The sequence below is a fragment of the Sulfuricurvum sp. genome, assembly GCF_041651515.1.
Lineage (GTDB): Bacteria > Campylobacterota > Campylobacteria > Campylobacterales > Sulfurimonadaceae > Sulfuricurvum.
Genome location: NZ_JBAZJF010000001.1, coordinates 1 through 115343, shown reverse-complemented (window position 1 = coordinate 115343; position 115343 = coordinate 1). Strand labels below are relative to the sequence as shown.

Annotated in this window: 120 protein-coding genes, 1 tRNA gene and 1 pseudogene (1 of these 122 running past the window's edge); 67 read left to right on the top strand and 55 right to left on the bottom strand. The window is 40.1% G+C overall.

Annotated elements, in window-relative coordinates:
• From WC407_RS00610 to mrdA, 21 genes are all read left to right on the top strand, one after another.
• A protein-coding gene (locus WC407_RS00610) for an MFS transporter (protein ID WP_373019997.1) crosses the window boundary here: on the top strand, nt 1-833 show its end. Its footprint begins 1003 nt before the window's first position; only the last 833 of its 1836 coding nucleotides appear in the window; the start codon falls outside the window, past its left edge; the stop codon is at nt 831-833.
• On the top strand, nt 820-1188 hold the full coding sequence (locus WC407_RS00605) for a diacylglycerol kinase (RefSeq protein WP_373019992.1): 369 nt from the start codon (nt 820-822) through the stop codon (nt 1186-1188). Before WC407_RS00610 ends, WC407_RS00605 begins: the two co-directional genes overlap by 14 nt.
• Nucleotides 1189-1247: 59 nt before the next feature.
• Nucleotides 1248-2432: a saccharopine dehydrogenase family protein gene (locus tag WC407_RS00600; RefSeq protein ID WP_373019990.1), complete on the top strand. Its 1185-nt coding sequence runs from the start codon at nt 1248-1250 to the stop codon at nt 2430-2432.
• 312 nt (nt 2433-2744) lie between these two features.
• Nucleotides 2745-4013, top strand: a complete 1269-nt coding sequence (locus tag WC407_RS00595; RefSeq protein ID WP_373019988.1) for a citrate synthase — start codon at nt 2745-2747, stop codon at nt 4011-4013.
• Nucleotides 4014-4058: 45 nt separating this feature from the next.
• Nucleotides 4059-4505, top strand: a complete 447-nt coding sequence (locus WC407_RS00590; RefSeq protein ID WP_373019986.1) for a CoA-binding protein — start codon at nt 4059-4061, stop codon at nt 4503-4505.
• The gene (gene ilvA / locus WC407_RS00585) at nt 4502-5713 is read left to right on the top strand and encodes a threonine ammonia-lyase (protein WP_373019984.1); all 1212 of its coding nucleotides are present in this window, start codon (nt 4502-4504) and stop codon (nt 5711-5713) included. The genes WC407_RS00590 and ilvA overlap by 4 nt, the downstream gene beginning before the upstream one ends.
• Nucleotides 5714-5724: 11 nt before the next feature.
• Entirely contained in the window at nt 5725-7854 is a 2130-nt protein-coding gene (locus WC407_RS00580) for a WD40 repeat domain-containing protein (RefSeq protein ID WP_373019981.1), read from the top strand.
• A complete protein-coding gene (locus WC407_RS00575) occupies nt 7832-8728 on the top strand; it encodes a phosphatase (protein WP_373021087.1) in 897 nt (298 codons plus the stop codon). The genes WC407_RS00580 and WC407_RS00575 overlap by 23 nt, the downstream gene beginning before the upstream one ends.
• Nucleotides 8729-8788: 60 nt before the next feature.
• Entirely contained in the window at nt 8789-9643 is an 855-nt protein-coding gene (locus tag WC407_RS00570; protein WP_373019979.1) for an NAD(+)/NADH kinase, read from the top strand.
• Nucleotides 9643-11184 carry an AAA family ATPase gene (locus WC407_RS00565; protein WP_373019977.1) on the top strand — a complete coding sequence of 514 codons (1542 nt, stop codon included), beginning with the start codon at nt 9643-9645 and terminating at the stop codon, nt 11182-11184. Before WC407_RS00570 ends, WC407_RS00565 begins: the two co-directional genes overlap by 1 nt.
• Nucleotides 11181-11966, top strand: coding sequence for a TatD family hydrolase (locus tag WC407_RS00560; RefSeq protein ID WP_373019973.1), 786 nt, complete (start codon nt 11181-11183; stop codon nt 11964-11966). The genes WC407_RS00565 and WC407_RS00560 overlap by 4 nt, the downstream gene beginning before the upstream one ends.
• A 42-nt stretch (nt 11967-12008) precedes the next feature.
• Complete coding sequence (locus WC407_RS00555; RefSeq protein WP_373019971.1) at nt 12009-13229, top strand: transglycosylase SLT domain-containing protein; 1221 nt, start codon at nt 12009-12011, stop codon at nt 13227-13229.
• Complete coding sequence (locus WC407_RS00550) at nt 13219-14028, top strand: septal ring lytic transglycosylase RlpA family protein (RefSeq protein WP_373019969.1); 810 nt, start codon at nt 13219-13221, stop codon at nt 14026-14028. Before WC407_RS00555 ends, WC407_RS00550 begins: the two co-directional genes overlap by 11 nt.
• 1 nt (nt 14029) lies before the next feature.
• Nucleotides 14030-14602: an imidazoleglycerol-phosphate dehydratase HisB gene (gene hisB, locus WC407_RS00545; protein ID WP_373019967.1), complete on the top strand. Its 573-nt coding sequence runs from the start codon at nt 14030-14032 to the stop codon at nt 14600-14602.
• The gene (locus tag WC407_RS00540) at nt 14599-15090 is read left to right on the top strand and encodes a KdsC family phosphatase (RefSeq protein ID WP_373019965.1); all 492 of its coding nucleotides are present in this window, start codon (nt 14599-14601) and stop codon (nt 15088-15090) included. The genes hisB and WC407_RS00540 overlap by 4 nt, the downstream gene beginning before the upstream one ends.
• A complete protein-coding gene (gene lptC / locus WC407_RS00535; protein WP_373019961.1) occupies nt 15091-15600 on the top strand; it encodes an LPS export ABC transporter periplasmic protein LptC in 510 nt (169 codons plus the stop codon).
• 8 nt (nt 15601-15608) lie between these two features.
• Nucleotides 15609-16100: a lipopolysaccharide transport periplasmic protein LptA gene (lptA, locus tag WC407_RS00530; RefSeq protein WP_373019959.1), complete on the top strand. Its 492-nt coding sequence runs from the start codon at nt 15609-15611 to the stop codon at nt 16098-16100.
• Nucleotides 16097-16711, top strand: coding sequence for a ribosome biogenesis GTP-binding protein YihA/YsxC (gene yihA / locus WC407_RS00525; protein ID WP_373019957.1), 615 nt, complete (start codon nt 16097-16099; stop codon nt 16709-16711). The genes lptA and yihA overlap by 4 nt, the downstream gene beginning before the upstream one ends.
• Entirely contained in the window at nt 16704-17168 is a 465-nt protein-coding gene (locus WC407_RS00520; RefSeq protein WP_373019953.1) for an N-acetyltransferase, read from the top strand. The genes yihA and WC407_RS00520 overlap by 8 nt, the downstream gene beginning before the upstream one ends.
• Nucleotides 17135-17590 (top strand): hypothetical protein, encoded by a 456-nt coding sequence (locus WC407_RS00515; protein ID WP_373019951.1) that lies wholly within the window; start codon nt 17135-17137, stop codon nt 17588-17590. Before WC407_RS00520 ends, WC407_RS00515 begins: the two co-directional genes overlap by 34 nt.
• The gene (mrdA, locus tag WC407_RS00510; protein ID WP_373019949.1) at nt 17587-19374 is read left to right on the top strand and encodes a penicillin-binding protein 2; all 1788 of its coding nucleotides are present in this window, start codon (nt 17587-17589) and stop codon (nt 19372-19374) included. Before WC407_RS00515 ends, mrdA begins: the two co-directional genes overlap by 4 nt.
• Nucleotide 19375: 1 nt before the next feature.
• Here the strand turns inward: mrdA and ybeY are convergent, their stop codons facing one another.
• Complete coding sequence (gene ybeY / locus WC407_RS00505; RefSeq protein ID WP_373019944.1) at nt 19376-19798, bottom strand: rRNA maturation RNase YbeY; 423 nt, start codon at nt 19796-19798, stop codon at nt 19376-19378.
• A 53-nt stretch (nt 19799-19851) separates the two neighbouring features.
• On the opposite strand from ybeY, the gene queC reads away from it, so the two are divergent.
• Both queC and WC407_RS00495 read left to right on the top strand, forming a co-directional pair.
• A complete protein-coding gene (queC, locus tag WC407_RS00500; RefSeq protein WP_373019936.1) occupies nt 19852-20517 on the top strand; it encodes a 7-cyano-7-deazaguanine synthase QueC in 666 nt (221 codons plus the stop codon).
• Complete coding sequence (locus WC407_RS00495; protein ID WP_373019934.1) at nt 20447-21148, top strand: M48 family metallopeptidase; 702 nt, start codon at nt 20447-20449, stop codon at nt 21146-21148. Before queC ends, WC407_RS00495 begins: the two co-directional genes overlap by 71 nt.
• Here the strand turns inward: WC407_RS00495 and WC407_RS00490 are convergent.
• Genes WC407_RS00490 through mobB form a run of 5 tightly spaced genes read right to left on the bottom strand, consistent with a single transcriptional unit; the run spans nt 21145 to nt 25642 of the window.
• Nucleotides 21145-22149 (bottom strand): hypothetical protein, encoded by a 1005-nt coding sequence (locus WC407_RS00490; protein ID WP_373019932.1) that lies wholly within the window; start codon nt 22147-22149, stop codon nt 21145-21147. The genes WC407_RS00495 and WC407_RS00490 overlap by 4 nt on opposite strands.
• The gene (gene metG, locus WC407_RS00485; RefSeq protein WP_373019927.1) at nt 22146-24095 is read right to left on the bottom strand and encodes a methionine--tRNA ligase; all 1950 of its coding nucleotides are present in this window, start codon (nt 24093-24095) and stop codon (nt 22146-22148) included. The genes WC407_RS00490 and metG overlap by 4 nt, the downstream gene beginning before the upstream one ends.
• Before the next feature lie 20 nt (nt 24096-24115).
• Nucleotides 24116-24310: a hypothetical protein gene (locus WC407_RS00480; protein ID WP_373019925.1), complete on the bottom strand. Its 195-nt coding sequence runs from the start codon at nt 24308-24310 to the stop codon at nt 24116-24118.
• Nucleotides 24297-25139: a class 1 fructose-bisphosphatase gene (locus WC407_RS00475; RefSeq protein WP_373019923.1), complete on the bottom strand. Its 843-nt coding sequence runs from the start codon at nt 25137-25139 to the stop codon at nt 24297-24299. Before WC407_RS00475 ends, WC407_RS00480 begins: the two co-directional genes overlap by 14 nt.
• Nucleotides 25136-25642, bottom strand: coding sequence for a molybdopterin-guanine dinucleotide biosynthesis protein B (mobB, locus tag WC407_RS00470; RefSeq protein WP_373019921.1), 507 nt, complete (start codon nt 25640-25642; stop codon nt 25136-25138). Before mobB ends, WC407_RS00475 begins: the two co-directional genes overlap by 4 nt.
• 489 nt (nt 25643-26131) lie before the next feature.
• On the opposite strand from mobB, the gene WC407_RS00465 reads away from it, so the two are divergent.
• The 8 genes from WC407_RS00465 to WC407_RS00430 all read left to right on the top strand — a co-directional run bounded on the left by WC407_RS00465 (nt 26132) and on the right by WC407_RS00430 (nt 31540).
• Nucleotides 26132-28108, top strand: coding sequence for a beta strand repeat-containing protein (locus WC407_RS00465; RefSeq protein WP_373019917.1), 1977 nt, complete (start codon nt 26132-26134; stop codon nt 28106-28108).
• A 259-nt stretch (nt 28109-28367) separates the two neighbouring features.
• A complete protein-coding gene (locus tag WC407_RS00460; protein ID WP_373019915.1) occupies nt 28368-28733 on the top strand; it encodes a hypothetical protein in 366 nt (121 codons plus the stop codon).
• A gap of 281 nt (nt 28734-29014) precedes the next feature.
• Nucleotides 29015-29224, top strand: coding sequence for a lmo0937 family membrane protein (locus WC407_RS00455; RefSeq protein ID WP_373019913.1), 210 nt, complete (start codon nt 29015-29017; stop codon nt 29222-29224).
• A 77-nt stretch (nt 29225-29301) separates the two neighbouring features.
• Nucleotides 29302-29505 carry a hypothetical protein gene (locus WC407_RS00450; protein ID WP_373019911.1) on the top strand — a complete coding sequence of 68 codons (204 nt, stop codon included), beginning with the start codon at nt 29302-29304 and terminating at the stop codon, nt 29503-29505.
• A gap of 41 nt (nt 29506-29546) precedes the next feature.
• The gene (locus WC407_RS00445) at nt 29547-29837 is read left to right on the top strand and encodes a hypothetical protein (RefSeq protein WP_373019909.1); all 291 of its coding nucleotides are present in this window, start codon (nt 29547-29549) and stop codon (nt 29835-29837) included.
• 137 nt (nt 29838-29974) lie between these two features.
• Nucleotides 29975-30241 carry a hypothetical protein gene (locus tag WC407_RS00440; protein WP_373019905.1) on the top strand — a complete coding sequence of 89 codons (267 nt, stop codon included), beginning with the start codon at nt 29975-29977 and terminating at the stop codon, nt 30239-30241.
• A 23-nt stretch (nt 30242-30264) separates the two neighbouring features.
• Nucleotides 30265-30981 carry a BON domain-containing protein gene (locus WC407_RS00435; RefSeq protein WP_373019903.1) on the top strand — a complete coding sequence of 239 codons (717 nt, stop codon included), beginning with the start codon at nt 30265-30267 and terminating at the stop codon, nt 30979-30981.
• 16 nt (nt 30982-30997) lie between these two features.
• The gene (locus tag WC407_RS00430; RefSeq protein WP_373019901.1) at nt 30998-31540 is read left to right on the top strand and encodes an outer membrane protein; all 543 of its coding nucleotides are present in this window, start codon (nt 30998-31000) and stop codon (nt 31538-31540) included.
• A gap of 44 nt (nt 31541-31584) precedes the next feature.
• On the opposite strand, the gene WC407_RS00425 is transcribed toward WC407_RS00430, so the two are convergent.
• Together WC407_RS00425 and WC407_RS00420 are read right to left on the bottom strand one after the other, a co-directional pair.
• Nucleotides 31585-35316: a response regulator gene (locus WC407_RS00425; RefSeq protein WP_373019899.1), complete on the bottom strand. Its 3732-nt coding sequence runs from the start codon at nt 35314-35316 to the stop codon at nt 31585-31587.
• A gap of 1 nt (nt 35317) precedes the next feature.
• On the bottom strand, nt 35318-36496 hold the full coding sequence (locus tag WC407_RS00420; RefSeq protein ID WP_373019897.1) for an HD domain-containing phosphohydrolase: 1179 nt from the start codon (nt 36494-36496) through the stop codon (nt 35318-35320).
• 182 nt (nt 36497-36678) lie between these two features.
• Here WC407_RS00420 and WC407_RS00415 point away from each other — a divergent pair, with 182 nt between their 5' ends.
• Both WC407_RS00415 and WC407_RS00410 read left to right on the top strand, forming a co-directional pair.
• The gene (locus tag WC407_RS00415) at nt 36679-37989 is read left to right on the top strand and encodes a sensor histidine kinase (protein WP_373019893.1); all 1311 of its coding nucleotides are present in this window, start codon (nt 36679-36681) and stop codon (nt 37987-37989) included.
• 83 nt (nt 37990-38072) lie between these two features.
• Nucleotides 38073-38648, top strand: a complete 576-nt coding sequence (locus WC407_RS00410; RefSeq protein WP_373019891.1) for an outer membrane beta-barrel protein — start codon at nt 38073-38075, stop codon at nt 38646-38648.
• A 6-nt stretch (nt 38649-38654) separates the two neighbouring features.
• On the opposite strand, the gene WC407_RS00405 is transcribed toward WC407_RS00410, so the two are convergent.
• From WC407_RS00405 to WC407_RS00395, 3 genes are all read right to left on the bottom strand, one after another.
• A complete protein-coding gene (locus tag WC407_RS00405; RefSeq protein ID WP_373019889.1) occupies nt 38655-40526 on the bottom strand; it encodes a putative bifunctional diguanylate cyclase/phosphodiesterase in 1872 nt (623 codons plus the stop codon).
• On the bottom strand, nt 40523-43471 hold the full coding sequence (locus tag WC407_RS00400; RefSeq protein WP_373019885.1) for a chemotaxis protein CheB: 2949 nt from the start codon (nt 43469-43471) through the stop codon (nt 40523-40525). Before WC407_RS00400 ends, WC407_RS00405 begins: the two co-directional genes overlap by 4 nt.
• A gap of 98 nt (nt 43472-43569) precedes the next feature.
• Nucleotides 43570-44865, bottom strand: coding sequence for a phosphatidylserine decarboxylase family protein (locus WC407_RS00395; protein WP_373019883.1), 1296 nt, complete (start codon nt 44863-44865; stop codon nt 43570-43572).
• 191 nt (nt 44866-45056) lie between these two features.
• On the opposite strand from WC407_RS00395, the gene WC407_RS00390 reads away from it, so the two are divergent.
• Both WC407_RS00390 and WC407_RS00385 read left to right on the top strand, forming a co-directional pair.
• The gene (locus WC407_RS00390; RefSeq protein ID WP_373019881.1) at nt 45057-45872 is read left to right on the top strand and encodes a transglutaminase family protein; all 816 of its coding nucleotides are present in this window, start codon (nt 45057-45059) and stop codon (nt 45870-45872) included.
• Complete coding sequence (locus tag WC407_RS00385) at nt 45859-46710, top strand: transglutaminase N-terminal domain-containing protein (protein ID WP_373019879.1); 852 nt, start codon at nt 45859-45861, stop codon at nt 46708-46710. Before WC407_RS00390 ends, WC407_RS00385 begins: the two co-directional genes overlap by 14 nt.
• 25 nt (nt 46711-46735) lie before the next feature.
• On the opposite strand, the gene WC407_RS00380 is transcribed toward WC407_RS00385, so the two are convergent.
• From WC407_RS00380 to WC407_RS00365, 4 genes are all read right to left on the bottom strand, one after another.
• Entirely contained in the window at nt 46736-49990 is a 3255-nt protein-coding gene (locus WC407_RS00380; protein WP_373019877.1) for an EAL domain-containing protein, read from the bottom strand.
• A gap of 402 nt (nt 49991-50392) precedes the next feature.
• Nucleotides 50393-50467 (bottom strand) — tRNA-Glu (locus tag WC407_RS00375).
• A 132-nt stretch (nt 50468-50599) separates the two neighbouring features.
• Nucleotides 50600-51151, bottom strand: a complete 552-nt coding sequence (locus WC407_RS00370; protein ID WP_373019875.1) for a response regulator — start codon at nt 51149-51151, stop codon at nt 50600-50602.
• Nucleotides 51152-51278: 127 nt separating this feature from the next.
• Entirely contained in the window at nt 51279-51485 is a 207-nt protein-coding gene (locus WC407_RS00365) for a hypothetical protein (protein WP_373019869.1), read from the bottom strand.
• Between the two features lie 258 nt (nt 51486-51743).
• Here WC407_RS00365 and WC407_RS00360 point away from each other — a divergent pair, with 258 nt between their 5' ends.
• On the top strand, nt 51744-52481 hold the full coding sequence (locus tag WC407_RS00360) for a transglutaminase domain-containing protein (RefSeq protein ID WP_373019867.1): 738 nt from the start codon (nt 51744-51746) through the stop codon (nt 52479-52481).
• Here WC407_RS00360 and WC407_RS00355 read toward each other — a convergent pair.
• The 16 genes from WC407_RS00355 to WC407_RS00280 all read right to left on the bottom strand — a co-directional run bounded on the left by WC407_RS00355 (nt 52468) and on the right by WC407_RS00280 (nt 63510).
• A complete protein-coding gene (locus tag WC407_RS00355) occupies nt 52468-53940 on the bottom strand; it encodes a replication endonuclease (protein ID WP_373019865.1) in 1473 nt (490 codons plus the stop codon). The two genes, WC407_RS00360 and WC407_RS00355, sit on opposite strands and share 14 nt — an antisense overlap.
• 112 nt (nt 53941-54052) lie before the next feature.
• Complete coding sequence (locus WC407_RS00350; RefSeq protein WP_373019861.1) at nt 54053-55396, bottom strand: type II secretion system protein GspD; 1344 nt, start codon at nt 55394-55396, stop codon at nt 54053-54055.
• A complete protein-coding gene (locus WC407_RS00345; protein WP_373019859.1) occupies nt 55389-56399 on the bottom strand; it encodes a zonular occludens toxin domain-containing protein in 1011 nt (336 codons plus the stop codon). The genes WC407_RS00350 and WC407_RS00345 overlap by 8 nt, the downstream gene beginning before the upstream one ends.
• Before the next feature lie 4 nt (nt 56400-56403).
• Nucleotides 56404-56856, bottom strand: a complete 453-nt coding sequence (locus WC407_RS00340; protein ID WP_373019857.1) for a hypothetical protein — start codon at nt 56854-56856, stop codon at nt 56404-56406.
• Between the two features lie 2 nt (nt 56857-56858).
• Complete coding sequence (locus WC407_RS00335) at nt 56859-58496, bottom strand: hypothetical protein (protein ID WP_373019854.1); 1638 nt, start codon at nt 58494-58496, stop codon at nt 56859-56861.
• 265 nt (nt 58497-58761) lie between these two features.
• Complete coding sequence (locus tag WC407_RS00330) at nt 58762-58923, bottom strand: hypothetical protein (RefSeq protein WP_373019852.1); 162 nt, start codon at nt 58921-58923, stop codon at nt 58762-58764.
• Nucleotides 58924-59445: 522 nt separating this feature from the next.
• On the bottom strand, nt 59446-59970 hold the full coding sequence (locus WC407_RS00325; protein WP_373019850.1) for a hypothetical protein: 525 nt from the start codon (nt 59968-59970) through the stop codon (nt 59446-59448).
• Between the two features lie 638 nt (nt 59971-60608).
• Nucleotides 60609-60923, bottom strand: a complete 315-nt coding sequence (locus WC407_RS00320) for a hypothetical protein (RefSeq protein WP_373019848.1) — start codon at nt 60921-60923, stop codon at nt 60609-60611.
• A gap of 46 nt (nt 60924-60969) precedes the next feature.
• Complete coding sequence (locus tag WC407_RS00315; protein WP_373019844.1) at nt 60970-61227, bottom strand: hypothetical protein; 258 nt, start codon at nt 61225-61227, stop codon at nt 60970-60972.
• Entirely contained in the window at nt 61224-61424 is a 201-nt protein-coding gene (locus tag WC407_RS00310; protein WP_373019842.1) for a hypothetical protein, read from the bottom strand. The genes WC407_RS00315 and WC407_RS00310 overlap by 4 nt, the downstream gene beginning before the upstream one ends.
• Nucleotides 61421-61597, bottom strand: a complete 177-nt coding sequence (locus tag WC407_RS00305; RefSeq protein WP_373019840.1) for a hypothetical protein — start codon at nt 61595-61597, stop codon at nt 61421-61423. The genes WC407_RS00310 and WC407_RS00305 overlap by 4 nt, the downstream gene beginning before the upstream one ends.
• Entirely contained in the window at nt 61590-61868 is a 279-nt protein-coding gene (locus tag WC407_RS00300) for a hypothetical protein (RefSeq protein ID WP_373019838.1), read from the bottom strand. Before WC407_RS00300 ends, WC407_RS00305 begins: the two co-directional genes overlap by 8 nt.
• Nucleotides 61861-62103, bottom strand: a complete 243-nt coding sequence (locus WC407_RS00295; RefSeq protein WP_373019834.1) for a hypothetical protein — start codon at nt 62101-62103, stop codon at nt 61861-61863. Before WC407_RS00295 ends, WC407_RS00300 begins: the two co-directional genes overlap by 8 nt.
• Nucleotides 62104-62358: 255 nt before the next feature.
• Entirely contained in the window at nt 62359-62631 is a 273-nt protein-coding gene (locus WC407_RS00290; protein WP_373019832.1) for a hypothetical protein, read from the bottom strand.
• A gap of 10 nt (nt 62632-62641) precedes the next feature.
• Nucleotides 62642-63304, bottom strand: a complete 663-nt coding sequence (locus WC407_RS00285) for a helix-turn-helix domain-containing protein (RefSeq protein ID WP_373019830.1) — start codon at nt 63302-63304, stop codon at nt 62642-62644.
• A complete protein-coding gene (locus WC407_RS00280) occupies nt 63301-63510 on the bottom strand; it encodes a hypothetical protein (RefSeq protein WP_373019828.1) in 210 nt (69 codons plus the stop codon). The genes WC407_RS00285 and WC407_RS00280 overlap by 4 nt, the downstream gene beginning before the upstream one ends.
• Before the next feature lie 211 nt (nt 63511-63721).
• On the opposite strand from WC407_RS00280, the gene tgt reads away from it, so the two are divergent.
• The 4 genes from tgt (at nt 63722) to WC407_RS00260 (ending at nt 68059) form a co-directional block, all read left to right on the top strand.
• Nucleotides 63722-64843 (top strand): tRNA guanosine(34) transglycosylase Tgt, encoded by a 1122-nt coding sequence (gene tgt / locus WC407_RS00275; RefSeq protein WP_373019826.1) that lies wholly within the window; start codon nt 63722-63724, stop codon nt 64841-64843.
• 1 nt (nt 64844) lies between these two features.
• Nucleotides 64845-65627 carry a pyridoxine 5'-phosphate synthase gene (locus WC407_RS00270; protein ID WP_373021086.1) on the top strand — a complete coding sequence of 261 codons (783 nt, stop codon included), beginning with the start codon at nt 64845-64847 and terminating at the stop codon, nt 65625-65627.
• The gene (pdxA, locus tag WC407_RS00265; protein WP_373019821.1) at nt 65615-66538 is read left to right on the top strand and encodes a 4-hydroxythreonine-4-phosphate dehydrogenase; all 924 of its coding nucleotides are present in this window, start codon (nt 65615-65617) and stop codon (nt 66536-66538) included. The genes WC407_RS00270 and pdxA overlap by 13 nt, the downstream gene beginning before the upstream one ends.
• A gap of 93 nt (nt 66539-66631) precedes the next feature.
• Nucleotides 66632-68059 carry a hypothetical protein gene (locus WC407_RS00260; RefSeq protein ID WP_373019819.1) on the top strand — a complete coding sequence of 476 codons (1428 nt, stop codon included), beginning with the start codon at nt 66632-66634 and terminating at the stop codon, nt 68057-68059.
• Between the two features lie 3 nt (nt 68060-68062).
• Here the strand turns inward: WC407_RS00260 and nspC are convergent, their stop codons facing one another.
• The gene (gene nspC / locus WC407_RS00255; RefSeq protein WP_373019814.1) at nt 68063-69208 is read right to left on the bottom strand and encodes a carboxynorspermidine decarboxylase; all 1146 of its coding nucleotides are present in this window, start codon (nt 69206-69208) and stop codon (nt 68063-68065) included.
• Between the two features lie 94 nt (nt 69209-69302).
• Here nspC and WC407_RS00250 point away from each other — a divergent pair, with 94 nt between their 5' ends.
• A complete protein-coding gene (locus WC407_RS00250) occupies nt 69303-69863 on the top strand; it encodes a hypothetical protein (protein ID WP_373019812.1) in 561 nt (186 codons plus the stop codon).
• Between the two features lie 64 nt (nt 69864-69927).
• On the opposite strand, the gene WC407_RS00245 is transcribed toward WC407_RS00250, so the two are convergent.
• Entirely contained in the window at nt 69928-70683 is a 756-nt protein-coding gene (locus WC407_RS00245) for a D-alanyl-D-alanine carboxypeptidase family protein (protein ID WP_373019810.1), read from the bottom strand.
• A gap of 147 nt (nt 70684-70830) precedes the next feature.
• On the opposite strand from WC407_RS00245, the gene amrA reads away from it, so the two are divergent.
• The 4 genes from amrA to WC407_RS00225 all read left to right on the top strand — a co-directional run bounded on the left by amrA (nt 70831) and on the right by WC407_RS00225 (nt 74259).
• Entirely contained in the window at nt 70831-71379 is a 549-nt protein-coding gene (gene amrA, locus WC407_RS00240) for an AmmeMemoRadiSam system protein A (RefSeq protein WP_373019808.1), read from the top strand.
• A 1-nt stretch (nt 71380) separates the two neighbouring features.
• Nucleotides 71381-72187 carry an AmmeMemoRadiSam system protein B gene (amrB, locus tag WC407_RS00235; protein WP_373019805.1) on the top strand — a complete coding sequence of 269 codons (807 nt, stop codon included), beginning with the start codon at nt 71381-71383 and terminating at the stop codon, nt 72185-72187.
• Nucleotides 72188-72687: 500 nt separating this feature from the next.
• Nucleotides 72688-73884, top strand: coding sequence for a tetrahydrodipicolinate N-succinyltransferase N-terminal domain-containing protein (locus WC407_RS00230; RefSeq protein ID WP_373019803.1), 1197 nt, complete (start codon nt 72688-72690; stop codon nt 73882-73884).
• Between the two features lie 69 nt (nt 73885-73953).
• Nucleotides 73954-74259: a hypothetical protein gene (locus tag WC407_RS00225; RefSeq protein WP_373019801.1), complete on the top strand. Its 306-nt coding sequence runs from the start codon at nt 73954-73956 to the stop codon at nt 74257-74259.
• Here WC407_RS00225 and WC407_RS00220 read toward each other — a convergent pair.
• The 14 genes from WC407_RS00220 to WC407_RS00155 form a co-directional block, all read right to left on the bottom strand.
• On the bottom strand, nt 74249-75694 hold the full coding sequence (locus WC407_RS00220; RefSeq protein WP_373019799.1) for an SH3 domain-containing protein: 1446 nt from the start codon (nt 75692-75694) through the stop codon (nt 74249-74251). The two genes, WC407_RS00225 and WC407_RS00220, sit on opposite strands and share 11 nt — an antisense overlap.
• Nucleotides 75695-75714: 20 nt before the next feature.
• Entirely contained in the window at nt 75715-76374 is a 660-nt protein-coding gene (locus WC407_RS00215) for a helix-turn-helix transcriptional regulator (RefSeq protein WP_373019797.1), read from the bottom strand.
• 357 nt (nt 76375-76731) lie between these two features.
• On the bottom strand, nt 76732-77202 hold the full coding sequence (locus WC407_RS00210; protein WP_373019792.1) for a tRNA (cytidine(34)-2'-O)-methyltransferase: 471 nt from the start codon (nt 77200-77202) through the stop codon (nt 76732-76734).
• The gene (purU, locus tag WC407_RS00205) at nt 77203-78042 is read right to left on the bottom strand and encodes a formyltetrahydrofolate deformylase (RefSeq protein ID WP_373019790.1); all 840 of its coding nucleotides are present in this window, start codon (nt 78040-78042) and stop codon (nt 77203-77205) included.
• Nucleotides 78043-78052: 10 nt separating this feature from the next.
• Nucleotides 78053-78382 (bottom strand): hypothetical protein, encoded by a 330-nt coding sequence (locus WC407_RS00200; RefSeq protein ID WP_373019788.1) that lies wholly within the window; start codon nt 78380-78382, stop codon nt 78053-78055.
• A complete protein-coding gene (locus tag WC407_RS00195; RefSeq protein ID WP_373019783.1) occupies nt 78373-78621 on the bottom strand; it encodes a tetratricopeptide repeat protein in 249 nt (82 codons plus the stop codon). Before WC407_RS00195 ends, WC407_RS00200 begins: the two co-directional genes overlap by 10 nt.
• Nucleotides 78609-79685 (bottom strand): 3-isopropylmalate dehydrogenase, encoded by a 1077-nt coding sequence (gene leuB / locus WC407_RS00190; RefSeq protein ID WP_373019781.1) that lies wholly within the window; start codon nt 79683-79685, stop codon nt 78609-78611. Before leuB ends, WC407_RS00195 begins: the two co-directional genes overlap by 13 nt.
• 3 nt (nt 79686-79688) lie before the next feature.
• Nucleotides 79689-80192 (bottom strand): 3-isopropylmalate dehydratase small subunit, encoded by a 504-nt coding sequence (locus WC407_RS00185; protein WP_373019779.1) that lies wholly within the window; start codon nt 80190-80192, stop codon nt 79689-79691.
• Nucleotides 80193-80282: 90 nt separating this feature from the next.
• The gene (locus tag WC407_RS00180; protein WP_373019777.1) at nt 80283-80762 is read right to left on the bottom strand and encodes a hypothetical protein; all 480 of its coding nucleotides are present in this window, start codon (nt 80760-80762) and stop codon (nt 80283-80285) included.
• Nucleotides 80729-81049: a transposase gene (locus WC407_RS00175; protein WP_373019775.1), complete on the bottom strand. Its 321-nt coding sequence runs from the start codon at nt 81047-81049 to the stop codon at nt 80729-80731. The genes WC407_RS00180 and WC407_RS00175 overlap by 34 nt, the downstream gene beginning before the upstream one ends.
• A gap of 34 nt (nt 81050-81083) precedes the next feature.
• Nucleotides 81084-81257 (bottom strand): hypothetical protein, encoded by a 174-nt coding sequence (locus WC407_RS00170; RefSeq protein ID WP_373019771.1) that lies wholly within the window; start codon nt 81255-81257, stop codon nt 81084-81086.
• Between the two features lie 10 nt (nt 81258-81267).
• Nucleotides 81268-81630, bottom strand: a complete 363-nt coding sequence (locus tag WC407_RS00165) for a hypothetical protein (RefSeq protein ID WP_373019769.1) — start codon at nt 81628-81630, stop codon at nt 81268-81270.
• A gap of 292 nt (nt 81631-81922) precedes the next feature.
• Nucleotides 81923-82711 (bottom strand): flagellar basal-body rod protein FlgG, encoded by a 789-nt coding sequence (flgG, locus tag WC407_RS00160; protein WP_373019767.1) that lies wholly within the window; start codon nt 82709-82711, stop codon nt 81923-81925.
• 12 nt (nt 82712-82723) lie between these two features.
• Nucleotides 82724-83545 (bottom strand): flagellar hook-basal body protein, encoded by an 822-nt coding sequence (locus WC407_RS00155; protein WP_373019765.1) that lies wholly within the window; start codon nt 83543-83545, stop codon nt 82724-82726.
• A 151-nt stretch (nt 83546-83696) separates the two neighbouring features.
• Here WC407_RS00155 and rpoD point away from each other — a divergent pair, with 151 nt between their 5' ends.
• Both rpoD and WC407_RS00145 read left to right on the top strand, forming a co-directional pair.
• Nucleotides 83697-85562, top strand: a complete 1866-nt coding sequence (rpoD, locus tag WC407_RS00150; RefSeq protein ID WP_373019760.1) for an RNA polymerase sigma factor RpoD — start codon at nt 83697-83699, stop codon at nt 85560-85562.
• Nucleotides 85562-86248, top strand: coding sequence for a hypothetical protein (locus WC407_RS00145; protein ID WP_373019758.1), 687 nt, complete (start codon nt 85562-85564; stop codon nt 86246-86248). The genes rpoD and WC407_RS00145 overlap by 1 nt, the downstream gene beginning before the upstream one ends.
• On the opposite strand, the gene WC407_RS00140 is transcribed toward WC407_RS00145, so the two are convergent.
• Genes WC407_RS00140 through hemL form a run of 3 tightly spaced genes read right to left on the bottom strand, consistent with a single transcriptional unit; the run spans nt 86223 to nt 88249 of the window.
• Nucleotides 86223-86660, bottom strand: a complete 438-nt coding sequence (locus WC407_RS00140; protein ID WP_373019756.1) for a hypothetical protein — start codon at nt 86658-86660, stop codon at nt 86223-86225. The two genes, WC407_RS00145 and WC407_RS00140, sit on opposite strands and share 26 nt — an antisense overlap.
• Before the next feature lie 3 nt (nt 86661-86663).
• Complete coding sequence (locus tag WC407_RS00135; protein WP_373019754.1) at nt 86664-86966, bottom strand: AtpZ/AtpI family protein; 303 nt, start codon at nt 86964-86966, stop codon at nt 86664-86666.
• Nucleotides 86966-88249, bottom strand: coding sequence for a glutamate-1-semialdehyde 2,1-aminomutase (hemL, locus tag WC407_RS00130; protein WP_373019752.1), 1284 nt, complete (start codon nt 88247-88249; stop codon nt 86966-86968). The genes WC407_RS00135 and hemL overlap by 1 nt, the downstream gene beginning before the upstream one ends.
• 277 nt (nt 88250-88526) lie before the next feature.
• Here hemL and aspS point away from each other — a divergent pair, with 277 nt between their 5' ends.
• Genes aspS through WC407_RS00110 form a run of 4 tightly spaced genes read left to right on the top strand, consistent with a single transcriptional unit; the run spans nt 88527 to nt 92307 of the window.
• The gene (gene aspS, locus WC407_RS00125; RefSeq protein ID WP_373019748.1) at nt 88527-90281 is read left to right on the top strand and encodes an aspartate--tRNA ligase; all 1755 of its coding nucleotides are present in this window, start codon (nt 88527-88529) and stop codon (nt 90279-90281) included.
• Between the two features lie 3 nt (nt 90282-90284).
• On the top strand, nt 90285-90857 hold the full coding sequence (locus WC407_RS00120; protein WP_373019746.1) for an adenylate kinase: 573 nt from the start codon (nt 90285-90287) through the stop codon (nt 90855-90857).
• Between the two features lie 15 nt (nt 90858-90872).
• The gene (adk, locus tag WC407_RS00115) at nt 90873-91520 is read left to right on the top strand and encodes an adenylate kinase (RefSeq protein ID WP_373019744.1); all 648 of its coding nucleotides are present in this window, start codon (nt 90873-90875) and stop codon (nt 91518-91520) included.
• Nucleotides 91521-91566: 46 nt separating this feature from the next.
• Complete coding sequence (locus WC407_RS00110; RefSeq protein ID WP_373019742.1) at nt 91567-92307, top strand: competence/damage-inducible protein A; 741 nt, start codon at nt 91567-91569, stop codon at nt 92305-92307.
• Between the two features lie 192 nt (nt 92308-92499).
• Here the strand turns inward: WC407_RS00110 and WC407_RS00105 are convergent, their stop codons facing one another.
• The 3 genes from WC407_RS00105 to WC407_RS00095 form a co-directional block, all read right to left on the bottom strand.
• Entirely contained in the window at nt 92500-92991 is a 492-nt protein-coding gene (locus WC407_RS00105; RefSeq protein ID WP_373019739.1) for an ankyrin repeat domain-containing protein, read from the bottom strand.
• A gap of 150 nt (nt 92992-93141) precedes the next feature.
• On the bottom strand, nt 93142-95109 hold the full coding sequence (locus WC407_RS00100) for a diguanylate cyclase domain-containing protein (protein ID WP_373019737.1): 1968 nt from the start codon (nt 95107-95109) through the stop codon (nt 93142-93144).
• 43 nt (nt 95110-95152) lie between these two features.
• Nucleotides 95153-96013, bottom strand: coding sequence for a hypothetical protein (locus WC407_RS00095; protein WP_373019735.1), 861 nt, complete (start codon nt 96011-96013; stop codon nt 95153-95155).
• 190 nt (nt 96014-96203) lie between these two features.
• Here WC407_RS00095 and WC407_RS00090 point away from each other — a divergent pair, with 190 nt between their 5' ends.
• Nucleotides 96204-97505 (top strand): TrkH family potassium uptake protein, encoded by a 1302-nt coding sequence (locus WC407_RS00090; RefSeq protein WP_373019733.1) that lies wholly within the window; start codon nt 96204-96206, stop codon nt 97503-97505.
• Entirely contained in the window at nt 97506-98156 is a 651-nt protein-coding gene (locus tag WC407_RS00085) for a TrkA family potassium uptake protein (protein ID WP_373019731.1), read from the top strand.
• A 20-nt stretch (nt 98157-98176) separates the two neighbouring features.
• Here WC407_RS00085 and WC407_RS00080 read toward each other — a convergent pair whose 3' ends face one another.
• Entirely contained in the window at nt 98177-100072 is a 1896-nt protein-coding gene (locus WC407_RS00080) for a hypothetical protein (RefSeq protein ID WP_373019729.1), read from the bottom strand.
• A 126-nt stretch (nt 100073-100198) separates the two neighbouring features.
• Here WC407_RS00080 and gltX point away from each other — a divergent pair, with 126 nt between their 5' ends.
• The 3 genes from gltX to WC407_RS00065 are packed head-to-tail and all read left to right on the top strand — an operon-like array spanning nt 100199 to nt 103433.
• Nucleotides 100199-101497 carry a glutamate--tRNA ligase gene (gltX, locus tag WC407_RS00075; RefSeq protein ID WP_373019725.1) on the top strand — a complete coding sequence of 433 codons (1299 nt, stop codon included), beginning with the start codon at nt 100199-100201 and terminating at the stop codon, nt 101495-101497.
• Nucleotides 101494-101781 (top strand): YggT family protein, encoded by a 288-nt coding sequence (locus WC407_RS00070; RefSeq protein WP_373019721.1) that lies wholly within the window; start codon nt 101494-101496, stop codon nt 101779-101781. The genes gltX and WC407_RS00070 overlap by 4 nt, the downstream gene beginning before the upstream one ends.
• The gene (locus WC407_RS00065; RefSeq protein WP_373019719.1) at nt 101778-103433 is read left to right on the top strand and encodes a lytic transglycosylase domain-containing protein; all 1656 of its coding nucleotides are present in this window, start codon (nt 101778-101780) and stop codon (nt 103431-103433) included. Before WC407_RS00070 ends, WC407_RS00065 begins: the two co-directional genes overlap by 4 nt.
• On the opposite strand, the gene WC407_RS00060 is transcribed toward WC407_RS00065, so the two are convergent.
• Nucleotides 103336-103827 (bottom strand): hypothetical protein, encoded by a 492-nt coding sequence (locus tag WC407_RS00060; protein ID WP_373019717.1) that lies wholly within the window; start codon nt 103825-103827, stop codon nt 103336-103338. The genes WC407_RS00065 and WC407_RS00060 overlap by 98 nt on opposite strands.
• 575 nt (nt 103828-104402) lie before the next feature.
• Between WC407_RS00060 and WC407_RS00055 the strand changes: the two genes are divergently transcribed.
• The 11 genes and pseudogenes from WC407_RS00055 to WC407_RS00005 form a co-directional block, all read left to right on the top strand.
• Nucleotides 104403-105245, top strand: coding sequence for a DNA/RNA non-specific endonuclease (locus WC407_RS00055; RefSeq protein WP_373019715.1), 843 nt, complete (start codon nt 104403-104405; stop codon nt 105243-105245).
• Nucleotides 105246-105503, top strand: a complete 258-nt coding sequence (locus WC407_RS00050) for a hypothetical protein (protein ID WP_373019713.1) — start codon at nt 105246-105248, stop codon at nt 105501-105503.
• A gap of 151 nt (nt 105504-105654) precedes the next feature.
• Nucleotides 105655-106761: a tetratricopeptide repeat protein gene (locus WC407_RS00045; RefSeq protein WP_373019708.1), complete on the top strand. Its 1107-nt coding sequence runs from the start codon at nt 105655-105657 to the stop codon at nt 106759-106761.
• 101 nt (nt 106762-106862) lie between these two features.
• A complete protein-coding gene (locus WC407_RS00040; protein WP_373019706.1) occupies nt 106863-107690 on the top strand; it encodes a transporter in 828 nt (275 codons plus the stop codon).
• Nucleotides 107691-107703: 13 nt separating this feature from the next.
• A complete protein-coding gene (locus tag WC407_RS00035) occupies nt 107704-108192 on the top strand; it encodes a hypothetical protein (protein ID WP_373019704.1) in 489 nt (162 codons plus the stop codon).
• On the top strand, nt 108189-108506 hold the full coding sequence (locus WC407_RS00030; RefSeq protein WP_373019702.1) for a hypothetical protein: 318 nt from the start codon (nt 108189-108191) through the stop codon (nt 108504-108506). Before WC407_RS00035 ends, WC407_RS00030 begins: the two co-directional genes overlap by 4 nt.
• Before the next feature lie 316 nt (nt 108507-108822).
• Nucleotides 108823-111429: a diguanylate cyclase domain-containing protein gene (locus WC407_RS00025; RefSeq protein WP_373019700.1), complete on the top strand. Its 2607-nt coding sequence runs from the start codon at nt 108823-108825 to the stop codon at nt 111427-111429.
• 132 nt (nt 111430-111561) lie between these two features.
• Nucleotides 111562-112839: a nitrate/nitrite transporter gene (locus WC407_RS00020; protein WP_373019694.1), complete on the top strand. Its 1278-nt coding sequence runs from the start codon at nt 111562-111564 to the stop codon at nt 112837-112839.
• 72 nt (nt 112840-112911) lie between these two features.
• On the top strand, nt 112912-114552 hold the full coding sequence (locus tag WC407_RS00015) for a protein phosphatase 2C domain-containing protein (protein WP_373019692.1): 1641 nt from the start codon (nt 112912-112914) through the stop codon (nt 114550-114552).
• A 24-nt stretch (nt 114553-114576) separates the two neighbouring features.
• A complete protein-coding gene (locus tag WC407_RS00010) occupies nt 114577-115002 on the top strand; it encodes an Rrf2 family transcriptional regulator (protein ID WP_373019690.1) in 426 nt (141 codons plus the stop codon).
• Between the two features lie 129 nt (nt 115003-115131).
• Nucleotides 115132-115343, top strand: a pseudogene (locus WC407_RS00005) (hypothetical protein); the annotation flags it as partial.

The window sequence follows — 115343 nt, the reverse complement described above, 5'->3', positions numbered from 1 at the left end:
GTATCGGCGGAGCGATGATGATTGTTGCTCTGAATGCTCTTATTCAAGCGAATACATCAAGGGTACATCTGCCATTTGTATTGGCAGGAAATAATTGGATTCAAAATGTTTTTATGACTTTGGCATTAGGTATGACAACTCTTTTTGCCTTTTTTGGTCTGAATGTTATTATTATTATATTTTATGCCATGGTAGGGGTGTCAATTTTATTAAGTATCGGTGCCTTGATACGCTACAAAGATTATTTTATCTGGTTGATTTTGGAACGAATTCTTGCCTTTCGGTACAATATTATCCCGATGCAGACGCACAATATCCCAAGAACGGGAGCCGTGTTAATGTTGGGAAATCATGTCAGCTGGATTGATTGGATATTGGTACAAGTCGGTGTAGAGAGACGGATACGATATCTGATGGAACGCTCAATTTATGAAAAGCCGCTTATCCGTCCGCTTATGGAGATTGGTGAGGTTATTCCCATTTCAGCCTCCGGGGCGAAGGAAGCCTTTAAACATGCACGATCGCGTCTTGTAAATCATGAGATAATCGGTATTTTTCCCGAAGGGGGGATTAGTTATGACGGGAATATCGGAAAAATTTATCCGGGCTATCGTGCTATTGCCAAAGATCAAGAGGGGGTAATAATCCCTTTCTACATCGATGGTATTTACGGTAGCATTTTCTCCCGTTCAACCCAGCGTAATGCACCGCGAAAATCGTGGTTTAGACGTAATGTTCGGGTCATTTACGGAGAGCCGATCTCGATGCAAAGTGATCCTGAAACGGTGTATAATGCGATTCAATTTTTGAAGGAACATCATGGCACTCAATAAACCTCGCTACACCCTTTTTAAAAATACCCGCTACGCGCTGAATGGATTGATAGAAGTTACCCAAAATGAACCATCATTTCGGCTTCAAATACTTCTATTCACCGTCGGCATGATCAGTGCATGGTGTTTACCGCTCTCTTTTGAATATCATGCGATTTTGGCTGTATCTCTCTTCATTCCTGTTATTGCAGAAATTATTAACAGCGCGATTGAGAGGACAGTTGATTTGGTGACATTTGAACATCATGAACTTGCTAAAAGAGCTAAAGATGCGGGGGCAGCACTTGTTTTTTTATCCTTAGCAATGTTGGCATCTATCTGGGGATTGACACTCTATCGCGCGTTTTGTCTGTAACGTTTTCGTAAGAGAATTTAGCCTATAATTTCTATTATATTTTTATCAGGGGTTTTGCCATGGCAACTGCACTCATTATCGGCGCCGGCGGAGTAGGGCGCGTCGTAACACATAAATGTGTTATGAACAATACTGTATTTGATCGTATTATTTTGGCGAGCCGTACATTAAAACGCTGTGAAGAGATTCAAAGCGAACTTCCAACAGGTGCAATCGAAATTGCAACCGTAGATGCAGATAACACGCAGGAGGTCATTGACCTCATCAATCGCGTTAAGGCAGACATCCTTATCAATGTTGCACTTCCGTATCAAGACCTTACCATTATGGATGCGTGTATCGCCACGAAAACCCCGTATCTCGATACTGCAAACTATGAACATCCGGATGCTGCGATGTTTGAATATAAAGAGCAATGGGCAAGAGATCAGGCATTTAAAGATGCAGGTATCATGGGATTACTCGGCAGCGGATTCGACCCGGGTGCGACGAATGTATTTTGCGCCTATGCCCAAAAACATTATTTTGATGAAATCCATACGATTGATATCCTTGACTGTAATGCGGGTGATCATGGATACGCTTTTGCTACCAATTTCAACCCTGAAATCAACTTACGTGAAGTAAGTGCAAAAGGGCGCTACTGGGAAGAGGGCAAATGGATCGAAACCGATCCTATGGAGATTATGCAGGTTTGGGATTATCCTGAAGTGGGACCAAAAGACAGCTATCTCCTCTATCACGAAGAGATGGAATCCCTCGTTAAACACATCAAAGGGCTTAAACGTATCCGTTTCTTTATGACGTTTGGTCAAAGCTATCTTACCCACATGAAATGTTTAGAAAACGTCGGGATGTTGGGAATTAAAGAGGTAGAGCACAAAGGGATGAAGATCGTTCCGATGGAATTTCTAAAAACATTGCTTCCTGATCCTGCGTCACTCGGTCCTCGAACCAAAGGGAAAACCAATATCGGTATCGTTGCCGAGGGTATCAAAGACGGCAAAAAACGTAAAATCTATATCTATCAGGTTAAAGACCACGAAGAGTGCTACGCCGAAGTTAAATCGCAAGGCGTTTCCTACACTACGGGTGTCCCTGCCGTTATCGGTGCAAAACTGATGGTCGAGGGTAAATGGAGCGGGAAAGGGGTATTCAATATGGAACAGCTCGATCCTGATTTCTTTATGGATGAGATGAACACCCAAGGACTTCCTTGGAATGTTATCGAGATGGACGTTTAAACTTCTTCTTTATCTCGTTCACCTTGAACTTGTCAAAGGGTCATATTGTCGTCATACCCATAGGCACGATGATCTTTAGATTCCGTGCTATGACACGGAATCTAGCTTTCCCTCTTCTCTTACACTTTCTTATAATTTTTGTATAATAGTGCTTTAGTCTCTATAGGATAGAAGATTGATTTTAGTATAGACTTTAATGATGTAGAATTTATTTTAAGTAATGTTGGTTTTAATGATTGTGATATTCCTTTTAAGATTATAGCTCTTATAGTAATATTTAATTATCTCTAAACATCCTAAGGAGAAATTGAAATGGATACCGTAACTCTTACCAATAACCGTACTGGAAAAAATTATACATTTTCAATTTTACATCCTACTATCGGCCCTGATGTGATTGATGTACGTAATCTTTATAAAGATACAGGGATGTTTACGTATGATCCGGGATTTACCTCTACAGCGAGTTGCAGTTCATCTATTACCTATATTGATGGGGAACAAGGGGAATTACTGTATCGTGGATACGATATCAGCGATTTGGCGACAAAAAAGAGCTATTTGGATGTTGCTTATTTACTTTTAATGGGGCATTTGCCCAATGAGAACGAGAGGGCATCGTTTGATATGGAGCTGCGTAAACGCTCTTTTATTCATGAAGGTTTAAAACGATTGTTTGATGCTTTTCCTGACAAAGCACATCCCATGGCTATGATGTCATCGGCGGTCTCTGCTCTTTCAACCTTTTATTTTGAACATCTTAATGTTAAGACGGATGAAGATGCACAGGTGATGGCGCGGAGAATTATTGCTAAAATACCCACTCTTGCCGCATTTACCCACCGAAGGATGTTTGGAATTCCTTATATTTATCCTGACATTGAGCGTCCGTTTACCGAAAATTTCCTCTATATGATGCGCGCCTATCCTGGGGAAAATCTTGAAATCCGTGATGTGGAGGTCAAAGCACTCGATACCATTTTTACTCTTCATGCCGACCATGAGCAAAATGCTTCCACTTCGACAGTGCGTGCTGTAGCCTCGACGGGAGCGCATCCGTATGCCGCATTATCGGCTGGAATCAATGCACTCTGGGGCAGGGCGCACGGAGGAGCAAATGAATCGGTGATCGCTCAGCTTGAATACATCGCTAACATTGATAATGTGGATGAATTTATCGCACGTGCCAAAGATCCCAATGATGAATTCAAGTTGATGGGATTTGGGCATCGGGTTTATAAAAATTTTGATCCTCGTGCCAAAATACTTAAAAATCTCCTTGATCAGCTCAAAGATGAACTGGGGGTCAATAATGATCTGCTCAACATTGCCGAGAAAATCGAACAGATTGCCCTCAATGATGAATATTTTATTCAGCGGCGTCTTTACCCTAATATCGATTTTTATTCAGGATTGATACTGACTGCGCTCAAAATTCCAAAACCAATGTTTACCATCATATTTGTTATTGGTCGTTCTGTCGGGTGGATCACACAGTGGATGGAACTAAGAAACGATCCGGAAATGAAAATCGCACGTCCGAGACAGCGTTATATTGGTGCAGAAAAAAAGCGTCTGTAAAATATTTTGATATAATAAAAAATATTTACTTTTTTTGGAGCAACTATGGAGTGCGAATTCCCGACCGTTAATTCTAATAATGATGAGATAAAAACAATTTTAAACGACGTAAAAACTATTGCGGTTTTAGGGCTTTCTCCGGATAAGACAAAAGACAGTTACAGGGTTGCCGAATACCTAAAAAATGCCGGATATACTGTTATTCCTGTTTATCCGAAGGAAGAGACTATTTTAGGGGAAAAAGTGTACCGTTCCCTCGGAGAAATTCCATTTTCAGTCGATATGGTAAATATCTTCCGTAAACCGGATGCTCTCGATACGATTGCCGATGAGTGTATAGCGCGTGGAGATGTTAAAGTTTTTTGGGCACAAAAAGGGATCGTTAATAATGAAGCAGCCGAAAAGGCAAAATCAGCAGGTATGCGAGTGGTACAAAATCACTGTAGTATGGTCGAACATCGACTAATACACACGGCTAAAGGGAATTTTTGATCGATTTAGAAACGATATATAAAGCACATGAACGGATTAAGGGTGTTGTTGTTGAGACACCGTTTGCCTATGCGCCAAGATTAAGCGAGCAATGCGGTATAGAGGTTTATCTCAAAAATGAGAATCTTCAAGTCACTGGCGCCTTTAAAATACGTGGTGCGTATAATAAAATTGCTTCTCTGAGTGACAAAGAACGCTCTTGCGGTGTTATAGCAGCAAGTGCGGGGAATCATGCTCAAGGTGTCGCAATGGCGGCACAGATGTTTAACTCAAAAGCCCTTATCGTCATGCCCGATTCGACACCGTTGACTAAAATTAATGGTGTTCGCTATTACGGTGCAGAAGTTATTTTGGCCGGCAATAATTATGATGAAGCGTATGCATATGCTTCATCATACGGCACAGCGCATGGAATGGTATTTGTCCATCCGTTTGCCGATGAAGCGGTTATGGCGGGGCAGGGAACCATTGCAATTGAGATGATTGATCAGATCAAAGATTTAGATGCGATTATTATTCCGGTAGGTGGTGGAGGTTTGATTTCCGGCATGGCATCGGCGATTAAGGCCCTCGCACCGCATATTCGCGTAGTCGGAGTAAGTGCGGCAGGTGCTCCGGCAATGCGCGAATCCTTTGAAGCAAAAAGGGTGATTGACAGCACAACCGTTCGTACCATTGCGGATGGTATCGCCGTACGCGATACGTCAAGTGTAACTTTGTCTCATATCCTAGAATCCGTCGATCAGATTGTAAGTGTTGATGATGAAGAGATTGCCAATGCGATTTTATTTTTATTAGAGCGTCAAAAAGTGGTAGTAGAGGGGGCAGGGGCTGTCGGGGTTGCTGCACTGCTGCACGATAAACTGAGTGAGTTTCGAGGTAAAAAAGTGGGTGTAGTGCTGAGCGGCGGAAATATGGATGTTACCCTTCTCTCTATCATTATCGAAAAAGGGCTTATTAAGTCGGGACGAAAAATGAAACTGACGGTGACCCTAGTGGATAAACCGGGTGCATTGATGAAATTAACTGAAATGCTTCAAAGTTTGAACGCCAATATCGTCCATATTGATTATGATCGCACTTCAACAACATTGGCTTACGGTGATGCAAACGTTATGATTCATCTGGAGACCAAAGGTGCGGAACATCAATCGCAAATTCGGGCACACTTAAAAGAACATCGTTATCTGAGCAGTGAAGAGCATTAGGAGTAACAGGTATGGAAGTTTTAAAATCACTTAATATTAAAAGTCCCATACTTTTGTTAAAAGTGCTTAATGATGGTAATTTTGCCATAATCGATGCCCAAAATACCCTTCGTATTATTGATTCAAACGACTATAAAGTAATTGGTGGATTTAAATCAAATATCGCACATGAACGCTTAGTCGGATCGCATGTCGATGTTACACCGGATGCAAAATACTCTATTTCAATCATTCCCGGTGTCAATAAAGCCGCCCTTTTTAGCGTCAATAAAAAAGAGTTGCTTTACAAGGTTGGACGGCATCAAGGTGATGTTGAAAGTGTTGCTATTGATCCAAACAGTCGATACTGTGTTACCTGTGGGCAAGATGGGAAAGTGTTTGCGTGGGTACTTAAGGCAGCTCGTTTAGCCTTTAGTATGCCGATTCATACTGACTTCGTAACGACGGTTGCATTCAATGAAACAGGTCAATGGATTGCTACGGGGAGTTTTGATCGTACCATTAATATTTTAAATCTGGCTACGATGAAACACCCATTGAAACTTCGCGGACATAGCAGCGCCATTGTAAAAATAGTATTTTTACCTGAAGCGCGTATGTTATCTGCCGATAAAGAGGGTACATTGATTGTTTGGGATATGATTGATGGCAAAGTGCTCCATCGTCTTACCAAAATGAATGATGATATAACGGCTTTATCTATTAGCAGTGATAGCCATTTTGCATTTGTGGGGACAAAATTGGGATACGTCGGACTCTATAATCTGGAGTCGATGGAGCTTTTGACGCCGCGTTATTTAAAAGAGAGTGAGCAAATTACATCGATTGCTTACTTAGCCGACGGATTTCGTCTTATTATCGGTACCGTGGAAGGGAATGTCCGTGTCTACTCCCTCTTTGGCGATCAAGAGAAGTATATGCAAATGCTACGGGAGCATCAATATAAAGAATTTTATGATGCGCTGGATAAAAATCCAATATTGTTTTACTCTAAAGTGTATGAAATGGCGGAGCGGATTTGGGGTGATATTCAGAAAAAAGCACGCGCTTATCTTGAAAAAGGGGATCGTCCAAAAGCAAAAGAGCTCTTTGACCTATTTGCGGGAATCCCAAAGAAAAATCCTCTTATTACACAAATGCTTCGAGACTATGAAAAATACGGACAGTTTCAAGCCTGTGTCAATGAAGGACGATTGCCATTAGCCTACTCGATGGCTAAACAATACCCTGCTTTTCAAGATTCGGAGCCCTTTAGAAAGGCTGAATTACGTTGGAAAAAGCTTTTTGCAAAAGCACAAGAGCTTATTTTAGCTCCCAATGGAGATGAACAGGCTAAAACCCTGCTCGCGCCTTATCGTGGTATATCAGAAAAAACACTTTTGATTCAGCAGCTTTTTGAAGAACGAAAAAAATATGAGTATTTTAAAAAAGTTATTGCACAGAGTGATTATGTCAAATTTTTTGATTTAGTACGAATCCTTCCGTTTCTAAAAGAATTCGCAGAGTACACCGCAGTTATGGATTATGGTGACAAGCTCTATATTCAATCTCAAAAAGCGTATAGAGCTGGTGATTATGCAACGGCTCGAAAAGGATGTGAAATATTAGTGGCATTTCCGGATTATGCGAAAGAATCGCAGGAAATGCTGGAAACGATTCGCGTTAAGCATCTATTCTATGATGCCATTGCTTCTAATAATTTAATAAATGCCTTTGCCTATTTGAATTCATACCCATTGCTATATGAAACTCCTGAAGCGCAAGTTCTGGAACGTCAATGGAATGTAATTGTCGATAATGCACAACGTTACGCAGCCAAAGGATTGGTTCGTGAAACAGCTGAAGTGTTTGAAATTTATCAATCCGTTAAAGATAAATATTCGGCTATGGGTTCAGTATTTGCCCAATGTTATAGTGCACAGCTAGAGCAAAAACTACGGGAAAAAGCATCGCAGAATATATTGGAACAAGGAATTCGACAATATGTTGCATTGTTTGGAATCGATGATATGATTGCCCAAGTGTTTGAGTATTTTAAACGCAACTATAAAACTCAAATTGACTTGGATACTCTCAAGCAAGGTTCACTTGAAACATGGACTCCTGCCATGATAATTGATGATATTACTCGAAGCGGTTAAGATGATCGCTATCGATTTGGGCTCGAATACGATCCGATTTATTGAATATGACGGTCGAAAATGGGGAAATAGCTTTGAAAAAATCGTTCGTACTGCCGAAGGGCTTTGGGATACACACCGTATCGGTGAAAATGCTATCACACGAATCTTAGAGGCCATTGATGAGGCCAAGCTAAAACTTGATTTTACGGCAACAATTCTGGCGTATACGACCGCGGCAATGAGGCTTGCTAGTAATGCAGAGGAAGTTCTGGCCAAGATAGCGCAATCCTCCGGGATTAAATTTGAAATTATAGATGGAAAAAAAGAGGCGATTCTGACCCTTAATGCCGTGCGTCATCGTCTTGGCGTATTGGGGATAATGCCTTCTTCTTTTCTATTGGCAGATATTGGGGGCGGTTCGACGGAATTGACCCAATACAGTGACAGCAAGGTTGAAACCTTAAGCCTGAATTTTGGAATCGTTACTCTGAGTGAAACATCGGATACGCCTCAAAAACTTCTAGACTCTATCGATTATTTTAAACAACAAATCGACGCGCAGTTCTTTTCTTGCTCAACGCTAATCCTCACTGCCGGAACACCAACAACGATTGCCGCTTATTTGTTGGGGATGGATTATTTGACGTATGACCCACAGAAGGTCAATGGCTTTCACTTAACCCTTGAAGCGTGTTATAACGTATATGAAGCACTTTTAGCGATGAAGGAAACGGATCGAACACGCTATGTCGGAGTAGGGCGTGAAAATCTCATTATTGCAGGGATTTTAATGGTTACGGCGATTTATGAGTCTTTGGGCTGTGATGAAGCAATTATTATTGATGACGGATTACGCGAGGGGATTGCTTTGGAATATTTCCGACAGCTATAAAACTTTGAGCTAGCGATGAAGTTGGCTATAATAGAGTCAAAAAAAATGAGGGTTTAAATATTGAAATTAACTAATATCAAGCGTGTGGGTATATCACTGCGCCCCTCTACTCCCGAACTTAGAGAGATGTTTTTTGAATCAAAAAAAATATTTGAATCGCGTGGTATCGAAGTAATTATTGACAATATTAGCGGTGGTATGATTGACGTAATGGGACAACCGTTTGATATGATGTGTCAAAACTGTGACTTCCTTGTCACCATCGGGGGAGATGGAACACTCATTTCAGCTGTTCGGCGTTCTTACCACTATCAACTCCCTGTTTTGGGAATACATGCCGGAAAGCTTGGCTTTTTAGCCGATTTAGATTTTGCCGAACTCGAATCTTTTGTCGATAAGATGATTGCCGGGGAATATCGAATTGATAAACGCGCCATTCTACAGGCCACGATTGTAACCCCAAGCGGAGAGAGTGATATTTACGCTTTTAACGACATTGTTCTTACCCGCCCTTCGATTGCTAAAATGATCCGTCTTGAAACGTATGTCGATGGGCGAAGTTTTAACACCTATTACGGCGATGGCGTCGTCGTATCAACCCCGACCGGTTCAACTGCTTATAATCTATCTGCCGGAGGACCGGTATTATTTCCTTTAACGCAGGTATTTGCTCTGACGCCGATTTGTCCCCATTCGCTTACTCAGCGGCCAGTTGTCTTGCCCGGGCATTTTGAGATAGTAATGAAAACCCCTGACCCGAGTGCTTTGGTAATCATCGACGGACAAGATCTTGTTGAGATAAGTGAGAGCGATACGGTACATATTAAACTAGCGTCCGGTGCAGCGCATTTGATACACCGTAAAGAGTTTAATTATTTTGAAGTTCTCAAAGAGAAATTAGGGTGGGGTGAATAATGATCGAGAGATTTTATCTCAAAGAGTTTTTAACGTTTAAAGAGGTTGAATTGGAGTTTAATCCCGGTTTGATTGTTTTTACAGGGCCAAGCGGGAGCGGTAAATCGATATTAATGCGCTCTATCTTAGCCTCAGTGGGGCTTGATGGTGTTGAAGCTCAAGTGTGTGAATCGAATGTATTATGGCAACTTGATGAAGAGAGATACGGTATCCAAAATGAGTCTGTTAATACCTTTCGCCATGTTAAAAAAGATAAAACACGTTATTTCATCAATAACCAAAGCACCTCAAAATCATCAATGGAAACGATCAGTTCTGAGCATATTCGCCATTTAAGCTTGAAAGATTATAGCGATTTTGAACCCTCTGCTTTGATGCAATTGATTGATGAGAGGATCTGTCGTCATACTTCCGAACATCGTGATATTTTGGAGCGGCATAAAATCCTATTTGATGAGTATAAAGTATTAAAAGATCAATTGCGCCAGATCGAAGATCAGGAGAAACACCTTTCTGAGCTCAAAGAGTTTGCTGCCTATGAAATTTCAAAGATTGATGCGATAAAGCCTAAGATAGGGGAAGATGAGGAGTTAAGTCTTATCAAAAAACAACTCTCAAAAAAAGAAAAAATCGAACAATCTATCCGTACAGCGGAAGCAATATTCGCTTATGAAGCACACGTCAGTAATGCCCTCACTGTGTTGGAAGTTGAGAGTGCTTTTTTTGACGATACTATGAATGAGCTAAGAAATATTTTTGAAACTTCATTGGAACGTTTGGGAGAATTAGAAGATATATCGATAGAAGGTGTCTTAGATCGAATCGAACTTCTTTCAGAGCTGAAACGACGCTATGGCAGTGTAGCCGACGCACTTTCGTATCGCGAACAAAAAGCATCAGAACTGGCGTCTTATGAGACGATTGAACACTCTAAAGGCGATTTGGTGAAAAATATTGCCGCATTGGAGGGTGAACTTGAAATTCTCAGTCGTGCTCTGTCCCTCAATCGGCATAAAGAGCTCTCCTCTGCATTAACCGGGCTTAACGGCTATCTTGGAATGTTGTATTTACGTGAAGCAACATTAGAGCTTCATCCGTGTGAGCATTATGCTCTGGGAACAGACAAAGCCGTTTTGGGATTGGCAGGAACAAAACTTGATAAACTCAGTTCCGGTGAGTTTAATCGTCTTCGTTTGGCACTGCTGGCATTGCGTGTAGAGAGCATGCCTGAGCGTGGCGGCGTGTTAATGCTCGATGAAATTGATGCAAATTTGAGCGGAGAAGAGTCGATGAGTGTTGCAAAAGTTTTGCGTCATCTCTCCGGTGCGTATCAGATTTTTGTGATTTCTCATCAACCCCAACTCACTTCCATGGGTAATCAGCATTTTTTGGTTTACAAAGAGGGAGAAAGTCGTGTTCGCGTTTTAAGCGATGCCGAACGCATTGAAGAGATTGCCCGTATTATTAGTGGCGAGGGGATCAGTGATGAAGCCCTGGGCTTTGCTAAAGATTTATTTGAACGTTCACGGATGAAACTATGATTATTGATACTCATGTTCATTTGGATGATGAGCGTTATCGCGAGGATTTTGATGATGTAATGGAGCGTGCACATATAGCTGGGGTTGAAGGCTTTATTATCCCCGGTGCTCATCCTGCTACCTTGCCGCGTGCAGTGGAGATTTGCGAGCAGTATCCGAACATCTATTTTGCTATTGGAGTACACCCGTATGATATGGAGCATATAAATTCGGTTAATTTTGAACACTATGCTGCGCATCCTAAATGCATCGCGATTGGTGAATGCGGTCTCGATTATTTTCGTTTAGAAGGAAGCGAAGATGAAAAGGTAGAAGAAAAAAAGCGCCAAGATTATGTATTCCGTACGCAGATACGTTTCGCTAAAAAGGTTAAAAAACCCTTGATCGTACATATTCGAGATGCCAGTCACGATGCGAAGATGGTATTAATGGAAGAGGGTGCTGGCGAAGTAGGGGGCGTACTCCATTGTTACAATGCGGATGATGAACTGTTGAGCCTTGCTAATGAGAATTTTTATTTCGGTATTGGTGGAGTTTTGACGTTTCAAAATGCAAAAAAACTGGTTAATGTTCTTTCTCGAATCCCGCAGGATAAATTACTCATTGAAACCGATGGCCCATATCTCACTCCGCATCCTCATCGCGGTAGTCGTAACGAGCCCTCTTATACTCGTTATGTCGTCGATAAAATGGGAGAGCTTTTGGGACTCTCAAGCGCGGAAGTTGAGACATTGACAACACAAAACAGTTATAACCTTTTCAAGGGATTAACAAAGCCTTAATAAGACAACTTTATAATTAGTCCCTTTGTAAGGAGGAGCACATTGAGAACTATTCTGTGGACATTTTTTCTCCTAAGCTCTCTCCTTAATGCCACCGTGTCTGATGTGGGCGATTCTAAAAAGAGAGATGTTTTACGTCACTTTGATATTCCGATTTCATTTTTGAATGATCCGTATTTACAAGATATGGTGTCAGAAAAAAAGCGTGAACTTGATTTAAGCGGCATCAGTGCCTCATTTGAGAATGCTTCTATTTTTATCCCTACACTCTCATCCTTGATCGCCCAATCTGATTTGCCGAATGAATTTTTATTTGTGGTATTGGTCGAATCCAAATTTGATCCCTTATCAACTTCCTCACGCGGTGCCTCGGGTTTATGGCAATTTATGGAAGGGACTGGAAAATTGCAAGGTTTGGCTATTAATCGATATGTAGATGAACGGCGCGATTATATAAAATCGACGCGAGCGGCGATTGCCTATCTTAGTCAATTGCACAAACAATTTGGAAAATGGTACTTGGCCTTAATCGCATACAATTGCGGTGATGGAAGATTGAGTAGAGCGATTCAAAAAGCTGGAACTACCGATTTGGATGTCTTGGCCGATCCATCAAAAGGACATATACCCCCTGAAAGCCGACGATATATTCGCAAAGTTCTTGCAATATCTCTATTAGCAACGGATGATGCTTTTTTATCCGCAATCCAATACGACAAATGGGTAAGTACCGCTCCTGATAAGCAAATAGCAACGGTTTATTTACCCGAGGGGGAAGATATTGATCGCATTGCAGCCGTATTAGAAATGCCCAAAAATAATCTTAAAAGACTTAATACTCATTTGAAAAAGGGGATTACTCCCCCCAGCGCATCAGCCTATCCTGTTTATATTCCGCAAGATAAACTCGAAGCCTTTCAACAAAAATATCGTCCCCGTGGACTTAAAGGGTATTTTTTGATGCATAAAACGGTATCCGGAGAGACACTAAACAACCTATCTAAACGCTACAATGTATCCAAAGGATCGATCATAGATGAGAATATGATGGTGGATGAAAACGATTTGAGTCCAAACCGCAGTGTTAAAATCCCTATTCGTAAGCCCTTTATTAAGAGCACGAAATTTCATACCGCTAAACCCGGTGAAACCCTCGCTTCAGTAGCCGCATTGTATAATATGACATTGGAACAGCTACGGGTTCGAAATCCGTTTGCAACAAATGTGCTTAAAGAAGGCGAGGAGGTCAAAGTTGGCGATTAGACTATTTTTACTAGGTTTGATAATTTTTTTTACCGGATGTACAACAAAAACCGGCTCATACAATTATCAGTCATCCAAACCTTCTCAAAAATATCCTTCAGCACAGCTTGCTTCTGCCTCTTCGAATATCTACAAGAAAAATGGCGAGCTTCATGCAACGATGCGCCCTTATACGGTAATGGGAAAAGAATATTGCCCCACGGTTGTTCATGTAGGGGATACTTTTAGTGGACGAGCAAGCTGGTATGGGCCTGACTTTCACGGTAAACAAACCTCGAGCGGTGAAATATACGATATGTATGCGATGAGCGCGGCGCATAAAACGCTACCTATGAATACGGTTGTGCGGGTAAGTAATATGGAAAACGGCATGCAAACGGTTGTTCGAATAAATGATCGTGGACCTTTTGTAGAGAGTCGTATTATTGACCTTTCGTACTCAGCGGCTTCATCATTAGGAATGCTGCAGCATGGCAGTACCATGGTGACACTGGAGGTATTAGGTTTTGAACCGGGTGCGTCACGCGGAATTGATATGGTCGCGCTTGCAAAAGGGCCAAAAGAGACTGTATTAAGCTCTTTCTTTGTTCAAATTGGGTCATTTGAACATTTTGAAGGAGCGAATATAACCCAACATAAATACAGCGATTTTCATGGCTACCATGCAATTATCAAAGATACAGAGTATAATAACAAACGATTATTCCGTGTATGGCTTGGTGGGTTCCGCAGTGAAGCTGAAGCACGTGATTTCATTAATAAGGGCTATTTTGACGGTCCGTTTATCATAAGGGAATAACATGATCCAAAAAAGCCGTAAAACCAAAGAAACCGATATTACCCTCACCCTAAATTTGCAAGGGACCGGACAAAGTACTATTTCAACCAAAGTCGGTTTTTTAGATCATATGCTTGAAAGTTTTGCCAAACATGCATTGATTGATTTAGAGATCATGTGCGATGGCGACGTTCACATTGACGATCATCACAGTGTCGAAGATATAGGAATTGTATTAGGGCAAGCGCTGAGAGAAGCAATTTACCCAATAGAAAAAGTAGAACGATTTGGAAATGCAACCATCGTGATGGATGAAGCAGCTGTCAGTTGTGATCTGGATCTTAGTAATCGTCCTTTTTTGGTTTATGAAGTAAATGTAGCTGGGAAAGTGGGGGAGTTCGATGCGGAATTAAGTGAAGAATTTTTCCGCGCCGTTATCTTTAATGCCGGTATAACCGCGCATATAATTATGCAGCGCGGTAAAAATAAGCACCATATAGTCGAAGCAGCATTTAAATCGTTTGCGGTTGCTCTTCGACGTGCACTTAGTCCTAATGAGCGTGCCGGCGTTCCAAGTACCAAAGGGGTACTGTGATTCAACTTTTGATTTTAGATGTTGACGGTTGTATGAGCGAAGGGCAGATTATCTATACAACGGAAGGTGTTGAACTCAAAAATTTTAACGTTAAAGATGGTTTTGCAATTAAAGAATGGATTAAACTGGGTCATCAAGCTGCGATAATTACCGGCAGAGATTCCTCCATTGTAGGACACCGCGCACGCGAGCTTGATATTCCTCATCTTTTTCAAGGGGTTAAAGATAAACAGGCGATAGCGATGCAATTATGTGCAGAGCTAAATATAGCCCCCGATGAAGTTGCTGCAATTGGAGACGATTTAAACGATTATCGACTTTTAAAATGGGTAGGTAAAGCATATACTCCTGCTGATGGATCCGATTATGTGAAATCGTTTGCACATGTCTTGAAACGTCGCGGTGGTGATGCTTGTGTACGCGAGATGATTGAAGAAATAATTCGTGAAAACGGTGAAGAAGAACTTTTTTTAAGCCGCTGGATTTAAATGTCGATTAATATTTTTTTTGTGATTGTATTGGGTGGGCTTTTGGCAATGTTTGGATATTTTAAGCCTCTCTACTCTCCAAAACAAAACAGTGACGATGTCCCAAAAATCGAACTGGAATCGTTTATTGTATATGAAGTCGGTGTAGGCGGTATGGAACGATTTTTTGAAGGAAAAAAGGGTAAACGATTTAGTGACCGATATGAAGTTTCATCAGCAAAATTTAGCGATAATTCGAAATCCCTATTTGAGTCGATTTATGCTGATGTAGCGCATTATAAAGATAATTTTATTACTTTATCGGGAAATGTCCATTATATTCGCGAAGACGGTCTTGAATTTCGCTCCAAAGAGGGGACATTCGATCAGAACAACTCTATTATCCGTACTCAAGGTAATTTTGTCATTACCCAAAAAGGAAATCGGATTGATGGAACAAAACTTTATTATAATTCCAAGCAAGATACGGTTTCAGCAGATGCTGTTCGCGGTAGCTATCAATTAAATTAGGAAAATGAATGATCAAAAAATTAGTTTTATTACTCTCACTTTCAACTATTTATCTTTGTGCTGAAGAGCTAAAAGTTATTTCAGATAATTTCAAAGGGGATCAGCAAAAGGGGATATCCGTTTTTACTGGTCGTGTTACAGTAACCAAGGGTTTTGATGAACTGAATTCGACTAAATTGACAATTTTTACCGATAAAGATCGTAAACCTATAAAATACCTTGCTGAGGGAAATGTCTCATTTTATATTGTTACAGAAATGAATGAGAAATACAAAGGAAAATCACAAATCGCCATTTATCTTCCCAATGAGAGTGAATACCATTTTTACAAAAAAGCCGATTTGATCCGTTTGGATAATTACCGTCGAATAAAAGGGGATAAAGTCATAGTCAATACGGTATCGGGCAATGCTACCGCTGATAGCATTGATAATGAACCGGTAGTGATGATTTTTACGATGGAAGATAAAAATACAACGAAAAAAAGCAGCTCTAAATGATTGAAATTATTAATTCATCCTTTATGACTTCGGCACCGAATATCAGACTCACTCCCGAAAATGAATTTATGAATGAAGTGGCATTTATGGCACGTTCCAATACGGGTAAAAGTTCTTTACTTAATACGTTAACAAATCGAAAATCTTTGGCAAAAGTTTCCGCAACACCGGGGAAAACCCGTCTAATTAATTATTTTGATGTAGAATTTGCAGATAGAAATACGGGAGAACGATTAGGTGCACTGTTCGTTGATTTACCGGGTTTTGGTTATGCAAAAGTTGCTAAATCGCTCAAAACGGATTGGGAAAGCAATCTTACTTCCTTTATTGCAGAGCGAAAACAAATAGCTATATTTGTCCACCTTATTGATTGCCGCCATCCTGACCTGGATATCGATCGATCGGTTGCCGATTATCTTAATGAAATATGTACCCCAAATCAATCAATACTTACCGTATTTACCAAAATTGACAAGCTTAACCAAAAGGAACTCTCTGAGCTTAAGAAACGTTTTCCCGATGCTTTGATGATTTCTAACAGCAAACGTCGAGGCGTCGATAAAATTGTCGAGATTATCTACCATCTACTTAGAAGCGATAATAATGTCTGAAATCGTTTACAAAAAACCGACTCTTACGGATATTGAAGCGATGCAGATGTTGGTTGCACCTGAGATCGAATCAGGCGTGATACTGCCGCGTAGTAATGACGAAATTGCTACAAATATACGCTCCTATTTTTTAGCTATGGATGGGGATAAATTAGTCGGATTTGTGGCTTTGCATATTCATTCTCCCGTATTGGCAGAACTTCGTTCAATGATTATTGACGGTGCCTATCGCGGACAAAATATTGGAAGTACTCTGGTTGAAAAAGCGTGTGAAGAGGGTAGACGACTAGGTCTAAAAGAAGTATTGGCATTGACGTATCAACAGCATTTTTTTGAGCGTCTTGGATTTAATGAAATCCCTAAAGAATCGATCCCAGAACATAAAATTTGGGCTGATTGTATTAAATGTAAACATTTTCCGGTATGCAACGAAGTTTCTCTTATCAAAACGCTTTAAGCCAGCTTTTGCTGGTCGGTGCATTTGTTGTATATACAAGTTTAAGTACGTTGTATCTCTTTTTGCCACCGTTATTAGCAGTATTGTTCTTGGCATTTTACAAAGCATTAACTCGCCATGATTTATTTGGGCTGCTTATTGTAATTGCAATGTTATTGATCTTTGAAGCAGAAAAAGGGTTTTGGTTTGGAAGTACGATTATATTTTTTACTTTTCTATCACGCTTGTTGATTCCAAAAATAGAGCAGATCGTACAGTGTCGTCCTTGTATGGCATCCTTTTTTGTTGCTTTGGCCTATCCTGGATATTGGGTTTTTGTTTGGCTCACCAACCAGATTTTTTTATTGGAGCTTCCGGCAATGGATTGGCATATTGTTTTGTATATGGCAATTGAATTTTTAGCAGTAGTTGTTTTTATATGAAAATTAGAATTTTACTTACACTTTTTGCCATTGTATGGATTGGATTAATCGTTCGCGTGTTTCATTTATCGATACAGTCAAATGAATATTATGAAAATCTTTCTGAAAACAACAGCATTAAAACGGAGTTTTCTGCACCTGTACGAGGAGAAATACTGGATCGTAATCTCGAACCTGTAGCAATCAATGAATTGGGATTTAAAATTGCATTTGCTCCCCATTTAACGAAAGGAAAAGATACTCATTTACTTGATCAAGAGATCGCTTATTTACTCTCCATGATTCCTACGCTTGATGGAGAAAAAATTGCTAAAACTTATAAAATGGAAGATTCCTATTACAACCATTCCTTTATTGATGTTGTAGATTTTATCCCCCATGAAACTATAATCCCTTTGTACTCATTGATGAATTTACGAGAGACAATTCGCATTTCACCTTCTCCAAAACGCCTCTATCCTCATGGCACAATTGGTGCTCACATTATAGGATATGTAGCAAAAGCGAATCAACAAGAGATTAACAAGGATCCTTCGCTACAGCTTTTAGGTCATGTCGGTAAAAATGGAATCGAAAAATTTTACAATCACTACTTGCAAGGAGTAGCCGGAGAACGCCGGATTAAGGTCAATGCACAAAATCTTGAGATTGAAGAATTGGGACGAAGTTCGACTCAGGAAAATCATAATTTAGTTCTCAATATTGATATGCGTCTTCAAAACTATATCAGTCAACTTTTTGAACAAAGGGTCGGATCAATTATCGTCATGGATATACATGGAGCGATTTATGCGGCTGGCAGTTACCCGGAGTATGATTTAAATGCTTTTGTATCTGGGATAAATTCCAACGATTGGAATACACTGATGAATAGCGTTGAAGCTCCTTTTACCAATAAAATCATTAATGGTCTTTATCCTCCAGGGTCAACGGTTAAAACGGGATTAGGGCTTATTTATATTACCTCCGGAAAATTAGATGAGCACAGTTCTGTTTTCTGCACCGGATCAATGAAGCTTGGAAATCGATCATTTCGCTGCTGGAAGCATTCAGGGCACGGAAGTACCGATGTTTCTAAAGCTATTTCTCAAAGCTGTGATGATTATTTTTATAAAGGAAGTATACAGGTTGGTATTGAGCGGATGAGTCAAGGCCTCAACCGTATGGGATTGGGGAAAAAGACGGGTATTGATTTGCCAAATGAATTTATCGGAACGGTTCCCAGCCGTGCTTGGAAACGGGAAAAATTTAAAAAACCGTGGTATCAGGGTGAAACACTTAATACCGCTATCGGACAAGGAGATTTTCTGATTACTCCGATTCAGATGGCTCAGTACACCGGATTAATGGCTACCGGAAAATTACCGATTCCTCATATTGCCAAAACCATCGGCAATAATCCTTATACCCCATTGCCTCTTGATGTATTAACACCGCTTGAAAAAGAAAAACTCCCCATTGTGCAACGTGCAATGCGCGGAGTTTGTAATGATCCGGGAGGAACTGCCAGAGGATTCGTCTCCGCACACTTTCCGATAGCAGGAAAAACAGGAACCGCGCAAACAACGGGGATTGCCCAGGGGAATGCAAAACGTCAAAACGAACACAGTATGGAATATCTAAAACGATCGCATGCTTGGTTTACTACTTACGGACCTGCCGATCAGCCGCAATTTATCGTTACTGTTATGATTGAGCATGGGGGACACGGGGGAGAAGAGGCAGGTGGAATTGTTTCAAATATCTACAACAAACTCGATGAGCTGGGGTATATTAAAAAATAATCTATTCTTCCAACGTCCGTACAATCAGACTTTGAGGAAGATTAAATTGCTCGACCAGCTCGGCTTCACGATTTCTCATCTCTCCATTATCCGTCTCATGGTCAAATCCCAGTAGGTGAAGCATACCATGTATAAAGAGTAGGGAAATTTCATCGTCTTGCGTATGCCCGAGTTCTTGGGCGACCTTTTCGACCTTTTCGACACTGATGACAATGCTTCCCAGCGGAGCACCGGGAAACGGATCACTCGGAAAGCTGAGAACGTCGGTCGCTTTATTAATATTACGAAATTCACGATTAATTTGGGCAATTTCGTCATTATTGGTGAGTATAAGCTCGACCTCTTGCATGGTAAGGACATCAGAAAGTTGTTCTAAGCGGGCAAAATTGTAGTTTTTTTCGGTCCGGTTATCTAATTCTATCATAAACGCATTGTAGCATAAGGGAGCCCTTGGTACAATCTCATGAAAGGGAATACATGAAGAAAAAAGCACTTTGTATCATGAGCGGAGGGATGGATTCAACCCTTGTTGCCTACATTATGCGCTCACGTGGCTACGAGATTGTGGCTCTGCATTTTAACTATGGACAGCGTACCGTAGCAAAAGAGCTTTTAAGCTTTCGTGCAATTTGTGCTGAATTAGGTGAGATTGAAAAATATGAAATTGATTTGGATTTTTTCAAAACCATCGGTGCTTCAGCTCTAACCGACCACTCTATCGAAGTTCCGACGGGAGGAATTGAAGATGGGGTACCAATCACCTATGTCCCGTTTCGAAACGGGATATTTCTCTCCATTGCTACCGCAATTGCCGAAAAAGAGGGGTGTTGTGCTATCGCTATCGGTGTGGTTGAAGAGGACAGCAGCGGCTACCCCGATTGCCGTGAGTCGTTTATTGATACATTTGCTAAAGCGGCAAATTTAGGAACCAAAGAGACAACTCATATTACAATTGAAATGCCGCTTGTACATCTTCAGAAATCGCAAATTGTCGAAGAATCGCTTCGACTGGGTGCACCGCTTCATCTTACATGGAGCTGTTACCAAGACGAAGATACAGCATGCGGAGAGTGTGACAGTTGCCGTTTGCGTCTGCGTGGTTTTGAACGTGCCGGAGTCACTGATCCTATACCGTATGTTTGATCCGTTTACTTCACCCATCTCTATCCATTACCGACCGCGTAATCGCAATACCTATATCACGATTACCCATACCGGGGAAGTGTGTGTACGAACTCCTATTAAACATGAAAGTCGTATTCGTGCTGTTGTAAAAGAGCGTGAGGGTTGGATTCGATCTAAATTAACGGCCATTAGCGCACGCGAAATTATCTCTCATACCCTGGGAAAATCAATACAATTTAGAGGAGAAATTGTCGCACTAGAACAATTCCCTCAATTGCATAAAACCCTTGAAAAAGCTAAAACCAGTATTGATATTGAAAAATATTACCATAAATTTTACAAAAATGAGGCTCTATTAACCTTACCCTCACGTGTAGGGCATTATGCACGCAAGATGGGATTGCACCCCAGTGATATTCGCTTCAAGCGGATGCGTCGTAGATGGGGCAGTTGCAACAGTGAGGGGATTGTTACTTTTAATACCTTGATGATGCAACTCTCCTATGAACATATCGATTATATTATTGTCCATGAACTTGCCCATCTAAAACACATGAATCATTCCAAGGAATTCCATGCCGTAGTACGCAGTGTTTTAGCTAATGAGAGAGAACTGCGTAGAGAGCTTAAATCAATTCATATAAATTAGAAATCAAGTTCCAACTGTTTCATTGATGAGCGGGCAGGGCGTAAAATACTCTTATCCACTCCTGCAACGAGGGCGAAGTGAAAATGGTTGGATTGCAATAGGGTAATAATCTCTTCCGGATAGCGGTAAAAGAGGATATTCTCGACACCGATGGTTAATCCCGAGCGCATCGTTTCAGGGAGAAGATAAAGAATTTTTGCCCAAGAAGCTTGCGCGTGAAGAAAATCAATCTGTTCATCGATAAGTTCGAGATAGGGTTCAAAAATAACGACCCTATCACTGGTACCAAACTCGATGGTCTCAAGACGCGAATTGGTAAATACCGGTATAAAGTGACCTATTTTACCAAACCCTTTGAGCTGAAACGGGATACGTAAAAAGGTGTAAAAAAAGAGCAAATGTTCCAAATAAGGGATAAAAAACGGCGATAGCATCTGTCGTTCATAGAAAATATCATTATGAATAAAGGAGGTCTCAAAAAGGGTTTGCTCGATAATATTGATCGTATTTTCTTGGGCACGGATGAGTTGAGAATGTTCAATAAAAATTTCGGGATCAGTTAACGTCGGGGAAAAAAGAACCACGGACTTTTTTTCCAGAGGCCAAAGTCTTTCCCATACCTGCGCCATAGAACCGTCGATACTGCAAAAATTGGACGGAGTAGAGACCATTAATGAAAGACGCAGGGTAATCGGGTCACACGCATAGACTTGAAGCTCTTTTTCAAGGAGGTAAAATCGGAGAAGCTTTTTTAAAGAGGCATCAATAGAGTCCACTTTGATCCACGCTACTTCAGCATCGCCCATTTGGGTCGGTTTATCAAAAAGGATGCCGTAAGCACCGTTTAGGAGTGCTTCCGCAATGGTATCAGGAGAATAAGCAATAAAAAGTGACCCTCGCTTTACTTTGGCAGGTTCAAAAGCGACACTTTCAAAGAGGCTGACTGAAGGCTCACCGTAAAGGGTCGCTTTGGTCAGTGCGAGGATATTTTCAAGTCTCATCCAACCGAACTTCCGCTAAGGCGTGGTTTTTCAGGACGAACAAGGCAAAGACCGTCCGCATCTTTAGCGGCCAAAATCATCCCCTCGGAAAGCATTCCCATGAGTTTTGCGGGTTTAAGGTTGGCAACGACACATACCTGTGTTCCGATGAGTGACTCGGCACTGTAATACTCACGGATTCCGGCAATAATTTGACGCGGCGTCTCTTCTCCCAAGTCAACTTGGAGTTTGAGGAGTTTAGAGCTTTTCGGAACCTCTTCGGCATTCAGAACCGTTCCGATTTTGATCGAAGATTGGAAAAACTGATCGATAGTGATAAGACCCTCTTCAGAGACGGTAGTGACTTTTTTATCTTCCATCTTAGGTTTCGGTTCTGCTATAGGTGCTTCATCTAGCATCGCTTTCGGAGCTTCTTGCATTAACGGCTCTTCCACACGCGGGAAAAGAGGCGGTATTTTTTTGATCGTAAAGGTATCCAAAAGGGCTTTATTGACGATCAGTTTGGTATAGCTATCGGTAGTAATTTCAAATCCTAGCGCATCTGCGATCGTTGCAGTAGTACTCGGCATGATAGAGTGGAGCAGCACGGACGCTTTAGCTAACAGATTGGCAACCAAAGCGACCGTTGCGAGAGCTTCGTCATTGCGTCCTTCTTTGATTTTTACCCATGGTGCATGTTCTTCGATCGCTTTATTCCCGATCGTAAACACTTTCCATAGCTCTTCGAGGAAGCGGTGAAGTTGAAGTTCATAAAAGTACGTATGCAACGAATCCAAGATTGTATGAGCATCGTTTAGCTCTTTTAAATGATATTTTTCGACATCACTACTATCGATTACAAAGTCAGAGTATTTTTCGGACATTCCGATAATACGGTTGAGGAGATTTCCTAAATCGTTGGAGAGATCCGAATTCATACGATCGATCAAGGCACGCTGAGAAAAATCGCCATCCTGTCCGAAAGGTACTTCACGCATCATAAAGTATCGGAAATTCTCAACACCGTAGTGCTTAGCCACTTCACGAGGATCGACGACATTTCCTTTGGATTTTGACATCTTTTCACCGTCGCGTGTCCACCATCCGTGGGCACCGATATGTTTAGGGAGAGGAAGTCCAAGGCTCATCAAAAATGCCGGCCAATAAATAGCATGAAAACGGAGGATATCTTTACCCACCAACTGAACGTTTGCCGGCCAGAAATCCATCTTAGTTTCGTCTGTACCGTATCCGAGCGCAGTTACATAGTTCATCAACGCATCAAGCCATACGTACATGACGTGTTTAGGCTCATTCAGCGATTCCGGTAAATGGACACCCCAACTGAAGCTGGTACGGGTGACGGAGAGATCATTTAATCCCCCCTTTACAAAGCTGATTACTTCATTGCGGCGTGATTTAGGGAGAATAAACTCTGGATGAGCTTCATAATACTCTAAAAGAGGTTTTTCATATTTTGAGAGACGAAAAAAATAGCTCTCTTCTTTGACGATGCTTGTGGCTCGTCCGCAGTCAGGGCAGCAACCGCCCTCCATAAGCTGCGATTCGGGAAAAAAGGTTTCACAGCTGACGCAGTAGTTTCCCTCATAAAAGTCTTTGTAGATATCGCCGTTTTCAAACATTTTAAGAAAAGCAACTTGAACCCCTTTTTTATGGGTTTCATCGGTCGTTCGGATGAATTGATCGTAACTAATATCAAACTCATCCCAAAGATTTTTAAAAGTTGCACTGATCTCATCGGCAAATTGCTGAGTCGGTTTCTCCAATTTTTTAGCAGCCTCTTCGATTTTTTGACCGTGTTCATCAGTTCCGGTGAGAAAATAGGTCTCATTTCCGCTCAGGCGAGAATAACGGGCTAGCGTATCTGCGATAAACGTAGTATAGGCATGTCCGATGTGGGCTTCACCGTTGACATAATAGATGGGGGTCGTAATATAATTTTTCATTGTTTATTTTTCCTCGTAAATTAAAAATCGAATCCGCCGGTTTCACCCTTGGACATACTTTCGTAAACCGTTCGGACATATTTAGCTCGAACTTCACATCCGATACACTCCGGACAACTGTAGCAGCTCTCCAAATTTCGGTTTTGTTGGCACTCTTGAAGCATTTTGATCGCATCGTCGAGCTTTGCTTCAAAAATGTTGTTATTGTCCGGCATAGACACTCAACACCTCATCGATTTCATTCACCGAACCGAAAAAACATGGGGTTGTATCATGGATGTGCGCCGGTGTTTTTTCAAGAACACGAATTTTCCCATCCACCGCTTTCCCTCCGGCATTTTCAAAAATAAACGCAAAAGGGAATACTTCAAACAACATTCTTAGTTTCCCTTCCGGTTTATCGGTAGCTCCTGGGTAGCTGAACAATCCGCCCCCTTTAAGAAGGATCTGATGCAAATCTGGAACCATACCTCCAGAATAGCGTAGACGATACCCACGTGCAAAAAAGCTGTCCACCATTGCCTTATGATACGGTGCCCAAAATTGTTGTGTACCGCCGGGAGCATTGATTTTCCCTTTTTCATTCAGCTGGATGTGTTTGACAAATTCAAATTCTCCGGCTTGGAGAAGATAGAGAGATACTTGCCCCTCATAAGCAAAGACAAGTTCCACACGAGGTCCGTAAACGACATAACACGAAGCGACCATTTTATCCGGAGTAAATGCACCCTCATAGATACCGAAGATCGAACCGACACTAAGGTTTACATCCACGAGAGAAGATCCGTCAAGCGGATCGAATGCAATGAAATATCGGCCATTTTCATTGAGGAGCATAGGCAGCTCTTTCTCTTCGCTCGCTATGGTATGAACATCACTTACATGGCTAAGCTCCTCTTCGATGATTAAATCGCTTTGGATATCAAGCTGAAGCTGAGTCTCTCCCGAACTGTTTTGTTCTTGAGAATAGCCGATGTCTTTGACATCAATGGCGTGTTTGATACGGATAGCACTTTTTTGTATTGCATTTAAAATAGGGTTCATTTCATTACCTTTGCGTGAGTTAAAATCCATTCTATTACTTGATCAGGGTTGTTAAGATCGAGCAAGTCGATCCCGGAGGGGAGATCGTATTCAGCGATGTTGATACTCTCATCAATGGCCAAGGCATTCATATAAGGGAAATAGTCGGTATCGATAGCACCTCTAAAAATACTTATGCGGGGAAGGGGGAGATTTTTAAGTCCCTCAACCAACAATACATCAAACTCTCCAAAAAGGGTAATTATCTCATCGAGCTCTTTGTGACGCTGCGAAAAGTAGGTAGTGCGGGTAGGGGAGGTGACAACCACCTCCGCACCCGTATCGCTAAATTTATAACTATCTTTTCCCGGCACATCGAATTGAGCTTTGTCTTTAGGGTCATTTTTAATGATTGCGACATCTAAATTATGTTCGTGGATAAGTTTGCGTGCCACTTTTAAAATCAGCGTTGTTTTTCCACTGTTTGAGGGGCCGGTAAATGCAACTGCTAAACGTTTTTTCAAAAATCATACTCTCTTATAAAATTAAAGATATTATAGTCAAATATCCTATTATGCCTATTGTGCGGGATTCTGAGCATCTCTCTTTAAAAAGTTGCCATCATAATTACCACGCTTTATATAGCAATTCCTGCAATTTTACTCAAATCAACTTTAAGATGTCCCGTATAGTAGTAGTTACGGTTTAGTTTATTATCTATATGTCTAATACAATCAATGGTAAGTTGTTCATAATGTAATTTACTACGCCACTTTTTTACTTAAGTAAGTGTCATTTGTTTCATGTACTATTTATATCGCATGTATTGCTGTATGATTGAGTTATGTTTTATTATATATTATTTATTAGTATTTTAAATTACTAATAATGCATAACAAATAATATTAAATAAGGTTGTATACTGCTTGTAATCATGATTAGGTAATAGCCACATTATGAGTACGCTATTCAGTTCATACAGCGCTAACTAGATATAATATTAGGAGATTCACATGGCAATCGATATTACAACAGCACAAAAAGAAATCGCTAAAATTTATATTGCGGCATTCAACCGTGTACCGGATACAACAGGTTTATCCTATTGGGTAGATGTATATGCAAATAAAGGTGCGTCATTAGACGCAATAGCTCAAGGATTCACACAATCAGCAGAGTACATTGCAAAATATCCCCCAACCCAGACAAATACAGCGTATGTTAATGCAATTTATTTGAATGTATTTGGTCGTGTTGCAGATACTGCAGGCAGTACATTTTGGGTTAGCAAAATGACAGATGGATCATTAAATCATGCCACAATGATGAATGCGATCCTCAATGCAGCGGCTGTGAATGGTAGTGCAGATGGTCTTAAACTGGCAAACCAAACGACATTTGCAGTAAATGCAGTGTTAACCCACCTTGACATAAATGCCGCATCGACACATTTAGCAAACGTTACTAGTGATTCAGCATCAATTAATACTGCAACCGCAGCAACAATAGCTGACATGGTAGTAATAGATGCTGCGGCGGCCGCTGCAGTAGTTGCAGCGGCAGTGGCAGTAGCAGCCGCAGCTGCTGCAGTAGCTGCAGAAGCAACAGGTTATACGTTCACCCTCACTACGGCTAATGATACCTATGCGGGTGGAACTGGTCCTGATACGTTTAATGGCACCTTAAGTGATGGAGCTGCTACGAGCACGTTTAATATTGGTGATACACTTAATGGTGGTACAGGTATAGATACCCTGAATATCTCATCGGCTATAGTAGCTGTTATGTCTCTGACGGATGCCAATTGGGTAGGTATTTCCAATATTGAAAAGATTATGGTCAACAACAATGCAGGGGCTGGCGCAGTCAACTTTACTACAGGTTCTAATTTTAATACGGCATTCACTACAGGCGGAGTAAATTTGACGACGGCAGGCGGTGCAGGCGCCATTACTATTGATATGGCTACCGTACCATATACGGGGGTTGCAACGATCGTAGCAACATCAAGTGGTGCTGGAGATCATGTTATTACAACCGGTTCAGGCGCTGCCACAGTAACATCAACAACGTTAGCCGGTCATCAGACGGTTAATGGGACAGGTCTTACTTCTGTGAATTTGACATCCAATGGTGCAGGAAATCAGCTGGTGGGGAATTCTACTGTAACGACAGCACTTACCTCGGTAACACTAACTCAGCATGGCGCAGGCAATCAGACGGTTACTAGCACGAGCGCAAGCGATGTCACAGTAACGGCATTAAACAATGGATCCGCTGGTAATCAAAACATTACAACAGGTTCAGGTAACGATACGGTAAATGCAACAAACATCGGCGGAACAACCAATGTAATTAGTACGGGTGCAGGCAATGATACGATTACACTATATGCATCGGGTGTGGCTACACACAATACCATTACCGGTGGTGCGGGTGCTGATACTATCAATCTTGTTTCTGGAGCCAATGCAGCCCCTGACACGATTATTATGGCAGCAGCTTCCATGGGCGCAGTAGGTGTAAATACATCAGCTGACACTATCAATAATTTTTCTGTCGCAAATGATGCTATAAGCCTCTCACTTACCGGACAAACTGGATCGTTAGTATCCAATGGTACTAATGTTGCCGTTGTGGCAGGTGCGTCTGTTGTTCAACACATTGTAGCAAGTACGCCTACTGTTATAGCTGCTACGACTACGGTCGTTGTGCTTGATGGCGTTTTAGCGAATGCTGCAGCAATGATCACTGCAATCGGTGGAGGTACTACAACATTGACCGAAACGACTAAATTTACTGCCAATAGTGATCTAGTTGTTGTATGGTCTGATGGTACAAATGCACACGTTTCGCTAGTTAATGATGCACATACTCCAGCTACTCCTGCAATGCTGGCATCGGATTTAACGGCTACTGAAGTGGCAACACTTAGTGGTATTCCATCCGTTTCAGCGATGGCATCTGCTAACTTCGCATTTATTGCCTAATAAAAGCAATAGTTTTATAGAATTTTATGTTCAAGCTTTTAGCTTGGACATAAAATATAAATACTCTTTTATAACATATTCTTCGAGTCCTACCGATCTCCATTCTTGTGAATTTTCTTACGATTAAATTCTAAATTTATAATATTTATAAATTACATCAGTGTATAATTAATTATATTTATTTAAGTGGTATATTATTTATTTATTCAGATAAAATAATTTAAGTGAGAGATCACAATACTAAATCTTAGGAGACAAAATGAATGAGTTTAAAATCATAGCTGCTACGGTCATTATGATGACAACACTCGTAGGATGCGCTACAAAAGCGCCAACAACCGGTGACTTTATGCGAATGCATGCCGCTGAGGAAAAAGCAACAGGGGTAGACCAAAAACAGATGGCAAAAGAGTGGGATCAAGGTTCAGCACTCAATCAATCGGGTGTAAAACTGGTTAAACATGGAGAAGATCTTGTTAAATCCGGAGAGAAAGACATCACTACCGGAAAACAAGAGATTGAACAAGGCAATAAAGATATAGCAGAGGGGACGAAACTTATGGAAGCAAGTAAGCAGAAGTTTCTTGAAGCGTATCCTGATCAAAAACTAGATCTCAATAAATAAGCATAGCGGTATGCTCTAGAGCATACCGCTATGTTCCTCTCAATATCTTCTTTTTAAAATTAATCAATATTAAAGTATTAGCATTTTATTAATTCCGATAGAGGAATGAATATCTAGTGTTAGATTATACAAGAAGTTTATGGAAAGAATCCGAATATTTATACTATATAATGTTTATAAGTATTAATAAGTATTAATAATGTGTGAAGTATTTTTTGTGTAATATGATTATAAATATTATTTTATGTTAGAAATAATGTTACGTCAAGAAGTGACGCGTAATGCTAGAGCTAGACATTGGTCTGCTAATTTACGATACGCCGTTCAGGCAAAGAAGAAATGATATGATTGAAACCATTGCATTAGTACTTATTATCCTTTGGATACTTGGCTTCGTCACCTCGTATACCATGGGTGGATTTATTCATATCCTGTTAGTCATTGCGATCGTAATGATATTGGTTCGTTTTATTCAAGGGCGGCGATTGTAACAATCGTAAGTGACAGTTTAAAAAATCTTCCTTATCGAGCTTGACCTTGTGGAACTTTTTTTATTCAAGGAGTCATCATGACTTTACGCAAAATTATGCCGATGCTATTGATATTGAGCAGTGTGCTTGGATTAGCCTTTGGCAGTTTTAGTTATACCAATCAGATACGAGAGACTAAGATGGGACCCATTGATTTTTCAATGGATACAAAAGAGAGATTTGATACTCCGGTTTTGGTTGGAATAGTGGCAATCGCATTAGGTAGTTTAATACTACTTTGATGGGGTTGTATTCGTAATTACATAACATAAAAGGGACTAGCATGACTACTAAAGAGGCTTACAAACAAAAAATTGCGGCAGAGTTGGGATTGGCACAAGCTAAATTGGCTGAATTCAAAGCGGAAGCGAAAAATTCTGCAGCGGATGTTCGTCTTAAATACAATGAGCATGCGGATGAACTTGAAAACATGGTGCTTACCACCAAAGCTAAATTACAAGAGCTGGATGAAGCGGGTGAAGATGCATGGGAACACCTAAAAGCTGGTGTGGAGAGTACGTGGAGTACCTTAAGCACCGCCATGCATGATGCTGCCACCAAATTCAAAAAATAAATCTTAGGCATCTTTAGAACCTATCGGTAACGAAGTGTTCGATATCAGTTATAAGTCCTATGCATACAATGTCATGAAGGCATTGGATCGAACGTGATATAAGAGATCGAATAGAATGCATAGCACATGCTGGTAATATGACAACACCAAAAGGAAATATTATGAACTCACATACTCAAGATAAAAAAGTAGAATCTGCACACCACGTTGATGACAAAATCAATGCACCAAAAGTAGAAAATAACATGCATAAATCTCATGATAATGCAGAAGAAGCAAAAAAGGTACAACATTCTAATAGTGAAAAACATGAGCAAGGTGAACATGCAGCAAAAACTGTGAGTGATGTACACTCTCAAAAAAATGTACCAAATTCACAAAATTCACAAAACGCAAAAAAATGAAGTCCTTTAAGCGAAGTAATACAATGACTGCGGCTATAGCCGCAGCAACTTTGATCGCTGTTAGCATTCCACTTTTTGCTTCGGACACGGACGACCGTATCGAGGCTTCATTTAAAAAAAGTTATGTTTATAAAACCTATCTGCAAGATGAACATATCCAAATCAGTTCAAAGGACGGAGTTGTTACTTTGTCCGGAGATGTGTTGGATGAGACACATAAACCGATGGCACAAGATACAGTCGAAGCATTGCCTGGAGTCAAAAGTGTCACTAATATGATCATTATAAAAAATGAGAAGACGGATACCTGGTTGAAAATGAAAGTACAAACGGAATTGGTGTTTCATACGAATGTTAATGCCAGTAACACCGATGTTACGGTTAAAAATGGGATTGTAACCTTGAAAGGTAAAGCGATTAACCAAGCTCAAAAAGAGCTTACCACCGAATACGCTAAAGACGTTGAGGGGGTAAAAGGGGTCAATAATGAAATGACTCTGGCAAAAGCAAACGATACGATAGGTGAAAAAATTGATGATGCTTCTATTACCGCACAGGTGAAGATGACATTGATGATGCACAAATCTACGGGTGTATTGCGAACCGGTGTTACCACCAACAATGGTGTCGTCACACTCAGCGGTAAAGCACGAAACGATTCTGAAAAAGAGTTAGTTACGAAGCTGACTGAGGATGTGAAAGGCGTGAATAATGTCGTCAATAAAATGACGGTCGAATAACTCTTAAGGAGTAATGATGAAAAAGATTTTATTAGCAACATTGCTTGCTGGCGGCGCGCTTATGGGTGCTGACAATGTTGCCTTTATCGGAGCGAGTGTCGGGAACGCTGAATTAAAAAGCAATGTTCCTTTGGTGGGGTATGAATCAAAGTCTGACGATGCTCAGTATACGGCAACTTTGGGTCAATATATCGGAACCAACGGAAGGGTTTCACTGTCGTACTCGTATATCAAACCTCAAAATTCTGTCAAACACAGTGATTCGGCATCCCTTGCATTTGATTTTATGTTACCGATAGTGGATAATGTGTTCTTTTTGTATGCCGGACCTGTTGTCGGATATACTCGATATGAGCAAGAAACTGCCGGAGTCAAACTCGACTTAAGCGGTCTGCATTACGGCGGACAAGCCGGGGCAATAGTCCGTATTGTTAATAATATTGAAGTAGAGGGTGGCTATCGCTACCTTATTGAAACCGGAAGTGACACCGTTTTAGGTGTTAAGGTCGATGCTGATACCCTAAAAGTATGGTACATCGGCGCTAACTTTCGTTTTTAATCCTCGGTATCTTTTAACTTTTCCGCAGCATATGCGGGAAAGCTTTAGAGGATAATACCTAATGCATGAGCCAGCTGTGACAACTCTTTTCGTGCGTCATCAAATTCAAACTCTTCTACCAACTTTTTAATTTTTTTCATCTCCTCAAGTCCCCCTAATTCCTCAATCATCTCTTCAAGTGTACTGCTTGCTTCGGAATCTAAATCAATCAGTTGTGCATTGAATTTACGGAGTAGGGCTTCCATGTCTCTTTTTTTGCGCGCGATAGTAGGGCCATTTTTAGGTGTATCATTTATCGTAGACGGATCACCGAATACCGAAACAATTCGTTCCAAAAGGCTGAGCAGGGCAGTTTCTAAATTACTAAGAGCGTCATCAAGCCCCTCGGTTGTACCACCTTGCAAGATAGCTTCCACGGTTGCAGAACGATCGGCCATTAAGGTGGCTCCTATGGTCCCAGAAAGCCCTTTTAAGGTGTGTGCTTCACGCTTTGCCGTTTCGGTGTCATTCGCATCCAGCGCTTTCTTGATACGCAAGACTACATCCGATTGGGTTTCACTGAAGCGGCTTATGAGTTTGCGAAGAAGTTTCATATTTCCACCCACCCGTATGAGTGAATTATTAATTTCAAGTTCCGGAATATCAGGGAGAGTCTCTTCTTCATTTATAGGGGATATAACCGTTGATTCAGGATGTGCCGGTTTGATCCAGCGTGCCATAGTAAGAAAAAGTTGTGTTACATCGATCGGTTTGGGGATGTGATCATTCATTCCCCATTCGAGGCATTTTTCTTTGTCACCCGCCATCGCATTGGCAGTCATGGCCAATATTGGAAGATCGGCAAATCGGGGATTTTGACGAATGTGCCGTGTCGCTTCAAATCCGTCCATTACCGGCATCTGACAATCCATAAGGACACCGTCATATGCCGTATGCTCCACTTTTACCAGAGCTTCGGCACCGTTAATGGCGACATCAACACGCATTCCCGCCTCTTGGAGAAGCTCTAAAGCCAATTCCATATTTACCTCATTATCTTCGACTAATAAGAGATATGAACCTTGAAGAGATCGGATGGCCTCTTGGGCGCTGGCCTCTTTTTCGTGTTTACGCGTTCTTTGAAATGCCTCTTTTCCTAGAGCATTTAGAATGGCGTCGAGTAGGGTAGAGGGGCTTACCGGCTTAACCAGTAAACCGTCTATTTGGACACCATTGGCACTTTGGAGCAGATCATCCCGACTAAAAGCCGTAACCATAATAAAGGCAGGGGTGTGAGAGAGCTTGGCATCATTGCGTATCCGTTGGATAGTCTCTATACCGTTTAGCCCCGGCATCATCCAGTCCATTAATACCAGTCCGTAGGGTTTGCCCTGAAGTTGCGCATGTTCGAGTTCTGAGATTGCTTCTTCTCCGCTGCTGACGGAGGTAGGTTCAAATTTGAAGGATTCTAGAATATTTTGTACGATTTCTCTTGCATTTGCATTATCATCGACCGTTAATATACGTAATCCCTCGATATCTTTGGCATTGAGACTGAGTTTACGCTGTTCTTGCTGTACACCGAATTTTGCGGTAAAGTAAAAGGTGCTCCCTTTGCCTTGATCACTTTTCACTGCAATTTCACCCTCCATAATCTCAATCAGACGTTTGCTGATGGTTAGCCCCAATCCTGTACCGCCGTATTTTCGAGTTGTGGATGCGTCGGCTTGAGTGAATGCTTTAAAAAGATTGTTACTTTGCTCCGGGGAGAGACCGATTCCCGTATCGGTAATATCAAATTGTATCCGTACACCCTCTCCTTCATCGGAAACTTTATGCACGCCGACGGTTATTTCCCCTTTTGAGGTAAATTTTATGGCGTTATTAACCAGATTGATAAGCACTTGTCCTAATCGAAACGGATCGCCTATGAGTGCGGTAGGAAGATCGGTACCTAAGTCAAATAGAAGTTCTAGCCCTTTTTCCTGTGCCTTGACGACGGAAAGATCGGCAAGGGTATCCATGACATCTTCGAGGTAAAAATCGATGTGTTCAAACTCTATTTTACCCGCCTCAATTTTTGAAAAATCGAGAATATCGTTGATGATTCCGAGAAGATTTTTGGCGGAAGAATCGACTTTGGTGATGTAATTTCGCTGTTTTGGATTGAGATCGGTTTGAAGTGCTAGATGGGACATTCCTATAATCGCGTTCATGGGGGTGCGAATTTCATGGCTCATATTGGCAAGAAAGTTACTTTTGGCTTTGGTTGCTTCTTCGGCCAACATCTTGGCAACTTCAAGTTCATCCCTCTGTTGTATTAAAAATTCTTTTTGCGATTTTAGCTCTTCGGTTTGTTCTTCGAGCTGGCTGGCTTGATCGCTCAGTTTATCATTTATTTTTTCCAGCTCATCCCTGCGTGCTTGCAGTTGATGTTCTGATGCCGCCAATGCCAGTGCCTGCGCCTGTGTCTGATCAAGCAAGGTACGTACAGCCACATTACCGATGAGAATCTGAAACTTTTCTGCGATGACCCTTAGCATCGTTTCGTAAAATTTTAGTTGAAGATCCTCAAAGGGGGTCAGCGAACCGATTTCCAATACCGCCAATACATGCTCACGATCCATAATGGACGATATCACCATGGAGCGCACCTGTAATTGTCCCAATCCTGTTGTCACTACAAATGGTTTTTCTTCGGATAGGGATACGGAGATACTCCCTCTATCTTGCATCGCTTGGGCTACCAATCCTTGACCTCGTGTAAACGTGTGGGGGTGTATCGCATCGTCGAAGCCGTATCCTCCGATACGCTCCAGGGAGGATTGAGATTCATCCGCTCTGTAGAGTGCACAATAAACAAGTCCCATGATGGATGAGAGCTGAGTAGAGAAAGTATCGGCAAACTCTTCAAACGACTTGGCGGCTTGAACCGAGAGGGTAATTTCTGAGAGCTTCTCTTTTATCCAGTACTCCCTTTCCAAAATTTGAGCCCCATTTTGTAAAATCAACACCGAATTTGCCATCTTGCCGATTTCATTATCGTAATTCGTAAAGGGTATCGATACACTAAGGCGACCTTCCGCTAAATCCTCTATTGTTTCACCCAGTTTGCTCAAAGGGCGACGGATAGAGGCGGCTACCAAAAAGCCCAATATTATGCTCAGTATTAATCCGAGGGTTAATAGCCAAATGAAAATATATTGGGTCTCTTTTGAGAGTTCGGCACTTTTATCCATCGAAATTTTGGCATCGTGCAGTTTAATGGTGACAAGCTCTGACAAGGCTATATCTGCAGCCGCTCGAACATGTGAAAAATCGGGATCAAGAATAAAAGCGATACCTTCACGGTTACTGGTAGGGTTATTGTGATCAAGTAAATTGATTGCATGCGCTACATTCAGTGAATAAAGGGTGAAAATTTGGTCAAATTCAATTAATTTATTTTTTGCCGCAGTACTAATGAGCTTAGAACGGCTTTGGACCACTTCATCTCTTAATGTTGTTTCAATATCAACCATAGACTTTTTAGCCTCTAATCGCTCCGCAATATCCGATTCCATTGCCATCTGGCGCAGATTGCGACCCATAATCGCTAAATCGACTTCGGCTTTTTGGATATGAAAAAGACCCAATAAATGCATTTCATAGTTTTGTTTTTGAGTATTGCTGAGTGTCCGTAAGGCAACGATACTTTGCAGTCCTATAATAAGAGCGATAAGGACACCTGCCCCCATTCCCAGCAGTAACTTAGTACTTAACTGCAGTTTTTCTAAATGATCGATTATTGTGTTCATCTTATTTTCCTTGAGGGGTTAGTTCATTGTGCGGAAGACCCAATTGTTGCGTCTTGGCATTGATATCTGCTGCGCTGTCCATAAAATGCGCTGCAATGGCTTGGAATTCTTCTTGTAGCTCTAAAAATGCATCCACGATATCAGGATCAAAATGACGCCCTCTACCCTCGATAATAATTTTTACTGCAGTCTCATGCGGCATCGGTTCTTTGTAGACACGACGGCTTATGAGAGCATCATAGACATCGGCAAGCGCCATCAGTCGTGCCGAGATGGGAATCGCCTCACCCGATATACCGGTTGGATAGCCGCTCCCGTCAAATTTTTCTTGATGATAATGGGCGATTTCTTTCGCGATACGGAGAAATTCCACCTCCATACCGAGTTGTTTTTCCGAGTGTTCAATGGCATCTTTACCCAGAGTGGTATGGGTTTTCATAATCTCAAACTCATCGGGGGTAAGCTTGCCCGGTTTAAGCAGTATCCGATCGGGAATTCCCACTTTGCCGATATCATGCAGAGGGGCGGATTTGAAGAGGGTATCGATCATTGCTTCGGAGAGAAAGTAGCCGAAACGTGGGTGCGTTTTGAGCTTTTCGGCGAGCGCTTTTACATAATGCTGTGTACGCCTGATATGGTTGCCTGTCTCTAAATCACGCGTCTCGGCTAGAGAGGCCATCGCTAAAATGGTCACATCCTGTATAGCGGATATGTCACGGGTACGTTTAGCAACTTCGGTTTCAAGAAAGAGCGTCTTATCGTGTAGAAAATCGGCAACGGCCTTAACTTGAAGTTGTGTTTTTACCCGTGCAAGGACAATGGCAGGGGATATCGGCTTGGTAATGTAATCGACCGCGCCCAGTTCAAGCCCTTTTTTTTCGTCTTCCGGTGCACTCATGGCAGTTAAAAAAATGACCGGAATATCACGTGTTTTTGGATTGGATTTGAGTTCACGAATGACATCGTATCCCGACAGACCAGCCATCATAATGTCTAATAATATTAGGTCGGGGTGGATACCGTCTTGGAGATAATTAAGGGCTTTTTCACCACTATTAGCGACTTTAATCTTGTAAATATCTTTTAAAAGAGCCGACATGAGGGTTAAATTATCCGGAGTGTCATCAACGACTAAAATAGTAGAACGCCGTATGGAATCAGTTATTGGTATGGGTATCATTATGCTCTCCCTGACAAAATAACATCATATATAATTAACAAATGTTAAATTTTGTATGTATTGTAATCTTGTTGCCTTAGTGGGTACTTGGAAAAACAAATAAATAAAAAAACAGTGTAATAATGTTAGTAAAAGCTTTATAATAGGTATTAAGTAGATGTTTTATTTTGAAAAGGAACAAAATGGCACAGAAGCATACTAAGAGTGAAATCAAGACGGAAGAGGGGAGTTACAGTAAGATTCTTCGACATCAAGCCGAAGAGGTTGCCAAGCGACTCTCCGCTCTTGCACCTCAGAATTTTACTGCATTATCACCCGAAGAGATGCAGCGGATTTTTCACGAACTGCAAGTCTATCAGATCGAATTTGAGATGCAAAACGAAGAGTTACGGCGAACCCAAGTGGAACTTCATGCTGAGCGGGATCGCTATAGGGAACTCTACAATATGGCACCAGTAGGCTATTGTACCCTTAGCAAACAAGGGCTGATTCTTCAAGCCAATCACACGGCAGCAAAATTGTTGGGAGTAACACAAAGTCGGCTGATAAAAGAGCCGATCACCCGTTTTATCCTCGCCGAAGATCAAGACATCTATTATCTGTACCATAAACAGTTTGATCACTCCGATAAATCGCACTCGTGTGAGTTACGGATGATACGCAATGGAGGGGTTAAATTCTGGGCTCATCTGGAAGCGACCGATGGGCAAGCTACAAATATCTCCGAATATCATCTTATTATCAGTGATATTACACAATATGTACAGATGAGAGAGGCTTTAAAAGTTAATGAAAAAATCATGATTGCCCAATCACAAAAAGCCTCTATGGGGGAATTGATATCGATGATAGGGCATCAATGGCGACAGCCTCTAAACACTATAGCCCTGATCAATCAAGATATTTACATCAAAATGCGATTGGGCAAGTTGGATGATGAGAGCATATACAGCTCCCATGAAAAGTTGGATGGAATATTGCAGTTTATGTCCAAAACTATTGATGATTTTAGAAACTTTTTTACACCGGATCAGCCCAAAGAGGAGATAAAGATTGTAGATGCACTCAACAATGCATTAAAAATAATCGGTCAATGTTTTGACAACAGAAGCATAGCTGTTCATATCCAGAACAACAGCAAAACCGATTTTTTGATTCATAAAAACTCATTGGTACAGGTTTTCATGAATATTTTAAATAATTCAAAATACGCGATTGAAGCCAATGATGTTAAGCCGGCTGCCATTATGATCACGATTAATGATCTACACGATACCACCGTTATTACTCTCTGCGATAATGGGGGAGGGATACCTGAAACGATACTGGATAAAATCGGCCAGCCTTATTTCACGACCAAAGGGGTAGTCGGCACAGGCTTGGGGCTTTATATCTCTCAAACGATAATCGAAAAATATTTTGCAGGAACCCTCACGTGGTACAACAACCCTTCAGGTGCTTGTTTTGTTATAACATTAAATCATACTTTATAATCTAGTTTTTAATTATGTACATAAATTAATCATATTGGTGTAATACTGTTTATGATTTACCATTATCTTAAGGAGTGTGCATTATGAAAAAGTTAGTATTATCGGCATTACTTGCCGCAACCATCGTTAGTGCAAATGACTACAATTATGAAATTACCCCTACGGTAGGAGTTGCATTCCCCAACGGTGCACAAGAGATTAAAAGTCACGGTGTGTACGGAGCCGAAATGCTCTACAACGGGTATGACGCACCGATTAAACCGGAAGTAACTTTATTAATGAGTAATGCCGATTATAAAAACAGTATCGGGAATACCAATATTTTTCGTTTGGCGTTTAACGGCGTATATACATTTAAAATGAATACGCCGGTTACTCCGTTTGTTAAACTAGGTCTTGGTGCCGAGGTCATGAATAATACCCAGTATGACAATCATAATGGACCGTTCGTAGATGCAGGGGTCGGGATTAAGATTGCTCTATACGATCAAATTGCACTTAAACTTGAAGCGATTGAGATGCTAAAATTCAACCATTTGACGACGGATGATAATTTAATGCTGATGGTCGGATTGGATTTTGCATTCGGTGACACGGCAAAAGCGTCTGCACCATTGTTTGCTTCTGAAGATACGATGTCTCAACCTATTTCTAAATAACTTCTCTCAAAGAGTAACCCATATGGGGTCCGGATGCCATGCTGCGGACCACAGGGGAAACTCATCCGCTGGCATGGGTGGTGCGATAGCATATCCTTGTGCAAATTCACACCCCATACTTAAGAGCATTTTCCCATGTTCGAGGGTTTCTACCCCCTCAGCGATAATTCGGAGATTAAATGCATTTCCTAGACCAATAATAGCTTCTAATATAGTCAAATTAGCTCTCTTCTTCAACATATCACCTACAAAGCTTTGATCAATTTTAAGCATAGTAATTGGGAGATTGAGTAAGTAAGTGAGGGATGAATAACCGGTTCCAAAATCATCGAGTGAAAAGGTTATCCCTATCTCTTTACAAGCTTTGATAATCTCCGTTGTTCTTAGAATGTCTTTAAGCTTATCCGATTCGAGAATTTCCAGTTCTAAATACGCGGGGTCAATGTTAGGATGTTTTGAGAGGATGAGTATCAGGCGATCTACAAAATGCTCTTCGTGTAAATGGTGTGCGTTGATATTGACACTTATCGGTATGTTGATATCGCAGGTTTGCCACTCTTCGATCTGCATTAAAGCGGTTTCAATAACCCATTCCCCCAATGCAACAACAACGCTCTTATCCTCGATCAAAGGGAGAAAGAGTGCCGGTTCTAAAAAACCGGATTGGGGGTGCTTCCATCGGATCAGGGCTTCTGCTCCGATAATAGCTCCAGTGCGCATATTTACTTTAGGTTGGTAATAGAGGATAAATTGCGAAGCATCAATCGCATCATGTATACTCTTGATCCCTTCATAACGTTCTCGAATGATAATATTTTGCTGTATGTCAAAAACGTGGTAACGGTTTTTTCCCGCCAATTTTGCTTGATACATAGCCTGATCCGCCTGTCGCAACAGTTGATCGGCATCTACCTCTTCCGATTGCGGAAAGAAAGTCACCCCCAGACTTGCCGATACCTGAAGTGCGATATTGTCTATAATTATCTTTTTAGCGACAGTAGCAAGTAACCGTTCAATCATCGCTACACTGGCCTCAATATCGGCAAGATCGGGAAGCACAGCAACAAATTCATCTCCCCCTATTCGAGAAAGGGTGTCCCCATCGCGTAATACTTGTTTCATAGCACTAGCCAAAGCGATTAGTAACTGATCTCCGACTTTATGTCCGTGGGTATCGTTGACCTCTTTGAACCCGTCCAAATCGAGATAAATGACGGCTAAGGGTTCCATGTGACGTTGTGCTTGGATCATCCCTTGCTGAAGACGATCGGCAAGCAATATTCGGTTGGGGAGAGCAGTAAGAGCATCATAATGGGCGATCTGTTCTAACTTCTTTGCATACTCTTTTTGATTGCTGATATCATTCAGCGCAATGTGAAACAAGGTGACACCATCCATCCCCTCTACATGTCTGGCACTCAGATAGACCCACAGCGGAGGTTTGTTTTTTCGCACCATTCTTATTTCACAGGAGGGAGACTTTTTGGAGGTGGGGAAGTGTTTTCGGTAGAGATAATAGGTATCTTGATCGTCAGCGAAAATAAAACGGGTGATCGGCTTATGGAGTAGGTGACTTCGACTTATCCCAAGCAGCGTTGCGGCACTTAGATTCGCTTCCAAGATCATACCCTCTTTATCAAGGGTACAATAGCCGATGGGAGCAAGGTTATAAAGATCAAAATATCGTCGCCGTTCCCGCTCAATATCCTTCTCGATTTGCCGAAGCTCGTCGTTTTGCATCTCCAGCTCTATCTGATGGACGTGCAGTTCATGGATTATCTGTCGCGTTTCATCCGTGGACGGCGCAATCAAGGGTTGCAGTTGTTCTTCATTTTTTGTTGCAATCTCTTCGGCACGCTGGCGCAACGTATTTTTCACGGTTTGGGTTCTCTGGCTCGTTCGGTGGTTGCAATGGCATACATTTTCCCCTTTTCGTCCATCAGAGCCGTGGAGGTCATCCAAACCTCTACAATGGTCCCTTTTTTAGTGATTCGTTCGGTTCGATAGGGTTGCAAGATTTCATCTTGGCTCAGATCATGCAGTTTAGCCAATGCATTTTTCCGTTGAGGCTGAGGAATACGATCATTGACATTCATACGTAAAGCTTCATCTTCGCTCCAGCCATACATCCGTACCGCACCTTTATTCCATGCCAGAATATGCCCATCAAGATCTTGTACCGTGATGGCATCGTGTGCATCTCGAACGACCACAGATAAGCGTGAGAGTTCATTGGCATGGCGAAGAGCTTCGCGCATCTGTACCGTTTCGGTGATATTTACAAAAGATATTACAGCCCCTTCGATCACATTATCGAGAGTGCGATAAGGCTGAATCCGCAGCGTATACCACATTTTTTCGACCGTTTGTACTTCTACTTCTTTGGGCACCAAGGTATCTAATACCGACTGCGTATCAGCAATCAGACGGTCATACCCTATAAGGTTTGAGGCAATATGTCCCACCGGACGTCCCAAATCACTGAGGATCAGATGGATAATTTGGGTGATGGCCGGGGTGAAGCGGAGAATGCAGAGGTTATGATCGACGAATACCGTTCCGATACCTGTACCGGCTAGAAGGTTATTCATATCGTTGTTAGAACGAGATAAATCGGCCACTTTTGTTTGTAATTCGGCGTTGACGGTGGAGAGCTCTTCATTAACCGATTGAAGCTCTTCTTTGGAGGTTTCGAGCTCTTCATTGGTGGATTGCAACTCTTCATTCAGTGACTGCATCTCTTCATTAAACGATTTAAGTTCTTCATTGGAGATTTCCAATTTAGAATTGGCCGCATTAAGAAACTCTTCTTGGGTATGAAGCTCATGTTTCAGTTCTTTGATACGCTCATCGGTGTCCGGTAGAGAATTGAGCGAGCACGTTAATGTGTCATCTGTGGTAACGGAGGGATGCTCTTCGATTATAACGAGATACAGAGGTTCTTCAGACGTTAAGGCTAAGGGTCTGATCGTTATATTGATTGGGATGACACGCTCATTGACGGTGACGCTAAGCCCTTCTCTTTGTACGATTTGTTTGCCAAGAGTAGCTTTGTGCAACGCCGAAGACAAGTCGCGTCGCAGCCCCTCACGCGCCATTTTCAAAATATTGTTGACATTGGATTCACCGGAAGGGAGTTCCAAATACATTCCGCTTCGTCCGTGAAGATAGAGGATATCACCTTGAGCATTCACAAGTACGCCGGTGAGAGCGCTTTGTTGCAAAAGGGCTTGTTCCGTCAGCTCTCTAAGCGGTATTTTTGGGGAAGGGGTGTTTTTTTCAACTACATGGGGCAAAACACTCTTCGTAGTAATTGTGGCGGGAAAAAATCTTTTCGCTACGCTGCTGTACGTTCCAATATGGATATCTTCTTTTCGTTGGTAGATTTTCGAGGATTGATCCAATGTGCTAAAGAGATCGCCATATTCTCCGATACTCTCAGAGGAACCGAGAAAAAGGATTCCATCAGGATTGAGGGCATAGTGGAAGAGGGGGATAAGTCTCTTTTGCAGCTCGGAGCTCATGTAAATCATAAGATTGCGACAGCTTAAGAGATCGAGTTTTGAAAAAGGGGGGTCTTTGATGATATTTTGCTCTGAAAAAACGAGCATATCTCGGATGCTTTTGTGAATACGATAGCCGCTTCCGTCACTTTGAGGGGTAAAAAAGCGTGATAATCTCTCCGGTGAGACATTATTACTGGTAATATCCGAGGGATAAAGGCCGGAGCGTGCGATGGCTATTGCCTTGGCATCAATGTCGGTAGCAAAAAGTTGTACGGCATAATTTTGCTTCATTGCTTCCATACACTCTTTTAGGAGAATGGCAATGGAATAGGCCTCTTCGCCGGTGGAGCATCCTGTCGTCCAGATGCGGATGGTTGACCCTGCGGGTTTGAGGGCTAACATTTTCGGGAAAACAACTTCTTTTAGATAGATAAAGGCTTCCGGATCACGGAAAAAATTGGTTACACCGATGAGGAGATCGTTAAACAAGGCATCGACTTCCTCGGGAGTTTGCTGCAAAAACTTGACATATTCGTCGATTTTTTCGATTCGTTGAACAGCCATACGCCGTTCAATACGTCGGTGCATGGTGCTGGGTTTGTATTGTGAAAAGTCATGTCCGGTTCGATCACGCAAGAGGATAAATATTTTGGTAAGGCTATTTTTGTCTTTAGATTCTCCATCGGATACAACGGTGTGAGGCTTTTTTGCGGAAGGGTTGAGAGAAGCGATTATTTTATTCGGCATCTGATCGGGTGTGAGAATATAATCAACCAATCCGGTTTCAATCGCACTGTGAGGCATTCCATCGTATTCGGCAGAATCAAGCTCTTGTGCTAGAACAATTCCCCCCTCACTTTTAATGGCAGCTATCCCTTTAGTACCATCACTTCCGGTGCCGGAGAGGACGATAGCAATAGATCGTTCATGCTGATCTTGCGCCAAAGATTGAAAGAAAAAATCAATTGGAAGTCGTTGTCCGTGTGGTGCAGAAGGCTCAAATAATTGTAAGTATCCCCCATGTATCGCCATTTCACGGTTGGGAGGGATAACATACACACAATTCGCTACCACTCGCATTCCGTCTTCGACTTCAAAGACTTCCATTTGAGTATAGTGTCGGATAATATCGGTTAGGAGACTTTTATGATCGGGAGAGAGGTGTTGTATGAGTACAAACGCGATATCCGTTGCAACATCGCTGCGCATGCTGGAAAAAAATGCTTCAAAGGCTGCTAGACCGCCTGCCGAAGCACCGATTGCAACGATTGTAGGTAGAAGATTCTTTTTTGTTTTGGATATTTTTTTTGTGGCCATGGATCGTATCCTAAGGTAGAGATCGTTTTGTCTAGACGGACCTATTAATAATGAAATGATTTTAGCTCGTATATGCTGTATTACTTCTGTTCATGGCTTTATACTTGTACGGTCGCAATCCTCGCATTAATGGGGATATTGGTGGAGGTGAGACCCGGTGTTTGTCCATGTAAATCAAACTCCAGCTTTACGTGAGGACCGAAAAAGAGACAATGGGTAGAACCACCGAAGTGAAATGACCCCAACTGATCCCCCTTTTTAACTTTCTGCCCCTCATATACCGTTATTTCACACGAAGAGACCTCCGCCATCCCCACCGGCATAACACACATCAGTCCGATATCGGGATTATCCGCTTCAATAAAAATCAGTGCTCGCGTGGCTACTTCCGTAATGTACCCCTGAGACTCTTTGTTTCCCTCGGGATCATACGCTTCAGCCAACGTTTCTGAATAATAGGTTCCATCCTGCACATACGCTTTAACTACCGTCCCGTTTACGGGGGCATGCCAGCGGTGGTAACTTTTAGCACTCAAAAAAGCCTGATAGACGGTTCCTCCGACGAATTTCTCTGCAAGGCAATCATTGGCAAGCATGTGTTGGAGGGAATAGGGTTGTGCTTTGATCCAAAATTTTGCATGCCGTTTTACATCGGTCGCAACTCGGTACGGTGCCGATTCGCAGGCATTGGAGATTACTCGATCATCATTCGGAGAGGCAACGGGACGTCTCCCCTCATTAAACTCTCTCGTGAAAAAATCATCCCAAGAGGTAAATCCCCAATAGGGCTTTTGGGGATCGCATTTGAAATTATCGATAAAATTTTGCTTCGGATCAATTGAGTCTGCTTTTTGATACGGATCCATTGCACATAATGCTTTTAATGCTGCCTCGCTAAACCACCCTTGATCACTTAAAACCTCACAAGACTCCTGTGACTTTAGAAAGACTCCCCATTCGTTTAGGATTCTTTTGAGTTGAACATTCACTTTGTCATTCAAAAATGCCGTAAATCCTCCGGTTGTCCCCATCGACCAATCGAGAATAGCATTTATCGGGAGTCCGACCAATCCGCTTGAATCAAACTCGGGAGCCTTGGTCATGACCGCATTGATCATTTGCAGCATATGGTGATAGTCTCGCACCTGCGGTTTGCCTGCAGGGCTCATAGTGTATTTTGCGGGAACCTGCTCGAACATTTGATTAAAAAGCATAAACAGTTCAGCATCTTCCTCTATAAGTTCTTTAAACGCTTCGATAACCGGATGTAGAGGCTTAACATTATCAGAGACCTCTTCAACCAACCCTTCCAACCATTTTTCAAGAAATATTTGATCAGACGGGAGCCATTTTCCGACACGAAATTGGACATTTTCGATTGCAGTATGTTTCATTTTTCTTCCTTGTTTGTTTGACAATAGGTTCACCAAACGTACAAAACGATACTAACACTATTAATAGATTTGCAACTTAAAAAAATAAACTATTTTTAATTAAACTAAATTAATTATATTATAAATTGGGGAAGAGCGGTATGATACTGTCCGATAGATGGTTAGTTCTAATTACCCAAAGGATTTAATGTATGTGGCTACGTACAAGTTGTAATTTGACCTTTGAGATCACGGTTCCGACACCGTTTGTCTTTATGCTTCGTCCGCGCAGTGGAGCACAGCAATGGATCGCTATGGAAGAATACAACATTACCCCCAATGTCCCTGTATTCGAATTCACCGATACCTATGGAAACTTCTGCCAGCGTCTCATCGCGCCACCGGGACCGTTTGCTATTTCTATTGTTGCAGAAGTAATGATTGCAGATTATGTGGATGGAGCACCCGGAGCAGCGTTCGTAGAAATAAAAAATATTCCCAATGCCATTTTAGGCTATTTATTACCCAGCCGTTATTGCCAATCGGACAGCTTTAGCCAGATGACAAGCAATATTACAGCCGGATGTACGTTGGGTTACGATCAGGTCACAGCCATAGTGGAGTGGTTACGTGCTACAATCCAGTATGAACCCAATCGGAGCAACATGCCTGTTTCAGCAATAGAAGTCAATGCTCGTGGGTGGGGAGTATGTCGTGATTTTGCTCATCTTGGAATTGCAATGTGTCGAAGCCTTAGCATTCCCGCTCGGATGGTAGTGGGCTATTTTTATGGATTAAAACAAATGGATTTGCATGCTTGGTTTGAGGTGTATGTGGGAGAACGTTGGTACTCATTTGATGCAACACAAGATCAAATGAGAGGAGGGTACGTAGCCATCGGCTATGGACGCGATGCCGCAGACGTAGCGATCTACAATCAATACGGTCCCGCGTTGTATCCTATATCACAACATATTAGTGTAGAGCAAATCAATCATCCAAGCGAGATACACAATGCAGCGCTATAAAATTATTCATCGCACATACTACAATTATTCCGAAGCGGTGACGCTAGGTGCGCAAAGTTTGCTTCTGCGGCCCAGAGAAGATTATGAACTTCGAATTGAATCATTTTCACTTAAAATCACCCCCGATGCTACGTTGCTATGGCATCGAGATATTGAGGGAAATTCGGTAGCTATTGCTAATTTTATTCTTCCTACAAGCCAACTGCTTATTGAGAGTGAAGTGATTATTCAGCAATATAATGAATTCCCCCTCGATTTTTTAGTGAGTGATTACGCATTGCTTTACCCCTTTACCTATCAAAATGAAGAAGCTATTTTACTCTCTGCCTATAGAGCATTACCCGATAGCGAGACGATACGCGTAGTTGATAAATGGATTGCAAATTTTTGGCATCCCGGGGAAAAAATTCAAACATATATGCTGCTGCAGCAGATTGCCGAACACATCAATCGGACACTCACGTACCGAGTAAGGGAAGAACCAGGAGTACAAAGTGCCATTAAAACCCTCGCATGCGGTACCGGATCATGCCGTGATTTTGCCTTTCTTTTTATGGAAGCGGTACGATGCATGGGATTAGCTTCACGCTTCGTGAGCGGATATCTTTATGCACCGCTTATGACCTCAGAAATCGGTTCGACTCATGCATGGGCGGAAGTCTACTTGCCGGGTGCCGGATGGAAAGGATTCGATCCCACGATTGGGAAAATCGTCGGAAGTGATCACATCGCTGTAGCAGTAGCACGATTGCCCGAAGCCGTTCCTCCTATAGCAGGATCATTCTCCGGATCAGCCATTTCAAGCATAACGGTTGGAGTGTGGGTAAGTCAATATTAAGAAATTCACTCCAAAGAATGGTAAACTACTTTTTTTGTGTCAGTATCCAATTGCTTTGAAAAATTTCAAATTGATCGGCCGGCATCGGTTTGGCTAACAAATATCCCTGTATTTCATCACACCCCTCCTGACGTAAAAAGTCAAACTGCTCCTGCAATTCAACCCCCTCTGCAATAGTCGTCAGATTAAGTGCTCGTGCCATTGCAATAATTGCCTTTATTAAATTGCTGTCGCTACCGTAAGTAATGATATTTTTAACAAAGGACTGATCAATTTTCAATTTATTAATTGGAAAAAGCTTTAAATAACTTAACGATGAATATCCTGTACCGAAATCATCTAGAGAAAGCTGGATTCCTGCCGTCTTAAAGTCGATCAATATTTTTAACACTTTAGCCGTCTCTTCCAGCAAAATACTTTCGGTCAACTCAAGCTCAATAGTGTTTAGATCAACTCCCGTTTCATAAAAGATATCCATTGTTTTTTGAAAAAAATTCTCTTCTTTAAATTGTCGTGAAGAAAGGTTAATGGCCATAGTTAAGTGATCTATGCCCTTTGTGTTCCAGCTTTTGAGCTGTTGAGCGGCGTTGCGGAGAACCCACTCTCCGATAGGGACAATCAACCCAGTTTTTTCTGCAATAGCGATAAACTCTACCGGTGAAAGTATCCCACGTTCTGGATGATTCCATCGTATCAATGCCTCTACCCCTGTAATCGTACCGGTTTCAATGTTCATCTGTGGCTGATAGTACAGAACGAACGCATTATTTTTAAGAGCATCGATCAACCCATTTTGAACCGTTAGCTGACTTTGAACATAATCCGTCATTTCATGCTGGTAACGTCGGTATTTATTTCGTCCGGACTCTTTGGCCGCATACATTGCGGCATCAGCATTGCGAAAAAGCATTTCCGAGTTGGTGGCATCGAGAGGATAAAAATTGTACCCAATACTCATGGTAATATAGAGGGTATGATCCAAGATTTCAAAGGGTTCAGCAAAATGATCATAAACATTTTGCAGAATATCCTCTATCTCTTTTTCTTGATGAAGATCAGGAAGAAGAACGGCAAATTCATCTCCTCCAAAACGGGATACCGTATCGCTTCTTCTGAAACTTGATTGGAGCCGGGATGCAACGGCTTGCAAAAGTATGTCTCCGACTCCATGACCTAATGTATCATTGACAGTTTTAAAGAAATCGATATCGATAAAAACAACACCAACCATAGCATGATTTCTATCTGCTCGACGACTTTCATTGTCCATACGATCTTTAAACAATGCACGGTTGGGTAGCCCTGTCAACTCATCATAATATGCCAAATATTGCAGCTTTTGTTCAAATTGTTTTTTTTCTGTTATGTCTTCTGCAACCGAGGCGATACCAATAACCTGATTATTCTCATCGATTAGAGGAGAATTGTACCATTCACACAGAATAATCTTTCCATCTTTGGTCTGATTTTCGTTAGTACTGCGATTGCCCCCATTTGTGGCTAATAGATTGGACCATATTTTTGAAGTTTGCTCAATTACATGGGAAGGGAGAATGATATCCGCGGCTCTATACCCTAGGGCCTCTTCCTTGGTGTAACCAAAAATTCGTTCAGCTGCCGGATTCCAATCTACAACCCTTAAATCCGTATCCCATTCGATAACGGCAAATGGAACCTGATTAAAATGAGATATCAGTCTCTCCGTTATTATCTTAAGGGCAGATTCTGCATCCTTTTTATCGGTTATATCGGTAAAATAACCGTGATATGAGAGTGGATAGTGATGATTTTTCGACAATATAAAAGCTTGAATCCATCGATAAGAGCCATTTGAATGGAGCAGACGAAATTCACAATCGATTGGAGTACCGATCCGTTTGCTGATTGTATCAAGTGCTTGGATGAATTTTATACGCTCATCAGGATGAATGATCTCAATAAATGAAATTTCTTGCGTCAGAAATATATCGGCGTCATAGCCCAAATGCAGCGTCATATTGGGTGAAATATAAAGGACATTAAAATTATCTCGCACTAATGCCCACTTCATAACAAAAGAGGGTCCTCCGACAAACAGACCGACTTCCGCTTCCAGCTTTTTGTTAATGTGGAGAATTTTCATTGTCATGAAATAGAAATAAATCACTAAAATAGAAAACAGCAACACAATACTTATCCCGGAAAATCGCTCATGATGGATTTCCTGCAGCCAACCAGCGGCATCGACATCGCCGCAAAAATAGATAGGAAATTTGCCGTTTAAAGTGAGTCCAAGTGGAATGACGGCCGTATTCCATGTTCCCCATCGATCAGTGTATGGACCATATACATAGGGTATGTTTTGCTGAAGTATTTTGACAAATTCCGGTTCAATTTCTGTATAGATCTGCCCTGCCGGAGAATAATCCGAAGAAGTCACCGGTTCTGAATCGACCATAAAATAGACTTTCCCGTTACGGAGTGTCATTAGATACAGGAAACGAGATTTGATTTTGATAGTCATCAAAAACTTTTTGAGTTTTTTATAATCCGGCTTTCCGATATCTGATTCGGTCGCCGTTAAATGGCTGATATTTTCTCGATCAACACTTTTCGCTGCAAGAGTAATTCGTGTCAATAAATCTTCAGTAAGAAGCTTTTTACGGTGTTTACCTAAATAATCGACAAACAACCATCCTGATGAGAGGATAATCACCAGACCAAAAAGAGGTAATAATGATTTTCGTAATGGAACAAGGGAGGATTTTTCGCCGTTCACCCCAAAACGTACGTAATACATCCATAGTAGACCGAAAATAATAAGATCAAGAAATGAACCAATGAATTGAAAAAGAAATATCCTAAAGTCAGGATTGAGCGTATGTATGGACAATATATTCGAGTTAAGAACGACAGTAATGTTTGCGATCGCATACAACCAAATCATGACACCGATAACTTTGAAGTCTTTCTCCGATGAGTCGATTGAGCGTTTCCAAAATGCGATGAAGCCCAATATAATGGATGCAGCGGTGATTACATCATAAATTATTATCTCTATAGGTGCAAAATTCTGCCAAGCCAGTAGAGCGAATACGAGAGCCATGCTCGCATAGATAAAAAAGGGTGAATAGACAACGAGGCGTCGCCAAAATTCTAAAAGAGCTATCATCGATAACGTTAAGACGAAAGAGGCAGCATAATCAACTCTTGTTTGTTGTAAAAAATTTATCCCGAAGAGTGATATCCATGGATAAAAGCCGTGTACAAATCCGAATAATGAGAGCCAAAGCCAAGGCACATTTGATGATTTACGTTGATGGAGCAAGTAAGAAAGAGTCCCGATCAGGATAAAAGACAATCCATATATAAAAAATATGTAATCTAAATTATTTTCTAAAATTTTTAATGTTTCTATAGAATTAAACAATTATTTATTTCCCTTTTTTTTAAATAAAATATCTATTAACTTAATTATAACAAAAATCTATTTTTTATACTTATATTTTAAATAGACCAAAAAAAGTATTGGGATACAAGATACCATCGCCAAAAAATCTAATGGGATACGTATGATTGAGAAAACTTAAAGAAAAAAGTTGACACCCGACAGGAGACCTAATAAAAATAACTGTGTTGCACTTGATTGTTGAATGGGCGAAGCTTAACGTGGTTGAAAGTATGTAGAATAGGGGGAGGTAAATGGTGACTCCAAGGGGATTTGAACCCCTATGACCAGAATGAAAATCTGAAATCCTAACCATTAGATGATGGAGCCACTCAAAATAAGAAACAGGATTGTAACCTGAGCCGAAATTATAGTGTTGGAATGCTGAAAAAAAGCTAAAGCTAGCGATCAATACAGATTTTTATACTCCCGTGAATACGGGAGAATAGGATGACAATAAGATTAATCGTTATAAAATGAACGTAATGCTCGAATAATAACCGCATTTTTAGAGATACTTTCTGCTTTAGCGTTGTCATCAACAAGTTCATAAACATCAAGTGGTAAAGAGATTGAAAAAGTTTTAGTTTCAACCTTTTTTCGTTTAGCAACAAGACTGGTAATATTTTGAAGCATTTCAAGAATTTTTTTAGTATCAATAGGCTTTTGGATAAAGCTATTAACACCAACTTCAATTGACTCTGAAATTTTTTGAATATCATTGCTTGCTGAAATTACGATAATAATTTGAGAAGGGTTAATGGAACGGATACGACGAGCAAGCTCGATGCCATCGATTTCTGGCATGATAATATCAACAAAAACAATATCCGGATTGATTTTTTCATACATACGCAATGCTTCCGCACCATTGTATGCAGAGGTAACGTCAGCAAAGAAGTTTTTAAATGTGGAACTTAAAAGATCGTTTGCAACAACTTCGTCTTCAACCACCATTGCGGTCAATTTTTTTGTTTGGTCAGTAAGCTGAATCAAATCAACGTGAGAGGACATAAGAAACTCCTTTTATTAACTGTGTTAAATTGTTGCTATTATAGATAATATTTTTTAGCATGACCTTAAAAAAAACGACATAGCCGTAAAATATCATAATAACCGTTCTTGTTTTATACTTTTATTGTTAATATTGCTTGAATTGCTCTAGCCATTCAACGTTTGATTCATTTGTTTTTTCTTGTTGACGCAATAATGATTCAATTACACTCACGAGGGTTTTACGATCCATAAAAGCTAATAGTTTAGGATCTATGTAGGTAGAGCTAAGCCCTTCATATCGGTTAAGTAGATTTTCTATATCTGCTATGAGTTGTTCTTTAGTTGATTCCATATTTGATAGTATATCAAAAAACGGTAAAAAACACAGATTTAGGTTTTATAGCAAGTTGATTAACATAATATATACACTTCTTGGGTAAATGAAAATATTAATCAAAAAATAAGCTAAAATCGCTTAAGATTTCTCTTGTAAAGCTTTTCAAACGTTCGAATTTTAGATTATAAGGTAAGTAACCGCTTGCCTTATGACATTAATTATACCCACTATTAACTTAAAAATCCCCTTAAACCAACAAAAAAAATGTAAAAAATGCCAATATTTAAAAGAAAAAAAACACCGTTATACAAACTAAAGTTTGATGAAAAAAAAGGTGAAATGATTTTAGATAATGGCTCATACAAAAGAAATCAAAAAATAAATCCATTCAACAAAATAAAAAGCAGAATGATATTAATCATATGGGTAATTATGATTACGGGAATAGCATATAACAAATATGTAGATAAAGATTTTTCATTCAGAAATACAATAAGCATAGGAAATAGATCATATATAAACAATATTGATGATTCCGAAAAAATGAAATATATAGCAGAATCAATAATAAAAGACTGCAATAAAAACCAAACGTGCGAAATAGAAAGCATGTACAAATACGTAACAAATATACCTTATATAGCAAATAGAAGCGGAGGAACAAAAAAACCAATCGAAGTTATAGAAACAAATAGCGGAGATTGTGACGAAAGATCGTTTCTGATGGCGTCGCTATTAAAAGAAAAAAACTATAAAGCCGTATTGATATTTTGCATATACAAAAATGAAGATCACGTTTTTATGGCAATAAATGAAGATCAAAACATACAAAAACCAAAAACATATATCGAAATAGATAATCAAAAATATTATTATGCAGAGACAACGTGGAAAGACTCATACATAGGGCAATACAACGGAATAGACAAAGACGCCTTTATAGGAATATACGACATTGAAACGAAGAAAAAAATACCGGTATATGAAGTGAAGTTTTTTAAAAATACATAGAATAAGTACGCATCTCTTCAAGAATACAAAAATTCTCCTCTTTACCAACAGACAATAAATCACACACAGCAGAAGCAGAAACAGGAACACCGTCAATAACACGACGTTTAATAAGCTCATTACGTACATAATGATAATGATGCAAGTTACAAGAATCGGGATTCAAAGACTGAAAATATTTGTATAAATCCAAGGAAGAACGGGACGAAACAGAAGATTTAAGAGCATGAGAGTTAAAACCATCAAATACAAAAGATTGACCGTCCATAAAATAAGACATTGGAAACAAAGTACAAACATTTTCGTGATGAATAGCTTTAGGGGCAGGGGAGTAACGAACATCGGTAGAATAAACGTCATAGCTATCGCGTGAACGTGTGTAAAGAGTATCAAACCCTATATACACGTTATTCTCATCGTATTGATGATAATCAACCTGAGCGAGATTGTAATTTGACCTCTTGAAATCCACCAAATGATATTTGTGATGTTTCGCGACAATCGTTATTTGAAGCGTATTATCATGATATTTTTTAGACATTTCAAGATAAGAAAGCTCAGGGGAACGAATAGAACGCCAAATATATAAAGGCAAAAGCACACGAGCAGACGTAAAACGCATTAAACCGTGTTTAGCATACCAATAGCCCTCATCGGTCAATTCGTGCGTTTCAGCGTTCCGAAATGATTTTAAAACATATTTCATAATATAAGCGGCAACGCCGCCAGCGTCATCGTCAAATTCGATTTTAACGTCATGAATAAGAGGTACTTTTTTATCTACAAGATCAAAAGAATTCGTTACCGAATTATAAACCTCTGTTTTTTCGATAGCAAAACCAAAATAATGTCTAAAACGTGAAACAAACCGCGTCAAATACACTTTAGGAACAAAAAACAGACTATGCTTATGCAAAGCACCGTCTAAAGAGGGTTCATAACTTGAAAAATAGGGCGGACGAGTACCAAAATCACGTTTAATATCTTTAAAAATCTGATCGTTTAAAAACTTCCGAAATTTTTGCTGAATATTATCGCGGCAATCTTTCACATAATTGTCATAATCGCCCGTAAACTTCTTATTATCGTCAATAATGTACATTTTCTCATGGTTACGGACTTTGACCGTTCTACATGGCTTAAAATGACTCTCAGGTGTCATGGTAAGAAACACAGGACAAAGAAAGTCATTTTCAAACGCAAATTTTTTAAAACTATCGACACGATTCGATAATTCAGCAAGATATTTTTCAGGGCGGATATTAGCACCCATCGACATATCAAAAAGAGAAATAGAATTATTGTCATTGATAAGAATATGATTGTTTTTTAAAAATTGATTTTGATGAGATAACTTTTCGTCGATATATTTTTTATCAGTAGGAGAAATATTGTATTTGTGGGAGATATGTTTTGAACGAATGCGGTAAAAATTACCGTCTTTAACGAAAGTATTCATTTTAACGTACAACTTTTTATAATGACACAAGAGCGCGCCGCATCGACGCGCGGGGATGGCGTGACCGCCACCCCACACGACGAAGCAAACGCGCAATCTCTATTATGCAAAATCATTTAACGACCTCAATAGATATGTTAAAAGTTTCGTCAATTTTGCTATGCGAATCGTGAGAAAAAATAGAGCCCAAAATAGGGACAGTATTAAGATAAGGGACTGAATCATTAGCATTGGTCAAAGTTTGTTTAGAAATACCAGCAAGAACCATCAAATCACCGAATTTTAAAGCGAATCGGTTATGAATAGATTTTTCGGATGTAACGGGGAGATCACCGCCCGATACGATACTTTCAAAAGAAATATAAAAATCGAGATAGACAACATCATTAACAATAGTCGGAGTAATAAGCACTTTAAAGCCTATGGGTTTATATTTGTACTTTTTAGATTGATTAGTCCCCTGAACCGCAGAAAAGGCGAAATTCTCATCTAAAAAAGGCATATTCGTAACGCTTTTGAAATCAAGGGTTTCATTATCGGATAGCAAAAAGTTAGGCGTGTCGGTAATAGCCGTTACGCCTTTAGAATCGAGAGCGTGAAGCGAAGAATAAAAAGACGAAACAAGAGAACCCGTAAGAATCGCACCCGCAGAAGAAGAAATATTAAGATCCGAAGAGAGAAGCGGAGAAAGCCCAAGATCACGCAATTTATTTGCACTAGAATCGAAAACGGTTACTTTAATAGTCACTTGTTTATGAGAAAAATCAAGCTCTTTAAGCATGGCAACAAAATCGTTAAACAAAGGAAGCTTTTTATAGGGAACGGAAAAAATAATAGTCTTTGAGTTTTTAGCAACAGAATATTTAAACCCTGAAAATCGAAGCGTATCGTTAAGATCATCGGGTTTCAAATAAACAAACGTGAGCGATTTAAAAGATACGTTTTCATCGATAGTGTCTATGCTGGAAAGATTAGAATCAATAGAACCGTGACCCGACTGGGATGAAGAGTTAAAAGCAGAGGCGGAATAAATAGGACGACCGTTTTGAGTGACAGAAATTGAGCGATCATTACTAACCAAAGGCGGGGGAGGAGCTAAAACACCGTCACCATGAGGAGCAGATGAACCCGAATTGAAAGAGGGAAAAGAGCCAAAAATACCGCCTGAATCAGACGATTTAGATTTAGAGTCCTGAGCAGTCAAAGGAACCATGACATAGTAAAAGCTTTTATCCGTTTTAAGGGTGTAGCCGTTTGATTTAAGAGCCTGTTTAAACAACGGCAGATAATCAACAGGAGCAGACGAAAAAATAATCTTTACTTTTTGATCCACATCCTTAGAAAAAATAACCGATTTACCCGAAGATTTAGAGACAAAGAAAGCGAGATCGTAAAGCGATAAAGACCCTGCAAACAACGGAAATGAGAGAAAGAAAATCAAGAGTAATTTAGTCATTTAAAACGTCCTCAACGAATTTTTTAGGAACCTTGTAACGGTAAATAAAATAACCATCGGGTAAGCGTTCGAGCGTCAAAACTTTTAATTTATACTCTTTGATATAAATGGTCATATTGGCGTTAGGAATGACGAAGCCGTCACAATGGCACTCTTGATACGTACACACAAAACGGACAAGAGGAAACGAATCATCTACAGAAGAAGACACAATACTACTAGCCGAAGCATGGGAAGCAACAGACGAAGAAGCAGAAGCAGAGACGGGAACAGGCTTCAAATCCGTAGAGGATTTTTTACCACCGAAAATAAAATGAACCATTAAAGAGATAGCAATAATAACAACGACAAGCCCCGCAACGGCAAAAGCGACGTATTTATAAATGACTTTTTTACCCTGAGTGTTCGCGCCTGAAGTATAAAGGGCGTAAACGTCAGGATTAAATTTAAGGGTGAACTTTTCGGAACGCTGATTTTTATACATCCGAGAGCCAATGTATTGCTCGTATTTAAGAGTGGAACCGAATACACGTAATGAGGAGGGGATAGCCTTATAAAAGAATTCTGAGAATGACTTGTATTTGCTCTCGACGAGAGCGAGATTTTGAGTAACGAGGATAATATCTTGATGCAAATGTCTATGATATGAAAGCCACCAAACGAGAACAGAATTTTTCTTCTCAAAATAATTATGTGCCTCATCGATCACGAAAAAAGCATCCTTAAGCCCTAATTCCTCAGCGAGCTCTAAAAGCTCCGTATCCGTACATTTAGACATATAGAGCTTATGCAATTGAGTAAGCTTGACAAGAAGAAGCTCATAATCTAAATCGAAAGCAAGACCCGCGGGAAAAGCATCAAATTGAAACTCATTAATATTGGTGTAAAACTTCTTGAATTTACCGAAAGATTTAGATTTTGAATCGAGAAAAATATCATAAAGATAAGAGACAGCACGGTAAGTTTTTCCACTTCCGGGAACGCCAGTATAAAATTCTATCATGACGCTATGGAACTTTTATAACGAAATCGGCAATCTGTATAACTTGCATATAGAAGAAGAGGGCGGCACGGTAAAGAGCTTTCATTAAAATAAAGAGAAGAGCAGTTGTAATAAAAGGGAAAAACGCCTTAACACCGTCAGTGATCCCCGAAATAGTCAAAAAGAAAAACATTGTGTTAACAATGTCGTCACCCGCCGAAGCGTTAGAAACATAATCCAAAAGAAATGAAATAAGGTTGTAAATCTTGATAATGTTCGTAACCATAAAATAGAAAAAAAAAGCGGCAGTTGTCACAAGCAAAATAACGAAAGAATAAAACAATCCGAAAAGAAAAATGCGGATAGATGAAGAGAGCATAGCGAATTTTGACAATGAGGAGAACCAAGAAGCAACACGCGGAAAAAATGTAGCAAGCCACATAAAACCGCCGAAAATAGCTTTGAATACTGAGAGCATGATTAATCCCTTAGACCTGAGATGAAGATTTTAATAGAAAGAACAACACCAACCAAAAAGACGATTAATTGAAAAAGGGCGTGATATTTAGAAGTTGTTTCCGTAAGAGGAGGGCAAAGGTCAACAACTTTCCCGTAGAAATTAAAAGACATAGATTGACCGCAAGCACCCTCAGGAAGATTAATAGGTTGAAAACCTTGATCGAGAACATTTTTAGTATTTTCAAAAGTGTTTTGAACATTTTGAACCTGATCCAAAACATTATTAACCATCGTTTCAGCGTTATAACGGAAATGATCCAAATCACCTATATCGAAATTGGTGATTGTAGGCACATCGGGATAAATGACATCCCCATAATACGTATTCGGATCAGTGGCAGGATCAGACGCAGGAGCAGGATTAAAAGGAACCGTTGTCGTCGTCGTCACAGTCGGGGGATTAGTTGACGTTGTAGGATCGGGTGTAACCGTAGTTGTAACAGTAATAGGCGCAGGAGCAGGCAACGGCGCAGTCGATGGAGCAGGAGCAGGAACAGGCAAAGGATCGGGAAAAGGCGACGGCAATGGATCAGGCGCAACGACAGGCTCAGGAACGGGCGCAGGAACAGGAACAGGCGAAGGAGTAGGCGACGGCAACGGATCAGGCAAAGGAACAACAGTCGGAGAATCAGGAGTAACAGGCGCAACAGTCGGAGACGGAGGCGTATAGGCGGGATCATTCGCGGGAAGATTCGGAACAGGTTCAACGGGAATCGGTTCGACCGTAGGAGTGACAAACGGAGGCGTATAGGCGGGATCATTCGCGGGTTTTGGAACAGGGGGTAAAGTAGGTGAATATGGCTCTAAAGGTTGCGGAGTAAAATCGGGCAATTTAGGAGCGGCATTAAGCAAAGTTCGAGCGGTAGAACTCAATTTAACAGGCAAAAAGGAATTTATATTAGCGTCAGCCTGTGCAGAAGTCATGCAAGAATTACCTTTAGTGATACCCGAAAAAAGGTTAGGAACACCGACAGCACAAGAATTTCCCTGTGAATCGAAATATTTTCCGCAAGTGGATTTATCCCAATGCGGACAATCCCAATGACACGTTAAGTCAGCGATACGAGAAGAGTTAACAGGACAAGGATTGTGACAAGCACCATCACTTAAAAGAGTTTGACCCGTAGGACAAGTAATAGGAACACAATATTGAGTTAAAGAATCGCGAGAAGTGCCAAGGGGACACGTATTAGGGACACACGTTTTATCGGGAGCTAAAAACGTACCGCTAGGACAAGCGGGAGCGGTACAAAGTTGCGTATTAGGATCAATAGTATTAGGAGAAGAACAAGTGGTACACGTTCCCGAAGTATTGTAAATTTGACCAGTGGGACAAGTAGAATCGGGAACAAATGTAGCTAAATAACCATCGAATGTATCAGCGTAAACAGGATCAGCACCGAGAATAGTAGCACTGTAATAAATACCATTATAAACATAAGGATATATTGAGACTTGACTAGATTGAAATGTAACATAACGCCAAGAAGATTGTATAGTATAATGGCTATTACCATAAAAGCCTGATGTTGCGGGGTATGAAATAGCAAAAAGGTTAAGAGAAAACAATAACAAAAAGAGGAAGATAATTTTCTTCATATTATTTAATCTTAGAAACATAATAAGGCGCAGTTGTCACAAAATTAGCGGTATAAACAATGCCGATAAAGAAGCCGATACAGCAATAAAAAACAGCGTTTACAACAGCATGAATAAAATCATGATTTACTTTTAAAAACATTTTCATATTACAGCCTGAAAAGAGATAATGCCGCGAAAAATCCGCCAAGGATGAACGTCCAATAAACGCCAATAGAGAAGAAATAGTTAAAAACTATATCAGCGGAAACGGGCAAAATTTCCATTACTCGACGTCCTTAGCTTTAGAAGCTTTAAGAGAAGCGATGTTTTTACGGATGTTTAGAACGAGACGAACGAACAAAAAGCCGAAGAAAACGACAGACGAAAAGCCCAAGAAAATAAAGCCGTAATAGATACCGATTGAGAAGTAGTCAAAGATAAGCATTAATAACCCTTTGCAATGTTAAGGATGGAGTAAAGCACGAAAAAACAAATAATCGTGCCGATCATAAGACCGCTAAAACCCATTAAATAGTTGTAATCAGACGTAACCAAACCGAGTGAAGAAGCCGTAGCAGTTGCGTTGTAATCCATATGTACACCTTTTTAATAGACATTACGACTTAATAAGCCGAATGGCTTTGAATATTCCCCAAATTACACCGAAAGCAAGAAGCAAGGATGAAAACAAGAGAGCGACATTATCCGTGTAAATGGTAGGAATAAACATGATAAGCCCTTAGACAGGGCGGAAGCCCTGAGAGAGATTATCCGAGAAGCGCAAGAGCTTTACGAACACCCCAAAAAACAGCAGAAGCTACCAAAACAGCACCCGCAACAGCCAAGAAATTCGCAGTATCCAATGTAGGAACAGTTAACATGAGTTTGCCCTCCGTGGCAATAAATTTCTCGGACTCGAAAGATTCAGTTATTCGAGCGACTTACACCGTAAAGGAAGCCGAGTCGTTTACAATACGGCGGGTTTTTTCTCATTTGATTTAGATTTGTTTTCGACATCGTGGATGTAATCAACGAGTCTAAACGACGGATCGACAAGGATGTCAACGGAGTTTTTAACGGGTGTCGATTTACCGTTTTGACGGTCAAACGATGGAGATTCCGAAACGATAGGGAGAGTGATCGATTTTTTACCAACGAAATGATCATCCATAAATTCTTTGAAGCGTGAAGCGGTAATATTTTCCGTACACTCAGGGGGAAACTTGATTTTCATCGTTTTAACAGTAGCGTTATCTTTCATTGCTTCGCCCGTTTCAGAGTTTGCAGAATATGCGCTTTTAAATTGTCCGATGAGTTGATACCAACTCATTTGACGTTTACCACCCGTTGAAGAATCGTCAACCTCAGTCGCGGAAGCATTAGCCTGAATAGGCATGAATGCGATTACAGAAGATCGCAAAAACTGATTTTCAAAAGAGAAAGGTTTGTCAGCGTGTGAGGCGAGAACATCAAGAGGATTACTAGAAGCCATGTATCAACCTTAGGAGTTATTTTTTGATAGGCGCATTATTTACGCAGTCAAATTACACAAAAATTAACTTATACGAAAAACATACAAAAAAGATAAACGAAATGCGAAAACATAGATTTTAAGAGAGTGTGCCGCTACGCGGCAAGGAGTCATACGATGCTTAACGGGGGTCATACTATGGGTATGATGGGTGAGCCGCTAAAGCGGCCGAGCTTGAAGTTTACGTTGTAAACCGAGTACACGGTACTCGCACAAGTGTTCTAATCTCTCTCACGAAATGCAGATATACGCCTAAGGGCTAAAATTGATATTTTGGCGAGATATAAACGTAAGAGCAATGGAAGGGTTTCACCCTCCAAACCACCCACCAAATTTTTAAAAATTTGGATAAAACCAAAGAATGAAAACTTTAGACTGTATGGGCGCAATTCCGCGCGGGATTTTTTTGATTAAGTAGCTAGTAGTCAACTTCCGTTAGCCATATTTTGAAAGGGTAATTTATATAATGCGTTTTAACTTTATGAAATGCAGTCATTGAGCACGAGGGGTTAATCTTCCTTTGCTTCGTTAATATTTCGACCCCACGGATAAATATTCTGTGTTTAAAGAAGTGCGTTAAGAGATCAGCGGCTACCGCCTTACTGGGGATTCTCCCCAGCCCCCTGAGAATCTTTAGCATAATGATTTTTTAATTCATCCGTCTTGTTTTCAAAGAGAAAATGCAACACATGCGGATTATCAAAATTAGCAATTAATAAACGAAAGTGAGCAGGGCGGTTATAATGAAAACCGCGCAGATCATAAAAATTTTTAACTTTTTTTTCAAGCATTTCAAACATTTTTAATTCGTCAATCGAAAAGTAAAACTTTAAATACTTGTTACGGGGAGAACCCGCAACGAAAGGGCGTCCCAACTTAGGAAAACCCGAAAAATCGAAATTATCATCACTCATTAAATAGCCTTTTTTTTTAAATAGGGGTTAGTGTAGTAGTTAAAGGTCATCTATAGCGCTCTAATAAGATACAATAACCTTCTTTATCAGAAAAGGGAAGTTCGTCACCAATTTCATCATATAAAGCTGATTGACTGCGAATAGAAATATAAGTTTTAGTAGTAACCCAAGACATACAACGAGAAACAGAACAATTAAAAATATTAGGTTTATTATCAGGAATACCGTAATCGCCACGAATAGCCAAATTAAAACGGGCGGACATGAACGGACAAATTTTATTTGTAGCCTCGGAAAATTTCATTTTGAATCCTTTATTAAAGAACGAAGAAAATTAAGTTCATTTTCTTCAGAACGTGTCAAAGTTACAAGACGCATAAGAACATCTATACGAATATCAATCTCAGAAAAATCCGAATTATCATCCATATCCGAAACGTAACTATCGGGATCAATACCGCTTTCAATCATAAGAGAATCTATATCGTTGAATGTACTCATTTTGAATCCTTAAGAAGATTAGAAAGCAAAACAATAATCATTTTTAAAGAGGTAATTTCAGCCTGATGAAATTTAGATTTTTCCTTAGTATCAATAGTAATCAATCGAGTACGAAAAGTCTCAATAGAACGCTCGTAATGCATACGTGCGGCAAAAGAAAGCAAATTAGACATGACAAAACTCCAAACAAAGTCCATAAGCAATAACGGCAAAGCCGACAATGCCCATAAGAGCATAAGCCCATAAGTAAAAATTAACAACCTTAAAAAAAGTATCCTCAGACATAGAACAATCCTTTTGTAAACGAATTAAAATAAGCTCATCCGAAATCTCATTCATTTTTATAATCTCAAAATCAACGCATTTACCTTGTTTTTGAAAAAACATTTTTGCATGAAATAAAAGAGAAAATTGATCCATAAGAAATATTTCACGATCAGACATCACAAGCCTCCTCAAAATAATCTGAACCAACAATATCAGAACTGAAATAATTGTTTTTCTCACAGTCCAAAACGAAAGAAAGATCATCGAGCGTGACAGGAGAAAAAAAAGCATTGTCAGGATCAACACCCATATCGTGACCATGCACGAAAGAGTTAAAAGGTAAATCAGCGTATTGCTGTTTTTCCTCAACAGAATAATAAAACCAACTGATGAATTTAGGAATATAAAACATTATAAATCACCCAAAAAAAAGCCAAAATAGTCCAAATAAAAGCAATTAAATGCCAAAAATCATTATCAGACATTATTCAATTCCTGAAGATGAATAATAAAAAAACAAAATAAAATTACACAATAACCAACAAAAGAACAAAATCTCAATTACATCATTTTTCATCATTCAACTCCAAAAAAAGAATTGAGAAAATAAATCGAAAACGTAAATAATAAAGATAAAAAAAATGCAATAAGAAAATTAAGAAAAATATTACGCATGATTCAACTCCTGAAACTTTTCAAGCTTTTTAATCAAATTTGAATAAGCAACCTTACAGCCACGCACAGAACAATTTTTATGACGATAACGAGCAATAGCAAGACACGAAAGAAGATCAACAGCAGAACCGACAATGAAAGCAGGACGTTTTAATAACGGTGCATAAAATAAAAACGATGTCATAAAGCCATTAGCAACATTGCGAGAGTATTTCAACTCGCGAACCAAAACCGTAGAGGTAATGTAAATTTCATTTTTTCTCATTTTGAACACCTTACATTTGTTCGTATAGACCGAAAACGTCTAAATCACTAGGCAACTTTTTAACCGAATCAATCGAAAAGTTAGCAACAAAATCCTCATAAGCTAAAACCGTTTTTTCGTCATTATTTATAAGAGCCAAACGAACAGAAGCACGATAAGCAATCTTATTTTTGACAGACCGAGAAGATGAAACCTGATCGAGAAAAAGATCAACATAAAAAGGATCAAGATCAAAGAGAAAAGAATCATCGGAGGAAATAGGTAATTTATTAATCTCTCTCTCTTCTTTTCTCTTGCTATATTGAGTATTACTAATAATCGGTGCTTTTTGATTCGTATCTTTTTGATACGTATCATTTACATTCGTATCATTTTGAGACGCATGGCGGAAAATAGGGGTTTTAATGGTATCAAACAATTCATAATCATAACCACCATAAACATGAACACGAAACAATAAACCGTAATTTTCAAGCTCATTTAAAAGGCGTTTAATTGCGCTTTCGGAATCGTCATTTTGAGAAGCAATTAAGCGAGCCGAAAAATCCCAATTATCAGGTTTTGAAACAAGAAACAAATATAATCCCTTAGCTTTAAGAGATAACCGTTTATCATTGATGATGTCATTAGGAACCTGAGTATAATTACGAATATGTTTTTTTAATTTACTCATGATAAACGCTCTAAAAGCTCTTGAGCGCGATTGACAACCTGAGCAGATTTATAAGAAGATGCGGGAAAGAAATCACGGATAAATTCTAAATCCGTTTTAGTGAGAAAATAACGAGAATCAAGCCCATTATTTTTAAGAACCTTAAGAAAATAATCAATATTAATTCTTAAGCCAACTAGGAAGTCGTCAACAGAAATACGAGACATATTTTAACCTTTGAAGAACGCTCAAAGTGCCTGTACTAGGAAATCATTTGATTAACATAATATATATTCTATTAAATAATTCGGTGATTATGTAAACCATAGTACACGGAACAATTTTACCATGCGTATTCAGAATTGGGATACATTGCCAGTGTAGTGATGACAAACCCATTTAGATGCGCTAAAATAACAAAAAAACTCAAGGTATTTTATGGAATTTAAGGTCGATGCCACTTGCGGCAAAGCACGAGCATGTACCATCACCACGGCACATTCGACGATACAAACCCCTATTTTTATGCCGGTTGGGACGGTAGGATCGGTAAAAGCGCTTGATATGGCCGATATGACTGAACTTTTGGATACCCAGATCATCCTCGCCAATACCTATCATATGTATCTACGCCCTGGAGATGAGACCGTTGCCAAAATGGGAGGGTTACACGGCTATACAACCTATCCTAACAGCTTTTTGACCGACAGCGGCGGCTTTCAAGCCTTCAGCCTCAGCGATATTTCCAAACCTACGGAAAAGGGAATCGAATTTCGTAGCCACATTGACGGAAGCAAACATTTTTTTACCCCTGAAAAAGTGATCGATATCCAAAATAATTTAAACAGCGATATTATGATGATCCTGGATGACCTCGTTGCGCTCCCCGCAACGCAGGAACGGATTAAAACCTCCATAGAGAGAACGACTCAATGGGCACAACAATCGATCGATTATCACCGCAACAACCAAACCAAAGGGATTGGTATCAACCAGAATATTTTTGCCATTATCCAAGGGGGGACAGATTTTAATTTCCGTACCCAATCAGCAGAAGAGTTATGTGCGATGGAATACGACGGATTCGCGATCGGAGGACTTAGTGTCGGAGAAGCGAACAATCTTATGTACGATACGGTCGAGCATACAACCCCTCTAATGCCCTCCGATAAACCCCGCTATCTTATGGGAGTCGGTACACCGGAAGATCTCGTAGAAAATATTGAACGGGGAGTTGATATGTTCGACTGTGTTATGCCGACACGCAACGCCCGTAACGGAACCCTCTTTACGACCTTTGGAAAAGTCAATATCAAAGGGGCGCGTTATAAATTTGATGCGGAACCGATCGATCCAGCCTGCCAGTGCTACACCTGCCGCCGTTATAGCCGTGCCTATCTTCACCATTTATTCCGATCCAAAGAGCTTACTTATTTTCGTCTCGCATCACTTCATAACCTTCATTACTATTTGTGGCTGGTACGTCAAGCCCGTGAAGCGATTTTAGCAGGAAAATTTGTTGAATTTAAAAAGGAGTTTTATGCACGCCGCCAAGCCTAAAATGACCCTCGGAGTCAATATCGATCATATAGCTGTACTCCGAGAAGCCCGTAAAATTAATGATCCCGACCCCGTAATGGCACTTGCAATCTGTGCTCAAAGCGGTGCAGATCAAATTACCATCCATCTGCGTGAAGACCGCCGTCATATTCATGATGAAGATGCGCGCCGCATCATCCATGCATCTCCTCTCCCCGTCAATTTAGAGTGTTCCATTGAACCCTCTATTATCGATATTGTTTGTTCGCTCCGTCCTCATCGTGCAACGCTGGTTCCTGAAAAACGGGAAGAGGTTACGACGGAGGGGGGCTTGGACGTTATCGGAAGTTTTGATTTAATATCAAATGCTATAAAACTATTGAAGGAGAGCGAAATCGAGATTTCCCTCTTTATTGATCCTACGCGTGAGGCAATCGAAGCCTCTGAACGATTAGGTGTACAATGGGTAGAACTCCATACCGGAAGCTATGCTAACCTCTACGCAATGCGTCACAGTGCCCTTCCCCACTCCCACCACACGATTGAGCCCCTTAAACTGCCGCGACAAGACCTTGATAATAAGATCGAGCAAACCTATTGTGCACTTGTAGATGCTGCAAACTACGCCCGTTCATTAGGGCTCAAAGTAGCTGCGGGTCATGGACTTAATTACCAAAATGTTACCCCTATCGTCGAGATCGATACGATTGAAGAGCTCAATATCGGACAAAGCATAATCGCCCGTTCCGTCTTTACCGGATTAGCCACTGCCGTATCGGATATGAAAACCTTATGCAAACGCTAAAAACAGTCGCTATTAGCGTCGGTGATCTCAACGGCGTAGGATTTGAGATTATCCTCAAAGCACATGAACACATCAAACGTCTTTGCAAGCCGCTTTACTGTGTCAATTACACCATGGCCCATCAAGCTGCGAGTTTATTGCATACTCAAATTCCAAACGATTTTCAGATATTCAAAGTTTCAGGTGAATTTGTGATCGAAGCGGGCAAAGTATCTGCTCAAAGCGGCCAATACAGTTATGACTCCTTTATAGCTGCTATTGAACTGGCTAAAAATAACCATGTTGATGCAATAGTCACGCTCCCTATCCATAAAGAAGCATGGATGATGGCAGGAATTCCCTACGTCGGACATACGGATGTTCTTCGTGATCTCTTGCACTCGGATGCCATCATGATGCTCGGATGCGAGAAGCTCTACGTCGCCCTTTTTACCGAACACATTCCGCTACGGGATGTTCCACAGAGAATAAGTAGTGATGCACTGTATAACTTTTTACTTCGGTTACATGAGAGTATCAAGCGTCAACCAATCGCCGTTTTGGGGCTTAACCCTCATGCCGGAGACCACGGTGTTTTAGGAGATGAAGAACGTTTTATTGAAGAAGCGATAGTAAGAGCTAATACACAAATCGGTGAATCTATTTTTGAAGGGCCCCTTGTCCCAGATGTTGCCTTCACCCCAAGAAGTCGAGAGGTTTATAAAACAGTAGTTGCGATGTATCACGATCAGGGTTTAGCTCCGCTCAAAGCACTCTATTTTGATGAGGGGATCAACGTCTCATTAGGACTTCCGATCATCCGTACTTCCGTCGACCATGGGACTGCATTTGATATTGCATATCAAAATAAAGCTTCCATGCTAAGTTATATTAATGCGATCAACGCAGCTGTTGATTTTACTTATAATTAACAACTATTTTATAAAGGATATATTATTAACCCTCAGATAATATCGGATATTGTTGCACTGCTTGAGGAAATTTTACCTAAGCATTGTTATGCCTTGGATTTTACCTTGGAACATTATTACAAGTTGCTGAACCAGTTGTCCGTATCGGACAACAAAGAACGTTTTAACGATAAAAAAGGGGCTATAAACAAAGCACTCATCACTTATTTTTCTCAAACACATCAAACAATAGATATCCAAACCTCTTTAGATACTTTCACAATTAAAAAACACTTTATAGATCCTTCTCGCGCTGAAGCGTTCGATCGCATGACGCACGCTAATGTGTCAATTCTACTCGATATTCTAGATCGCAAAGAAGAATTTCTTCCGCTTCCCTATTTGGTCTCCATTCCCCATCCGATTCGTACGCAGATTATAGAGGGCTATAGCAGTATCAATGAAAGCATGGAGGTCGCTAGGTATTTCACACGACAGCAAATAGATACTATTTTCGCCCTTGATGAACGCGATATTATATTCTTTTTGCAAGGTAAAATATCCATTCGCTACTATACTCCTCCCAAAAAGTTTCCTGCCGGATCAGATAACCGATTTTCCGGTGAATCGGTTGAATCGATGGAAGCAATGTACCGACACTATTTTCCTGAAGGAGCATGGGAAGATATAGAAACCATATTAGGCGAAGTGATCGAGGAGAAATTGAATTTTTCTGTTATAGACAATATAACCTTTACAAAAACCTTTATTCCGGTTTTTCGATCGATGATCGAGATCCTATTGCTCGATAAGGTTAGTGAAGAAGATCGCTCAAAAATTGAAGGGCAAACCGGATTTATATTACGTCAATATTTTCATCCAATTCTTTTGTATACCGCTAAAAATCTTCTGGATTTTGTCGAGAATCGAGATAAAAATGCGGAATCCTTTGTAAAATATTTTACGGATGATATTATCATTGATGGTGCCGGTAATAAAATACAAAAATTTGCCATTACGGATAGACGACAGCAAAAGTGGAATTACAGTTCTGTCGTTTCAGTAATGATGCAATATAAGCAATCCAAAATACGAATTGCTGCTCAAAAAGAGTCTATTGTATCGGCACAAGAACGGGTAAGTGAATCCCAAAATGATATAAGTACTGAAAAAAAACACAAACTAGAGATAATGGAGAAACTCGACGAAATCGAAACCATGGTCTCTGAAAATGATAAAAAAATCACAGAGCTAAAAAGACAAATAGCCGATAATACAGATGACAATATTGCCCTTAAATCCGAACTTAAAAACGGGCATGATTTATACAGTGAACTTTTCAAATTGAAAAAAAACTATTCTACTCAACTGGAGCTGACAAAAAATCGGCTTACCAATAAAATGTCTGAGTTGGCTCAACGGCATAAAAAACTAGAGTATGAAAAAAAAGCGCTCCAAAGTATTATCGAACAAACCGCTTCAGTGAAAGAGATGTACGAATTAATAGCGGAAGCTATTTCACTCGTTCTCGCCAAACGCTGATATTTAGGACAATCGGTCGCGATAATCAGTATAACCGAATTCATGAACTATCTTAAGTTCCCCCTCTTTGGTCCATAGTGCCAATGATGGTAATTTGATCCCGTTGAACGTTGTATTTTTAACGAACGTATAGTGAATTTGATCTTCAAAGATAATTTTATCACCAATGCTAAGCGGTGTGTCAAAGGAATAATCTCCCATGATATCCCCCGCAAGACACGTATTTCCACCAAGGCGATACGTATAAGGTTTTTCTCCTGCTTCACCTGCGCCACGAATCGCTGCACGGTATGGCATTGCTAGAGTATCCGGCATATGGGCTTCAGCAGAAGTATCCAAAATCGCTATATCCATCCCGTTATGAACGATATCAAGTACCGAAGCCACCAACGGTCCTGTTTGCCAGCCAACTGCCTCACCGGGCTCAAGATAAACCGTTATATTATTGTGACGTGCTTTGAATGCACCTATAACTTCAATTAGACGATCCACATCATAATCAACACGGGTTATATGGTGCCCGCCTCCAAAGTTAACGTATTTCAGTCCATCAATATAAGAACCGAATTTTTCTTCAAATGCTTCAAGTACCCCTTCGAGTGCATCAACATTTTGTTCGCACAATGCATGAAAATTTAATCCATCAAGCTTTGCTACGATAGAGGGATCAAAGTTTACGAGGGTGGTTCCCAAACGGCTATAGAGTCCGCAAGGATTGTACAGATCGACAGGAGAGGAAGAATATTCAGGGTTGACACGCAATGAGACGAAAATGTCAGGGTTGATTTCTTTCACACGGTCATAATAGCGATGGAACTGTGCAGGTGAATTAAAAACAATATCGTTGCTAATACGCGCTATTTCATCAATCTCTTCATCTTTGAATGCGGGTGAATAGGTATGGACCTCTTTGTCCATTTTTTCACGAGCCAGCTTGGCTTCATGAAGACCGCTGGCAGTGCATCCGTGTAGGTATTTACCCACTAAACCAAAGGTAGACCACATCGCAAACCCTTTTAGGGCAAGGATGATTTTGGCACCCGATTCACGCTGCACACGCCCCATAAGTTCTAAATTTTTTTCTAAAAGAGCCTCTTCGCAAATATAGCACGGAGTGTGGGAAAGCTGAGAAAAATCAATATTGGACATCGAAAAAATCCTTACATTTTAATGGCGAGATTGTAGCATAACGGTAGAACAAAAATTGTATTGCTTTGGTTACATAACCCCAAAAGGAATTCCCATGTCAATTCAAGAGTACATTGCTGAAAATAAATTAGAGTGGATGAACGTTTTTAGCGGAAAAACCCAATCATACGCTTATGCCTACCGTGGATGCCTCGTTATTACCGAAGGTAAAGTAATCTCAACGGATAAAAGTCTCCCGCCAAAAGAGATCGTTAAGCAAGTATTATTGGCCACCAATCATGACACCATCGATTTTTTAGCATGCGAACTCACAACAATTAATCTTTTTGAAGGATTCGTCAATAAATACAAAGCGTATTTAACCCCCGAGGGAAAATATTTGCTCTTTATCTCCGATATGAATGGAAAAGGTAAATTTGTGTATGAAGGAATCACCTTCTATGCCTATGGACTTGATGAAAGTTCTGTCTGGAATGAATTGGTTGATTTCGCGGATCTCTCAAAAGGGGATTTGAAAAAAATGTCTGACAAAGAAAAAATCGATGCGGTATGTGACGAGATGAAACGAACCACACTCCGCATTAGCGATAAAACTTACGATGAGATCAAAGCCTCTCAAAGCGAACAAGGCAAACTCTCTTTCGGAGCAGTGTAATCTAGCCCTCTAGCGAGTGAGAAACTTCTCGCTCCTCTTTTTTATCTCATTTTGATATCGTAACTTACGCCGTTTCAAAACCGCCCGTTACCTTGATATGCCAAGGCTCATAACGTACGCCATAAGGGTTATTGGTCGTATACCGAATGGTTATATACCCGCCGTCATAGAGCTTTTTGAATACATCGGTCTCTTGAAACCGTTCCGTAAAATTGTACTGACCGTATCCTACTTTACCGATATCAAAATCCCCTACACTGTGAAACGTAAACCCAGGAGGGGCAATTGCCGTTGAGGTAGCACGCAAATCTCCCCCCTCACTCACCATTTTTTTCAAAAAAAGATAAAGTTGTTTTACGGGTGCACGAACACCTGAGGTAAGGACTAAATCATTGCCGATAAGTTTTTTAATCGTAGTGTATTTCTCGATAGCAGCACCTTTCATTAAGAAATGACCTGTTCTATCAATATATTGGATATCGCTTTTTGAGGTAATTGCCGTAAGATTCGGTACGGTGCGTTCCCCATAAAAACCGTAACGGCGCGGATCTCCATAAAAAATAGTTTCTGCATAACCAATTTCATAAGGGGTGAGAGGCTTGTTGCAATAAGCGGCTGTTTTAAGCATCTCATCGAAACTGATAGCATTAAATTGAACATAGCCGACTCTGCTTTGAACCGTTATGAGTTTGTCTAATAAGCTTACAACGACGGGAGAAGCTTTGAGTACTGACGTAGAGCCGCTAAATTCTTCCGTTGCACCAAACGCAAGGGTTCCGCTTAGAGCGGTTGCGTATGCCAAAAATGATCTTCTATCCATCGCTTTTCAACTACTTTTTAATCAAATTTTATTATTTGAAGTTTATCGTACAATCTTACCTTATTTTGCAGGAAAATAGTAGATAAAAACGTGTAAAATAGGGCAAATATTGTTTTTATCTCTAAAAATAACGTCAAGGAGTCATCCATGGTTCCCTCTTCCTATCTTAAAATCGCCAGAGATGCTATAAAAGCCCGTTTAGACGGTGTCCAAATAAATCAGAACAGTTTTTTATCTACTGACACTGATCTGTTATGCAAAAAAGCCACCTTCATAACCCTTACCCTACATGGACAATTACGCGGGTGCATCGGCTCACTCATACCCCATCGAAATTTACTCGATGATTTAATTGCCAATGCAGAATCTGCTGCATTTAACGATCCGCGCTTTACCCCGCTCACGGCTGAGGAACTAGATGCAGTAAAAATCGAGGTCTCACTGCTCAGTGAACCCAAAAAAGTCATTTATACCGATCGAAACGAACTTAAATCTTTAATTCATATCGGCAGGGATGGAGTTATTCTCCGATTAGGCAGCTATCAGGCAACATTTTTGCCGCAAGTATGGGAAGAATTACCTGATTTTGATACGTTCTTCACCCATTTGGGGATGAAAGCAGGGGTAGGAAGTGATCCCCTCTCCTATCACCCCGAAATATATACCTATCAAGTCGATAAAATCAAGGAGTCGTGACATGAAAACAAGAGCTATGAGTGTTGCAGGGAGCTTTTATCCCCTTTCACCCGTTGAAATTACCAGCATGATTGATTCTTTTAATACCGCATTGGAATCCCATCCGGATGTAGCGGCACGTTTTGATATGCTGCAAGCTAAAGCGGTTATTGTCCCCCATGCGGGTTGGGTATATTCAGGTTTTACGGCAAATATCGCATTTCGGATTTTAAGCCATACTCCCCCTAAAACTATCGTCGTCATAGGCCCTTCTCATAAAGTCGGTTTTGAAGGGGTAAGTATCTGCGACAGTCAGTTCTACCAAACTCCGCTGGGAGAGTTAGAGATCGATACCGCTTTAGTGAATGACATTAAAACACACTTCTCTCTCGCTACCTTTGAGTCAGCCCATCATGAACACAGTACCGAAGTTCAAATGCCGTTTATTAAACATTATATGAGTGATACAAAAGTGATTGAAATGGTCTATGCCGACGCGGATCCGCTGCACATATCCACTATCATCGATTATCTGCTCGGATGCGATGATGTTGCCGTCGTTATCAGCACCGATCTAAGCCACTACTATTCGTTGGAGGAAGCGAAAAAACTCGATTCGATCTGCTTGGAAGCGATTCGACATGAGAACAGTACGATGCTCCATCAAGGGTGCGAAGCATGCGGAAAAATCGGAGTAGAGGCAATGCTGGATGTAGCAAAAAAACGGGATTTAGAAACGGTACTGCTGGATTATCGTACAAGTGCCGACGCGAGCGGTGATAGCGCCCGTGTGGTTGGATATGCGAGTGCGTTGTTTAGAATCGTTTGAATATTATGAAGCATTTTAAGGATAAATTCTGCTTTGGCGCGGATAGAATCAGCTGACACGTTTAATATCTTTTAAAATATATTTTTGTCCAATTTCATTTAAAGAAGAGATAGAAATCAAATCGAATGGGATAGCAATCTCATTTTTAATATACATGATTTTACTAAATGAACCGAATCTACCGTTACGTTCAGGGACTTTAAAGGATTTGGAATTTCATACAACCAATGCAAATCACTTTTTGCAGTCTCTTCATTATGAGCATAACTACTGCAAAAAATCGATAATGTTAAAACTTTCTACACTAAAACGGGAGCTAAGCTGTTATAGTTTGAATTCTAAATCAGCAGTCATACTGTCAATCGCGGAGTTAAAATAGGAAATATTTCAGCGTAAGTCATGGCAACCTATGCAGAATTAACGCCTGAAAGTACGACAACTACGTCATCGTAGGGAATTGTGGTAAAATTCCACATTAATTTTACAAGAAGAGAGCCAATATGGAAGTTTTAGAGACAGAAGACGCATTTAAAGCATATATCCAAGAGATTCAAAACACTGCAGGATATAAAAACCCACTTGCTTTCGGAATTTGTCGTGTTGATTTGGGCCAACAAAACTCTGATAAAGTACTTCAAGCCACCTACCCTCATATTAACTGGAATGAAAACTTCGGTAGTGCAGCAATTTTTATAAAAAATGCTCAAGAACAAGGCTTTGAAATTGATTTTACCGCCAATGAAGTAATTGTTCCTATCAATTTGAAATTTTTAGAAGGGTGTTTAAACGCATTTACACCGTATGCTGACGAAGCGTTTGGAGATGCACATAAGAATATTCAAGTTGTCTCAACACTGTACACACAAATTAAAGAACGCGGCATGCGTGATGGCGAGTTTCATCTTGTGATTCTTTTTGCAGATGTACCATGTGTCAGCGTAGAAGCAACCTATCTAAAACTCTATGCGCTTTCTACAGCTAAAGTAGTACTTAGATCATTAAATCTAAACGGTGCATTCGGAGCATTGCATAATGTTGCATGGTCGGATGGACAGCCAATCGAGCTTGAATGGCTTCGAGAGAACGAAATCGAGCTTAAATTTGCTAATGAATACCCCAAAATCGATTTTGTTGATAAATTTCCCCGATTTCTTCAACATATCATTCCTGCCAATAACACCCGTATTCTGGACGATTCAAAAGTACGTTTCGGAGCACAACTCCATGCAGGTACAACGATCATGCCAGGTGCAAGCTATGTCAACTTCAATGCGGGAACGACAGGGGTCAGCATGGTAGAGGGACGTATTTCAAGCTCTGCCGTTGTAGGTGATGGTTCAGATGTCGGAGGTGGGGCTTCTATTCTCGGTGTCCTTAGCGGAACTGATGGTATCCCGGTCACAATCGGTAAAAACACCCTATTGGGTGCCAATTCGGTAACCGGGATCGCACTTGGTGACGGTTGTATCGTCGATGCGGGAATTGCCGTTTTGGCGGGAACTAAATTTGCGGTGAATGCTGAAGAACTTGCTAAAATCCAAGAAGCAAACCCAACAAAAGCACTCGACGGTGTAAGCTTCAAAGGTAAGGATTTAGTCGGATTGAACGGTATTCATTATCGTCAAGACTCTACGACAGGACAATTACTTATTCGCCGCTCTACCCGGGAAGTGAAACTCAACGCCGATTTACATTAATCGTATTTCTACACCATCCTTTAAGGTGGTGAATCCTATACTTTTTTATCTAAAATAGAAGGAGCTTTAATGATAAGCTCAAATGTTTCATCAATTATGTCAAATCAAACGTATATGAATAATAATGCTGGCAATGTAGCTAATGTCAATACAGATAGCTATATTCCTCGCAATACCACAATCAGTGAAACGCAAAATGGTTCCACGCAAGCGAATACATCACTCGCAACTGACAATGGTTCCAAGCAATCGCAAACCGATTTATCCAAAGAGTTAACGGATCAAATTAGTATTGAAAATACTACGAAAGCAAATGTTCAGTCTATTCGAACTCAAAATGAAATGCTAGGATCACTGCTCGATATTAAGGGTTGACACTTAATATCTTGGGAACCTTTTTTCGTGCTACACAGAGAGAAGGGGCTTTTGTGAATATATTCATGCTCTGCACTCTCGTAAGAAGCTTATTTTTAACATCATAGTTTTCAATTTCAGCTCCTAATTCAAGAGTACTGATTACTGCTTTTCCTATAATACGTCGACCCTTTTTCCCCTCTTGGTCAATGGTTCGTATTCCCCATATATTGTGCATAATCATAATTGTATCTTCGTACGTACCGACATAGAGGACCACATGCCCTTTTAAGTAAAGAATAGTTTCAAAGGGTATTCCTTTTTCTTTAATTAAAGAAAGCTTTTCATTATCCAACAGACCACTCAAGGTGATTACTTCTCCTTTTCGGGCTTGTGAGGCCGAATTTCTAGGTAACCAAATTCCAAACGGAGTCACCATATCCCGTATCATAGAAGAACAATCTCTCTCCCCCAACATTCCGCCCCACCCGTAGGTATTATGTAACATCTCGTTTCCGAGAGTAATAAGATCGTTTTTATTAATCTTTTGAATTCCCAGATGTGCTGAGTTTTGTGGAATCAATATAGATACAACTATCCCATTATGATCAATTGCATATACCTGATAAAAATCTCCATTAACCCTTTCCAAGGGAAGAACCATCCCTATACGAGAATAAGCAATAAATTTTCCCTGCATGTCATAAAGAGGTTGATTGTCCTGCATAATGAAGACTTTCTCTTTATGTTCAAATGTATCAATGATCTCATCATTTATGATCCAAACACTATCTGACTTTACCCATCCAGAGGCATTATTCGTAAAGATATAACTCCATGCGCCATCTTTAGAGGTGTGGGAAATAAAAACAGGTTCATGATAATTAACACTGCTGTTTTGGAGTAAATCAAAAGGGTACCCTTCACCCGGAAGAGTAGGATTTTTATAGAGAGGTTTATCCGTCGGCAAAACACGGATATTCATCCATGAAAGAGTAATGGCTTTTTTATTGATTGTAGCAAAAGTCTCAAAATTGCTTTGATGTTTCAGTTCTTGGAGCCATTCTGGACGAACTAGACGAAGGTTACTGCCATATCCTCCTCGAAAAGCGCGAATGGGCCAAGAAGCCTCTCCTACTTTAATTGGGGGAATTTCATAGTGCCAGGGAGCAAAATAGGACTTATCAAAACTATTTTGAATGTCATAAAATTCTTCTTTATCCATACCATTCTTTTCTACATAAGGGGTAATGGATTGTGCAAAATGTTCCAAGTCATTTACTTTTATCTCTGACTCATTCAAATCATCAGCAATAATATCAGGAGCACTACAACAATCAAGATTCTCTTCAGTAGACAATGTAGACTTCAAAGGTACGGATACAGGAGAGAGTTGCTTTACACTGCATCCCCCCAAGAGCATTATCAATACGATACTCAAACCAGCTACACGCATATTTATTCTTTTTTTTTGAATTAACTAATTTTCCCAAAACGTCCCACGACACGTCCGATAATTTCAACTTCATCTTTGCGTGCAACATACGTTGGATAGTCTTTATTATCCGAAATAATATCCAGTTTACCATCAATACGTACTTGTAGGCGTTTAATAAAAAGTCCATGTTCCGTTCGAATAGTAAAAATACCTCCACGGCTTACATCGTATTTAGAACGATTGACAAATACAATATCATCATAGCTAAAAGAAGGTTCCATCGAATCTCCACTAACATTAATAGCTTCTATATTACGAAGTTCCCCTTCTCCACCCAGCGACATTACAAAATTTTCTTCCAGCATTAACGGCTCAAAGTCCATATCATCATTTTCAGCCCCTCCGCCGGCAGAGGCATTGACCGATGAGAAATAACGCACCATATAAAATCGATTGGTCGGTTCAATCAAACTCTCGGGAGATTGATTGTACAAAAGCCAATTAATTGCAATAGAACGCTTTGCACAAAAATCGAGTAATTCATTAAATGGGATTTTATTACGCTTTTTCATAGTAGCAAAATTCATTTGTGAAATCTCTAACAGCTCTGCAACATCTTTATCAAATACCTTTCGATCAGGAAATTCTCCTGAAACAACATCTTTAATTGTCTCAACGATATCTGCGAATGTTTTCATATTTATCCTTTTTCATTATGGATACAGTATTGTAGAAATTATGACACAAAAATGTCAATAATATGTCAAATTGCTATATTTTTACACTATATTTTCAATTTAATATACGATTTGACACATAAATAAAAAGCCACTAGGCAAAGGGGAATACAATGGCAAAGGTTATTCGCAAAGCAAACGGATGGATGGATCTATTGGAAGTGAAAATGGAGAGATGGGCGGAGAAATTATTTTAGTCTTCAGAACCCTCTTGGTTTTTCTCATCTCGTTCTAAGCGGGTTAAATGATACCCCCGAAAAATATAGACTAAAAATAGTATAAATAGAACGATCATTAAGGTATCAAGTATTTCCATCATTACATCAGCTCTTTATAGGAATTAAAATTTTGTTTGATTGCTTCATACAAGATGATACCTGTACTGATAGCAAGATTGAGACTTCGTCCCTCTTTGGTCATGGGAATCGTCATACAGTGTTCAGGATGTTTTTCTAAAACTTCAGAAGGAATTCCTGCCGTTTCACTGCCGAAAAAAAGATAATCCCCTTCTTGAAACGACATCTCAAAATAGGGTTTATCGGTTTTAGTGGTTGCAAAATAGTATTTTTCGCTCTCTGGGTGTGCTTCGAAAAAATCGCCAATATTTTCCCACACATGAAGATCAATTTTATGCCAATAATCGAGACCTGCTCGACGAACCGCTTTTTCGTCAATATCAAATCCGATCGGTTTAATCAGGTGCAATGATGACGCAGTATTAACACACAATCTCCCGATTGCCCCCGTATTATTAGGAATCTGCGGATGGACTAAAACGATGTTAAACATTTAAAAAATAATCGTTTTATTGGCATGAACAAATATACGATCTTCTAATGCCAACTTTAGAGCTTTTGATAAAACAATTTTTTCGACATCTCGCCCTAAACGTTGCATCTCTTCCCATCCATATGCGTGCGTGACATGAATAACGTCTTGAGCAATAATAGGCCCTTCATCCAAATGGTTATTGACAAAGTGAGCCGTTGCCCCAATAATCTTAACACCGCGTTCATACGCTTGTTTATAAGGGTTTGCACCAATAAATGCCGGCAAGAACGAATGATGTATATTGATTATTTTATCTTCATACGCTTCGACAAAGCGAGGTGTTAAGATACGCATATATTTGGCTAAAACCATATAATCAATGTCACCCAGCAATGCAAGCTGCTCTAAAACTCTTTGTTCATGTTCATCTCGACTGCATCCCTCATGAGAAACGGTATAAAATGGTATGCCAAACTTGGAGACAAGCGGTTCAAGAAGATTATAGTTAGATACAACCCCTATAATCTCGCAATCCAATTCACCGGCTTCATATCGAATTAAAATATCACCGAGCGCATGAGACTCTTTAGTAGCCATAAGTACCACCCGTTTTTTACGCGGTACGATAACTTCAAGATGGGCATTTTTAGGTAATACGTTTGATAGCTCACTTTTTAATTGTGAAGGATTGATTTCACCGGCAACAACACTTCGCATAAAAAATTTATTGTGTGCCTTATCAACAAATTCATTATTGGAAATAATATTAAGGTTACGATGAAAAAAAATGCTTGATACTTTATAGACAAGCCCTTTTTCATCATTACAGTCGATCAAAATTCGGTATTGTTCATTCATAGGGGGATAATCACTTTTTGATGGTTTCCAATCGATTATCGATGGTCGCGAGAAGATATTCAAAAAAATTGAGCGTTAAATCGACTTTAGCTTCAATTTGAACATTATTAGGGGACTGAAATCCTTCAAATAGCACTAATAGACGTTCCCGTATCCCCTCTAACATTCGTGATTCATCATCACGTACATTTATTATAGGTTCTTTTACGTCTTCAGGAAGGGAAGAGCGATAAAAAGATTCTTCCATCTTGCTAATCGGAGGGATTTCAACCGCTTCTGGAATCGTAGCTATCTCTTCAATTTCGGCTAATGTAGATAAAATAACATCTTTTAGTTCCATGCGCGCATCAACCACCTTTCAAACTGGATAAATTCAGCTTCTTCGTCCATCTGAACAAAAAAAGCTTTCATTTCATTGTTAACACCGAGAAATTTTTTTCGCATGCCTGAAAGACGACGTATCGCAATTTTAGCATCTGCATTACCCGGATCTTTTTTCAAAATCTCTTTGTATATTTCAAGAGCATCTTCTTTAAGCCCTTGAAGCTCATAAATATTAGCGAGGGTTAAAGTTTGCATTTGGCAGCAAAATTAGCGATTATGGAACCCATTTCACTGGTAGAACAAATCTCTTTCGCATCAAAATTTCCAAGATCTTTCGTACGGTACCCTTCTGCTAATGCTTGCTTAATACCATAATCGATACGATCAGCCGCTCGATGCTCATTTAATGCAAAACGAAGCATCATAGACGCGCTCGCTATAGTTGCAATCGGATTAGCGATCCCCTGCCCTGCGATATCGGGAGCTGAGCCATGTATCGGTTCATACACCCCGATTGCTGCACCGACCGAAGCCGATGGAAGTAAACCGATAGAACCTGAGAGCATGCTCGCTTCATCACTGAGAATATCACCGAAGATATTTCCGGTTAAAATAACATCAAATTGACGCGGATCACGGATCAGTTGCATTGCGGCGTTATCGACATACATATGGCTGAGTTCTACTTCCGGATACTCGGCAGAGACTTCAATAACTACTTCACGCCAAAGCTGGCTTACGTCTAATACATTTGCTTTATCAACCGAACACACTTTTTTCTTGCGATCCATAGCAATTTTAAACGCAACGTGAGCAATTCGCTCAATCTCAGGACGGGTATAAACCATGGTATTCCATCCACGGTTTTCATCACGCCCTTTCGGTTCACCGAAATAGATTCCGCCGATAAGCTCACGAACAACCATCAAATCAACACCCTTGATTATTTCAGGTTTTAATGAACTTGCATTGACCAATTCATCGTATACGTTAGCAGGACGGAGATTGGCAAATACACCCAACTCTTTTCGGAAACGAAGCAGTCCACTTTCAGGACGTTTTTCACGCGGGAGGGTATCCCATTGTGTTCCACCGATTGCACCGAACAATACGGCATCGCTTGCGAGTGAGATATCAATTGTCTCTTGCGGCAGAGGATCTCCCGTAACATCGTAAGCGCATCCGCCCATAAGAGCTTCTTGATAATTAAACTCTATATTTTCGCACGCCGCAACGGCATCCATGACTTTTACCGCTTCATCAACGATTTCAGGACCGATTCCGTCCCCTTTGATCAGTGCAATATTATAAGTTTTCATTGATTATTTCTCCTGTGCGGCGATTTCTTCGCTTGCATAATTCATTAATCCACCGGCTGAGAGCAACTCTTGCATAAAGGGAGGAATAGGGATAAAGTTATATACTTTGCCGTTTGTCATGTTGGTAATGGTTCCCGCATCCATATCAATGCTTACCGATTCACCCTCTTTGATCTCTAAACTCTCCGTAAGCTCAAAAATGGGCAATCCCATATTGAATGCATTGCGGTAGAAAATACGGGCAAATGTCGGTGCGATAACCGCTGCTACACCCGCAGCTTTAAGGGCAATCGGAGCATGTTCCCGCGAAGATCCGCAACCGAAATTTTCATCCGCTACAATAATATCTCCCGGAGTCATCTTGCTCACGAAGCTAGGATCGGCATCTTCCATAACATGCTTAGCAAGCTCTTTGGGATCCGAAGTGTTGAGGTAACGAGCAGCAATAATAAGATCGGTATCAATATCTTTACCGAAATTCCAAACTTTGCCTTCAATTTTTTGCATCAAAATTCCTATGGTACGTAAAATTGAGAGGATTATAGCCAAGAAGAGTTGAAAGAGTTTTAAATCACTAACTGTATAAGGGTCAGGTATTCAATCTTCACTTTTTATAATGCCGCATATTAACCCTGCTGAGAGATTTAAATGCTTTGCGATACTGCTTTGAGTATGTCCGTCTTTAAATGCGCTGATGATAGCACAATTACGGTCTTGTTTCGATATTACAGCATGAAAATGTTCATTCAGAGTTTTAGAACGGGCCACTTTAATATCTTCATTTTTAACGCTGATTTTACGTTTTTGTTCCTCATTCAGCGCATCCAATTCTTCTTCGCTTAACTCCGTTTCCAAAAACTCTATAAGCGTTTGAGGAGAAAAATCATGGATCATTATCGATCCTTTTGCACAGGGGATCATCTCACTGTTTCCAAAGAGTGCTGATGAGAGGGTATAGGGATATTCGCCTATTTTATTCGAGAGACTTGCTTTTATCGGATTGCTTTCTATGTAGCGTAACAGGAGATACAGATATTCTTCATTCAAACATACCATGAACGAAACCGACCCTGCCATAAGTGTCCGACACGGTTCTCTTTTTTATTGAAATAGATAGCATAATAGCTATTTACCTGTCGCATCAGTAGCGAGAGGTTTTCTTGTTTTGTTTCGAGGAGTAGGTGGTAATGGTTGCCCATAAGACAGTAATCATGGACGATAATATCGTATAGCTTGCAGACTTTGCAAAGTATCTGTAAAAATTTATCTTTGTCCGATGATGAAGTAAAAATATTTGAACGTGCGACCCCACGATTGACTACATGATGATAACCTGTCATATCCAAACGTGGACGCCGTGCCATGATTTACCTTTTTATTGAATAGTATTCGTATAACTTAAAAGTGAAGATTGAATACCTGACCCCTTATTCGCTTATTCGTCAATGCAGCTGGATTTGCTGTAAGAAAATCTATATACGGTGCAATTGATTTTCCTGATAATATTCCAGCATTAGTTAAATATCCTGCAATTTCATCCGCTTTTTCAATGTTTGTTTGATTGTTGTCCATAAGTTTTCCCTTATTTAATAATGAGTAAAATGATGCCAATAGCTACAACAGCTACACCGATTTTGAAATGAAATAGCCCAATCCAAGAAAATATTCTCTTATTGCTAAGACGCCAAAGTTCTTTTGATGTTAATCCTTCGGGCTTCTCTTTTAGTTTTTTTTCTATTAGTTCAAAAGCCTCTATGATGTATTCACTACCATTAATTGTCCATTGATAATGCCATTTATACCAAAAGCCAAACAACATAATAAAACTTCCAATAACAATCAACCTTCCTCCGTCTGGATAGCCAAAAATATATGCAATAGATGTAAAGATACTAAAAAATATTAATTTTTTAATCAAATCAATTTTTTCTAATTTTGATTGCATTCCTCTCTCCTATGACTTTTCAATCTATGCATAATCAGTCCTCCTCTAAAATGTTTCTATCGAATCTGTGAAGTTAAAACTCCATTTGAATTTTCAGAGCAATCCCTTTATCTGTCAAGCGACATTTAAATAAGGGGTCAGGTATTCACCCTTCACTTTTTTATTCAAATATTTATAGCAAGGATGATATTGATAAAATCATTAAATTTGTTAAAAATAGATTGTATTTTAGTATGCGGGAATATTCTAAGAAAATTAAAATGGATTCCCGATTGAGTCGGGAATGACGGTATTAACGTTTCAATCCATTAACAGTTGCCAGCATCTCATCACTGGTGGTAATGACTTTAGAGTTTGCGTCATAAGCACGTTGACCCGTAATCAAATCGGTAAGTTCAACAACAAGTTGTACGTTTGACAGCTCGACGAAACCTTGTCGAATGGTGCCTAAACCGTTTTCACCGGCTATCCCTTCAACCGGCTGACCTGAGCTATCGGTTTCTACAAAGAGGTTGTCTCCCATTGCGTGTAGTCCAGCCGGATTGATAAAATCTGTCAGTGATATCTGTCCAACTTGTGTTGCTTGTGCCTGTCCCGGCTGAGTGACACTGACAATCCCGTCAACTCCAATACTGATATTGGTAGCATCGGGAGGTATGGTTATTTGAGGAATGAGCATATACCCATCCGAATTTACTATGCTTCCATTTAGATCTACTTTGAATGAGCCATTACGTGTATATGCCAAGGTACCGTTAGGAAGCTGAAGTTGGAAAAAGCCTTTACCCGTAATTGCCATATCGAGACTGTTATCTGTTTGTTTTAAACTACCTTCTGAAAATATCTTGTTAACCGCAGTAGGTCGAACTCCTAGACCCACTTCGATACCCGTTGGAGATTTAGTCGTATCACTGGTTGATGTTCCCGCATAGGTCATAACTTTGTACATCAAGTCCGCAAATTCGGCACGTGACTTTTTAAACCCCATCGTATTAACGTTGGCAATATTATTCGCAGTTGTATCGATTTGGCTTTGCATTGCCAGCATCCCAGTAGAGCTGGTATAAAGTGATTGCATCATGGGTTATTCTCCTTAATTTTTACCGGCTATTTTTTGAATAGCATCATTATTCATATCATTCATTTGCGTATCCATTGCTTTTTGATACATACCTACAAGCCTGTTGGCTTCAATCAGCGATACCATTTCATTAACAGCATTCACATTACTTTTTTCGACAGAACCTTGTATTACACTGCCGCTTTGGGTCAATGGTGTCAATGGATCAGAAGGGGTGGGTACGTACAAATTACCGCCCTCTTTTGTTAACATTCGAAGATTTTGAGGCTCAACAACCATAATTGTTTTACCAGGAACCATTTGAGTAGTTCCAGGAATATTAGTGGAAAGCTGTCCATTTTTGTCAATCGTTACTGTAGAATCCTGTTGATTGAGCTTTATGCCTGTCTTCGTCTTAAAATAATCCGAAGAAAGAACCTCATATCCTTGTTTATTGACAAGTTTCCCCTCATCATTAAGGGTAAAAGAACCGTCACGAGTCAGACGAATTCCCTGCGGTGTATTGACAGCAAAAAATTGGCCTTCTTTGCTTAAAGATACATCAAATGTATTATCTGTTTTTTGTATTGTTCCCAAAGACTGATCGGTATATGCATCTGCAATTTGCGGAACCCGTGCGAGTGCATGGTTTAAATATTGTGCTGCATCCGTTGTATTGTTCGCAAGTGGCAAATTGTTTTGAGCCTCTTTGTACAAACGGGCAAAATCACCAACAATTAATTGATCCCGTTTAAATCCCGTAGTATTCGCATTCGCAAGATTGGATGCAATCGTATCCATGCGATTAAACTGCGCTACCATCCCTGCTGTCGCTGCGTAATATCCCGTCTGCATTACCTATCCTTGTGCTATCTTGTCTCTCTGGTAGCAAACGGTGTTCCACTTTTTTAACTGTCTTATTTTGTAAAGTGTCAAAACATAGTCTTAAGAAATATTTCGGTATAATCCACCTCTTTTAAAACCGCAAGGGAGTTCTCCGTAAATCATGAGTGCCAAAGATCTAAATAAACATCTCGAAACCCTATTTGCTGAGCACAAATCCAAAAACTGTCTCACTTACGAAACGATCGTAGAACCGTTCGATAAGCAACCCACCCTAGCCCAAGCCAAAAGCGTATTGAAATTGGCTCAAAAACATAAAATTTGTCTATTTACCTCTTCTGAGCATGCAAAAATGCTTAATCAACAAGAGGCAGCGGCCAAACGTGCCGCGCAGCTCAAATTTATAGAAGAAGCAAGTAATGAAGAGTTTGATATTCTCAAACAGCATGAATTGCTTGAATGGTCACGTTCAGATTCTCCGGTGCGAATGTACCTTCGTGAAATGGGACAGATTCCCCTTCTCACAAAAGACGAAGAGGTTGAAATCTCTAAACGTATGGAGATGGGAGAGGGGATCATTATTGATGCTATCTGTTCTGTCCCCTACTTAATCGATTTCATTCTTGATTATAAAGATCCTCTTATTAATCGTGAACGCCGTGTTAAAGAGCTGTTTAAAAGCTTTGAAGAAGAAGAAAGTGATGAGAGAGACGATGATGAAGGAGATGATGACGAAGTTGATGAAGAATCAACCGAAAAAGCCCCTTCTGCTAAAGATAAAAAACGGGTAGAAAAAGTTGTCACCTCGTTTAAAGCACTCGAAAAAGCAAAAAAAGACTGGGTTAAAGCCGTCGAAAAAATGCTTGACGAACGTCCTATCGATGAGATGGATGGCGAATATGTTCTATTTTTCATGAATGTTAGTTTTAAGAAAAAAACCTTAAAAGAAGCATTACTTGATCTTGGACCAACCTCTAAACTCATCAATGAGCTTGTCCGTTCAATGGAAACGGCACTACGAAGTGATGAAGGTTTTGATCGAGAACTTAAACGACTCGAATACAAACTTCCACTTTTTAACGATCAATTGAAAAAAAATCACGTCCTTATTTTGAATAAGATTTGTGATTTAACCAAAGAAGAGATTGCATCAAAGGTTCCTGAAGCGACGATGGTCAGCACGTATATGGAGATTAAAAAGCTCATCCAAACCAAAGAAGCTTCTAAAGGGGGCTTCAATATGGAGCCTGAGAAATTAGCCGATATTTTGGAGCAGATCAAACGGGGAAAAAATATTTCCGAAGTATCCAAAACCCGTATGGCAAAGTCCAATCTTCGTCTGGTTGTTTCCATCGCTAAACGCTATACCAATCGCGGTCTTCCTTTCCTTGATTTGATTCAAGAAGGAAATATCGGTCTGATGAAAGCGGTTGATAAATTTGAATACCAAAAAGGGTATAAATTTTCAACCTACGCAACATGGTGGATTCGTCAGGCAATCAGCCGTGCGATCGCTGATCAGGCACGTACGATCCGTATCCCGATCCACATGATTGAAACGATCAACCGTATCAATAAAATCATGCGTAAACACTTACAAGAGCATGGTAAAGAGCCGGATGTCGAAACCATCGCTGAAGAGGTCGGATTATCGGTTGAGAAAGTTAAAAACGTTATTAAAATCACCAAAGAGCCTATCTCTCTTGAAGCTCCTATCGGGAATGAAGAAGATGGCCGTTTCGGTGACTTTATCGAAGATAAGATGTCTATTTCCCCTTCCGATGCAATTCTTAAAGATGACTTGAAAGTACAAATCGAAGGGGTTCTTGAACAGCTTAATGAACGCGAAAAAGCGGTTATTAAAATGCGATTCGGAATTATGGACGATGAGAGTGACCGTACTCTCGAAGAGATCGGAAAAGAGCTTAATGTTACTCGTGAGCGTGTCCGTCAAATCGAAAGCAGTGCGATTAAGAAGTTAAAGCACCCAAAAGTGGGTCGTAAACTGAAAAACTACATCGAGGACTGATGACGTTTGATCAGCAATGGATTGAATTTGATTTCAATCCGTTTATCCTTTTTAATGCCAACGGAAAAATAGTCTCACTCAATACCGAGGCGCAATATCTCCTCGGTGCTGTTGAGGCATCTGCCATGTATAAAATAGCCACGACCTATGCCAATTCCTCTTTCGGATTTAAAACCACCTTTTTGGAGCTTGAATTCGGGCGATTCAAATTTTTCGGTATAACTGTCGGGTACGAAGACGAAGAGCATATCGGTATACGTCTATACCAACTGCCATCTTTTCAATTTACCAAGCAAAAACCTGAAGGTCAGTTAGTAAACGTCTATACCCTGATCGATTTATGCATCAGTTCAAATTCGATCGGTTCCTCCACAAAATACACCAAAGAACTTGACCCTACAATCCCAGAAATCCGCTTACAGACAGAACTGTTTATCAAACTGCTCAATAAAATATATCTCTCAATGGCCGGAAACGATAAAATTTTGACCCGATTGTTTTTCCGCGTAGGAGAGCATGTTAAATACGAAGGGGAGAAATATTCCCTCTTCTCAATCGAAATTGCGGCAGAGTCAATTATCCGTAAATACCTCTCTGAAATATCTCATCTCGCCGAAGAGAACAATCTCTTCACCGATATCAAGGAACAAAAAATTACTATTAATGTTCCGATGATTGTGAAATAAACAGCTTTTTCGAGATTAGGTATCCAAGGGGAATCCCTGCTCCTAATCCGATTAGATACGGAAGTATCGATAATGTACGGCTATTGTTAAGGGCGATAAATCCTAAGATCAAAAAAGCATACGGAATTAGACGATAGACTGAGACCATTGCCGAAGCATTTTTGGTCGTATTTTGGATAATATTGCTCTTATGGCGAGCTTTTTCTTCTTTTATCATCTGTTTAATATCGGTAATCTCTGATTTACGTTCTTCTTCGTACAAATCATACGGATCGTCCATCATATCAATGCTGTCTTTAACATCCTCAACCTCCACGTCACCCACGCGGCTTTGGATCATATTACGATACGCATAGAGCGATCCCGCAACAATAAGCATTGAAGAGATCATCGCGACTAAAAAACTAATCACTGATCAATCCTCGTCATCATCGTCATCGACTTGTTTGCCCATGTTGTATCGTGGATCTTTGGCTAATTTTTCAAACTCTTTGTATTGTTTGCTGTAGGCTTTATACACGTTCATAATGGCAGCAGCAATACCGATCGCCACACCGATCCATAATAACCAAGCGATTCCTGTAACCTTTTTAAGTCCCAGCCCGATTGCAACACCGATGAGAATAGCGACTACCATCGAGATGCCCAAAGAAAGACTCTCAGCCCCCTCTATGATGGGTTTAATACGCGGCTTATACTCTTCTTGATTTTCTTCCACTACAGCTCTCCAAATATTTTATTTGCCGCCGCAATCGTCTCTTCGATCATCGCATCGGTAGTAGCCGTACAAACAAATCCAGTCTCAAACTGTGAACACGCAAAATAGAATCCTGCATCCAACATTGCAGCGTGAAACTTGGCAAAACGAGCCGTATCGCTTTTGAGTGCTTCTGAAAAATTACCGACCGCTGTATCACAAAAGAAAAATCCAAACATCGAACCGCGGACATCGGTTTGCAGTCCGATATTGTGTTTGACTGCCGCAGAGCTGAATCCACTCATCAAACGCTTCGCTCGCTCTTCGAGAACCCCAAATACACGTCCGTTTGCTTTGAGTTTACGGATTGATGCCAACCCCGCCGCCATTGCGACAGGGTTACCGCTGAGAGTTCCCGCCTGATACACACCGCCCTCCGGTGAGAGGTGTGCCATAATATCACGGCGACCGCCAAAAGCACCGACCGGCATCCCCCCTCCGATCACTTTGCCAAGCGTTACCAAATCGGGTTTGGTTCCCGTAATGCTCTCCGCACCGTGTAAACAGACACGAAAACCACTCATAACTTCGTCAAATATGAGGAGTGCGCCGTACTCGTCACACACTGCTCTTAGCTCCGCGAGGAAATCTTTAGTCGCGGGGACGAGTCCCATATTTCCGGCAATCGGTTCGATGATCACACACGCGATCCCTGGACTATCTTGGAAGCATTTTTTGACACTCTCGATATTGTTATACTCTGCCAAAAGGGTGTGTTTGGTGAAATCAGCCGGTACCCCAGGAGAACTCGGTGTTCCGAATGTCACGGCACCCGAACCCGCTTGAACGAGCAGTGCATCGCTGTGACCGTGGTAGCATCCTGTGAATTTGACGATGTCATCAAGTCCTGTAAATCCACGAGCCAAACGGATAGCGCTCATTACCGCTTCGGTTCCGCTGCTGACGAAACGGATTTTTTCGATAGAGTCATAAATAGAGATAATAAGCTCCGCAAGCTCCGATTCCGCTTCGGTCGGTGCACCGAAACTGAGGCCGTGTTTGACCGCTTCGATCACTGCATTTTCGATACTCTCATCACGATGTCCAAAGATCAACGGTCCCCAACTCTGGACATAATCGACGTAACGGTTTTCATCAATATCGATCAAATAACCGCCCTCTCCCCGTGCTATAAAACGGGGAATCCCTCCGACGCTTTTAAAGGCACGAACAGGGGAATTTACACCACCCGGAATAAGTTGTTGGGCTTTTTCAAAGGCTGTTACAGAGTGCGCAATGCTCATTTAATATCCTAATCAATAATCTTTTTGCCATTATAGCTAAGATTATATAATCATATATTTCTTGTTCTTTATGTGTTCTACTGTACCTAACCTCTTCAATCTCTGTATTTATTTACTATCATACGGTTCTTTATATCATTTTAAAAACATGATTCAATATACTAATATACTTATTTTCATGAAATATCTTATTTTTGTTAGTGATATTTCTCTGCGTTATTAAACAAAAAGATTGTTAGAGGTATAATTGCAAAAAATAAAGATCAAGGACTTTGATTTGAGAAGTCATTATTGTACCGATTTAAGTGAATTAAACGTCGGTGAAGACGTCGTTTTATGTGGCTGGGCAAACAGCTATCGAGACCATGGTGGAATCGTTTTTATCGATCTTCGCGATAAAAGCGGCCTTATTCAGCTCGTTTGTGATCCTACAGACAATGCCCATGCGCATAAGGTTGCCAGCGAAGTACGTGACGAATTCGTCCTGATTGCAAAAGGGCATATCCGTAATCGCGGGGAAGGACTTGTTAATCCTCGCCTCAAAACCGGTGCAATCGAAGTGGTTGTTACCGAGCTTATCATTGAAAACCGGAGTGAACCGGTCCCTTTCAGCATCGGTGACAACAATGTCGGTGAAGAGATTCGTCTTAAATACCGCTACCTCGATCTACGTAACCCATCCATGTATAACACGTTTTTACTTCGATCAAAAGCAGCAATCGCAGCACGCAATGTACTCGATTCATTAGGATTTTTGGAAGTAGAAACCCCAATACTCACCAAATCAACACCGGAAGGTGCGCGTGACTATCTCGTACCGAGCCGTGTACATGAAGGTGAGTTCTATGCCCTCCCCCAATCACCGCAATTGTTCAAACAACTCTTGATGGTGGGGGGATTTGACCGCTATTTCCAAATCGCGAAATGTTTCCGTGACGAAGATTTGCGTGCCGATCGTCAACCCGAATTCACCCAGATCGACGTTGAAATGAGCTTCTGTAACCAAGAAGATGTTATCCGTGTTGCCGAAGAGTTAATCGTCGGGATGTTTGCCGCTGCGGGTCACACTGTTGTTACTCCGTTTAACCGTATCAAATATTCCGATGCGATGGAGTGGTATGGATCAGACAAACCCGATCTTCGATATGACCTTAAAATGGTTGATGTAATCGATATCTTCGCACGTTGTGATAACGAAATTTTCACAGGTATCGCTGCTAATCCTAAAATGAACCGTATTAAAGCGCTTCGCGTTCCGGGTGCCGATTTGGTATTCTCCAAACGCGAAATGAAAAGCTTCGAAGATTACGTACGTAAATTCGGTGCCAAAGGGCTCGGCTACTTCCAAATGAAAGAGGACGGTCTCAAAGGACCGTTGGAGAAATTCTTCACCCCTGAAGATTTGCAGCTCCTCGTCGATCGTACGGGGATGGAAGTGGGCGACGTCGTCTTCTTCGGTGCGGGGGATAAAAAAACGGTCTGGGATTATATGGGTCGTTTTCGTATCTTCATCGCCGAGCATGAAAAAATGAACCTGATCGACAAAGATCGCTTCGAATTTGTCTGGGTTGTCGATTTCCCGATGTTCGAAATCGAAGAGGGTCGTGTCAAAGCGCTCCACCATCCGTTCACCATGCCGCGTGATTTGAACCACGAGCACCTCGAAGACATCGAATCGATCGCCTATGACATTGTCCTCAACGGAACTGAGCTTGGCGGCGGATCGATCCGTATCCACAAACAAGCGCTTCAAGAGCAAATCTTCACCCTTTTAGGGATCGGAGAAGAAGAGGCTCAAGAAAAATTTGGCTTTCTCCTCGATGCACTCAAATTCGGAGCACCACCGCACGGTGGATTCGCTATCGGATTTGACCGATTCATGATGTTGCTCTCTAAAAAAGACAGTATCCGTGACGTTATCGCATTCCCGAAAACCCAAAAAGCCTCTTGTATCATGACTCAAGCACCAAGTCCTGTAGAGTTAACACAACTCCGCGAACTTCACATCCGTCTACGTGAAAGTGCCAAATAATTGATGAAAAAATTATTTTTGATCATCGGTGCACCGGGTTCAGGCAAAACGACCGATGCGGAGATGATTGCCGCGCGTAACAGCGAGTCAATCGTCCACTACTCGACGGGTGATCTCCTCCGCGCCGAAGTAGCCAGCGGATCGGAACGCGGACAACTCATCGACAGCTTTATCAGCCGCGGAATGATCGTTCCGATTGAGATCGCGATTGAGACGATCACCAGTGCGATCAAAGCCTCCCCCTCAGATGTTATCCTCTTCGACGGCTATCCTCGATCATTCGAGCAGATGAGCGAACTCGATAAGTTTTTGCAAAACGATCACTCCATTGAGCTACTCAGTATCATCGAAGTGGTGGTAAGCGAAGAGGTAGCACGTGATCGCGTCCTCGGACGTTCTCGCGGCGCCGATGACAAAGAAGAAGTATTTAACAACCGTATGAGTGTTTATACCGATCCTTTATCGGTGATACAAGCTTTTTATGAGGAAAAAAATCTCCTCCAAAAAATCAACGGTGAACGCGCCATCGAAGCTATTGTCGATGAGATGGAAGCATTTATCAAAACAAAAATCTAATTGATAGGAATTAATATGAAAATTATTCTTTTGGGTGCTCCGGGTGCCGGAAAAGGGACACAAGCGCAATTCTTGACAAAGGAATTCGACATTCCTCAAATTTCAACAGGTGATATGCTCCGTGCCGCTATCAAAGCGGGAACCGAACTCGGAACATTGGCCAAATCATTTATGGATTCAGGCAAACTTGTTACCGATGAGATCATTATAGGTCTAGTCAAAGAGCGTATTCTAGAAAATGATTGTAAAAACGGTTTCCTTCTTGACGGCTTCCCGCGTACCGTTCCACAAGCCGATGCACTCAAAGAAGCGGGAGTAGCTATTGATGCCGTGATAGAAATCGATGTTGCTGACAGCGTTATCGTTGAGCGTATGTCAGGACGCCGTGCCCACCTTGCATCGGGACGAACCTATCATGTCGTTTTCAACCCGCCAAAAGTGGAAGGAAAAGACGATGAGACCGGAGAAGATTTGGTACAACGAGCTGATGACAAAGCCGAAGTGGTTTTGGATCGTCTCCGTGTTTATCATGACCAAACTGCTCCGCTTGTCAACTACTACAAAGGCGTTGCCGCTGCTGATAGCTCCGTTAAATACATCACCATCGATGGAACCCAAAAAATTGATGCTGTTGAACAAGAAATTCTTTCTCAATTAAAATAATTCTTCTTATTTCCCTTCACGGGGAATCTCGTGTTATAATCCTCTTATGAAAACTCCCCACTTTTATGCCGTTATTATCGGCTCTGAAATTCTTAACGGGCGTCGTGAAGACAAACATTTCATCTATACACGGGATAAACTTCTCAAACGTGGACATACCCTATTCTCTTCATTTATTGTAAAAGACGATGCACCCTTATTACGATCAATTTTTTCTATGATAAAGAATGATCCCGATGCCGTAATGTTTAGCTTCGGAGGTATCGGTTCTACCCCTGACGATTTGACGCGACAAATCGCTTCTGAAATCTTTTCCAATGGAAAATTAGAACCTCATGCAGATTTTACCCGTCATATCATTGAGCGTTTTGGCGAGGCAGCATTTCCCCATCGCATACAAATGGCATATTTGCCAAAAAATGCCGGCTTGCTGCACAACGTTATCAATAATATGTCAGGATTTTATTTAGAAGATCGATATTTCTTTATGCCGGGATTTCCTGAAATGTCTCACCCAATGGTAGAAGAAGCGCTAAAGAAATTTTATCCGAAGGGAAATCTCATCTACCGTAAAACATTAGTAGCACATACGAGTGAAAACACATTGATTCATGTGATGGAGCGCCTTGATGAATGCGTTGAATTTTCTTCTCTACCCATGATGAATAATGGCAATCCCACCGTCGAAATATCCGTTGCATCTATTGATCCAAACATCTGCGAAAACTCTTTTATGACGTTTGTAAATGAATTAGAAGAAAAATCAATTTTCTACGTTATTCAATAAACAACACTTCAATAATTAAAACTTATTTGTAAGATTGACGATATAGTTTTATAGAAGAGAGGTTGACTATGAAGCAAATAGGTTTTTTACTAATAGCCTTGGCATTTATGATAGTGATATATGGTTTTTATCGTCGCTATTATATCGACAAACCTAAGGCTAAAACGCCTAAACGTCGGCCCAATTTTACACTTAAAATTGAGCCTTAATATTTTTCTCACTTTGAAGAAGTTCTAAGATAGTTTTTTTATGCATTTTCCGTGCAAAATCAAGAGCACTTAATCCATGAGAATCTCTAGCATCTAGATCTACCCCCATCGTAAGAAGCTTTTTAATTACCTCTACACGACCGTAACATACAGCCCCCATAAGCGGCGTAAACCCACTGTTACGTGTCGCAGTATGAACATCAAATCCAACATTAATCAAACGCTCAATGATGGGGAGATTATTATAAGTAACCGCTACATCAAATACACTTACCCCTTCATTGTCGATATGCATGAGATCAGCACCGCTATCAATTAAAAGATTTAACACATCCTCGTCACAGTGATAACGCAAAGCAAAACAAATGACTGATTCACCATTTTCTTCTTGTTCATTTGGATTACCCCCATTCTTTAGATATTGCTTGATCCCTAAGTAATTATTATCTTTTAATAATTGAGTCCAAATTTCCATGATAATCCATTGCATCTTTATAAAATTGACCCGTAGTATAACATGCAAGTCTCTACATCAAACACTGACAAACCAGAAACTGGCATAGACATCGAACTATTGCTATTGAAAAGTTTATTACTTACAACCATCATGTACTTTTCTCTCTTCTTATATCAGATCTTCGACTTCTTTATCGTTTAAAGAATGGAACAAGGCATAATGTTTTTTAGTATGGTGTTTAGCGTAATACATAGCTTCATCAGCGCATTTTAGTAAAACAGATCGTTCTATGCCATGATCCGGATAGATTGCAATCCCGATGCTAAGAGATGGGGTAATGGCATAGTCTTGTATCTGAAGTATATTTTGTGTTACATTCAGCATATGCTTCGCAATAGCTATTACTTCCTCATTGTCAGATATGGATTGGATAATAACAACAAATTCATCCCCACCAAGACGTGCCACAAAATCTTCTGCTCTCACACTTGCTTTTAGTGATGAAGCAACCGATTTCAATAAGTAATCTCCTATATCATGCCCCATAGTATCGTTGATCTCTTTGAATCTATTAAGATCAATAAAAAATAATGCAAATTTTTCTTTTGCATACTGTTCCCGTAGAAGCATTTGATCAAATTTTTGATAAAAATAGAGACGATTGGGAAGTTGGGTTAATGGATCATGATGAGCATTGTCAAAAAGTTGTTGTTCATACGCCTTTTGTATGCTTATATCCGTTAGGATGGATACGTAACGAATCAATTTTTTATTTTCATCGTATATTGCAGAAATACTTTGAAGAGAAGGATAAATTACTCCATTTTTACGTTTATTCCATATTTCTCCATGCCATGTTCCCGTATTGTGAATCGTTTCGAACATCTGGTGGTAAAATGCATGATCATGCCGCCCCGATTTGAGAATACTGGGCGTATGTCCCTCTATTTCTTCGAAAGAAAAGCCCGTCACATCCGTAAATGCTTGGTTGGCTTTGATAATAATTTTTTTACTGTCGGTTATAAAAATTGCTTCTTGCGCATTTTCAAATACGGTAGCCATTAGCATTAACTCAGCTTCTCTCGCTTTAAACTCTCGGATATCATCAATACTTAACCACAGATAGCAAGTATTATTTTTCATTACGATACGTTCACCTGATACTTTTACAGGGATGTGATCACCTTTACTGTGTATATAATAACTTTCTGAAGGAGGGAATGATCCGGTTTTTTGCAAGGTTTTTAACCTTGTTTTTTCATTTTCAAGATATTTACTTGCAACTAAATCGAAATAATTAAGGGCAAAAATTTGATCTTTGCTTCGTCCGATAATTTTCAAGAATGTGTCATTTACATCAATAAAATTCCCCTCTAAAGAACATAATACTAATCCGGTTGGAGACTTGGAAATCAATAAATTGTTAAATTGGCGAGATTCTTCTATCTCATTGACTAGAGGATTGACATATAACCAAAAAATAACACTTCCGCTAATGGCCAATAAAAGAGAAAATGCAAATGCATATACGGCAGCGTTAATATACGGAGCACGTACTTCATCTATATCTATTTTAGCAACAATACCCCATCCTAAATATGAAATGGGTTCGTATGCCGCAAGTACCTTTTTTCCACGGTAATCCAGTAAGACATCAACTCCCGTTTGTCCTTTTAGAGCTCGGTGCATGGGTTCAGCCAATGTTGACTTCCATGGGACAGCAATTTGTTTTTTATTGCTTATGTAGCGCTGTTTGAAGATAAATCGTATCATCCCATTATCGCGTGTGCCCAAAGTAAATTCTCCAGTTTTACCTGTAGTGCCGTATTGAGGATATCTTTCTGTTATCTGTCGGATAAATTTTTCTGCAACATTATTTTTGTCGATATCCGAAGGGTATATATTATGGGTTAAGAGAGCTTGCCGTGCAACAATTTTAATCATGACACTTTGCGTTTTCACAAGATCTACGAGTTGTTCTTTTTTTCGGTTATACCCAATGTTGTAGAGCAATCCGATTGTTACCCCCGTTACTATTAGCATATTAATGGTTAGCAGAGCGATAAGATAATATGGAGTACGCTGAATTTTCTGACTAATGAAAGTATGAATCAGAAATTCTTTTATACTTTGCATAAGCATCTCCCCTCTATTTATCACAATTTATTATTATTCAAGTTTACTTGACTTGTCGTGAAAGTTGATTATATATACCTGTTCCGACAATGAGTAATGTAACACCGATAATAAGATAAAAAGCATTAATAAGCTTGCTATAATCATCTAATACTATTTTAAATACAGCCATAAGCGACTCAATCGAGAGGGCAATAATAATAGAAGTCAAAAATTTACTGAGGGTTTTACTTTGTAAATCATTACCGTAATTAAATGTCTTAAATAAAACTTCATTTTCTATAAGTGTTTTTGCAAGATCATATATGGCAAGACCGATGGTAATTGAGATAATGGATGTAAATATTTCATGCATAACTATCTCTCCTGTATGGGGGGAAAATAACATAGAAAAAAAGATATATGCACCGTATAAAATTAAAAAAATGGACACAAGACCCAGTAATATACCCCCGCTACCCATAACAAGCGTATTGATTTTTTCAAATCCGCTGTTATGCTCAATAAGTCGAAGCTCTTCCAAGAGTTTCAGCATATCAAAATCGACGACTATATAACGGTCCTGATCTCGTTTTACGGCGGTAAGAGTGGGTAATCCCGTAACATGATGCAGATAAGGGTTGCTAATATGGATAGATTCCTCAGCAAAACTGACCCATTTAAAATAAAAAGATTTATCGGTCCCGTCACGATCCTCATCACTATAATTTCTTCCGAAGCTAGGGGTGGATTGAATAAAAGTAGCATTGACAGCATAAATGACTTCAGCAGCTTTTTCAAACTCAAAAAAACGCCGCATATCTTTAAGTGCTAGAGAGGTAGGGTGAAAATTTTCCATTGTTGTGCGAAGATAAAACTGTACGCTATTCTTATGTTCCGTGTAGATACTAATAAGTCGTTTCATGAAAATCTCCGTCAGTAAATTTTCAATCCAAGTTTTAGCACCCATTGGATTAAGAACGATATGGGATTTGAAGGTGGAATGGAAACTTAAGGATAAAGTAGTTATTAAGTAAGTCAAGCGTAGCATTTCGCCACTCAAGTAATCATTCTTTCAAGGATCTCCTACGCATACTCGTGAAATCAAATTAATTTTGTTTAGCTTTATTGCATTGATTTTTTTAGGTGCCCTATTGCTATCCCTCCCCTTTGCCCACAATGGGGAGCTTAGATTTATGGATGCCTTATTTACCTCCACATCAGCCGTTTGCGTAACAGGCCTCATTGTAAAAGATACTCCCGTGGATTTTACCTCTTTCGGACATTTGATTATTCTTCTATTGATTCAAATAGGCGGTTTAGGATATATGACAGCCGTGAGCTTTTTAGCGGTTATGCGCCGTCAAAAAATAGGTCATCGTGACCGTCTAATCTTGCAAGAATCACTGAATTATCCCGGTATGGATGGGTTGGTGCGCTTTTTGAAAATTGTATTTTCGACTATTTTTACGATTGAAGTCATTGGGATGATTGTATTGACCCTCCGTTTTTGGGTTGATATGCCTTTGAACCAAGCTGCATGGTTTGGTGTGTTTCATGCCGTATCTGCTTTTAATAATGCAGGGTTTTCGCTCTTTAGTGATAACCTGATGGGATATCGAGGAGATTTTGTCATCAATGTGACAATACCGGTATTAATTATCCTTGGAGGACTAGGCTATTTGGTACTTCTCGAACTTTATCATTATCATCGAGGACGTGTTCTTAGACTCTCAACCCATACAAAATTGGTATTGATTATGTCCGCGATACTGATCGTATTAGGGATGGCTATTCTTCTTTCAATGGAGTGGAACAATCCAAAATCTTTTGGACCGATGAGTACCTATGAAAAGATTTTAGCCGCATGGTTTGCCTCTGTTAATTATCGAACGGCCGGTTTTAATACAATCGATTTTTCTACTCTTACCGATTCGAATCTTTTTTTCGGCACATTCTTTATGATGACCGGAGGAAGTCCTGGAGGTACCGCCGGAGGTATCAAAACAACAGCTGTGGCATTGGCACTTATCGGAGTTTGGTATACGCTGCGTGGTGACACACATGCACATATTTTTCGGCGTTCTCTTTCACCGTATCAGATTAACAAAGCATACGCGTTCATTTTTATCGCATCTATTTATGTTGTTGTTTCAACAATTATTTTAAGTGAAGTGGAACGATTACCGTTTTTACGGATATTATTTGAAACCACTTCGGCATTTGGTACGGTGGGTGTTTCTACCGGAAACGGCGGGGTACTCAGCTACAGTGCCCTTTTTAGTGATTGGGGAAAACTTAATATTATTATTTTAATGCTGATGGGGCGTGTTGGCGTCTTTGCTTTCACCATCGTGATTGTCGGAAAAGCGGCGGAAAGCCGAATAAAATATGCAGAAGGAAAGGTGGTGATTTAGATGGAAACATATGCTGTCGTTGGTTTAGGAAAATTCGGTTTTCATGTTGCGAAAGGTTTGGCACAACAAGGGATGAATGTTATTGCAGTGGACTTGGATGAAGATCACGTACGTGATATCAATGAATTTGTACAAGATGCAATAGTTTTAGATTCTACCGATATCCGGGCACTCCGAGAAGCGGGTATCGGTCAAGTTGATGTAGCCGTAGTGAGTATCGGTGAAAACATTGAGGCCAGTATTCTTACGGTTATGGCACTTAAAGAGTTAGGTGTTGAAACGGTAGTTGCCAAAGCTATCACTACCGTACATGGACAAATCCTATCAAAACTTGGAGCGGCAAAAGTTATTTATCCGGAGATGGAATCAGCTAAAAAAATCGTTAAAAAAATGGTTAAAAATATGCATTATGAGACAATTGACCTCTCGATTACTATGAAAATTGCAAAACTGACCGTTCCCACTTTTTGGGTAGGAATATCGATTCTTTCCCCAATATTCGAGTCTGATTTTGAGGTGAAACCTATTGCCTATAAACATCAAGGGATATGGCATACTTCATTCGAAAATAATGATATTTTGGAGTCTGGAGACATTCTTGTTGTTTTGGGAAATAGTGCCCATATTGAAGAACTAAGTAAAAAAGTCTAAGGGTAAAATCAAAATGATTGCTAAAGCTTATTTGCTATCATTTTGATTTCATTGATGAGCGCTTGCTGACGATTATAAATGTATTCAATCATATAACTTTCAAATGGTTCTTCCAAATCAAGGTCTACTACCACTTTCATAAATTCATTATCGGATTGTACGTATTGAATTTTTCCTCTAACTGACATATTAGCCATTCCCTCATCGGCACTTGCTAAAGGTAGACTAAACTGAAGCATTACGGGTGAGCCAATATCAGGTAGTATCGTAGAGGCATTAATTTTGCACGCGATTGATTTGATCGAGATATCCATCACGGTTCCAGCCATGACTCGTTTAGACGAAGTAATGGTGACATGCATTCGATGATCACTTTGTATACGAATGTACTGCCGATTGTTTGCGGAAGCTTTTAGAGGCTGAAAATGAGACAATACGGTTATTTTTTTGCCGACATCGACAATTTTGACATCTGCTTGAAGATCATAGGGCAAATTAGTTGCTTGTATAACCGTATGTTGCTCCAACTTCATTGCATAACCTTGCATTTTTTCGATAGAGGTATAGACTAATCCGTCAGCAATTTTAACGATGCGTGCCGAAGTAGTGATTCGAATTCCTTTGTAAAAGTTGAGAAGTTTAATAGGGGATTTGGCAAACATCAATTTTTCTAAGTAAATAAGAACTTGTTCTTTATCATCAATAGCATCATTAACGGCAGAAACTTCATGGTATGTAAGCGCAGCAATATCATCTTTAATAAGCTGTCTATGGTAAATATGATCAATAATAGCAATGGCACTATTTAAATCAGTTCCCTGCATATCAATAACAAAGGAATTTAAAGAAGGAACCGCTTTTTCAAGAGCAACATGAGCTGTAACATCTTGATGAAATTTTTCCAACATATGTTTAAGTTCTTCGAACAATGCACCTGGGCAGATAACGGTATAAACATCCTTGTGCCACTGTGCGATCTCGGCTTCTTGTCCAAAATGACTATTTGCAAGGAGAAGAATCTCTTTGCAAATGTCATTGTAAATATTTTGACCATTATCATTAATTATCTTTTCACTGTTTTCAATGTAAATAATAACAATAGGAATCGACTCATTTTCTCCATTATGGATAACAAAAGCATTTTTCAGCAATTCAATAAAACTCATGCGGTTAAGTAATCGCTTTTCACATGTATGTAAAGGGGCACTCAGCGGAACAATGCCGATTAATGTTTCGCCATCTTTTAACGGATAAGTGTTAATAAAATATTCGGATGATGTATCTTGTGTTTTGTTTATCTTTGAAATTATTTTTTGATTGGAACCCGGTGTAGCAATTATCTTTGCTAATTCACCATCTTGGATATGTTGATCCAGTTCACTCAGATTAGTGGCACCAAAAAAATCTTTAAAGGTATTGTTCGCATAGATTGTTTTACCCTCCCTATGTATAGAAAAAAGAGCGTTTGACTGTTCTATGATATAACGGTAATGCTTTTCAGTAATCGATTCGTTATGTTTTTTAATTAAAGAGGGGAATACTTTGATCATTTCATCAACAAATTCATTCTCATTTTGAGGTATGGTATTAGCACTTAAAGCACGAACAGACAAAGAAGATTTTAATACTGAAAGATCAGAATGTGCGTTTGGAGACAATACGATAATTTCAAGACTTTGTATAGATGATAATAGAGTTTTTAACGGAGTAGGCATTTTTATTAAGGCTTCCGAAGACGCACATACAATCAATAAATGGCAATTCAACTCTTCCTGAACCGTTTGAGTGATTGGCCTAAAAAAGACATTGCGAAAAACGTGTTTTGCCGTATCAGAAAAAGGGAGATCAATTCCTTCTTCATGCATGATAAGAAGATCAAAAAATTTAGAATACTTTAGAATTTTTTGAATGGACATTTAATCCCTAATGTTTTAAAATAATAATAATTGTATCCAATTGGAAACCACACTCCCCTTAAAATGATTCAAAGCTCCGTTAAACACAGATTCTGCTAAAATTGCAAAAAAGTTTTAGGAAGAACAATGCTACGTTTTGCCCCCAGCCCGACGGGAGATATGCATATCGGCAATCTTCGTGTCGCCTTATTTAACTATATACTTTCCGTTCAACGTGAAGAGCCTTTATTAATCCGCATTGAGGACACCGATAAAGAGAGAAATATACCCGGCAAAGAAGAAGAGATATTTGCTATTTTAGCGCTGTTCGGGATTGAGTACCAAGAGCAACAGCTGCAAAGTAATAATCTCCGTTTTCATCGTGCTATGGCTATCCAATTGCTTCAAGACAAAAAAGCGTTTAACTGTTTTTGCACCTCTGAAACACTTGATGCCAAACGTGAAGCGTCCATTGCCAATAAAATCGCCTACCGATATGACGGAGCCTGTGAGAATCTCCATCCTGAAGAGGTTATCGACAATCAAGCTCCTTTTACGATTCGTCTTAAAAAACCGGATCACTCCATCACGGTGCATGATATTATCAAAGGGGAATCCACCTTTGCACCGGATGATATTGACAGCTTTATTTTGATGCGTGCCGATAAATACCCTACCTATAATTTTGCCTGTGCCGTAGATGATATGCTTGCCGATATTTCACTTATTATTCGAGGTGAAGATCATTTGAGTAATACACCTAAACAAATTGCTATCCACGAAGCTCTCGGGTACGATAAAAAGCTAGAGTATGCCCATCTTCCGATTATACTCGGAGTTGAAGGCAAAAAAATGTCTAAACGAGATGATGCATCCAGTGTAAAATGGCTTCTTGAAGAGGGATATCTCCCTGAAGCGATCATAAATTATCTTATATTGATGGGAAATAAAACGCCAACCGAGATTTTTTCTCTCAAAGAGGCAATCAAGTGGTTTAATTTGGCTGATATTTCCAAAGCCCCTGCCCGCTTTGACATCGATAAACTCAAATTCATCAATCGTGAGCATCTCAAGGGGCTAGATCCGAAAGAACTCTCACGCTACGTAGGTTTTGCCGACACTGAGATCGGACAATTGGCTAAACTGTTTCTAGAAGAAGCAAGTACTCTAAAAGAATTACGTGTCAAAATCAGTGCTATATTCACCCCTAAAGTTGTCCCAGATGAATACAAAGAAGGATTTGAACTCCTACGCGATCTTACCCTTAAAGCTCCCCATTTTGATGATTACGAATCGTATAAAGGGTATTTAATGGAACACAGCGGTTTAAAAGGTAAAAGCCTTTTTAAACCGCTTAGAATCCTGATCGGCGGTGCAGAACATGGACCTGAACTCAATGAATTATATACGTATCTCAAAAATTATCTTAAAGAGGTGGCAAAATGATGGGTGGAATAGCTTCCGGCTTGGGTGGAATTATCCATTCTCTGCTCAGTATTTATATTTGGGTCGTTATTATCGGGGCGCTTCTCTCTTGGGTGCGTCCTGACCCCTATAACCCAATCGTTCAAATCATCTATCGTCTTACAGAACCGGCCTATGCCTTTATCCGACGAATGTTTCCGACTGTTTTTAATGGATTGGATTTAGCGCCTTTGATTTTGATTATACTTCTGCAAGTCGCAGATGTAATATTGGTTAATATAATTAATGCTATGGTGATGTCGTGAATCGTACCTTTCTATTATCTGCACTTCTGGCATCCAGCCTCTTGGGTGTAACATTGAGTGAAATATCAGACAAACCGGCATCCCGTCAAAAAAACTTTTTGATTTGGCAGTTTTTGCATCAAGAGATCAATGCTTCACAAGCAAGTGAGGCATTTTATCAAGTTGAAAATGTCAATGAGCGCTTTTTGTTTGATTATGCTGCCAAAACGGATGAACCTGAGATCAAATACACCGTAAACTGTATGACACAGCCCGCTTGCAATCTTCCCCTTATCGAGCAAAATGATTGTCTTATGCTTGCCCTAACACCTGCTAAAGCAACCGCTCTGAAACCAGAAGAACGTGAGATGATAGCAACACGTCTAAATAACCAATTTGGGAATACCCAATGGCTCATAGCCCTCAATCAAGAGAGCTTTTTTGCCTCTACCGATAATTTAGAAAACGAGTCCATTCTTTTTCGTCAAGCCGGAGCACTATACCGCTATGAACATTTTAATCATCCCATTACAGCGGAAGTCTTAGGTGCTCTAAGCCAAATGAAAGCGTTTGGCACCTTTGTATTTTTAACGGTAACGGATCCCAAAATGGATCAGCTGCAACAATCGCTCAGTGACCTTTCCGGTGGACAGTTTGATCCTCAAACCCATTTCTTTTTAGCTATGAACGCGATCAAATACGGAAAACTCTCAATCGCATTGGATCATCTCAAAGAGGCAAAGGGACGTTTTCATACCCCGATTGATCGGGACAAAACGACTTTTTGGATGTATCAGATCACAAAAGATCCCATTTATCTTGACGAACTCTCTCAAAGTCTCGACATCAATATGTATGTTCTTTATGCACGTGAAATACTCAATCTACCGACGGAAAACTATTTTACTACCTTGCCCACGACCGAAAACAGCGCAAGTATTAAAGGGATAGATCCTTTTGAGTGGCGAACATTTTCTCAAGAGATTATGACCGTTACCCCCGACACGTTAGTAAACTTTGTCAATCAATGTGACGGCAATGAGTCGGTAGGGATTCAGGGATACGTACTGGAACGAATGTATGAACCGTATATTCATAATTTCACGATGGCATACGATCAGTACATGGGGACATTATCCAATGATCAAAAAGCACTGGTGTATGCACTTATGCGTCAGGAAACCCGTTTTATCCCCGGATTAATTTCACGCTCTTTTGCTCTCGGATTAATGCAGATTATGCCCTTTAATGTCGATAGCATTAGTAAAGTTCTCTCTTTAAAACCAACGACCTATTTTGACATGTTAAAACCGGAATACAGTATCGCTTATTCCGTCGCCCATCTTAAACATTTAACGGATAAACTTTATAATCCTATCCTTGTTGCGTACGGATATAATGGCGGTCTGGGATCAACCAAACGTCTTTTAACGGAGGGGGGACGCTTTTTACCGGGTTCATATGAGCCATTTTTAAGTATGGAACTTATCGGAAATGACGAGAATCGAGAGTATGGAAAACGCGTTCTGTCCAATTATGTCATTTACAAAAAAATATTGGGAGAAGAGATAAAAATCAGTTCCCTTTTCGATAATTTAATACAACCGAGCCAGTCTGATTATTTTCGAGCTGAAGCGCTAAAGCAATCTGCGCTGCTGAGTCGAACCGAATAAAATAATATCGGTTCCAACTATTTTGTGTCGGCATTAATCTGCGGCGTTGATCTTTATCATCAAGAGGTTCTATACTGGTAGGACTTTGACCGTTAAGGGTAAGATGGTATCCGTATTCAGCTATATCGAGATTTCGTATAGCGCGGTTATCATTTTCAAAATAGAGTGCCGCAATAAAATATTCGCCATCTTTATACGTTTTTGGATCAATTTTATTCAGATAAAGTGATGAAAAAATGACTTTTGTTTCGAAGGATTGTACGATCGTTCCACTTCGTGATTCTTCTACAGCCCGCTCCTGCGCTTCATCCATTTTAAAAAGACCAAAAGCCCCTTTTTGTGAACAACCGCTGAATAGAAGCAATGCTGATAAAGTTATTAATGAAAAACGCATAACAATCCTTGACTCTTAAAATATGTATGATTATACGTCAACTCGCCTTAGAATAATTCTCAACTCCCTTAGTTTGCTCTCTTCTCATCGATTAAGTTTTAAAGTTTTTGAGAGTTTGCTAAAGCATTCCTATCAAAGTACAAGAATGAAATAAACACCCTGCTAAAGACAAAAGCACTTCTAATAATTATAATTTATAATAAAAAAAATTTATTTATGTTATATTCTTTCAAATGGAATAACTAAATAAGCAGGCCCTTATTCGTTTATATAATCAGATGCGGTGACAATATTTTCTATACTTGGATTACAGTGGATATCACAAAAGAGTTATTGAACATAATCCTTCATCCAAATATACCCGTTCACGCCGTCTGGTATCTGTTGTCTACTCCGAACAATGCAATAATAAAAGCTCTACACTAAAACGTGAAACGACCATAAACAAATGAGCCGATTTCAGAAAGAAAGAGCAGTGCTTAATTGTATGTCTCAAATATAAAATAAACCATAATCTTCAAAAGTATTACGTATAAAATACGGTTCTAAGAATAAAATGAGATAGAATGCGGCGCATGAAACCATTTCAATATTTTTTTATCGGTATTAGCAGCACGCTTCTACTCTCCGTAACACTCCATGCACATTCAACGCATTGTGAGGATATCTATTTTGCTAATACTGCACCAGATATTCTAAATAGCAAGCTTACTGTTAAAACTGAAGAATTATGTTTTTCATCGTTTGCTGTGATGCACTCGGGAGTTTCTCGTACCCCTTTATGGTCGGCAGAGCATCTTACACGTGATGGATTATGCTCCAAAAGTAAACGATCTAATAATTTTCATCCTGAAGAACAACTCCGTCCAGATTTTCGCGCAGAGCTGAAAGATTATTCTCACTCCAAATATGATCGTGGGCATATGGCACCCGCTGCCGACATGCCTACAGTACAAGCACAACATGAGTGCTTTACTTTAGCCAATATGATTCCGCAAGATCAAGACAACAATCGTGGGATATGGGCAGGGATTGAAGAAGCAACGCGTGAGTTGACAAAGCAAAAAGGTGAACTCTATATTATAACTGGGCCACTTTTTATCGGTTCAAGCCTTCAGCGTATTGGAGGAAGAGTCTTAGTCCCGACTAAAATATACAAAGTAATCTATGACCCAGCCACCGATAAAGCTGCTGCTTATATTGTTGACAATAAAGCAGGCGAAAATTATAAAGTTATCAGTATCTCTCAGCTTGAACAACTCTCTGATATTCGATTTTTTCCGAAGATGGATGAATCTTCCAAAAATTTTGCTATGAAGTTACCTGATCCTATAGTAAAAAACAAGCATACACACGATAGGATAAGAAACGATAATATATTCCATTTTTTTAAAATTTTTTTTCAAGGGATTTATTAAATGTCAACAAAAGCATTTATGGCTTATGAAAATGAAACGGATAGTTTTTTGATTGATAATCTTACAGTGGAAAATCGGCATGACCGTATTTCGCTCTATGGATCTTTTGATATCACAAAAGATCAACAAGGGCTTGAATACGCATTAAAACTAAAACGTATTATCGATGCATCAATTGATGCGTTGAAGCGGGACAAATCACTTCCTGAACATATAGAGACAAAGCGTGCAGATAATATTGAAAATTCATTCTTATAAAGAATATATTCGGTGATCTAAAACGAATTTCTGCAGGTAAAAAGAACATCGCGATGAAGATTAGAAGATATACTCTAAAAATTAATAGATAGTTATTCTAAGCTTACTCTTTTATTTCATTTAAGAACGGGATTATATAAATATGAAGAGAATGAATATTCTTTTAGCTATGTTTTTATCAATTAGTATTAATAGTTACGCAGATTATTTTGATACAGCGCTCAAAGCTTATAATAAGCAACAATTTGTGAAAGCAATAGAATTCTATAGAAAAGCTTGTTATAGCGGAAATGCCAAAGGATGCTGCAATCTTGGTGTAATGCATGCTAATGGTAACGGGGTTAAGCAAAACAATGTAAAGGCTGTTAAATTTTATTCCTTGGCATGTGATGGAGGAAACGCAACCGGATGTTTTAATCTTGGTGTTAAGTATGATATTGGTGAAGGAGTTCAGCAAGACGATACCAAAGCAGTCAAATTCTACTCCTTAGCATGTGATGGAGGAGATGCCGGGGGATGTGCTAATCTTGGCACAAAGTATAATAATGGCGAAGGAGTTCAGCAAGACGAATTCAATGCAGTTAAATTTTACACGTTAGCATGTGATGCAGGAAATGCGGGAGGATGTGCTAATCTTGGACTTTTATATTCTCATAGTGATGATGAAGCGAAGCAAGACAAACCAACAATATTCGAACTCTTCACAAAAGCATGTGATGGTGAAAATGCTATAGGTTGCTTAAATCTTGGGTTAATGTATGATAAAGGTGACTGGGTTGAGCAAGATACATTAAAAGCATTTGAGCTTTTTACAAAAGCTTGCAATAGTGGAAGCGCTAATGGATGCTTAAACCTTGGTATTATGCATACTAAGGGTAAAGGGGTTAAGCCAAACAATGCAAAGGCAGTTAAATTTTATTCCTTAGCCTGTGACGGAGGAAACGCAACTGGATGTTTTAATCTTGGCGTTAAGTATGATATTGGAGAAGGAGTTAAACAAGACGATGCTAAAGCAGTCAACTTCTACTCCTTAGCATGTCTTGGAGGAGATGCGATAGGATGTGCTAATCTTGGAAATTCATATTATGATGGTGAAGGAGTAAAACAAAATAAATTTAAAGCATATGAATTCTTTAAAAAAGCCTGTAATGGAGGATATTCTGGGGGGTGCTCTAATCTTGAGATTATGTATTCTACTGATAATATAATCAAGCCAAAAGTTAAAAAATTATTGAGAAAGGCTTATTATTCTAAGTAAAAGCCCATAATATCATAAGATAGTTGTAAGACTGCGTTAACACTTTTTTTGATAAAGTTCCTCAAAATCTTTCAATCCCTAAGAAGAGAGATAATTTAATTATGCAAAAAAGATTTCAACCGTACAAACAAAGAGTTCTGGAATTTTCAACACTAGCCATGTTCGCATATGCGACTGAAGTTCTCGCAGGCCCACCATTCTTTACCGATGATCCGGCACCAGTCGATTATAAACACAGTGAGTTCTATATCTTCTCTACCTATGACCAAACGAGAAGTGCAAAGAGTGCAGCACTTCCTGCATTTGAATACAACTACGGAGTTCTCCCTGATATGCAATTGCATATCCTTGTTCCGTTTGCTCGAAGTATTCCGGTTGATGCTTCATCTGAGTATGGAACAGGGGATGTAGAACTCGGTGTGAAATACCGTTTTATACAAGAAACCGACAACTCTCCACAAATCGGTATTTTTCCAATGGCTGAACTTGCTACGGGAGACGTTAACAAAGGTCTCGGCAATGGAAAAACATGGTGGAGACTGCCTATTTGGGCACAAAAAAGCTGGGATGAATGGACGACTTATGGCGGAGCCGGATATGTCATTAATACAGCAGAAGGTCGAAAAAATTATTCTTTCGCTGGTTGGCAACTGCAAAAAGAGCTTAGTGAAAAATGGACATTAGGAGGGGAAGTATTTGCTCGTCAAAAAGATGCAGTTGATGGACAAAGCACGACTATTGTGAATCTTGGTGGCTATTACAAATTTTCTCCCGATTTCAATCTTCTTTTTTCGGCAGGACACAGTGTCAATGGTGAAAATCATACCGTTGGCTATCTTGGCTTATGGTGGTCATTCGGTGGAGATGAAGAGGAAGTAACTCCCCCTACTCTGCAACCTGCATGGTCAATATCTCAGACGACGCATTGAATAAAGGTGTATTATGATTAAAACACCCGATATATTACTTTTTATTCATCCTGCCTTTGGAGTATTGAGTATCCTTGCAGCAGTATGGCTTCTTGTTGAAGCACTCAATGCCAATGAAAATAACAAGAAACGCATTAATTGGGCCGCTTACAATGTAGTTGGCTGGATGATTTTAGCTTGGATTTTCGGAGGCGCGTGGTATCTTGATTATTACCCATCAGAAAAAGCCATGATATTAAAAGGTTCATGGCCGTTTGCCCATAACTTTTTTATGGAAGTTAAAGAGCATTTGTTTTTTATCCCTTTGATCCTTTCATTGTATCTACCCATAGTAGCTACTCGGAATAACCTGCATTCCAATGCTTTGGCACGTAAAATGGTCATTGCTATTTGCGCCCTGATTATCATAATAGCACTTGCTATAGAAGGAGCCGGTGCGGTTATAAGTGAAGGTTCAAAAATAGCTTTTAGTGAAATGAGTGCAGTGGAAGGTAAAAAATGAATACAAATAATGAAAAACTTGATAATCTATCGATTGCTTTTACTTTATCAACTATCATAACACTGTTGTTTAATACTATACTCGCATGGGTTAAAGACTCGTACAAACCTTTAGAACATTTTATGGCTACTATTGGTGGACATCATTGGATTACACACGGTATCTTTGATGTTTTACTATTTATATTATTGGGTATATTATTTTACCGTATGAATTCACTTGAAAAATTCAAAGATGATAGATTGGTTAAAATAGTGATTGTCTCAGCGTTTGTGTCATCATTTGGACTTATCGGATGGTTTTTCTTTTTGTAATGATTTATTTCTCATACACATATATAACAAGTAATAAAAACTTTTTCATAATTGCACTTATATTGATTTGTATTTTACAATAGTATAGCGATACTCAACAATATCTGTGTTAATTTATAAATAAATATTATTTTATATCAATATAATAGATACATTATTTTCTCCTTTACGTATTACGAAAATTTCTGATTCACACTGTAATCTAACGTAATGAGATATGATATCTATCATTTGCTATAATAAATAATTCAAATTTACAGATCAAATTTTAACAACTCATTCCTCATATCATCACATTTAAAGGCCAAAAGACTCGATGAAAACTACGAATCAATTATCACAGTCGGAACAGCTGCAAAATTTACTCAAAACAAGCAAGCCCGGAATTCTTACAAGTTTATTGCTGGGGTTGGTACTTGTTTTTGCCGAGCGAAACATATCTAATCCTAAGATGATTTTAATATGGTTCGTTACCCTACTCTTAGTATCATTAATACGTGTAAAAATAATTGCCGTTTATCAACGTACTATTGAAGCAAATAAAGAGATTGCACGTCTACATCTAAGAAATATACGTATCGGTACCTTTATATCCGGAGTTCTCTGGGGCTCAATCGGTGTTTTACTCTTTTCCAGCAATGATTTATATCATCTAATATTTTTAATTTTTATCTTAGCAGGTTTAACGGCGGGTAACACCGTTTCAAACGCATCTGACCTTCCAAGTAGCATTGGTTTTTCTATTCTGACGTTATTTCCTATCACGGCATATCTATTATTAGACGAAACCAGCATAGTTTCAAATATGGGTGTAGCACTTATCCTCTATTTCGGATTTATGGTTGTTATTGGGCGATTTATTAATGCGAGTATGATACAAAGCAGCATTTTGCAGCACAAAGCCGAAGCAAGTGAAAAAGAAGCGTGGGTAAGTGAAGAACGTTATCGTCTCATCCTTCAACATTCGCCAGCGGGCATACTTCATTACAATAATGAGCTGATGATCACCTACTGTAATGACCGTTTTATGCAGCTTATGAAAGCTCCAAAAGAAAATATTATCGGCTTTGATATGAATACGTTGAAAGATCAACGGATAATACCTGCATTAAGAGAAGCTATTGAAGGCAAAGAGGGGTCGTTTGAAGGTGAATACATCTCAACACTGAGCAATACGCCACTCTGGCTTGTTATGTTCTATGCACCGCTGCGTGATGTAAATGGTACTATTGAAGGGGCAATTGCAATTTTCGAAGATATGACCCAGCGAAAAATTGCTGATGAAGAAACTAACAAGCTATTAGCAAACCTTAGACAGGCCGAGAAAATTGCTAAAATCGGCAATTGGCATCTTGATTTGTGCTGCAATAAACTCGATTGGTCTGATGAGATTTTTGAGATTTTTGAACTTGATAAAAATACATTTGAGCCTACATACGATGCCTTTTTAAATGTTATTCATCCTGATGACCGTAGCAAGGTTGCACATGCCTATGAAAATTCACTCATTACAAAACAAAAATACGAAATAACCCATAGACTTCTGATGAAGGATGGAGCAATTAAATATGTGAGTGAACAATGTGAAACAAAGTTTGACCAGAATGGAACCCCCCTTTGTTCTTTAGGTACCGTTCAGGATATCAGCAAACAGATGGAATATCAAACTCAATTGGAAAAAAGTGAATACACCCTTCTAAGCTTGTTGAAAATGTCTCCGATTGCTGTCAGGATTGCGAAGAGGGAAGGAAGTGAAGTGATTTTTTCCAATGAAGCATATTCACGCCTGATCAAAGCAGATATCTCTAACGTTTTAGGGAAAAATCCAAAACAATATTATGCACATCAAGAAGAGTATGACGAAATTGTTACCCAGATCAAAAACAAAGAAGTTATTTACGACCGACTTATAGAACTCTCCATTAATAATCAAACCGTATGGGTATTAGCTTCTTACATGCCAATTGAATTTGAAGGGGAAGGATGTGTGTTGGGGTGGTTTTATGATATTACTGAAGAAAAAAATCTTCAGCAAGAGCTGGAAGAACAAAGAGATGAATTTAAAACCATTTTCAATACATCAAAAGACGGTATCGCGATCTTGGACAAAGAAGCCAATTTCTTAGATTTCAATGACGCTTATTTAGAAATGACCGGATTCTCACGGGAAGAACTGCTGGGAATGAATTGTATCTCGCTCAGTATTCCAGAGGACAGAGCTCGTTCGAAGGAAGCGATGGAAAGCATTTTTACGCTTGGTTTCATCAAAGGTTTTGAAAAAACATGCGTGGTGAAAGATGGAAAACAACTTTACATCAATATGACTGCCACCCTCTTACCTGACAAACAACGGGTACTGGTCAGTACCAAAGATATTACGGCGATGAAAGAACATGCTCGCCAACTCGAATACATTGCGCATTATGATGCACTTACAGGATTGCCAAACCGTATTTTAGAAGCAGACCGTCTACACCAAGGAATGATTCAAACCCTACGACGGGGAGAACAATTGGCAGTGCTCTATCTTGATCTGGATGGATTTAAAGCAGTAAATGACACATACGGACATGGTATTGGAGATCAATTGCTTATAGGTTTATCAACACGGATGAAACAGACATTGCGGGAGGGAGATACCCTCTGCAGATTAGGGGGAGATGAATTTGTCGCTATTCTCGTAGGTTTAAATGAGGCCTCAGGCGCAATACCGATTATCACACGGCTTCTTGAAGCGGCAAGCCAACCGATTCAACTTGATGATTTAATAGTTCAAGTATCTGCAAGTATCGGAATGACTTTTTATCCTCAAGAGGATGAAGTGGACGGGGATCAACTTATTCGTCAGGCCGATCAGGCAATGTATGTAGCTAAGCAATCCGGTAAAAACCGTTATCATATTTTTGATGCTCAGTTGGTTTGATAAATTAGATAGTTTTTGCTTTCTCTAACTGCCACGCTCATTTTGTATATATTTTAATCAATATAGTGTTCATATTATCGTTTTAAAAGACTACAATTATTCAGACTTTAATATCTGAATTAGGAGTGTAGTATGAAATTCGCTGAATTAAAAAAAGAAGGACACTGGCCATCGCTACTTGCCGCTTTTTTGTATTTCGATTTTAGTTTTATGATGTGGACCATGCTAGGTCCATTAGCAACCGAGATTGGTGAGACACTCAGCAAGCATGGGTTTACCCTCTCTGCGGATCAGCAGGCAACACTGTTAGCCGTTCCTGTACTCTCCGGTGCACTGCTGCGAATTGTGCTTGGATTCTTTGTCGATAAGTTCGGACCTAAAAAAACGGCCCTTGTCTCCCAAATAATCGTCATTGCCACCCTCTTTTTTGCTTTTATGCAATCGGATGCTATTACCTACAATCAATTATTGATGGTTGCACTTGGGCTTGGTTTCGGGGGTGCATCATTTGCCGTTGCATTGCCTCAAGCGGGGCAATGGTATCCGCCGCGTTTGCAAGGAATTGTTTTAGGTATTGCGGGTGCGGGAAATATCGGTGTTGTTATCGACTTTTTATTTGCCCCTAAAATTGCCCAAATCTGGGGATGGCCCTCCGTATTTCTTGTGGGTGCGGCATTATCGACGCTCGTATTGATCGCTTATGCCTTTCTGGCCAAAGATGCTCCTGACAGCGTTTATAAACCGAATCCTAAAAAGTTCCGCGATTACATGAAACTCCTGCGGGATAAAGACACATGGTGGTTTAATCTTTTTTACGCCGTTTCATTCGGAGGATTTGTCGGATTTGCCAATTACATGAAAGTCTACTTGATGAATACCTATCAAGCGGATATGAGTGCATTCGGTCTTGGGTTTCTTGCGGAAGAAAATGTCAAAGTAACTGCCGGATATTTCGGAGCGCTATGCATCTTTGCCGGTGCGGTATTACGTCCGATCGGCGGTGCCATCGCCGATAAAATGGGGGGGATAAAATCACTTTACGTCTTTTACGGCAGTATTGTGATCCTCTCACTTATCAGTGCGCTTATATCTCTCCCGTTTTGGGCAGCAATTGTGGTAATGTTTCTAATCATGGCGAATCTTGGGATGGCAAACGGTTCGGTATTTCAGCTCGTACCGCAGCGTTTCGGAAAAGATATCGGTATTATGACAGGGCTTATCGGTGCAGCCGGAGGTTTAGGCGGTTCTGCCCTGATTAAAACCTTCGGATGGTCTCAAGGGGCATTTGACGGCTACAGCGCCGGGTTCTTGATCTTTGCCGGATTTGTTATCGTGGCGATCTTCGGAATCTCTCTAGTCAAAACACGATGGAGAACGACGTGGGGCACCACTGCCGGTGGAAGAATTTAATCCGCTATCGCGGGTTATACAATTTTATTCCCGCACATGCGGGAATGACCAATAGGAGAAAGAGGTTTTTACATGCTGCAACTGCAATCATCTGAATATATTCTCCCAAAATCTTCCACCACAGGGGATGACGTATGTGCCCATACCGTACTGGATAATTCGATTCTGATCAGTGTATTATGTGATGGTGTCGGAAGTGCGAAGCGTGGCGGTACGGCAGCGCGGCAATGCGTTAAATTTTTTATGGATCAATTCAAAAGCCGACCTAAAGCGTGGAATATTCCTAAAACCATGGAAGTTTTTACCCGCCATATCAATAGCTTATTGTTCAAAGAATCAATGGCACAGTATGGTCAGATTGAATTACTAAGTACCTTATGCCTAGCCGTCATTGAAGGGGATACGCTCTACTCTCTTAACCTCGGTGATTCCCGTATCTATCTGCTGAATTCTGAGGGTGAGTTATGCTGTCTAAGCACCGATCATACGATGGACGATCACACGATGTCCCATGTTCTCACTCAAGCATGCGGACTCTTCGAAACTATTGATCCGATTATCGTCTCAACCCCGATCAGTGTCGGAGACACTCTCATTTTGTGCAGTGACGGAGTATACAATCTGATAGATGATGCATCCTTAAGTACTCTGCTACAAAAAGGGCTTGGGGCAAGCAGTATCGTTCACAGCGCTTTGCAAAATGCCCGTTCGGATGAGCGCGACGATATGAGTCTTCAGATTTTTCGTATCGAATCCCTCGATCCGCTCCATGCCATAAAAAATGACCTTCTCCCGATCCCGGAAATACTCAAAGAAGGTGAAGTGATCGACGGATACACCCTCCTCTCCAGCATGATGGAGCATCGTCGGATTTGGAAAGTGATCAAAGACGCTAAGCTCTGTGTCATGAAGTTTCCAATGCTTGCGAATGATGATCAAGCACTGGATGAATTCGTTCGCGAAGCGTGGACAGCCAAACAGATCTCCCATAAAGCGTTCGGTCATGCGTGGATACCGGAAAATAGGAGTATGCGCTACTATATGATGGAGCTTGTCGAAGGGGTCAACCTCCAAGAGTATCTCAAAAATCGTCCTCTCTCAATTGATAATGCCATTGCTCTAGGAAAATTTCTCCATCGTGCAGAAGCTCATCTGCTCCATTTAGGACTCGTGCACGGTGATATCAAACCCGAAAATATTCTCGTATATCAAAAAGAGGGGGAAGCGGGGGTCGATTTTAAAATGGTCGATTTCGGCTCTATCGTCGAAATCTTTTCGACTTCCTCTCGTGCCGGAACACCTACCTATCTTGCCCCTGAACGCTTTAGCGGCGGTATCATCAACGAATCGACTGAGATTTTCTCCATCGGTGTAACCCTCTACTGGGCGCTTACGGGAAAATTCCCTTACGGTGAGATCGAACCCTTCCAAACGCCATCATTTAAATTTCCAAAACGTCCGGTAAAACTCAATAGCAATATCCCGCTCTGGCTTGACTCGATTATCATGCACGCCATTGCCATCGATCCCGATCAACGATATGCCCACTACTCGGAGTTTTTTTATGAACTCAAAGCACCTGAAAAAGTAAAACCTTTTTTCTGCAAAGCAACTCCGTTGATCGAACGATCTCCGCTTCTGTTTTACAAAATCGGGTTTTTTATACTGTTGGCGTTGGAAGTTTGGACTTTTGTCCTTTATGTGTCAAAATAACGCTATTCATTTATAAGGTTGATCATGCTCTCTTCCGCTTGCCAAGATACTATCCGAGCTGCCGTATGGCTCTCGACCAAACCCTCCGGCGAGTTTCATCGGATACAAGAGATCAGCGAAGCATTGGAACTCCCGTTTCATTTTATGGCAAAATCACTTCAGAAATTGGTGCATGCGGGAATATTATTCTCTCAGCGCGGAGCATCAGGAGGGGTAACTCTCTCCCGTGACGCCTCCGATATCACCCTCCTCTCCATCATCGAAGCTGTGGATGGAAGAGTATTTTTTGATGCGTGTGTCCTCGGTATCGGAGAGTGTGAAGCTGAAAAACCGTGTGCCCTTCACGCTCAATGGGATGTGTGGCGTCAAGAAATGCTGTCAATGTATTCTGCTATGCGTTTAAGTGAGATCACCAACGACGTATTAGAACGCAAAGTCAAACGGATTTGACGCTTCTCAATCTTCATATTTAATCTAAAATAGTACATTGGGCATTATTTAATCAGTTTCTTTGATACAATTCAGACTTTTTTATCTACAATTATTAAGATAAATTAATCTGAATAAGGAGCTTTCTGTATGAAGCATTTGAATCAATTAGGAAAAGGTGCCTTTTCCCATCCTACCATGCTATTATCTCTGTTTTTTGCTGCTTTACCTCTGTGCGCAGATGATAGCTTTACACTCTTTAATAATGCGAAGTTTAACGGAGAAGTTCGTACACGTTATGAAAACGTTGATGTTCAAAACTCAACAAAAAAAGATGCAAATGCATATACTGTCCGTGCAAC

Coding starts and splice junctions, on each gene's coding strand:
- WC407_RS00605 (WP_373019992.1), top strand. CDS start 820: ATGGCACTCAATAAACCTCGCTACACCCTTTTTAAAAATACCCGCTAC.
- WC407_RS00600 (WP_373019990.1), top strand. CDS start 1,248: ATGGCAACTGCACTCATTATCGGCGCCGGCGGAGTAGGGCGCGTCGTA.
- WC407_RS00595 (WP_373019988.1), top strand. CDS start 2,745: ATGGATACCGTAACTCTTACCAATAACCGTACTGGAAAAAATTATACA.
- WC407_RS00590 (WP_373019986.1), top strand. CDS start 4,059: ATGGAGTGCGAATTCCCGACCGTTAATTCTAATAATGATGAGATAAAA.
- WC407_RS00580 (WP_373019981.1), top strand. CDS start 5,725: ATGGAAGTTTTAAAATCACTTAATATTAAAAGTCCCATACTTTTGTTA.
- WC407_RS00575 (WP_373021087.1), top strand. CDS start 7,832: ATGATATTACTCGAAGCGGTTAAGATGATCGCTATCGATTTGGGCTCG.
- WC407_RS00565 (WP_373019977.1), top strand. CDS start 9,643: ATGATCGAGAGATTTTATCTCAAAGAGTTTTTAACGTTTAAAGAGGTT.
- WC407_RS00560 (WP_373019973.1), top strand. CDS start 11,181: ATGATTATTGATACTCATGTTCATTTGGATGATGAGCGTTATCGCGAG.
- hisB (WP_373019967.1), top strand. CDS start 14,030: ATGATCCAAAAAAGCCGTAAAACCAAAGAAACCGATATTACCCTCACC.
- lptC (WP_373019961.1), top strand. CDS start 15,091: ATGTCGATTAATATTTTTTTTGTGATTGTATTGGGTGGGCTTTTGGCA.
- lptA (WP_373019959.1), top strand. CDS start 15,609: ATGATCAAAAAATTAGTTTTATTACTCTCACTTTCAACTATTTATCTT.
- yihA (WP_373019957.1), top strand. CDS start 16,097: ATGATTGAAATTATTAATTCATCCTTTATGACTTCGGCACCGAATATC.
- WC407_RS00520 (WP_373019953.1), top strand. CDS start 16,704: ATGTCTGAAATCGTTTACAAAAAACCGACTCTTACGGATATTGAAGCG.
- WC407_RS00515 (WP_373019951.1), top strand. CDS start 17,135: ATGCAACGAAGTTTCTCTTATCAAAACGCTTTAAGCCAGCTTTTGCTG.
- mrdA (WP_373019949.1), top strand. CDS start 17,587: ATGAAAATTAGAATTTTACTTACACTTTTTGCCATTGTATGGATTGGA.
- ybeY (WP_373019944.1), bottom strand. CDS start 19,798: ATGATAGAATTAGATAACCGGACCGAAAAAAACTACAATTTTGCCCGC.
- queC (WP_373019936.1), top strand. CDS start 19,852: ATGAAGAAAAAAGCACTTTGTATCATGAGCGGAGGGATGGATTCAACC.
- WC407_RS00490 (WP_373019932.1), bottom strand. CDS start 22,149: ATGAGACTTGAAAATATCCTCGCACTGACCAAAGCGACCCTTTACGGT.
- metG (WP_373019927.1), bottom strand. CDS start 24,095: ATGAAAAATTATATTACGACCCCCATCTATTATGTCAACGGTGAAGCC.
- WC407_RS00480 (WP_373019925.1), bottom strand. CDS start 24,310: ATGCCGGACAATAACAACATTTTTGAAGCAAAGCTCGACGATGCGATC.
- WC407_RS00475 (WP_373019923.1), bottom strand. CDS start 25,139: ATGAACCCTATTTTAAATGCAATACAAAAAAGTGCTATCCGTATCAAA.
- WC407_RS00465 (WP_373019917.1), top strand. CDS start 26,132: ATGGCAATCGATATTACAACAGCACAAAAAGAAATCGCTAAAATTTAT.
- WC407_RS00460 (WP_373019915.1), top strand. CDS start 28,368: ATGAATGAGTTTAAAATCATAGCTGCTACGGTCATTATGATGACAACA.
- WC407_RS00455 (WP_373019913.1), top strand. CDS start 29,015: ATGCTAGAGCTAGACATTGGTCTGCTAATTTACGATACGCCGTTCAGG.
- WC407_RS00450 (WP_373019911.1), top strand. CDS start 29,302: ATGACTTTACGCAAAATTATGCCGATGCTATTGATATTGAGCAGTGTG.
- WC407_RS00445 (WP_373019909.1), top strand. CDS start 29,547: ATGACTACTAAAGAGGCTTACAAACAAAAAATTGCGGCAGAGTTGGGA.
- WC407_RS00440 (WP_373019905.1), top strand. CDS start 29,975: ATGACAACACCAAAAGGAAATATTATGAACTCACATACTCAAGATAAA.
- WC407_RS00435 (WP_373019903.1), top strand. CDS start 30,265: ATGACTGCGGCTATAGCCGCAGCAACTTTGATCGCTGTTAGCATTCCA.
- WC407_RS00430 (WP_373019901.1), top strand. CDS start 30,998: ATGAAAAAGATTTTATTAGCAACATTGCTTGCTGGCGGCGCGCTTATG.
- WC407_RS00425 (WP_373019899.1), bottom strand. CDS start 35,316: ATGAACACAATAATCGATCATTTAGAAAAACTGCAGTTAAGTACTAAG.
- WC407_RS00420 (WP_373019897.1), bottom strand. CDS start 36,496: ATGATACCCATACCAATAACTGATTCCATACGGCGTTCTACTATTTTA.
- WC407_RS00415 (WP_373019893.1), top strand. CDS start 36,679: ATGGCACAGAAGCATACTAAGAGTGAAATCAAGACGGAAGAGGGGAGT.
- WC407_RS00410 (WP_373019891.1), top strand. CDS start 38,073: ATGAAAAAGTTAGTATTATCGGCATTACTTGCCGCAACCATCGTTAGT.
- WC407_RS00400 (WP_373019885.1), bottom strand. CDS start 43,471: ATGGCCACAAAAAAAATATCCAAAACAAAAAAGAATCTTCTACCTACA.
- WC407_RS00395 (WP_373019883.1), bottom strand. CDS start 44,865: ATGAAACATACTGCAATCGAAAATGTCCAATTTCGTGTCGGAAAATGG.
- WC407_RS00390 (WP_373019881.1), top strand. CDS start 45,057: ATGTGGCTACGTACAAGTTGTAATTTGACCTTTGAGATCACGGTTCCG.
- WC407_RS00385 (WP_373019879.1), top strand. CDS start 45,859: ATGCAGCGCTATAAAATTATTCATCGCACATACTACAATTATTCCGAA.
- WC407_RS00370 (WP_373019875.1), bottom strand. CDS start 51,151: ATGTCCTCTCACGTTGATTTGATTCAGCTTACTGACCAAACAAAAAAA.
- WC407_RS00365 (WP_373019869.1), bottom strand. CDS start 51,485: ATGGAATCAACTAAAGAACAACTCATAGCAGATATAGAAAATCTACTT.
- WC407_RS00360 (WP_373019867.1), top strand. CDS start 51,744: ATGCCAATATTTAAAAGAAAAAAAACACCGTTATACAAACTAAAGTTT.
- WC407_RS00355 (WP_373019865.1), bottom strand. CDS start 53,940: ATGAATACTTTCGTTAAAGACGGTAATTTTTACCGCATTCGTTCAAAA.
- WC407_RS00350 (WP_373019861.1), bottom strand. CDS start 55,396: ATGACTAAATTACTCTTGATTTTCTTTCTCTCATTTCCGTTGTTTGCA.
- WC407_RS00345 (WP_373019859.1), bottom strand. CDS start 56,399: ATGATAGAATTTTATACTGGCGTTCCCGGAAGTGGAAAAACTTACCGT.
- WC407_RS00340 (WP_373019857.1), bottom strand. CDS start 56,856: ATGCTCTCAGTATTCAAAGCTATTTTCGGCGGTTTTATGTGGCTTGCT.
- WC407_RS00335 (WP_373019854.1), bottom strand. CDS start 58,496: ATGAAGAAAATTATCTTCCTCTTTTTGTTATTGTTTTCTCTTAACCTT.
- WC407_RS00330 (WP_373019852.1), bottom strand. CDS start 58,923: ATGCTTATCTTTGACTACTTCTCAATCGGTATCTATTACGGCTTTATT.
- WC407_RS00325 (WP_373019850.1), bottom strand. CDS start 59,970: ATGGCTTCTAGTAATCCTCTTGATGTTCTCGCCTCACACGCTGACAAA.
- WC407_RS00320 (WP_373019848.1), bottom strand. CDS start 60,923: ATGAGTGATGATAATTTCGATTTTTCGGGTTTTCCTAAGTTGGGACGC.
- WC407_RS00315 (WP_373019844.1), bottom strand. CDS start 61,227: ATGAAATTTTCCGAGGCTACAAATAAAATTTGTCCGTTCATGTCCGCC.
- WC407_RS00310 (WP_373019842.1), bottom strand. CDS start 61,424: ATGAGTACATTCAACGATATAGATTCTCTTATGATTGAAAGCGGTATT.
- WC407_RS00305 (WP_373019840.1), bottom strand. CDS start 61,597: ATGTCTAATTTGCTTTCTTTTGCCGCACGTATGCATTACGAGCGTTCT.
- WC407_RS00300 (WP_373019838.1), bottom strand. CDS start 61,868: ATGTCTGATCGTGAAATATTTCTTATGGATCAATTTTCTCTTTTATTT.
- WC407_RS00295 (WP_373019834.1), bottom strand. CDS start 62,103: ATGTTTTATATTCCTAAATTCATCAGTTGGTTTTATTATTCTGTTGAG.
- WC407_RS00290 (WP_373019832.1), bottom strand. CDS start 62,631: ATGAGAAAAAATGAAATTTACATTACCTCTACGGTTTTGGTTCGCGAG.
- WC407_RS00285 (WP_373019830.1), bottom strand. CDS start 63,304: ATGAGTAAATTAAAAAAACATATTCGTAATTATACTCAGGTTCCTAAT.
- WC407_RS00280 (WP_373019828.1), bottom strand. CDS start 63,510: ATGTCTCGTATTTCTGTTGACGACTTCCTAGTTGGCTTAAGAATTAAT.
- tgt (WP_373019826.1), top strand. CDS start 63,722: ATGGAATTTAAGGTCGATGCCACTTGCGGCAAAGCACGAGCATGTACC.
- WC407_RS00270 (WP_373021086.1), top strand. CDS start 64,845: ATGACCCTCGGAGTCAATATCGATCATATAGCTGTACTCCGAGAAGCC.
- pdxA (WP_373019821.1), top strand. CDS start 65,615: ATGCAAACGCTAAAAACAGTCGCTATTAGCGTCGGTGATCTCAACGGC.
- nspC (WP_373019814.1), bottom strand. CDS start 69,208: ATGTCCAATATTGATTTTTCTCAGCTTTCCCACACTCCGTGCTATATT.
- WC407_RS00250 (WP_373019812.1), top strand. CDS start 69,303: ATGTCAATTCAAGAGTACATTGCTGAAAATAAATTAGAGTGGATGAAC.
- WC407_RS00245 (WP_373019810.1), bottom strand. CDS start 70,683: ATGGATAGAAGATCATTTTTGGCATACGCAACCGCTCTAAGCGGAACC.
- amrA (WP_373019808.1), top strand. CDS start 70,831: ATGGTTCCCTCTTCCTATCTTAAAATCGCCAGAGATGCTATAAAAGCC.
- amrB (WP_373019805.1), top strand. CDS start 71,381: ATGAAAACAAGAGCTATGAGTGTTGCAGGGAGCTTTTATCCCCTTTCA.
- WC407_RS00230 (WP_373019803.1), top strand. CDS start 72,688: ATGGAAGTTTTAGAGACAGAAGACGCATTTAAAGCATATATCCAAGAG.
- WC407_RS00225 (WP_373019801.1), top strand. CDS start 73,954: ATGATAAGCTCAAATGTTTCATCAATTATGTCAAATCAAACGTATATG.
- WC407_RS00220 (WP_373019799.1), bottom strand. CDS start 75,694: ATGCGTGTAGCTGGTTTGAGTATCGTATTGATAATGCTCTTGGGGGGA.
- WC407_RS00215 (WP_373019797.1), bottom strand. CDS start 76,374: ATGAAAACATTCGCAGATATCGTTGAGACAATTAAAGATGTTGTTTCA.
- WC407_RS00210 (WP_373019792.1), bottom strand. CDS start 77,202: ATGTTTAACATCGTTTTAGTCCATCCGCAGATTCCTAATAATACGGGG.
- purU (WP_373019790.1), bottom strand. CDS start 78,042: ATGAATGAACAATACCGAATTTTGATCGACTGTAATGATGAAAAAGGG.
- WC407_RS00200 (WP_373019788.1), bottom strand. CDS start 78,382: ATGGAACTAAAAGATGTTATTTTATCTACATTAGCCGAAATTGAAGAG.
- WC407_RS00195 (WP_373019783.1), bottom strand. CDS start 78,621: ATGCAAACTTTAACCCTCGCTAATATTTATGAGCTTCAAGGGCTTAAA.
- leuB (WP_373019781.1), bottom strand. CDS start 79,685: ATGAAAACTTATAATATTGCACTGATCAAAGGGGACGGAATCGGTCCT.
- WC407_RS00185 (WP_373019779.1), bottom strand. CDS start 80,192: ATGCAAAAAATTGAAGGCAAAGTTTGGAATTTCGGTAAAGATATTGAT.
- WC407_RS00180 (WP_373019777.1), bottom strand. CDS start 80,762: ATGGCAGGGTCGGTTTCGTTCATGGTATGTTTGAATGAAGAATATCTG.
- WC407_RS00175 (WP_373019775.1), bottom strand. CDS start 81,049: ATGGCACGGCGTCCACGTTTGGATATGACAGGTTATCATCATGTAGTC.
- WC407_RS00170 (WP_373019771.1), bottom strand. CDS start 81,257: ATGGACAACAATCAAACAAACATTGAAAAAGCGGATGAAATTGCAGGA.
- WC407_RS00165 (WP_373019769.1), bottom strand. CDS start 81,630: ATGCAATCAAAATTAGAAAAAATTGATTTGATTAAAAAATTAATATTT.
- flgG (WP_373019767.1), bottom strand. CDS start 82,711: ATGATGCAATCACTTTATACCAGCTCTACTGGGATGCTGGCAATGCAA.
- WC407_RS00155 (WP_373019765.1), bottom strand. CDS start 83,545: ATGCAGACGGGATATTACGCAGCGACAGCAGGGATGGTAGCGCAGTTT.
- rpoD (WP_373019760.1), top strand. CDS start 83,697: ATGAGTGCCAAAGATCTAAATAAACATCTCGAAACCCTATTTGCTGAG.
- WC407_RS00145 (WP_373019758.1), top strand. CDS start 85,562: ATGACGTTTGATCAGCAATGGATTGAATTTGATTTCAATCCGTTTATC.
- hemL (WP_373019752.1), bottom strand. CDS start 88,249: ATGAGCATTGCGCACTCTGTAACAGCCTTTGAAAAAGCCCAACAACTT.
- WC407_RS00120 (WP_373019746.1), top strand. CDS start 90,285: ATGAAAAAATTATTTTTGATCATCGGTGCACCGGGTTCAGGCAAAACG.
- adk (WP_373019744.1), top strand. CDS start 90,873: ATGAAAATTATTCTTTTGGGTGCTCCGGGTGCCGGAAAAGGGACACAA.
- WC407_RS00110 (WP_373019742.1), top strand. CDS start 91,567: ATGAAAACTCCCCACTTTTATGCCGTTATTATCGGCTCTGAAATTCTT.
- WC407_RS00105 (WP_373019739.1), bottom strand. CDS start 92,991: ATGGAAATTTGGACTCAATTATTAAAAGATAATAATTACTTAGGGATC.
- WC407_RS00100 (WP_373019737.1), bottom strand. CDS start 95,109: ATGCAAAGTATAAAAGAATTTCTGATTCATACTTTCATTAGTCAGAAA.
- WC407_RS00095 (WP_373019735.1), bottom strand. CDS start 96,013: ATGAAACGACTTATTAGTATCTACACGGAACATAAGAATAGCGTACAG.
- WC407_RS00085 (WP_373019731.1), top strand. CDS start 97,506: ATGGAAACATATGCTGTCGTTGGTTTAGGAAAATTCGGTTTTCATGTT.
- WC407_RS00080 (WP_373019729.1), bottom strand. CDS start 100,072: ATGTCCATTCAAAAAATTCTAAAGTATTCTAAATTTTTTGATCTTCTT.
- gltX (WP_373019725.1), top strand. CDS start 100,199: ATGCTACGTTTTGCCCCCAGCCCGACGGGAGATATGCATATCGGCAAT.
- WC407_RS00070 (WP_373019721.1), top strand. CDS start 101,494: ATGATGGGTGGAATAGCTTCCGGCTTGGGTGGAATTATCCATTCTCTG.
- WC407_RS00060 (WP_373019717.1), bottom strand. CDS start 103,827: ATGCGTTTTTCATTAATAACTTTATCAGCATTGCTTCTATTCAGCGGT.
- WC407_RS00055 (WP_373019715.1), top strand. CDS start 104,403: ATGAAACCATTTCAATATTTTTTTATCGGTATTAGCAGCACGCTTCTA.
- WC407_RS00050 (WP_373019713.1), top strand. CDS start 105,246: ATGTCAACAAAAGCATTTATGGCTTATGAAAATGAAACGGATAGTTTT.
- WC407_RS00045 (WP_373019708.1), top strand. CDS start 105,655: ATGAATATTCTTTTAGCTATGTTTTTATCAATTAGTATTAATAGTTAC.
- WC407_RS00040 (WP_373019706.1), top strand. CDS start 106,863: ATGCAAAAAAGATTTCAACCGTACAAACAAAGAGTTCTGGAATTTTCA.
- WC407_RS00035 (WP_373019704.1), top strand. CDS start 107,704: ATGATTAAAACACCCGATATATTACTTTTTATTCATCCTGCCTTTGGA.
- WC407_RS00030 (WP_373019702.1), top strand. CDS start 108,189: ATGAATACAAATAATGAAAAACTTGATAATCTATCGATTGCTTTTACT.
- WC407_RS00025 (WP_373019700.1), top strand. CDS start 108,823: ATGAAAACTACGAATCAATTATCACAGTCGGAACAGCTGCAAAATTTA.
- WC407_RS00020 (WP_373019694.1), top strand. CDS start 111,562: ATGAAATTCGCTGAATTAAAAAAAGAAGGACACTGGCCATCGCTACTT.
- WC407_RS00015 (WP_373019692.1), top strand. CDS start 112,912: ATGCTGCAACTGCAATCATCTGAATATATTCTCCCAAAATCTTCCACC.
- WC407_RS00010 (WP_373019690.1), top strand. CDS start 114,577: ATGCTCTCTTCCGCTTGCCAAGATACTATCCGAGCTGCCGTATGGCTC.